At 40.9% G+C, this 115,343-nt stretch carries 109 protein-coding genes, 13 tRNA genes, 7 rRNA genes and 1 riboswitch (2 of these 130 running past the window's edge); of the genes, 25 read left to right on the top strand and 104 right to left on the bottom strand.

All coding sequences use genetic code 11. The annotated features are described in order from the left end of the window. A protein-coding gene (recQ, locus tag PH4a_RS08185) for an ATP-dependent DNA helicase RecQ (protein WP_064718575.1) crosses the window boundary here: on the bottom strand, positions 1 to 1,670 show its 5' portion. It extends 160 nt beyond the left edge of the window; the window shows 1,670 of its 1,830 coding nt (coding positions 1-1,670); the start codon lies at positions 1,668 to 1,670; its stop codon lies off the left edge, out of view. A gap of 107 nt (positions 1,671 to 1,777) precedes the next feature. Then, positions 1,778 to 2,650 carry a phospholipase A gene (gene pldA, locus PH4a_RS08180; RefSeq protein ID WP_064718574.1) on the bottom strand — a complete coding sequence of 291 codons (873 nt, stop codon included), beginning with the start codon at positions 2,648 to 2,650 and terminating at the stop codon, positions 1,778 to 1,780. Between the two features lie 233 nt (positions 2,651 to 2,883). On the opposite strand from pldA, the gene PH4a_RS08175 reads away from it, so the two are divergent. Together PH4a_RS08175 and rarD are read left to right on the top strand one after the other, a co-directional pair. Next, positions 2,884 to 3,351, top strand: a complete 468-nt coding sequence (locus tag PH4a_RS08175) for a thioesterase family protein (protein WP_129039087.1) — start codon at positions 2,884 to 2,886, stop codon at positions 3,349 to 3,351. Between the two features lie 145 nt (positions 3,352 to 3,496). Beyond that, positions 3,497 to 4,390 carry an EamA family transporter RarD gene (rarD, locus tag PH4a_RS08170; RefSeq protein WP_129039085.1) on the top strand — a complete coding sequence of 298 codons (894 nt, stop codon included), beginning with the start codon at positions 3,497 to 3,499 and terminating at the stop codon, positions 4,388 to 4,390. 11 nt (positions 4,391 to 4,401) lie between these two features. Here rarD and PH4a_RS08165 read toward each other — a convergent pair whose 3' ends face one another. From PH4a_RS08165 to lptM, 7 genes are all read right to left on the bottom strand, one after another. Next, a complete protein-coding gene (locus PH4a_RS08165) occupies positions 4,402 to 4,815 on the bottom strand; it encodes a hypothetical protein (RefSeq protein ID WP_129039083.1) in 414 nt (137 codons plus the stop codon). 144 nt (positions 4,816 to 4,959) lie between these two features. Then, positions 4,960 to 7,116, bottom strand: coding sequence for a DNA helicase II (uvrD, locus tag PH4a_RS08160; protein WP_064718570.1), 2,157 nt, complete (start codon positions 7,114 to 7,116; stop codon positions 4,960 to 4,962). A 145-nt stretch (positions 7,117 to 7,261) separates the two neighbouring features. Then, positions 7,262 to 7,978: a 5-amino-6-(5-phospho-D-ribitylamino)uracil phosphatase YigB gene (yigB, locus tag PH4a_RS08155; RefSeq protein ID WP_129039081.1), complete on the bottom strand. Its 717-nt coding sequence runs from the start codon at positions 7,976 to 7,978 to the stop codon at positions 7,262 to 7,264. Then, complete coding sequence (xerC, locus tag PH4a_RS08150; RefSeq protein ID WP_129039079.1) at positions 7,978 to 8,901, bottom strand: tyrosine recombinase XerC; 924 nt, start codon at positions 8,899 to 8,901, stop codon at positions 7,978 to 7,980. Before xerC ends, yigB begins: the two co-directional genes overlap by 1 nt. Further along, positions 8,898 to 9,608 (bottom strand): DUF484 domain-containing protein, encoded by a 711-nt coding sequence (locus PH4a_RS08145; RefSeq protein ID WP_129039077.1) that lies wholly within the window; start codon positions 9,606 to 9,608, stop codon positions 8,898 to 8,900. Before PH4a_RS08145 ends, xerC begins: the two co-directional genes overlap by 4 nt. A 25-nt stretch (positions 9,609 to 9,633) precedes the next feature. Continuing rightward, complete coding sequence (gene dapF / locus PH4a_RS08140) at positions 9,634 to 10,458, bottom strand: diaminopimelate epimerase (protein WP_129039075.1); 825 nt, start codon at positions 10,456 to 10,458, stop codon at positions 9,634 to 9,636. 40 nt (positions 10,459 to 10,498) lie between these two features. Continuing rightward, complete coding sequence (gene lptM / locus PH4a_RS08135) at positions 10,499 to 10,666, bottom strand: LPS translocon maturation chaperone LptM (protein ID WP_129039073.1); 168 nt, start codon at positions 10,664 to 10,666, stop codon at positions 10,499 to 10,501. Positions 10,667 to 10,745: 79 nt separating this feature from the next. Here lptM and cyaY point away from each other — a divergent pair, with 79 nt between their 5' ends. Further along, positions 10,746 to 11,063: an iron donor protein CyaY gene (gene cyaY, locus PH4a_RS08130; protein WP_129039071.1), complete on the top strand. Its 318-nt coding sequence runs from the start codon at positions 10,746 to 10,748 to the stop codon at positions 11,061 to 11,063. A gap of 78 nt (positions 11,064 to 11,141) precedes the next feature. Here the strand turns inward: cyaY and PH4a_RS08125 are convergent, their stop codons facing one another. After that, the gene (locus PH4a_RS08125; protein WP_129039069.1) at positions 11,142 to 13,742 is read right to left on the bottom strand and encodes a class I adenylate cyclase; all 2,601 of its coding nucleotides are present in this window, start codon (positions 13,740 to 13,742) and stop codon (positions 11,142 to 11,144) included. A gap of 1,006 nt (positions 13,743 to 14,748) precedes the next feature. On the opposite strand from PH4a_RS08125, the gene hemC reads away from it, so the two are divergent. From hemC to hemY, 4 genes are read left to right on the top strand one after another with little or no spacing between them, the layout of a single operon-like run. After that, complete coding sequence (hemC, locus tag PH4a_RS08120) at positions 14,749 to 15,690, top strand: hydroxymethylbilane synthase (protein WP_129039067.1); 942 nt, start codon at positions 14,749 to 14,751, stop codon at positions 15,688 to 15,690. Then, positions 15,687 to 16,424, top strand: coding sequence for a uroporphyrinogen-III synthase (hemD, locus tag PH4a_RS08115; RefSeq protein ID WP_129039065.1), 738 nt, complete (start codon positions 15,687 to 15,689; stop codon positions 16,422 to 16,424). Before hemC ends, hemD begins: the two co-directional genes overlap by 4 nt. Positions 16,425 to 16,444: 20 nt before the next feature. Further along, entirely contained in the window at positions 16,445 to 17,695 is a 1,251-nt protein-coding gene (gene hemX, locus PH4a_RS08110) for a uroporphyrinogen-III C-methyltransferase (RefSeq protein WP_129039063.1), read from the top strand. 4 nt (positions 17,696 to 17,699) lie between these two features. Then, positions 17,700 to 18,920 (top strand): protoheme IX biogenesis protein HemY, encoded by a 1,221-nt coding sequence (gene hemY, locus PH4a_RS08105; protein ID WP_129039061.1) that lies wholly within the window; start codon positions 17,700 to 17,702, stop codon positions 18,918 to 18,920. 75 nt (positions 18,921 to 18,995) lie between these two features. Here the strand turns inward: hemY and PH4a_RS08100 are convergent, their stop codons facing one another. From PH4a_RS08100 to trxA, 19 genes are all read right to left on the bottom strand, one after another. Next, on the bottom strand, positions 18,996 to 19,307 hold the full coding sequence (locus PH4a_RS08100) for a hypothetical protein (protein ID WP_129039059.1): 312 nt from the start codon (positions 19,305 to 19,307) through the stop codon (positions 18,996 to 18,998). A 1,054-nt stretch (positions 19,308 to 20,361) separates the two neighbouring features. After that, a tRNA-Pro gene (locus PH4a_RS08095) sits at positions 20,362 to 20,438 on the bottom strand. A 27-nt stretch (positions 20,439 to 20,465) separates the two neighbouring features. Continuing rightward, positions 20,466 to 20,552 (bottom strand) — tRNA-Leu (locus tag PH4a_RS08090). A 22-nt stretch (positions 20,553 to 20,574) separates the two neighbouring features. Continuing rightward, positions 20,575 to 20,650, bottom strand: a tRNA-His gene (locus PH4a_RS08085). 66 nt (positions 20,651 to 20,716) lie between these two features. Continuing rightward, positions 20,717 to 20,793 (bottom strand) — tRNA-Arg (locus PH4a_RS08080). A gap of 226 nt (positions 20,794 to 21,019) precedes the next feature. Further along, positions 21,020 to 21,757, bottom strand: coding sequence for a lipopolysaccharide N-acetylmannosaminouronosyltransferase (wecG, locus tag PH4a_RS08075; protein ID WP_129039057.1), 738 nt, complete (start codon positions 21,755 to 21,757; stop codon positions 21,020 to 21,022). Next, entirely contained in the window at positions 21,757 to 23,121 is a 1,365-nt protein-coding gene (gene wzyE, locus PH4a_RS08070; RefSeq protein ID WP_129039055.1) for an ECA oligosaccharide polymerase, read from the bottom strand. The genes wecG and wzyE overlap by 1 nt, the downstream gene beginning before the upstream one ends. Then, positions 23,118 to 24,203, bottom strand: coding sequence for a TDP-N-acetylfucosamine:lipid II N-acetylfucosaminyltransferase (locus PH4a_RS08065; protein WP_129039053.1), 1,086 nt, complete (start codon positions 24,201 to 24,203; stop codon positions 23,118 to 23,120). The genes wzyE and PH4a_RS08065 overlap by 4 nt, the downstream gene beginning before the upstream one ends. Further along, complete coding sequence (gene wzxE / locus PH4a_RS08060) at positions 24,200 to 25,456, bottom strand: lipid III flippase WzxE (RefSeq protein WP_129041847.1); 1,257 nt, start codon at positions 25,454 to 25,456, stop codon at positions 24,200 to 24,202. Before wzxE ends, PH4a_RS08065 begins: the two co-directional genes overlap by 4 nt. Before the next feature lies 1 nt (position 25,457). Then, positions 25,458 to 26,588 carry a dTDP-4-amino-4,6-dideoxygalactose transaminase gene (rffA, locus tag PH4a_RS08055; RefSeq protein WP_129039051.1) on the bottom strand — a complete coding sequence of 377 codons (1,131 nt, stop codon included), beginning with the start codon at positions 26,586 to 26,588 and terminating at the stop codon, positions 25,458 to 25,460. A 1-nt stretch (position 26,589) separates the two neighbouring features. Beyond that, complete coding sequence (gene rffC, locus PH4a_RS08050; protein ID WP_129039048.1) at positions 26,590 to 27,321, bottom strand: dTDP-4-amino-4,6-dideoxy-D-galactose acyltransferase; 732 nt, start codon at positions 27,319 to 27,321, stop codon at positions 26,590 to 26,592. Then, positions 27,299 to 28,180, bottom strand: coding sequence for a glucose-1-phosphate thymidylyltransferase RfbA (gene rfbA, locus PH4a_RS08045; protein WP_064718553.1), 882 nt, complete (start codon positions 28,178 to 28,180; stop codon positions 27,299 to 27,301). The genes rffC and rfbA overlap by 23 nt, the downstream gene beginning before the upstream one ends. A 20-nt stretch (positions 28,181 to 28,200) precedes the next feature. Continuing rightward, positions 28,201 to 29,274 (bottom strand): dTDP-glucose 4,6-dehydratase, encoded by a 1,074-nt coding sequence (rffG, locus tag PH4a_RS08040; RefSeq protein ID WP_192876373.1) that lies wholly within the window; start codon positions 29,272 to 29,274, stop codon positions 28,201 to 28,203. Next, positions 29,265 to 30,527 carry a UDP-N-acetyl-D-mannosamine dehydrogenase gene (gene wecC, locus PH4a_RS08035; RefSeq protein WP_129039046.1) on the bottom strand — a complete coding sequence of 421 codons (1,263 nt, stop codon included), beginning with the start codon at positions 30,525 to 30,527 and terminating at the stop codon, positions 29,265 to 29,267. Before wecC ends, rffG begins: the two co-directional genes overlap by 10 nt. After that, a complete protein-coding gene (gene wecB, locus PH4a_RS08030) occupies positions 30,524 to 31,654 on the bottom strand; it encodes a non-hydrolyzing UDP-N-acetylglucosamine 2-epimerase (protein WP_129039044.1) in 1,131 nt (376 codons plus the stop codon). The genes wecC and wecB overlap by 4 nt, the downstream gene beginning before the upstream one ends. Positions 31,655 to 31,772: 118 nt before the next feature. Continuing rightward, positions 31,773 to 32,837, bottom strand: coding sequence for an ECA polysaccharide chain length modulation protein (gene wzzE / locus PH4a_RS08025; protein ID WP_129041845.1), 1,065 nt, complete (start codon positions 32,835 to 32,837; stop codon positions 31,773 to 31,775). A 22-nt stretch (positions 32,838 to 32,859) separates the two neighbouring features. Continuing rightward, positions 32,860 to 33,951 (bottom strand): UDP-N-acetylglucosamine--undecaprenyl-phosphate N-acetylglucosaminephosphotransferase, encoded by a 1,092-nt coding sequence (gene wecA / locus PH4a_RS08020; protein ID WP_129039042.1) that lies wholly within the window; start codon positions 33,949 to 33,951, stop codon positions 32,860 to 32,862. Between the two features lie 396 nt (positions 33,952 to 34,347). Then, positions 34,348 to 35,607 (bottom strand): transcription termination factor Rho, encoded by a 1,260-nt coding sequence (gene rho, locus PH4a_RS08015; protein ID WP_064718547.1) that lies wholly within the window; start codon positions 35,605 to 35,607, stop codon positions 34,348 to 34,350. Between the two features lie 550 nt (positions 35,608 to 36,157). After that, positions 36,158 to 36,484 (bottom strand): thioredoxin TrxA, encoded by a 327-nt coding sequence (gene trxA / locus PH4a_RS08010; protein WP_064718546.1) that lies wholly within the window; start codon positions 36,482 to 36,484, stop codon positions 36,158 to 36,160. A 119-nt stretch (positions 36,485 to 36,603) separates the two neighbouring features. On the opposite strand from trxA, the gene rhlB reads away from it, so the two are divergent. Beyond that, on the top strand, positions 36,604 to 37,902 hold the full coding sequence (rhlB, locus tag PH4a_RS08005) for an ATP-dependent RNA helicase RhlB (RefSeq protein ID WP_129039040.1): 1,299 nt from the start codon (positions 36,604 to 36,606) through the stop codon (positions 37,900 to 37,902). Between the two features lie 3 nt (positions 37,903 to 37,905). After that, entirely contained in the window at positions 37,906 to 39,414 is a 1,509-nt protein-coding gene (gene gppA, locus PH4a_RS08000) for a guanosine-5'-triphosphate,3'-diphosphate diphosphatase (protein WP_129039038.1), read from the top strand. Between the two features lie 128 nt (positions 39,415 to 39,542). On the opposite strand, the gene rep is transcribed toward gppA, so the two are convergent. Then, complete coding sequence (gene rep, locus PH4a_RS07995; RefSeq protein ID WP_129039036.1) at positions 39,543 to 41,564, bottom strand: DNA helicase Rep; 2,022 nt, start codon at positions 41,562 to 41,564, stop codon at positions 39,543 to 39,545. A gap of 299 nt (positions 41,565 to 41,863) precedes the next feature. Beyond that, on the bottom strand, positions 41,864 to 43,339 hold the full coding sequence (gene ilvC, locus PH4a_RS07990; RefSeq protein ID WP_129039034.1) for a ketol-acid reductoisomerase: 1,476 nt from the start codon (positions 43,337 to 43,339) through the stop codon (positions 41,864 to 41,866). Positions 43,340 to 43,511: 172 nt separating this feature from the next. On the opposite strand from ilvC, the gene ilvY reads away from it, so the two are divergent. Further along, complete coding sequence (ilvY, locus tag PH4a_RS07985) at positions 43,512 to 44,399, top strand: HTH-type transcriptional activator IlvY (protein ID WP_129039032.1); 888 nt, start codon at positions 43,512 to 43,514, stop codon at positions 44,397 to 44,399. On the opposite strand, the gene ilvA is transcribed toward ilvY, so the two are convergent. The 6 genes from ilvA to ilvL all read right to left on the bottom strand — a co-directional run bounded on the left by ilvA (position 44,385) and on the right by ilvL (position 50,979). Continuing rightward, positions 44,385 to 45,959 (bottom strand): threonine ammonia-lyase, biosynthetic, encoded by a 1,575-nt coding sequence (gene ilvA, locus PH4a_RS07980; RefSeq protein WP_129039030.1) that lies wholly within the window; start codon positions 45,957 to 45,959, stop codon positions 44,385 to 44,387. The two genes, ilvY and ilvA, sit on opposite strands and share 15 nt — an antisense overlap. Positions 45,960 to 45,961: 2 nt before the next feature. Continuing rightward, positions 45,962 to 47,812 carry a dihydroxy-acid dehydratase gene (gene ilvD / locus PH4a_RS07975; RefSeq protein ID WP_129039028.1) on the bottom strand — a complete coding sequence of 617 codons (1,851 nt, stop codon included), beginning with the start codon at positions 47,810 to 47,812 and terminating at the stop codon, positions 45,962 to 45,964. A 73-nt stretch (positions 47,813 to 47,885) separates the two neighbouring features. Continuing rightward, positions 47,886 to 48,812, bottom strand: coding sequence for a branched-chain-amino-acid transaminase (gene ilvE, locus PH4a_RS07970; protein WP_064718538.1), 927 nt, complete (start codon positions 48,810 to 48,812; stop codon positions 47,886 to 47,888). A gap of 10 nt (positions 48,813 to 48,822) precedes the next feature. Continuing rightward, positions 48,823 to 49,104: an acetolactate synthase 2 small subunit gene (gene ilvM, locus PH4a_RS07965; protein WP_129039026.1), complete on the bottom strand. Its 282-nt coding sequence runs from the start codon at positions 49,102 to 49,104 to the stop codon at positions 48,823 to 48,825. Continuing rightward, entirely contained in the window at positions 49,101 to 50,750 is a 1,650-nt protein-coding gene (ilvG, locus tag PH4a_RS07960) for an acetolactate synthase 2 catalytic subunit (RefSeq protein WP_129039024.1), read from the bottom strand. The genes ilvM and ilvG overlap by 4 nt, the downstream gene beginning before the upstream one ends. A 127-nt stretch (positions 50,751 to 50,877) precedes the next feature. After that, complete coding sequence (ilvL, locus tag PH4a_RS07955; protein ID WP_074379329.1) at positions 50,878 to 50,979, bottom strand: ilv operon leader peptide; 102 nt, start codon at positions 50,977 to 50,979, stop codon at positions 50,878 to 50,880. Positions 50,980 to 51,430: 451 nt separating this feature from the next. On the opposite strand from ilvL, the gene PH4a_RS07950 reads away from it, so the two are divergent. Further along, positions 51,431 to 52,963 (top strand): YifB family Mg chelatase-like AAA ATPase, encoded by a 1,533-nt coding sequence (locus PH4a_RS07950; RefSeq protein WP_129039022.1) that lies wholly within the window; start codon positions 51,431 to 51,433, stop codon positions 52,961 to 52,963. Positions 52,964 to 53,008: 45 nt separating this feature from the next. Here the strand turns inward: PH4a_RS07950 and PH4a_RS07945 are convergent, their stop codons facing one another. Beyond that, positions 53,009 to 53,347 (bottom strand): MaoP family protein, encoded by a 339-nt coding sequence (locus PH4a_RS07945; protein WP_064718534.1) that lies wholly within the window; start codon positions 53,345 to 53,347, stop codon positions 53,009 to 53,011. A 115-nt stretch (positions 53,348 to 53,462) separates the two neighbouring features. Between PH4a_RS07945 and hdfR the strand changes: the two genes are divergently transcribed. After that, positions 53,463 to 54,284: an HTH-type transcriptional regulator HdfR gene (hdfR, locus tag PH4a_RS07940; protein WP_129039020.1), complete on the top strand. Its 822-nt coding sequence runs from the start codon at positions 53,463 to 53,465 to the stop codon at positions 54,282 to 54,284. Between the two features lie 278 nt (positions 54,285 to 54,562). Here hdfR and PH4a_RS07935 read toward each other — a convergent pair. From PH4a_RS07935 to PH4a_RS07910, 6 genes are all read right to left on the bottom strand, one after another. Beyond that, positions 54,563 to 54,638, bottom strand: a tRNA-Trp gene (locus PH4a_RS07935). Between the two features lie 7 nt (positions 54,639 to 54,645). Beyond that, positions 54,646 to 54,722: transfer RNA gene (locus tag PH4a_RS07930), tRNA-Asp, on the bottom strand. 49 nt (positions 54,723 to 54,771) lie between these two features. After that, positions 54,772 to 54,887, bottom strand: a 5S ribosomal RNA gene (gene rrf / locus PH4a_RS07925). Between the two features lie 118 nt (positions 54,888 to 55,005). Beyond that, positions 55,006 to 57,910 (bottom strand): 23S ribosomal RNA (locus PH4a_RS07920). Between the two features lie 367 nt (positions 57,911 to 58,277). Beyond that, positions 58,278 to 58,353 (bottom strand) — tRNA-Glu (locus PH4a_RS07915). 84 nt (positions 58,354 to 58,437) lie between these two features. Continuing rightward, a 16S ribosomal RNA gene (locus PH4a_RS07910) occupies positions 58,438 to 59,980 on the bottom strand. The 16S, 23S and 5S rRNA genes sit together here with 3 tRNA genes alongside, the layout of an rRNA operon. A 609-nt stretch (positions 59,981 to 60,589) precedes the next feature. Between PH4a_RS07910 and PH4a_RS07905 the strand changes: the two genes are divergently transcribed. Further along, positions 60,590 to 61,153 (top strand): gamma carbonic anhydrase family protein, encoded by a 564-nt coding sequence (locus PH4a_RS07905; RefSeq protein WP_129039018.1) that lies wholly within the window; start codon positions 60,590 to 60,592, stop codon positions 61,151 to 61,153. Here PH4a_RS07905 and PH4a_RS07900 read toward each other — a convergent pair. The 5 genes from PH4a_RS07900 to dprA are packed head-to-tail and all read right to left on the bottom strand — an operon-like array spanning position 61,129 to position 64,496. Beyond that, complete coding sequence (locus tag PH4a_RS07900) at positions 61,129 to 61,392, bottom strand: DUF1488 family protein (protein WP_129039016.1); 264 nt, start codon at positions 61,390 to 61,392, stop codon at positions 61,129 to 61,131. The two genes, PH4a_RS07905 and PH4a_RS07900, sit on opposite strands and share 25 nt — an antisense overlap. After that, a complete protein-coding gene (aroE, locus tag PH4a_RS07895; RefSeq protein WP_129039014.1) occupies positions 61,389 to 62,213 on the bottom strand; it encodes a shikimate dehydrogenase in 825 nt (274 codons plus the stop codon). The genes PH4a_RS07900 and aroE overlap by 4 nt, the downstream gene beginning before the upstream one ends. A 7-nt stretch (positions 62,214 to 62,220) precedes the next feature. Next, on the bottom strand, positions 62,221 to 62,790 hold the full coding sequence (gene tsaC, locus PH4a_RS07890; RefSeq protein ID WP_129039011.1) for an L-threonylcarbamoyladenylate synthase type 1 TsaC: 570 nt from the start codon (positions 62,788 to 62,790) through the stop codon (positions 62,221 to 62,223). After that, positions 62,783 to 63,340 (bottom strand): DNA topoisomerase family protein, encoded by a 558-nt coding sequence (locus PH4a_RS07885; protein ID WP_129039009.1) that lies wholly within the window; start codon positions 63,338 to 63,340, stop codon positions 62,783 to 62,785. The genes tsaC and PH4a_RS07885 overlap by 8 nt, the downstream gene beginning before the upstream one ends. A 19-nt stretch (positions 63,341 to 63,359) precedes the next feature. Then, on the bottom strand, positions 63,360 to 64,496 hold the full coding sequence (gene dprA, locus PH4a_RS07880) for a DNA-processing protein DprA (RefSeq protein WP_129039007.1): 1,137 nt from the start codon (positions 64,494 to 64,496) through the stop codon (positions 63,360 to 63,362). Between the two features lie 129 nt (positions 64,497 to 64,625). Between dprA and def the strand changes: the two genes are divergently transcribed. From def to mscL, 5 genes are all read left to right on the top strand, one after another. After that, on the top strand, positions 64,626 to 65,150 hold the full coding sequence (def, locus tag PH4a_RS07875; protein WP_129039005.1) for a peptide deformylase: 525 nt from the start codon (positions 64,626 to 64,628) through the stop codon (positions 65,148 to 65,150). Positions 65,151 to 65,173: 23 nt separating this feature from the next. After that, entirely contained in the window at positions 65,174 to 66,121 is a 948-nt protein-coding gene (gene fmt / locus PH4a_RS07870) for a methionyl-tRNA formyltransferase (protein ID WP_129039004.1), read from the top strand. Between the two features lie 86 nt (positions 66,122 to 66,207). Next, the gene (gene rsmB / locus PH4a_RS07865; RefSeq protein ID WP_129039002.1) at positions 66,208 to 67,476 is read left to right on the top strand and encodes a 16S rRNA (cytosine(967)-C(5))-methyltransferase RsmB; all 1,269 of its coding nucleotides are present in this window, start codon (positions 66,208 to 66,210) and stop codon (positions 67,474 to 67,476) included. Positions 67,477 to 67,589: 113 nt separating this feature from the next. After that, entirely contained in the window at positions 67,590 to 68,966 is a 1,377-nt protein-coding gene (trkA, locus tag PH4a_RS07860) for a Trk system potassium transporter TrkA (RefSeq protein ID WP_064718523.1), read from the top strand. Between the two features lie 121 nt (positions 68,967 to 69,087). Beyond that, a complete protein-coding gene (gene mscL / locus PH4a_RS07855) occupies positions 69,088 to 69,495 on the top strand; it encodes a large-conductance mechanosensitive channel protein MscL (RefSeq protein WP_064718522.1) in 408 nt (135 codons plus the stop codon). Positions 69,496 to 69,498: 3 nt separating this feature from the next. On the opposite strand, the gene PH4a_RS07850 is transcribed toward mscL, so the two are convergent. The 37 genes from PH4a_RS07850 to PH4a_RS07670 all read right to left on the bottom strand — a co-directional run bounded on the left by PH4a_RS07850 (position 69,499) and on the right by PH4a_RS07670 (position 87,111). Further along, positions 69,499 to 69,705 carry an alternative ribosome-rescue factor A gene (locus PH4a_RS07850; RefSeq protein WP_064718521.1) on the bottom strand — a complete coding sequence of 69 codons (207 nt, stop codon included), beginning with the start codon at positions 69,703 to 69,705 and terminating at the stop codon, positions 69,499 to 69,501. Positions 69,706 to 69,756: 51 nt separating this feature from the next. After that, complete coding sequence (gene zntR / locus PH4a_RS07845; RefSeq protein WP_129039000.1) at positions 69,757 to 70,170, bottom strand: Zn(2+)-responsive transcriptional regulator; 414 nt, start codon at positions 70,168 to 70,170, stop codon at positions 69,757 to 69,759. Between the two features lie 289 nt (positions 70,171 to 70,459). Continuing rightward, on the bottom strand, positions 70,460 to 70,846 hold the full coding sequence (gene rplQ / locus PH4a_RS07840; RefSeq protein ID WP_004246940.1) for a 50S ribosomal protein L17: 387 nt from the start codon (positions 70,844 to 70,846) through the stop codon (positions 70,460 to 70,462). A 37-nt stretch (positions 70,847 to 70,883) separates the two neighbouring features. After that, positions 70,884 to 71,873 carry a DNA-directed RNA polymerase subunit alpha gene (locus PH4a_RS07835; protein ID WP_006535513.1) on the bottom strand — a complete coding sequence of 330 codons (990 nt, stop codon included), beginning with the start codon at positions 71,871 to 71,873 and terminating at the stop codon, positions 70,884 to 70,886. Positions 71,874 to 71,898: 25 nt separating this feature from the next. Next, positions 71,899 to 72,519: a 30S ribosomal protein S4 gene (rpsD, locus tag PH4a_RS07830; protein WP_064718518.1), complete on the bottom strand. Its 621-nt coding sequence runs from the start codon at positions 72,517 to 72,519 to the stop codon at positions 71,899 to 71,901. A 36-nt stretch (positions 72,520 to 72,555) separates the two neighbouring features. Beyond that, positions 72,556 to 72,945: a 30S ribosomal protein S11 gene (rpsK, locus tag PH4a_RS07825; RefSeq protein ID WP_002919257.1), complete on the bottom strand. Its 390-nt coding sequence runs from the start codon at positions 72,943 to 72,945 to the stop codon at positions 72,556 to 72,558. A gap of 16 nt (positions 72,946 to 72,961) precedes the next feature. Then, positions 72,962 to 73,318, bottom strand: a complete 357-nt coding sequence (rpsM, locus tag PH4a_RS07820) for a 30S ribosomal protein S13 (protein WP_004249689.1) — start codon at positions 73,316 to 73,318, stop codon at positions 72,962 to 72,964. A 146-nt stretch (positions 73,319 to 73,464) separates the two neighbouring features. After that, on the bottom strand, positions 73,465 to 73,581 hold the full coding sequence (gene rpmJ / locus PH4a_RS07815) for a 50S ribosomal protein L36 (protein ID WP_071788572.1): 117 nt from the start codon (positions 73,579 to 73,581) through the stop codon (positions 73,465 to 73,467). A gap of 42 nt (positions 73,582 to 73,623) precedes the next feature. Next, entirely contained in the window at positions 73,624 to 74,946 is a 1,323-nt protein-coding gene (secY, locus tag PH4a_RS07810) for a preprotein translocase subunit SecY (protein WP_006535510.1), read from the bottom strand. Between the two features lie 7 nt (positions 74,947 to 74,953). After that, positions 74,954 to 75,388, bottom strand: a complete 435-nt coding sequence (rplO, locus tag PH4a_RS07805; protein ID WP_064718517.1) for a 50S ribosomal protein L15 — start codon at positions 75,386 to 75,388, stop codon at positions 74,954 to 74,956. 3 nt (positions 75,389 to 75,391) lie between these two features. Then, complete coding sequence (gene rpmD, locus PH4a_RS07800; protein ID WP_036914634.1) at positions 75,392 to 75,571, bottom strand: 50S ribosomal protein L30; 180 nt, start codon at positions 75,569 to 75,571, stop codon at positions 75,392 to 75,394. A 5-nt stretch (positions 75,572 to 75,576) separates the two neighbouring features. Beyond that, complete coding sequence (gene rpsE / locus PH4a_RS07795) at positions 75,577 to 76,077, bottom strand: 30S ribosomal protein S5 (protein ID WP_023583472.1); 501 nt, start codon at positions 76,075 to 76,077, stop codon at positions 75,577 to 75,579. Between the two features lie 14 nt (positions 76,078 to 76,091). After that, entirely contained in the window at positions 76,092 to 76,445 is a 354-nt protein-coding gene (rplR, locus tag PH4a_RS07790) for a 50S ribosomal protein L18 (protein WP_064718516.1), read from the bottom strand. A gap of 9 nt (positions 76,446 to 76,454) precedes the next feature. Next, positions 76,455 to 76,988, bottom strand: a complete 534-nt coding sequence (rplF, locus tag PH4a_RS07785) for a 50S ribosomal protein L6 (protein WP_064718515.1) — start codon at positions 76,986 to 76,988, stop codon at positions 76,455 to 76,457. A 14-nt stretch (positions 76,989 to 77,002) separates the two neighbouring features. Further along, the gene (gene rpsH / locus PH4a_RS07780; protein ID WP_004246950.1) at positions 77,003 to 77,395 is read right to left on the bottom strand and encodes a 30S ribosomal protein S8; all 393 of its coding nucleotides are present in this window, start codon (positions 77,393 to 77,395) and stop codon (positions 77,003 to 77,005) included. A gap of 32 nt (positions 77,396 to 77,427) precedes the next feature. Next, positions 77,428 to 77,733, bottom strand: a complete 306-nt coding sequence (gene rpsN / locus PH4a_RS07775; RefSeq protein WP_006535503.1) for a 30S ribosomal protein S14 — start codon at positions 77,731 to 77,733, stop codon at positions 77,428 to 77,430. A 12-nt stretch (positions 77,734 to 77,745) separates the two neighbouring features. Further along, on the bottom strand, positions 77,746 to 78,285 hold the full coding sequence (gene rplE / locus PH4a_RS07770) for a 50S ribosomal protein L5 (RefSeq protein WP_064718514.1): 540 nt from the start codon (positions 78,283 to 78,285) through the stop codon (positions 77,746 to 77,748). Between the two features lie 13 nt (positions 78,286 to 78,298). After that, positions 78,299 to 78,613 (bottom strand): 50S ribosomal protein L24, encoded by a 315-nt coding sequence (rplX, locus tag PH4a_RS07765; protein WP_064718513.1) that lies wholly within the window; start codon positions 78,611 to 78,613, stop codon positions 78,299 to 78,301. 10 nt (positions 78,614 to 78,623) lie between these two features. Further along, positions 78,624 to 78,995, bottom strand: coding sequence for a 50S ribosomal protein L14 (rplN, locus tag PH4a_RS07760; RefSeq protein ID WP_004246955.1), 372 nt, complete (start codon positions 78,993 to 78,995; stop codon positions 78,624 to 78,626). Positions 78,996 to 79,171: 176 nt separating this feature from the next. Further along, entirely contained in the window at positions 79,172 to 79,426 is a 255-nt protein-coding gene (gene rpsQ, locus PH4a_RS07755) for a 30S ribosomal protein S17 (protein WP_023583468.1), read from the bottom strand. Further along, positions 79,426 to 79,617, bottom strand: a complete 192-nt coding sequence (rpmC, locus tag PH4a_RS07750) for a 50S ribosomal protein L29 (RefSeq protein WP_064718511.1) — start codon at positions 79,615 to 79,617, stop codon at positions 79,426 to 79,428. Before rpmC ends, rpsQ begins: the two co-directional genes overlap by 1 nt. Next, entirely contained in the window at positions 79,617 to 80,027 is a 411-nt protein-coding gene (gene rplP, locus PH4a_RS07745; RefSeq protein ID WP_006535500.1) for a 50S ribosomal protein L16, read from the bottom strand. Before rplP ends, rpmC begins: the two co-directional genes overlap by 1 nt. A 12-nt stretch (positions 80,028 to 80,039) precedes the next feature. Beyond that, positions 80,040 to 80,741, bottom strand: coding sequence for a 30S ribosomal protein S3 (rpsC, locus tag PH4a_RS07740; RefSeq protein WP_064718510.1), 702 nt, complete (start codon positions 80,739 to 80,741; stop codon positions 80,040 to 80,042). Between the two features lie 17 nt (positions 80,742 to 80,758). Continuing rightward, a complete protein-coding gene (gene rplV, locus PH4a_RS07735) occupies positions 80,759 to 81,091 on the bottom strand; it encodes a 50S ribosomal protein L22 (RefSeq protein WP_064718509.1) in 333 nt (110 codons plus the stop codon). 14 nt (positions 81,092 to 81,105) lie between these two features. Next, a complete protein-coding gene (gene rpsS, locus PH4a_RS07730) occupies positions 81,106 to 81,384 on the bottom strand; it encodes a 30S ribosomal protein S19 (protein ID WP_004246960.1) in 279 nt (92 codons plus the stop codon). Between the two features lie 14 nt (positions 81,385 to 81,398). Next, a complete protein-coding gene (gene rplB / locus PH4a_RS07725) occupies positions 81,399 to 82,223 on the bottom strand; it encodes a 50S ribosomal protein L2 (protein WP_064718508.1) in 825 nt (274 codons plus the stop codon). A 19-nt stretch (positions 82,224 to 82,242) separates the two neighbouring features. Next, the gene (gene rplW / locus PH4a_RS07720) at positions 82,243 to 82,545 is read right to left on the bottom strand and encodes a 50S ribosomal protein L23 (RefSeq protein ID WP_066749755.1); all 303 of its coding nucleotides are present in this window, start codon (positions 82,543 to 82,545) and stop codon (positions 82,243 to 82,245) included. Next, positions 82,542 to 83,147: a 50S ribosomal protein L4 gene (gene rplD, locus PH4a_RS07715; RefSeq protein WP_064718506.1), complete on the bottom strand. Its 606-nt coding sequence runs from the start codon at positions 83,145 to 83,147 to the stop codon at positions 82,542 to 82,544. Before rplD ends, rplW begins: the two co-directional genes overlap by 4 nt. 16 nt (positions 83,148 to 83,163) lie before the next feature. After that, positions 83,164 to 83,793 carry a 50S ribosomal protein L3 gene (gene rplC, locus PH4a_RS07710; RefSeq protein WP_129038997.1) on the bottom strand — a complete coding sequence of 210 codons (630 nt, stop codon included), beginning with the start codon at positions 83,791 to 83,793 and terminating at the stop codon, positions 83,164 to 83,166. 32 nt (positions 83,794 to 83,825) lie between these two features. Beyond that, entirely contained in the window at positions 83,826 to 84,137 is a 312-nt protein-coding gene (gene rpsJ, locus PH4a_RS07705) for a 30S ribosomal protein S10 (protein ID WP_001181005.1), read from the bottom strand. Between the two features lie 360 nt (positions 84,138 to 84,497). Continuing rightward, the gene (gene bfr, locus PH4a_RS07700; protein ID WP_129038995.1) at positions 84,498 to 84,971 is read right to left on the bottom strand and encodes a bacterioferritin; all 474 of its coding nucleotides are present in this window, start codon (positions 84,969 to 84,971) and stop codon (positions 84,498 to 84,500) included. Positions 84,972 to 85,048: 77 nt separating this feature from the next. Continuing rightward, positions 85,049 to 85,246 carry a bacterioferritin-associated ferredoxin gene (bfd, locus tag PH4a_RS07695; protein ID WP_129038993.1) on the bottom strand — a complete coding sequence of 66 codons (198 nt, stop codon included), beginning with the start codon at positions 85,244 to 85,246 and terminating at the stop codon, positions 85,049 to 85,051. Between the two features lie 144 nt (positions 85,247 to 85,390). Then, positions 85,391 to 86,575 (bottom strand): elongation factor Tu, encoded by a 1,185-nt coding sequence (gene tuf, locus PH4a_RS07690; protein ID WP_129038369.1) that lies wholly within the window; start codon positions 86,573 to 86,575, stop codon positions 85,391 to 85,393. A gap of 124 nt (positions 86,576 to 86,699) precedes the next feature. Further along, a tRNA-Thr gene (locus PH4a_RS07685) sits at positions 86,700 to 86,775 on the bottom strand. Positions 86,776 to 86,780: 5 nt separating this feature from the next. Next, positions 86,781 to 86,855 (bottom strand) — tRNA-Gly (locus tag PH4a_RS07680). A gap of 82 nt (positions 86,856 to 86,937) precedes the next feature. Then, a tRNA-Tyr gene (locus tag PH4a_RS07675) sits at positions 86,938 to 87,022 on the bottom strand. Positions 87,023 to 87,035: 13 nt separating this feature from the next. After that, a tRNA-Thr gene (locus tag PH4a_RS07670) sits at positions 87,036 to 87,111 on the bottom strand. Between the two features lie 435 nt (positions 87,112 to 87,546). Between PH4a_RS07670 and coaA the strand changes: the two genes are divergently transcribed. Further along, complete coding sequence (coaA, locus tag PH4a_RS07665; RefSeq protein WP_129038991.1) at positions 87,547 to 88,494, top strand: type I pantothenate kinase; 948 nt, start codon at positions 87,547 to 87,549, stop codon at positions 88,492 to 88,494. Positions 88,495 to 88,599: 105 nt separating this feature from the next. Here the strand turns inward: coaA and birA are convergent, their stop codons facing one another. The 10 genes from birA to btuB all read right to left on the bottom strand — a co-directional run bounded on the left by birA (position 88,600) and on the right by btuB (position 99,314). Further along, entirely contained in the window at positions 88,600 to 89,562 is a 963-nt protein-coding gene (gene birA, locus PH4a_RS07660; protein WP_129038989.1) for a bifunctional biotin--[acetyl-CoA-carboxylase] ligase/biotin operon repressor BirA, read from the bottom strand. Continuing rightward, entirely contained in the window at positions 89,559 to 90,593 is a 1,035-nt protein-coding gene (murB, locus tag PH4a_RS07655) for a UDP-N-acetylmuramate dehydrogenase (protein ID WP_129038987.1), read from the bottom strand. The genes birA and murB overlap by 4 nt, the downstream gene beginning before the upstream one ends. Positions 90,594 to 90,756: 163 nt before the next feature. Continuing rightward, positions 90,757 to 90,872, bottom strand: a 5S ribosomal RNA gene (rrf, locus tag PH4a_RS07650). A 49-nt stretch (positions 90,873 to 90,921) separates the two neighbouring features. Beyond that, positions 90,922 to 90,997: transfer RNA gene (locus PH4a_RS07645), tRNA-Thr, on the bottom strand. 45 nt (positions 90,998 to 91,042) lie between these two features. Next, positions 91,043 to 91,158, bottom strand: a 5S ribosomal RNA gene (rrf, locus tag PH4a_RS07640). Between the two features lie 113 nt (positions 91,159 to 91,271). Further along, a 23S ribosomal RNA gene (locus PH4a_RS07635) occupies positions 91,272 to 94,175 on the bottom strand. 367 nt (positions 94,176 to 94,542) lie between these two features. Next, a tRNA-Glu gene (locus tag PH4a_RS07630) sits at positions 94,543 to 94,618 on the bottom strand. Between the two features lie 84 nt (positions 94,619 to 94,702). After that, positions 94,703 to 96,245, bottom strand: a 16S ribosomal RNA gene (locus tag PH4a_RS07625). Positions 96,246 to 96,646: 401 nt separating this feature from the next. Next, positions 96,647 to 97,513, bottom strand: a complete 867-nt coding sequence (gene murI, locus PH4a_RS07620; RefSeq protein ID WP_129038985.1) for a glutamate racemase — start codon at positions 97,511 to 97,513, stop codon at positions 96,647 to 96,649. Continuing rightward, positions 97,458 to 99,314, bottom strand: a complete 1,857-nt coding sequence (gene btuB / locus PH4a_RS07615) for a TonB-dependent vitamin B12 receptor BtuB (protein ID WP_129038983.1) — start codon at positions 99,312 to 99,314, stop codon at positions 97,458 to 97,460. Before btuB ends, murI begins: the two co-directional genes overlap by 56 nt. Positions 99,315 to 99,385: 71 nt before the next feature. Continuing rightward, positions 99,386 to 99,608: riboswitch (cobalamin riboswitch) on the bottom strand. A gap of 112 nt (positions 99,609 to 99,720) precedes the next feature. On the opposite strand from btuB, the gene trmA reads away from it, so the two are divergent. After that, entirely contained in the window at positions 99,721 to 100,818 is a 1,098-nt protein-coding gene (gene trmA / locus PH4a_RS07610) for a tRNA (uridine(54)-C5)-methyltransferase TrmA (protein WP_129038981.1), read from the top strand. A 127-nt stretch (positions 100,819 to 100,945) separates the two neighbouring features. Here trmA and PH4a_RS07605 read toward each other — a convergent pair whose 3' ends face one another. Beyond that, positions 100,946 to 101,344: a YijD family membrane protein gene (locus PH4a_RS07605; RefSeq protein WP_064718495.1), complete on the bottom strand. Its 399-nt coding sequence runs from the start codon at positions 101,342 to 101,344 to the stop codon at positions 100,946 to 100,948. Beyond that, on the bottom strand, positions 101,344 to 102,030 hold the full coding sequence (fabR, locus tag PH4a_RS07600; protein WP_064718494.1) for an HTH-type transcriptional repressor FabR: 687 nt from the start codon (positions 102,028 to 102,030) through the stop codon (positions 101,344 to 101,346). The genes PH4a_RS07605 and fabR overlap by 1 nt, the downstream gene beginning before the upstream one ends. A 200-nt stretch (positions 102,031 to 102,230) precedes the next feature. Between fabR and sthA the strand changes: the two genes are divergently transcribed. After that, a complete protein-coding gene (sthA, locus tag PH4a_RS07595) occupies positions 102,231 to 103,628 on the top strand; it encodes a Si-specific NAD(P)(+) transhydrogenase (RefSeq protein WP_129038978.1) in 1,398 nt (465 codons plus the stop codon). Between the two features lie 6 nt (positions 103,629 to 103,634). Here the strand turns inward: sthA and oxyR are convergent, their stop codons facing one another. The 5 genes from oxyR to argC all read right to left on the bottom strand — a co-directional run bounded on the left by oxyR (position 103,635) and on the right by argC (position 109,320). Then, the gene (gene oxyR / locus PH4a_RS07590) at positions 103,635 to 104,537 is read right to left on the bottom strand and encodes a DNA-binding transcriptional regulator OxyR (RefSeq protein WP_129038976.1); all 903 of its coding nucleotides are present in this window, start codon (positions 104,535 to 104,537) and stop codon (positions 103,635 to 103,637) included. A gap of 234 nt (positions 104,538 to 104,771) precedes the next feature. Further along, positions 104,772 to 106,154 (bottom strand): argininosuccinate lyase, encoded by a 1,383-nt coding sequence (gene argH / locus PH4a_RS07585; RefSeq protein ID WP_064718491.1) that lies wholly within the window; start codon positions 106,152 to 106,154, stop codon positions 104,772 to 104,774. An 80-nt stretch (positions 106,155 to 106,234) separates the two neighbouring features. Then, positions 106,235 to 107,443: an argininosuccinate synthase gene (locus PH4a_RS07580; RefSeq protein WP_129038974.1), complete on the bottom strand. Its 1,209-nt coding sequence runs from the start codon at positions 107,441 to 107,443 to the stop codon at positions 106,235 to 106,237. Positions 107,444 to 107,521: 78 nt separating this feature from the next. Next, positions 107,522 to 108,295 (bottom strand): acetylglutamate kinase, encoded by a 774-nt coding sequence (gene argB / locus PH4a_RS07575; protein WP_129038972.1) that lies wholly within the window; start codon positions 108,293 to 108,295, stop codon positions 107,522 to 107,524. Positions 108,296 to 108,315: 20 nt separating this feature from the next. Further along, positions 108,316 to 109,320 (bottom strand): N-acetyl-gamma-glutamyl-phosphate reductase, encoded by a 1,005-nt coding sequence (gene argC / locus PH4a_RS07570; RefSeq protein ID WP_064718488.1) that lies wholly within the window; start codon positions 109,318 to 109,320, stop codon positions 108,316 to 108,318. A 100-nt stretch (positions 109,321 to 109,420) separates the two neighbouring features. Here argC and argE point away from each other — a divergent pair, with 100 nt between their 5' ends. Continuing rightward, on the top strand, positions 109,421 to 110,584 hold the full coding sequence (argE, locus tag PH4a_RS07565; protein WP_129038971.1) for an acetylornithine deacetylase: 1,164 nt from the start codon (positions 109,421 to 109,423) through the stop codon (positions 110,582 to 110,584). Between the two features lie 144 nt (positions 110,585 to 110,728). Here argE and poxB read toward each other — a convergent pair whose 3' ends face one another. Further along, positions 110,729 to 112,453, bottom strand: a complete 1,725-nt coding sequence (gene poxB, locus PH4a_RS07560) for a ubiquinone-dependent pyruvate dehydrogenase (RefSeq protein ID WP_129038970.1) — start codon at positions 112,451 to 112,453, stop codon at positions 110,729 to 110,731. A gap of 589 nt (positions 112,454 to 113,042) precedes the next feature. Between poxB and PH4a_RS07555 the strand changes: the two genes are divergently transcribed. The 3 genes in view from PH4a_RS07555 to PH4a_RS07545 are tightly spaced (each overlapping or abutting the next) and all read left to right on the top strand, a layout consistent with a single transcriptional unit that may run on beyond the window. Beyond that, the gene (locus PH4a_RS07555) at positions 113,043 to 113,864 is read left to right on the top strand and encodes a DUF3100 domain-containing protein (protein ID WP_129038969.1); all 822 of its coding nucleotides are present in this window, start codon (positions 113,043 to 113,045) and stop codon (positions 113,862 to 113,864) included. Beyond that, the gene (locus PH4a_RS07550) at positions 113,861 to 114,310 is read left to right on the top strand and encodes a hypothetical protein (RefSeq protein WP_064718484.1); all 450 of its coding nucleotides are present in this window, start codon (positions 113,861 to 113,863) and stop codon (positions 114,308 to 114,310) included. The genes PH4a_RS07555 and PH4a_RS07550 overlap by 4 nt, the downstream gene beginning before the upstream one ends. Next, positions 114,310 to 115,343, top strand: the 5' portion of a protein-coding gene (locus PH4a_RS07545) for a M20 metallopeptidase family protein (RefSeq protein ID WP_129038967.1). The gene runs 145 nt beyond the window's last position; the window shows 1,034 of its 1,179 coding nt (coding positions 1-1,034); the start codon lies at positions 114,310 to 114,312; its stop codon lies beyond the right edge, outside the window. The genes PH4a_RS07550 and PH4a_RS07545 overlap by 1 nt, the downstream gene beginning before the upstream one ends.

Below are 115,343 nucleotides of genomic sequence, written 5' to 3'. Positions count from 1 at the left end.
AATGGCGGGATATTCTCTTCATCAGCAATAGATTTACGTAATTTGCGCAATTTCGCAAATAGTTTTCTATCATACTGTCTATGGCTATGTTTTGTTTGTTGATTACGGCTTTTTGTTGGGCTAAGTAATCTTGGTACCGCTAACTGCAACGCAATTTCGCCTCGTAAAATAGGTCTTGCCGTCTCAGTTAACTGTAACGCCGAGCGATGAATAATATTTTGAGTCACCATACCTAAATGGATTAATTGGCGAATAACACTTACCCAATGCTCGTGGCTTTGCTCTTTGCCAATACCATAAACGGGTAATGTGTCATGAGCTGTATCTCTAATACGTTGATTATTAGCACCACGTAATACCTCAACAATATACCCAATGCCAAAATGTTGTCCTGTTCGATAGATACAAGATAACGCTTTTTGTGCATCAACTAAGCCATCATATTGTTTGGGTGGATCAAGACAAATATCACAGTTTCCACATGCATCTTGGCGATGCTCACCAAAATAGTTCAATAACACTAAACGTCGGCAAGTTTGCGCTTCAGCAAAAGCGCCCATGGCATTTAATTTATGAGTTTCTATTGCTTTTTGGTCGCTTTCTGGCTTTTCATCTAAGCAACGACGTAACCACGCCATATCTGCCGGATCATAAAATAATACGGCTTCAGCAGGTAATCCATCTCGTCCTGCTCGCCCTGTTTCTTGGTAATAAGATTCAATATTACGAGGGATATCAAAATGTACAACAAAGCGTACATTGGGTTTATTAATTCCCATACCAAAAGCGACTGTTGCCACCACAATTTGTAAATCATCGCGTTGAAAAGCATCTTGCACTTTAGCTCGTTCAACGATTTCCATCCCTGCATGATATGCCGCAACACTTAAGCCACGTTTACCTAGCCGTTCTGCGGTTTCTTCAACCTTACTACGGCTATTGCAGTAAATAATACCTGATTTACCTTTTTGGCCGCGAATAAACAGCCAAAGTTGATCTAAAGGTTTGTACTTTTCTACTAAAGTGTAGCGGATATTTGGCCTATCGAAACTGCTGACATGAATTAAAGGATCACGTAATACTAGCTGATTAATTATATCGTAACGTGTTGTGTTATCAGCCGTTGCAGTTAATGCAATGATAGGAACATCAGGGAGATACTGACGTAATAGTCCAATACCTCGATATTCAGGCCGGAAATCATGCCCCCACTGTGAAATACAGTGAGCTTCATCCACTGCTAATAATGCAGGCTGCCACTGAACTAAGTTATGAAGAAAGCTCTCCATCATTAAACGTTCAGGGGCAATATAGAGCAGTTTTATTTCACCTTGTTGACAACGCTTTTGTACATTAAATTGTTCTTCACGTGTTTGGGTCGAATTAAGATAGGCTGCTTCAATACCATGAAGACAAAGCTGGTCTACCTGATCTTTCATCAGTGAAATTAAAGGAGAAACAACGACAGTGAGTCCATCGAGCAAAAGTGCTGGAATTTGATAACAAAGAGATTTTCCACCTCCCGTTGGCATAACCACTAAACAGTCACGGCCTGTTGTAATGGTATGAATAATCTCTTGCTGACCTGGGCGAAATTGTTGATAACCAAAGGTATCACGCAAAATAACCTGAGCTGATGGCATTGAGTTAAGAACTTCTGCTGTGGACACTCGTTCCTCTGAAAAACGGATTAAAACTATGATGAAGAGCGAAAGAAAAGGCACCTGCTGGGTGCCATCATCATTTGTATAACTATGCTACCCCAGAACGAGGAAAATTACAGCATATCATTAAGCATCACGCCAACACCAAAACGCGTCTGGCGGAAATCATAATCAATCATTGATTCGCCATAGCCACTAAATAATTGAGTGTAGAAACGCACATGTTTAGTTATTGGATAACTCCAGCCTAATTCGGCGGCACCGTAACCACTATTCCAGTTATATCGCCCTGTTGCTGTTATAACACTATCCCCTAATTGGTAACCCGCTTTTAAACGGTAATAACCCATATAACGGTTAATTTCTGGATTATCATCATTATGAGCACTTTCACTAAAGCGATACCAAGGTTTTAAATCGAGCTGAAAGTTGCCTTTTTGCGCCATAAAACGGGCATAAACACGGTTCCAGCTGCGAGAAGTTGGGTCAGAACGACCATTTGATTCGTGGTTAAAACCCGTTTCGATTTCGCGTAATGTCCAACCCGCAAAACGGTAATCCGTGACCCAACCTAAAAAGAGTTGCGGTTCATAGTTAGTTTCACGAAAAGGTGCAGATTCTTTCTTGTTACTTAATTGCCACCAAGAACGTTGGGTATAAGAAGCAGCTAATACTGAGTTTTCGCCAGCAATGCCACGCCAAAGAGGGAACGCAAGGCTTAACTGAAATTTCACTTCATCTTTTTTAGCTTTATCACCCCAATCATAACTAGCGATAGCCTCTTTATTCATATCAGAGGTTTTCGTATAAATAATATAGTTTGATTCATAAGGATAAAGTACAAAAGGTGAGTCATATTCTTGCAATAAACCAGAAATAATACTGCCCTGAACAAGCGGTGCCGGAGAAGAAGTCAATGTTTCTGACGCTGTACCCCATGCTGGATAGAATAAAATCACCGCTAGCAAAGAACGGATGTAACGCATAGTTAATTATCCTGTATTATTGATGAATAAGAAAAAGAGTTAGCGCCAAATAGCTAATTAATTCTTTTTAATACGACTTATTACACTTAAGGCTCCATATTTTACACGTAATTTCCATTAAATCTCGTATATTTTCTCATCATTATATTTATAGCACGAATAGAAAATTACGATTTCGTCATGTATTATTAACATTATATTAACTTTAATAATGTGATATTAGAGGATTAAAAATGGAAAAGCAGTTAACGCTAGAAGAAGCACAAGCTTTAATCGGTCATGTTTTTGTGTATCAGATGCCATTTAATCAGCTTATTGGTTTAGAGCTTCTTCGTTTTGAACAAGATTACGCTGAAATTCAATTTCGCTATCAGGAAAAACTTGTTGGTAATATTGCTCAACGTATATTACATGGCGGAATGATCGCCGCGGTTTTAGATGTCAGTGCAGGGCTTGTTTGTGTAGGCAATGCCTTAACTCGTTTAGCACCGATATCCCAAGAGCACCTCCAACAAAAACTCGCGAAAATGGGTACTATTGATTTACGCGTCGATTATTTACGCCCTGGCCGTGGAGAAGTTTTTACTGCCAGTAGCCATATTTTGCGCAGTGGTAACAAAGTGTCCGTTGCTCGTGTTGAATTACATAACGAAAAACAAATTCATATCGCAAGTGGTACAGCAACTTATATTGTTGGCTAAATTGTTGGCTAAAACTGATCGTGCGCTGAGATGTTTAGAATGTTATTAATTACTTGTAAAAATGCATACCTGATGACACATTAGAGAAGTCATTGGGTATGATAACCCCGTCACAATTTTCCTTTCCATCAATTCCAGAGATAGCATGAGCCAGAAAAACACGATGAAAGGCGTCTTATGTGCCTTAGGCGCCTATTTTATCTGGGGTATTGCCCCTGTCTATTTTAAAAGCATTCAAGAAGTGCCCGCCGAAGAGATCCTAACGCACCGTATCTTATGGTCTTTCTTTTTTATGTTGATTCTAATGACAGTAAGCCGTCATTGGCCTTATTTACGTCAACTTATCCGTCAACCAAAGAAAATACTCCTTTTAGCCTTAACGGCGGTGATTATCGCCAGTAACTGGCTAATTTATATTTGGGCAGTGAACCACGGATTTATGTTAGAAGCCAGCCTCGGTTATTTTATTAATCCACTGGTTAACGTACTCTTTGGGATGCTCTTTTTAGGTGAACGCTTTCGCCGTATGCAATGGATTGCTGTTGGATTAGCCTTTACTGGTGTCCTAATTCAATTATGGCAATTTGGTTCTGTTCCCGTTATTGGGCTAAGCCTTGCAGTGACATTTGGTCTTTATGGGTTATTACGTAAAAAATTAGGTGTTGATGCACAAACAGGTATGACCATTGAAACGCTTTGGTTATTCCCTATTGCGTTAATCTACATACTATTTTTCACCCATTCCTCAACCAGCAATATGATGGAAAATAGCTGGTCATTAAATACATTGCTGATTGCAGCGGGTATTATCACCACTATCCCACTACTGTTATTTACAGAAGCAGCACAACACTTGCGCTTATCTACATTGGGGTTTTTCCAATATATTGGCCCAACGTTGATGTTTATTCTTGCCACTATGGTTTATGGCGAACACATTGATGCCGAGCGTTTAGTCACTTTTGGTTTTATTTGGGTTGCACTTATTCTGTTCACATTAGATGCGTTATACACACAGCGCCGACTAAGACGTTCTTAATTACCTCGCCTTTACTCTTCCGCCAAATTAGTTATTGCGACAAAGGCGGAAGAGGGTCGTTTTCTTTTATCAGATTTTAATAATGAGCTACGCGCAATATTTTCTACATACCGATAAGCTCTTTTCATTACAAATACCGGTGAATTAAAAATACGGATGCTACGTTGCCAAGCGACATAAAATAAATTTACGTGGGGTATAAAATTACGTTGGCGCTGTAATAGTTTTATATAGGAGTCTTCGTCATTGTTTAGCTCAGAAGGTCGATAAAAATCCTGTTCAATAACAGGTGGCGATAAAGTCTCTACCGGTATTGGCTCCTCTGCTAAATCAAAAGTAGCATGTTGATATTTATTTATTTTATTTAACGAAGTAACCGTATCTAAACTGGAAATGTAATAACACGATATAGGAGCTATTTTCATAAATTAATATCCGAAATAAAATTTTATTTCGCGATTATTCGATACCTTCTTATAGCGAACCGTAAAAAAAAGCCCTTATTAGTCGTTTATACTAATAGAGGCTTATTTTTGATAATTATGCTTATCATATAAAGTGAAAACGGCTTATTCTAACCGAGCAAACGCAGCCACCAGCCATTTAATCCCTTCACCTTGAAATGCAATTTGTAAGCGGCAATGTTCACCACTTCCTTCAATATTAATAATTGTACCTGCACCAAATTTAGGGTGTTTTACACGCTGACCTAAAGAATAACCTGAATCGTTACTGATAATAGGTGTACCCAATCGTTGGTGATTAACAGGGCGTGAAACCGTCGCTCTTAAGCGCACCTCTTCAACACACTCTTTAGGTAACTCACCAATAAAACGAGAGGGTCGATGACTGACTTCTTTACCATACAAACGCCGATTTTCAGCATAAGTTAGCGTTAGCTTTTTCATCGCTCTAGTTAAACCAACGTAAGCAAGGCGGCGTTCTTCTTCTAAACGCCCCCCTTCATCCAGTGACATTTGACTAGGGAACATTCCTTCTTCAACACCCACAATAAAGACTTGTGAAAATTCTAACCCTTTTGCTGAGTGCAATGTCATCAATTGAACTGCATCTTGATAAGCATCTGCTTGGCTTTCCCCTGATTCAAGTGCTGCATGTGAAAGGAAGGCTTGTAGCGGCATTAAATCTTCGTCTTCATCTTGATAGCTAAATTGGCGTGTTGCAGTAACGAGCTCTTCAAGGTTTTCAATACGTGCTTGGGCTTTTTCACCTTTTTCTTGCTCATACATCGCTTTTAAACCCGAATCACGAATAATACGGTCGGTTTGAACATGAAGAGGCATTTCTGAGGTTTCAGACGCTAAGGTTTCGATCAACTCTAAAAAGCGCTGTATTGCTGCGGTTGCTCTACCTGCTAGCATTTTGTGTTCAATAACCTGTAATGAACTTTCCCACAACGTGATTTGGTTATCTCTCGCTACTTGGCGAACAATATCTAATGTTCTATCGCCAATACCTCGCGTTGGGGTATTCACAACACGTTCAAAAGAAGCATCGTCATGACGGTTGGCAGTTAATCGCATATAAGAAAGCGCATCTTTAATTTCTTGACGTTCAAAGAAGCGCTGACCACCATAAATACGATAAGGCATAGCAGCTTGTAATAAGGCTTCTTCCATTATACGAGACTGAGCATTACTGCGATAAAGGATAGCGCAATCAGAAAGTGCACCGCCCTCTTCTTGCCAACGCTTAATTCGCCCGACGACATAACGGGCTTCATCTAAATCGTTAAATGCACAATAAAGCGAAATAGGCTCGCCTTCAACACCATCAGTCCACAGATTTTTACCTAGCCTGTCACTGTTATTCGAAATTAACGCATTAGCCGCTTTCAGAATATTGCTGGTCGAACGATAGTTTTGCTCTAAACGTATAGTTTCAGCACCAGGAAATTCATTTAAGAAGTTTTGGATGTTTTCAACTTGTGCGCCGCGCCAACCATAAATGGATTGATCATCATCTCCGACAATCATTACTTTGCCGGTTTGACCCGCTAGCATTCTTATCCATGCATATTGAATGCGGTTGGTATCCTGAAACTCATCAACTAATACATTTGTAAATCGGTTTTGATAGTGTTCTAGAATTTGTGGTTTGTTTAACCAAAGCTCATGAGCTCGTAATAAAAGCTCGGCAAAATCGACTAATCCGGCACGGTCACAAGCTTCTTGATATGCCTGATAAACTTTTAACCATGTCGCTTCAACAGGATTACCATAAGTTTGAATATGTTGAGGGCGTAATCCTTCATCTTTTTTACCATTGATGTACCACGTTCCTTGCCGCGCTGGCCACTGTTTATCGTCAAGATTCATTGATTTCACAATGCGTCGAATTAAACGATATTGGTCATCGCTATCAATAATTTGAAAATCTTGAGGTAATCCTGCATCAAGGTAATGAGCACGTAATAATCGGTGGGCAAGACTATGAAAAGTACCTATCCACATACCGCCTTGGCTTGTACCAATTAAGTCTTCAATACGATGGCGCATTTCTGCTGCCGCTTTATTGGTAAAGGTCACCGCCATAATTGAGAATGGAGACGCCTGTTCAACTGATAATAACCAAGCAATACGATGTACCAGTACCCGGGTTTTACCACTACCCGCACCTGCCAGCACCAACATATTTGTTCGAGGTGCCGCAACAGCTTCACGCTGTTTATCGTTAAGGCCTTCTAGCAGAGATGAGACGTCCATAATTACCAATCATTGAGTGAAGAGAAAATACTGTGGATATATACAGAAACAATTAATCTGTAACAAACTAACAGGATTTTACGCCCTGTGCAAAGTAAAGCCTATCTTAAAGGTCTTATTAGGTTATTTTAACTTAGCGTTTATCTTAGATTAATTCTGTCAGCTTGCTTAAATCTGTGATTTCAACATGTGGCATCACTCTTGTTTCACCATCTTGAAATAAACTACGGTTATCAAGATTAATCCAACAAGCTTGTAATCCACTACGAACAGCACCTTCAACATCAGTAACAAGATGATCGCCGACATGCAAAATTTTCTGATGAGGTAAATTCAGCAAAGATGCCGCTTTATCAAACATATCAGGGTAAGGCTTAGAGCGGCCATCAGGCCCAGCTTTCAAAATATAAGAAAAATATTGTCCTAAACCACAACTTAGAGGATTTGCATTACCGTTTGTTATCGCTACTAGCGGCATTTTTTGCGCTAACTCACTGAGTACTTGATGAGTATTATTCGGCACCGTAATGCGGCTACGCCAATAAGCAAAATGCGCCATTATTTCGTCTGCACCTTGCTGTGCTTTTGCTTCACTGTAGTTGTAATCTAACAACATATTTCTTGCTGCAAGCCAACGCCATTGAGTGATGTCATGAAAAATATCAGGATCTTTTTCTATCAGAGGCGTTTTATAGGCATTTACATCTTGTTCTGTAAAATGATTAAAACGCTGATCATATTGACGAATAAATACCAGTGTTTCTTGTTCAGTTTTGTCCATCACAGGGACGTTGTCATACAACGTATCATCAAGATCGAAAGTCATTGCTGCAATGGGCATCAGTGTTCGATAAAAGTGCATTATGATTTTTCTCTCTTAGCTCTAGGATGAGCAGCATCGTACACTTTAGATAAATGTTGAAAATCTAAGTGCGTATAAACTTGTGTAGTCGATAAATTAGCGTGACCTAATAATTCTTGCACTGCCCGTAAATCACCACTGGACTCCAGTAAATGAGTCGCAAAAGAATGACGTAATTTATGTGGGTTAACATGGCTGCTTAAGCCTTGACGAACACCCCAAAGTTCAAACCGTTTTTGCACACTACGCACTGATAACCGCTTACCACTTTTGGTAGAAATAAACACCGCTTTATCTTCTGGTGCATACAATTCTCGCATGGGATACCAATGTTGTAGCCACTCAATTGCCATTCGCCCCAACGGCACTTTTCGTTCTTTACTTCCCTTACCTAATACACGAACTTCACCTTCTTTAAGATCGATATCGGTAATATTTAATCCGGTTAATTCTGATAAACGTAATCCTGCACCATACATCACTTCTAGCATGGTTCTGTCTCTTACAGAGAGAGGATCTTTCAAGTCAATATTCATCAGCTGATTTACTTCATCAACATCCATATTTTTAGGAAGGTGGCGACCTGATTTCGGCGTACGAATTCCTTTGGCGGGGTTAACCTCTAACATTCCTTGAGCAACTTGCCAATCAAGAAAACTGCGTAGCGCAGAAAAACGTAAAGCCAAACTGGTTGCTTGTAATCCACTGCGGTGACTTTTTGCTAAGAGCATACGCACATGTTGGCTTTCAAGTGATGACCATTGAATAATATTCATCGCGACCATCATTTGTGCTAATGCAGAAAGTTGGCGCTGATAATTTTCAACAGTAACAGGACTTAATCGACGTTCAACTTGGATATAACGCAAAAATTGTTCATAAGGTAATGAAAGCGTTTCGGGTATCGCCACTAAATGATTCATTGCCTTGCTACCCAACGCATTAATAATTCGGGTAATAAATGAGCGAGTTTATCAAGCATAACGGTCCCCATTCCTTGCTGGAAATGTTGATTATCTCGGCTATTAAAAATAATCAGACCTAAGTCACCATAATGCCCCAATAAAGAGAGTGCAACAGAACCAGAGCGACGCACATTAGGCATTAACAGCATCATTTCTTGCCCATTTAAAGTACCCAAATAGTGATTTTTTTCACCCATATGCTGAATTCGAAAATGCTCAAAAGACTGGCGAGATAATGCTAAATCTTGTGCATCTAAAGGGGGATTTAATTGCCAGCGATCGGTAAATAAGCGCAACTGTACAGAGTAAAGTCCTAGACCTTTAGCCCAAAGATTTAGGCGCTCTAACATATCATTAAGCGAAGTGCTGCTTGATAACTCAGAAATAAGTCTCAACAATTGACTAAATAGTGATTCATTCTCTGACGCTTGCTCTATTAGTAATCGCATATCTTCTTCAAGATAATGAATACGATTACGCTGACGAGACATAATCCATTCCACCAATGAGACGGTGCCTCTTACTGGGTGAGGGACCTGCATTTGCTCAATATAACTGGCATTACGGATAAAAAAACCAGGGTGTTCCCTAAGATAACGAATGACCTGTTGATCATTTAACTCGTTTTTTTCTGGGTAACAAAACTGCTCATTTTTATCCGTCATACAGATAACCTCTTAAAAAATAATATTATAGCTGAATGATCCCATCATAAATATGTGTCGCAGGACCTGTCATATAAAGTGGGTGGCCAGCACCTCGCCACTCAATTAGCAATGAACCACCAGGTAACGTCACTTTTACTTGTTTATCGAGTAAGCCTTGTGAAATACCTATCGCAACAGCAGCACAAGCCCCACTTCCACAGGCATTGGTTTCACCTGTACCGCGTTCAAAAACGCGCAGATGAAGGGTGTTTCTATCCACAACTTGCATAAACCCTATATTAGCACGCTCAGGGAAACGTTCATGTTGTTCTAATACTGGCCCTAATAATTCAACTTCTGCAGTTTGAATATCATCGACCTGAATAACACAATGTGGATTTCCCATAGAAACGACACCACATAATACGGTACGTTCCATCGCTCTGATAATATAGGTCTTTTCTGCCTTTTGCGCACGAAAAGGTACTTTTTGTGGATCAAACTCTGGTTCGCCCATATTGACGCAAACATCGTCATTGTCCATAACGTGCAGTGTCATTCTGCCAGATTGTGTACTCACTTTTATTTCTCTTTTATTTGTGAGTCCTTTTAATCGAACAAAGCGAGCAAAACAACGCGCACCATTACCACATTGTGCCACTTCACTTCCATCCGCATTAAAGATGCGATAATGAAAATCAAGTTCAGGATCATAAGGCGCTTCAACGACTAAGAGTTGATCAAAGCCCACACCTGTATGTCGATTAGCTAATCGGCAAATCAGCTCTGGTGAAAAATAAACATTCTGAGTCACGGCATCAACCACCATAAAGTCGTTGCCAAGACCATGCATTTTTGAAAATTGCATTTTGCCCCTGCCTGAAACGGTGTCCCGTTCCTAATATTGACTAATTACTCTGAGTCGAGGTGCTCTCAACTTGCTGGATTGGCTGGGATGACTGAGTCATTTTTGCCTGAGTATCTTCAGGAGGGAAATAAAGAGGGCCTTTCAAGCCACAACCAGAAAGAGAAATCAGTGTTATTATAGCAAGAGTGCAACGTAAATACGTTTTCATTCGAAATCTGCCTGTCATTAATTTGATTAATATCCTCTATAATCGCAGTTAGATCTCGAAAAGCAAATAGGAAATGAAGATGAACGACAGTGAATTTCACCAATTAGCTGATGAATTGATGTCAGCAATAGAACAAACTATCGACAACTATGAAGGTGATGCGGATATTGATTGTGAAATCAATGGTGGCGTTATGACATTAACCTTTGAAAATAATAGTAAAATTATTATCAATCGCCAAGAAGCCTTTCATCAAGTTTGGTTAGCAACACGTTCTGGTGGCTATCATTTTGATTGGAAAAATAGCCAATGGATTTGTGATAGAAGTGGCGGCGAATTCTTAACCATGTTAGCAACAGCAATAACTGAACAAAGTGGTGAAGCATTTTCATTTTAGTTAATGTATTCATGCAACAAAAACAGGAGCCTTAATTAGCTCCTGTTAATTTTTATACACTTCATGACGATACAAAAATTAAGAGTGTTGAACGGCCTGATAATCAGTAAAGGCACGAGATTCAACTGAGATCATATCTTGTAGCGAATCATCTCCTTTCCCCAACTCGCTTAATCGACCAAAAGATCCACCCGCAAAAGGCAACACCTGTGTTAATCCCTCTACTTTCACGATTTGATAAAATTGAGGCAAATTAAAGTTGATAAAACTTGAGCCGTAAGTAAATCGATCATGAGACGATGAATAGAAACGGCTAACATCTTTAACCAAATCTTCTTTACTTCCCTCACAATGAGAATAAATTTCTACTCGATTTGCTTCATCTAAAATATAGATATTAAAGACATTGTTATCTTCAGTGGTTTCAAAGAAGAACTGAATAATTCCTTCACAAGCGAAACCATCGATAACCGCAGGTAAATAACGCGCATCTTTGTCTAATTTAACCGGCAATCCATGTAATTTGTTGTAGGAGATAGCGCCATAAAACTCAATAGCATTCTCTAATTTTTGTACTGACACATTAAGGCGTTCAAAAAACAATCCCCATGTTTGTCCCGCAATACGCAACGCTTTAAAACGACCTGGCTCTAAACGGTTAGTTGATAAACGTAGCTCAACACATTCTGATACTAACTGTTGAACACGGGTACGAATTAGACCACGTAAATGTTGGCTATAGCAGAACACTTCAACAGAGGCTGGAGGTGCTGCATCTTGATGCATCTTACCTAAAATCGTTTTTAACGACTCCAACATCGATTGAGTGCCACTAAAATGCAGCGTTCTTACTTCATTCCATGAATTACGATAGAGCAAATCAATGCTACCAATTAAACATTGCTCTTTTTCACCAAAACTAAATACATCAAGTTTTCTAAAATCAAAGTGAACCACTTGATCAGAAAAGCTTTCTGTAGGATCCGTTTCTAAATTAACAATAATGGCTAAATGTCGAATTTCACAAGGGCTATACAACGCTTTAGGTGTTGGTGCTGGTAAGCGTAATGGAAAGTGCCCAGACATATCTCTAACTAATTCATGCAGCTTAATTTCATCACAAGAAGATTCACCCTGATGAATATAAACCTGAGAACGACTAGTCAACAGGCCATTAAAATAAGACCATGCCACCAACTTATTTAAGTAACGGTTATATTCTAAAGGTTGATGCCCGACGATATTGGCAAAATCTGGTGCTCGATTATACAGATACCAACCGCTGCGATTAGCGCGACCTTGTGGAACATAAATAAAGGTTAAATGAGGCTCTGATAAATCAGGAGAAATTTGCGGATTAACTAAAGTCACCTTACCCGGTAATGCTTCAAATGCGGCATAAAGTTTACGTGTTAATACACCAATATCCTGAGGACTCGCGCTTACACTTAAATTATTTCGGCGAGCGAAACGAATAAGGTTGCGATAACTTTGCATCATCGTATCTAATAACTCGTTATGTGCATCACGCACACGCTCTATTTTCCAGCTGTCTCGGTTATCTAATACGGTTAAGCGCTCATTATCCCACTGCCATTGAGTAACTAATTGAGATAATACTTGTCGCCTCCAGCCGATAAGCTCACTTTCTGTGTTTTCGTTAGATAATTTTTCACAGACTTTGAGGTAGAAACAACGACGGATAAGGTCAAGACGAGTTAAGTCATTTATAGAAACCAAATAGCGAGTGACTCGCTCAAGTATCATGCAATAAGCATCTAAACCGTAGTTCACAATTTCACCACGATGTAAATGTTGTTTCATTTCTAATGCTAGCAATTTGCCATTCGGATAATCAGCAGAATAGGCTTCTAATAAAATACTCTTTAATACGGCTTTATACGGTGAATCGACGCTTTTATAAAGCTGCCATAAACTTGCACCGAAATATTCTTCAGCAGAAAGCTCACCTAATCCCCCTAAATCTAACCACTCATTCGGTGTTAAAACACCTTGAGAATAAAGAGAGATAACATATTCATCATAATGATGTTCTTCTTCTACTGGCACCATAGTCCACAGCAAGCGTTTACCTGCTAGGCGAACCGCCGTACGGTAAAATTCGTCAAGCAAAAGGATATGCTGAGTCGAGCCGCAATCTTCTCCACCCAAACTACCACTTGCATGATGACGAAATCTATTTTCATCGATAAGAAAAAACGTAACATCAATCCCCAGCTTACCTGCCCATTGCTCAATCAGCTGACATTTACGCTGCAAAAGCGCACGCTCATCCTGATCCAGCCAAGATTGATGACAGACCCAAATATCAATATCGGAGCTGTGACTTTGCCCAATAGAAGAAGTACTCCCCATCGAATAGATGCCAGTAATTGGCAGTTCTCCGCTGGCGTATCCATCCATTGGCTCATCACATAATGCGCTAACCAGTTTGGTTGTCCATTGACGTTGCACATCATCAGGTTCAAAGAAACATGTCCCATGAGGTACATTTCCCTGAATATAACCAGGTAACTCAGGATGGTGATAATGCAGTAAAACAGGGATCAAACCATAGACCTGTTTAAAAACATCACCCATCGATGCAAAAGCTCGTTCCAGTCTGAGTTGATTAATCGCATCCAGCCGTTGCTTCAGTGTTTCAATATAAAGATACAAGAGTTTCGCCTGAACAATACTAAGAAGATAGTAGAATCTGAGTTTATAAGTTACCGAGCTTGAATTATTCATTTATTAATAGATAAAACTTTACTAACAAAATCTCGGAAACGTGATCAATTTAACACCTTGCAAGCAAAGCGTAAAGAGGAACTAAAAATATAGCACCAAGATCTAAAAAATATATTTAGCAGCTAAATCGTTTAAAGCCATAGCAATAACATCTTTATAATCAAAACGATAGAGCATTTAATTTATAAAAATAAACCATAGAATTTAACATCAATCCGCCGTTAACCCTGTAAAAAAGCACTGTTTCCCCATGATGAAAAGCTAAAAAAATTCTGATAAAATATAAAAAAGTGAAAATAAACGAAAATAAACACAACTTATTGATAATAATAAATAATATTTTATAAATGCTATTTTTTATTTTTATACCTAATAATATAAGATTATTTTTAATGAATATTAAAGATATAATTAGAGAAAAAATAAATTTAATTTATTAATTATTTTAAAAATAAATAAATATATATTTTATTTTTTATAATATTTTTAATTATTAATTAAAATACTTTTTTGTTAAATTTTATAATGCCTTTATATTTAATCAGAAAACAAAAAAGAAAATCATATAATAAAATTATTATTGCTTTATCAATACGTTCAGTGATATTCATCTCATTTATTCTTTGCATTTAAAAATAACGTTAATTGTTATAACTAAATGTTTAATTTTTGTAAATAACCACATTCTTTATATAGGTATAAAAATAGCAAAATATGAAATAAGAAAAATGATAAGTACTTTTTTTATTTTTTTCTTATTATTCGTTTTTTTCTCTCTCAACTTTCTTTTTATTTCTCGCAATAAAAGACCTCATTTTTTGTATCAAAACGCTCATCTCAGATCCCTTAACTGGAAAAACGCGCGCTAAAATGTTAAAACAAAGCCTTATTTATAAACAAAAATATCGCTAATTGCTCGGAAGATAATACTATTATGTCAAAAAGTACCATCCGTATTGCAACCCGCCAAAGCCCCCTCGCTATGTGGCAGGCTCTGTATGTAAAAGAACAACTACAGCTTGCTTACCCAAGCTTAGCGGTCGAACTGGTACCGATGGTCACAAAAGGTGACATCATTTTAGATACCCCATTGGCAAAGGTTGGAGGTAAAGGGCTATTCGTTAAAGAATTAGAATTAGCTTTACTAGAATCTCGTGCTGATATCGCCGTTCACTCTATGAAAGATGTGCCTATCGATTTCCCTGAAGGCTTAGGGCTAGTTACTATTTGTAAACGAGAAGATCCACGCGATGCCTTTGTTTCTAACCATTATGGTTCTCTAGATGCACTGCCAGAAGGCAGCATCGTTGGAACCTCAAGTCTGCGCCGCCAATGCCAATTAAAAGCACAGCGCCCAGACCTTATTATCCGAGACTTACGTGGTAACGTAGGTACACGATTAAGTAAATTAGATAATGGCGACTATGATGCGATTATTCTTGCTGTAGCGGGACTCAAACGTCTTAACCTTGCGCAGCGTATCCGCTCACCATTGTCTGCAGAACAATCTTTACCGGCCGTAGGACAAGGTGCTGTGGGTATTGAATGTCGATTAAATGATCATGGAACTCGTGAATTATTAGATGCGCTAAACCATACTCGTACCGATATCTGTGTAAGAGCAGAACGCGCCATGAACACTCGACTCGAAGGCGGTTGTCAGGTACCTATTGGTAGTTATGCCATTTGGCAAGATGATAAAATCTGGCTACGTGCGCTTGTTGGTTCACCTGATGGTGAAACTATTTTACGAGGCGAGCGTTTAATCGCACCAGAAGAAGCTGAAAAAGCAGGAATTTCCCTTGCTGAAGAATTATTAGATAAAGGCGCTCGAGAAATTTTAACTGCGGTCTACCAAGGCAATGCACCTAAATGAGTATTCTTATCACGCGTCCAAATCCTGCAGGAGAAGCACTAGTACAACGCTTAAATAATGCAGGGAAGCGAGCCTTTCTAGCTCCTTTAATAAAGATAGCCGCTGGTCGAGAGCTACCTTTATTAAAAAATAAGCTAGATGAGCTTCGGCCGGGTGATTGCCTTTTTCTTCTTTCTAAAAATGCGGTGTCGTACGCAAACTGGCAGTTAAATCAATTACAACAATCATGGCCAGATACGCTATTCTATTATGGAATAGGTCCGAGTACTGCAAAAGAATTTCAAAGTTTAAGTGGTCTTACTATCAGTTACCCTGAGTATGGAGAAACGAGTGAAGACTTACTCACACTCCCTGAACTCAATCAGGTAGCAAAGAAACGAGTTTTACTGCTTAGGGGGAATGGTGGCCGAGATTTACTAGCCACCACACTACGCCAACGCGGTGCGATAGTTGATAAGTGTGAGTGCTATCAACGTCTATTTATTGATTACTCGCCAGAGGCATTTAGCGCTCAGTGGCAAAACGCACAGATTAAAACACTGGTAGTGACGAGCGGCGAAATGTTGCAACAACTTTTTGATCTGGTCACTGAACCTAAAAAAGCATGGTTGTTACACTGCCGTTTGATTGTTGTAAGTAAACGATTAGCAACAATAGCAGAAACACTAGGGTGGAAAAATATCACCGTTGCTGATAGTGCCAACAATGATGCTTTATTTCGTGCATTAATATAGAACCTAAATGAGACACCGATATGACGGAACAGAAAAATATCAATGAAAATGACTTGCAAAAAGGCGCATCGAAAGCTGATGAAGATGTCCGCTATCAGGAAGTTAAACCTGTTAATAATAAACGTTCAGGTCTAATTGCTAGTGCTGTTGCGATTATCGTTATCTTAGCAATTGGTGGTGGACTTTACTCTTACACCAACCAACAAGCATTACGTTTAAGTGATGAAAACCAATCGCTTAAAACAGATCTAGCGCAACTACAGCAATTACAAGACTCTTATCAACAGCGTTTTGATAATATCGATAGTATGTTTAATTCACAAAAACTGACTATTGATAAGCTACAAAATGAACGCCAAATTACAGAGCGCCAACTTCAAGATCTTCAAGCTCGATTTGCCGCCATTTCAAGTGCTGACGTAAAAAGCTGGCTACTTGCTCAAGCTGATTTCATGGTAAAAATGGCAGGCCGTAAGCTTTGGAATGACCAAGATGTTGTTACTGCAGTAAGCTTATTAAAAGGCGCTGACAGTAGCTTAGCTGAAATGAATGATCCAAGTTTATTAGAAATTCGTCGTGCTATTAATGAAGATATCGGCAATCTTTCTGCATTAGCTAAAATTGATAACGACGGTATTATTTTACAGCTTAATCAATTAGCTAATCAGGTTGATAACTTACGTTTATCTGGTTTTGAACGTAATGGTGCGCCAATGGATAAAAATGATGAAGCCATTTCAGGTTCACTTTCTGACTGGAAAGAAAACCTCAGTAAGAGCTGGAAAAGCTTTATGGATGACTTTATTACCATTCGTCGCCGTGATACAGCTGCCGTTCCTTTATTAGCACCAAACCAAGATATTTATTTACGTGAAAATATTCGCTCGCGTCTATTAATTGCGTCTCAAGCTGTTCCGCGTCATCAAACTGAGATTTATCAACAATCACTTGAAGCGGTGTCCACCTGGGTTCGTTCTTATTTTGATACGACTGATCCGAATACAACGGCATTTTTAGATACGGTATCTGCCCTTGAGAAACAACCTATTACCCTAGCAATGCCTGCCGAACTAAAAAGCCCCACACTGTTAGAAAAACGGGTTGAAAAGCAAATTCGTAATTTACTCACCCAAAGTGAATATACACAACCTGAGGCTGTTGAAGCTCAAGGTACTCAAGTTACTGAAGCTGAAAACCCAGTTGCAGATGCTACAACGAACACGGTTACTGACAGTGCAACAACTGAAACTGTAACACCACAGGGAGAATAATCGCATGTTAAAAGTATTGCTCCTTTTTGTGGTACTGATTGCTGGCGTTATTTTTGGCCCAGTGCTAGCGGGTCATCAGGGTTATGTTCTTATACAAACCGACGATTGGGATATCGAAACCAGTGTTACCAGTGTCGTTATCATGTTTATTTTACTTCAACTGGCTTTGTTACTCATTGGTTGGGGCTATCGCCGTTTTATTGGAACGGGATCAAAAGCTTATAGCTGGTTTTCTTTTCGTCGACGCAACCGTGCACGTAAACAAACCAGTCTCGCGCTAATGAAATTAGCTGAAGGTGATTTTAAACAAGTTGAAAAACTGATGAGTCGCAATGCCGATTATGCAGAGCAACCTGTCGTGAACTACCTTCTTGCCGCAGAGGCAGCGCAACAGCGAGGTGATGAATTCCGCGTTCAGCAATATCTTGAACGTGCGAGTGAACTGGCAGATACCAACCAGCTGCCTGTTGATATTACCCGAGTGCGTATTTTATTAGACCAAAATGAAAATTACGCTGCTCGTACTGGTGTCGATGAGTTGTTAAATCAAGCACCTCGTCACCCTGAAGTACTGCGTTTAGCTGAAACAGCTTACACCCGCACGGCGGCATGGCAGGCATTGTTAGATATTATTCCTTCAATGCAAAAAGTTGAATTACATAGCGATGATGAATTAAACCAACTGCGCCAAAATGCTTATATCGGTATTATGGGTCAGAAAATGTCTGAAAGCGGTTGCGATGGGCTGAAAAATTGGTGGAAAGCACAACCACGTAAAATTCAGCACGATAATGCATTACGCGTTGTACTCGCTGAACATCTTATTGAATGTAATGATCCTGATACCGCCCAAACGATCATTTTAGAGGGTATTAAACGTCACTATGATGAACGTCTGATCTTATTGCTTCCGCGCCTGAAAAATACAGATGCAACAGCGGTTTTAAAAGTACTCAATACACTGATAAAGCAACATGGACCAACACCTTTGTTAAACAGTACGTTGGGGCAAATTTCAATGCAACAAGGCAAATGGGCTGAAGCAGAAGCTGCTTTTCGTAATGCATTAAAACAGCGCCCTGATGTGCACGATTTTGCATGGCTTGCTGATGCATTAGATAAACAGAAAAAGCCAGAAGAGTCTGCGAAAGTACGTAAAGATGCGCTATTAATGACGTTGAAAAAAGACTCTGTTATTTTTGAAGAGCCTAAAAAAAGCAAATAGTCATTTACACCTAAATCTCGATGCCCCTCCCTAGTGAGGGGTTTTTTATTTTTAATAACAACTAAGCTATGGTAACTAAATCAAAAATAGCAAAACAATTTCAACACCAGCCGCCAATAAGATATATCCCCACGCAATACGATAAAAACGACTCGGAACCTCTTTAGCATTTTCTTGCTGATAGGCTAGATAGCGTTTTCGGGCTTGATAAAAAACGCCAATATAAACTATCGCAATTCCCTGACAAACAAATAACACATTGTGAGCCCACCCTTTTCCACCAACGATCAAAATAATCAATGGGATCAAAAAAAATAGCAGAGGGCCAAATTTCTCAATAAGAAACAACCGTTCTTCTGCGAGGCGTGCATTTTGTTTATCGTTCATTGTTATGCTCTCTTCAGCAATATATCGCCGAAGGATAATAGCCTGATAATTCTATGAATACAAAAAAGGTAACTTAGTATTTGAAATGGACAGGAATATTGCGATACACAGATCCAAAAAAACACCTATCACAAAAAAGAAGCAAAAAAAACACCTGTATACAAAATACAGGTGCATAAATATACAATCAGGTCTACAGACGGATGGTGCCTCACTCAACGTTTCGTCCTGTTGATGATGAATGATGTTCATCGATAACGTGGACGTAGGCACCGAATAATCGGCTCTGCATCATTCCTAGGTTTATGAAGCCAATGCTGTCATAAGGAGTGGAATGAGCATCTACGAACTAATTAATGCATTTAGTGTGCCAAGTTTTCTTTGTCTGATACACAAAATAGATGTCTCAACTTATAAAAGCTAACCTACTGAATTTTGGTTACCCTATTTGCCTTTACTCATTTTTAATAACAAAAGAAGTACTATTCATGGTTTCATTATTCTATTGCTAAATAGGAAATAAAAAATAAGGCTACCTATTCGTCTCTTTTTCACGACAATAAATGGCACTTGAATATTTAACACTTTAAAATCACAAGGTTAAATGTCTCCTATTGGAGACAAAAAAACAACCTACTGTTGGCATTTACCGACAAATTAAATAAAATTATTATTATTCATATGGTTATAACCTTTAATTTAATATTGAGTATTCATCTTTATTTGAAGTGCGATATATGGCGGTAAAGTAAATTATCAATAACGCTTAAGTGATAACAGTAATAAGACGCGGAAAGGTATCTTTCTCATCAATAAATAGCAATAAAGAGTGAGAGGATAAAAAATGAAAATAGTCGCTTTATTCGCATGAAAGAGGGTTCAACAAACCTAATATATAACCCATAGATTTTGTCGCTAATGTGAGCATAAATAATTGATGGATATGGATATGGATATGGATATGGATATGGATATGCAGGATAAATCGCACAATAGCAAAACGTAAACGACAGATGCGAAAAAGCCCCGATAAAATCGGGGCTTTTTCTTAATATGGTCGGCGAGAGAGGATTCGAACCTCCGACCCACTGGTCCCAAACCAGTTGCGCTACCAGGCTGCGCTACTCGCCGTTTGAATCACTGTTCTTATCTTGTTTATGGTGCGAAGGGGGGGACTTGAACCCCCACGTCCGTTAGGACACTAACACCTGAAGCTAGCGCGTCTACCAATTCCGCCACCCTCGCATAAACAAAAACTAAGATAAGATGGGGTGGCTAATGGGACTCGAACCCACGACAACTGGAATCACAATCCAGGGCTCTACCAACTGAGCTATAGCCACCATAACAGCTATCTTATTTACTTCTACAACAACGTTCTTCACCGTAACTCTTAGCACGCTTTTTATTGGCGCGCCCGACAGGATTCGAACCTGAGACCTCTGCCTCCGGAGGGCAGCGCTCTATCCAGCTGAGCTACGGGCGCTTCACGCCGTTGCGGGAGAGGATAGTACGGATTTACGCACTGTCTGTCTAGTGCTTTTTGAAAAAAAAAATCTGTTTGACGATAGTTTGTGCATTTCGTCGATAAATGGAGCGTTTTTACGCATCTAACGCCCCATCAGTATAATATTCGAACAATCAATATACTTGTTAAATACTATTATTTCTACATTAATACATTAAACCTAATAAAAACGGGTTCTCTAGTCTTATAATTTATTGGAATAGTAGTAACCGACAAATTTTAATAGCTTAAATTGACGTTTAATCCTGCTTGGTTGTGACAATAAACGGTATAACCACTCTAAACCAAGGTTCTGCCACGCCTTAGGCGCTCTTTTAACGTGCCCAGTAAAAACATCATAAGTGCCACCAACACCCATATATAACGCATCTGGGTGAATTTCACGACATGCACGAATAAATAACTCTTGTTTAGGGGAGCCCATCGCAATAGTAATAATTTTCGCACCAGAAGCTTTTATACGCTCAAACAAAGCATCTCTATCTTGTGGTGTAAAATAACCATCCTGACTCCCGACTATATTAACGTTCCATTGCGATTTCAGTTTATCTTCTGTTTGGGATAAAACCTCAGGCTTACCACCCACTAAAAAAACAGGCGTTCCTTCTTTACCTGCTCTTTCCATTAATGCTTCCCATAAGTCAGCACCAGCAATACGCGAGACTTGAGCTTCTGGATATTTACGGCGAATACCTCGTACGACACTAATTCCATCAGCATAGAGATAATCAGCCTCTTTTAACTGCTCATTCAAAGAACTATTCGTCTCAGCATTAAGAATTTTTTCAGCATTAAGCGCAATGAGTGAACCACTCTTAATTTGCGTATCCTCATAAAGATAATCCAGAAAATGTTTCATATCTCGAAATCCCCAGATGCTATGTCCGCGGATTGAATACTTCGGAATTGAATTCGATTCCATTACTTTTCCTTTTTCTCTAAACGAGGTTTATTACCCATTTGGCTTGTTACATAGTGACGGATTAATCCCGCACTCTCAAATAACCAGTAGAGTAGTTTTGCAAAAACTAAACATAAACCAAAAATAAGACAGAAGAAGACAACACGAGAGACAAAAGAATCAACACCTTCTCGCGCCAGCACTATCATGTTAAAAATAGCACCAAAACAAAATGCTTGTAATATGGCTGATTTGTAGCGATTGGATTCATTTACGCCCTGCTGATAAAGCCAATCAAACCATTTAATGATAAGCCCAACCACAACCGCACCTAATGGAATAAATACAACCCCTCCCATCACAACGAGTGATCCGATTAAAGTCGGGGAAATCGCTAGTCCAGCATGATAATTCAACACTTCCCACGTAAAGTAGTTGGCTGAGTTAAGAACAACGTCAGGACGTTCTGGCCATACCCAAGAAGGAATAAAGACATAAAAATCACGAATGATAGGAGCCAAACCTTGGAACTCTATTTTGTCGTAATTATTCAATAATAGTGCGAGATTTTCCCAAGGTGAGAAAGTATCACGCGTTAAATATAAAAAGGTATAAAATGCTTCAGCACCACTAACATCAAGCCCATAGCGTTTTAATGCCAGCCAAAACATGCCTACAATACTCATAACACCCGCGGCAATCAGCATCCATAGCGTTATCCAGCCACGAACAATACCAATAAATAAAAACAGCGCAAAAGCGATAATAATATTAGCGCGTGTTCCACCAACAATAATGTAAGTCAGAATACCAAAACCAACGGTGGCGCATAAAAAGAAAATCCAGCGCTGTTGCGTTGGTTTTAAGAAATAGACCACCAGCATTGCAGGAATAAAGAAGTAAAAGAACCGTTTAAGCGCAACGCCAGAAACCTGACTAGAAAAAATTTGGCTATAGGTTTTTAACTTAAACAGTAAGAAACCATTTTGTAAAAAGAAAATTCCTACAGTCACAAAGGCAATAAGCGCTAACAGGATCCAGGTTAGATTGGTTTCTACTCGATTCATCGTAAATAACGGCCTAGATGGGCCACTAGTAGGTTTTCTTAGCCTAACCTTATAAGTTACATAATAAATCGCATAGAAGCTTGTAGAGGCTAATAACGCATGTAGTAGCGCATCGACGGGAACAACCGCCACATCAAACTGAAAGACCAGCATACAGGTAAGAGGAAAACCAAAATAGAAGGTCAACAAATAGAGCATGGAAAAAAAGACATTAAAATTAAAGCGAACCCGACGAAACTCTTGATAGGTCAGCAATAAAATAAAACCCAAGGAGATAAAATAGACAAGCGTGAGTCCGCCTAATTCCGCCAATGTCATTGCGGCTCTCCTGTGCTCATCTCAATTAATTGTTTCCAGCCCTGCGTAAAATTAGGGGCGAAGAAAGTAATCTCATCACGATTTAACATTAATAATTGACGTTGGGCTTCTTCAATTAATGGCACATCAAGCTTATCACCAGAAAAAAATACAGGCACACTCTGCTCAGTTAAATCTTGCCAGAATGGATTTTGCCTGCTGATAACAAAAGGAATGGCGAATTGAATAAGCAAACACAACGTACCAATGCCTTGCTGACGATGGAAAATAAAATAACCCAAATTACAGGTTTTCAGTAAAGCCAGATAATCATCAAAGGCCAGTTTTTCACGTAGTATCTCTACGTTACCTGTTACAAACAATTCATCAGCAGCTTGAGAAACATCTTGGATATAGGCATCGTTATTTTCAGGATAGCCCATTGGAATAATCACTTTAGCTCGTTGACCAAATTGTTCCGCTATCGCATTTAGCGCATCAATATGACGGTTAGATTTATCCCCAGAATTACCGAGCAAAATAGTAATTTGCTGCTCATTAATTCCCTTTTTCTCAATAACCGTAAGTCTAGGATCCATTCGGGTTGGGAAATAGAGCAAACTTGCAGGAATATTCACGTTAGATTGCGCAAAGTAGTTAAGGTCACCCCGCGTACCAAACACGCGTCCTACACGCTTTTGAGCCAATCTGCGCAAGAGATAAAACAACTTAAATTTTAATTGTTTTGAATCTTGATAAAGGTCAGCGCCCCAAATATGCCACCAAAATTGGTCGCGTTTAATTTTACCCATTAGCAACGCCATCCAAATAGGCGCATTGAATTGCCCTAAAAAGAGAAATCGCTGGGTTCTATCTGCTTTAGCTAGGGCAATGACGCGCTGTGCCACCTGCTGTTTATCTGCTAAGCATTCAATTTCTAAAGCAGGATAGTGCGCTTGAAGAGCACTATCTTTACTGGCAACGATAAAACGAGGTTTATACGTTAACGCCGCCTCAGTCACGAGGTGGTCATTAAAAAAACGTAGCATTGTGCTGTTATGATGCACAATATCTGAGCCTAGTACGTAAATCAAAGTTGTCATTTGCGCCTGCAATAAATAACGAAAACAGAACTACAGAGAAAGAAGTAAATAATGTATGTCGCCATATAGGCTTGAGCAGCACCTAATGCACCATGCTCAGGAATTAGCCAACGGGAAAATAGCGTTAGCAAAGCAAATTGGCTTACTTCAGTGAGAATATAAAAACGCAAAGCTGCCTTTGCGATAACTAAATAACCAAATACATAAGAACCGACTTTTAAAACATCCCCAACTAATTGCCATGCAAAAAGATCACTCATTGCAGTAAATTTATCTGAAAACAGCAACCAAATAGCAAAATCGCGCAGTAACCACACCATAAAACTAGCAACAGCAACGGCTGGAAGGACAAACTTCAATGATTTAATGATTTCTTTTGCAATATCACTTTTTTGCGTTAAACGAGAAAGCGTAGGTAGCAAATAAACCGAAAAAGAAGCTGTTATAAATTGTAGATAAGCATCTGAAATACTGCTCACGCCTTGCCAAATACCGACTTCATCCCAGCTATAATTTTCAGCTAAAAGATTACGCATCATGATATAAGCAACAGGTAAGGTAATTGAGGTTAGTATTGCCATAATGGTGAATTTACCAAGATGGCTCGCTATCGCTTTATCCCAGCGTGGCCTAAGCTCACTCAACGCAAAGCGCTTACGCTTTAATAATATAGCAGTAGCAGGAAAGAGTATTAACGCAGGGACTAGCGCAAGCCCAATTAACGCACCATGATAACCAGCAAAGAGATAACATAAATAGTATGCAACAACACCAATTAAACTTCCGGCGATAATCGCCAGTGCATTACCCGATGCATCACGATAACCTTTTAAAATTGCTAAAAAATAGTTGGTGTAAGCAATACCCATTTGAATAAAAGCAACTGCTCTTACAATATTTTGATATTGCTGATAATCATCACCAAATAAAACTCGGCTAATTGGTACTGTAAAAAGAAGAAATAGGATGGCTAAAAGCGTTGAAAACAGCAAAATCATTGATGATGATGTACCCAACACATTTTTACGTTGAGTTGCATCATCTTGATATTGTGCTATTAATTTTGTAACGCCATTAAAGATCCCCGCACCTGATAACACACCAAGTACAGTAATTAACTGACGAAAGTTACCCGCAAGCCCAACCCCTGAAGGGCCATAAGAAACTGCAAGTAATTTTACAACTAGCAGACCAACCCCAATCTTTATTAGGGTTGATCCGGCAGTCCAAATAGATGCTTTAGCTAATGACATATTAGGCAAAGAAGCCGCGAATATGACCAATAACAGCCTGCTGTTCTTCTTCTGTCATATTGTAGAACATCGGCAAACGAACTAAACGCTCACTTTCTTTTGTAGTGAAAATATCTTCACCATCAAAACGACCAAACTCCATACCTGCAGGGCTGGTATGTAATGAAACATAGTGGAATACGGTTAATACGCCGTGTTCTTTCATATATTCATTAAATTCAGTACGTTGTTCAATATCTTTCAGTTTGATATAGAACATATGTGCATTGTGTTCTAACCCTTCTGGAACCACTGGCAGCGTTAATAAACCTTTGGCTGCTAATGGCGTTAATGCATCATAATAAATCTGCCAAAATGCAAGGCGGCGTTCATTAATTTTCTCGGCTTCTTCAAGTTGTGCCCATAAATAAGCTGCTTGTAAATCAGACATTAAATAACTCGAGCCAATATCGCGCCATGTGTATTTATCTACCTGACCGCGGAAAAATTGACTGCGGTTAGTCCCTTTTTCACGAATAACCTCGGCACGATTAATTAAGGCCGGATCATTAATCAGGGTGGCACCACCCTCACCACCTGATGAGTAGTTTTTAGTTTCATGAAAACTATAGCAACCAATATGACCAATAGTGCCAAGTGCCTTACCTTTATAGGTAGACATCACACCCTGTGCCGCATCTTCAATCACAAACAAGTTATGTTTTTTAGCTATCGCCATAATAGTGTCCATTTCACACGCTACACCAGCGTAGTGGACAGGAACTATCGCACGAGTTTTATTGGTAATTGCCGCTTCAATTTTTGTTTCATCAATATTCATGGTATCTGGACGAATATCAACAAAAACGATAGTAGCACCGCGTAATACAAAAGCATTAGAGGTCGAAACAAAGGTAAAACTAGGCATGATGACTTCATCGCCAGGCTTGATATCCAATAAGATAGCAGCCATTTCTAACGATGCAGTGCAAGATGGTGTTAACAGTGTTTTATGACAATGAAATTGTTCTTCTAACCACTTTTCACATTTTTTTGTGAAGTTGCCATCGCCACAGAGTTTGCCACTTTCCATAGCTTGTTTCATATATTCTAATTCTGTGCCGACAACGGGTGGTTTATTAAACGGAATCATATTATCCCCTGTATAACCAATAGGTGGTACTCTCTATTAAAGCACCACTGTGTGTGTATAAACGCGAAGCTACAATATTGCTGATCTGTGTTGCAACATACAGGGTTGAAATACCTTGTTGTTGACACCAAAACTTCGCTGCCGACATCAGTTGCTTACCGATGCCTTGTCCTGTTCTATTGGGCATTACAGCAAGTAAGCCCACTCTTGCTTCACTCTCTGAAACTCGGCGCAAAGTAACAAAACCACTGACTCTGTTATTGCTATCAATCGTCAATAAGCAGGTGTTATCAAAAGTGCCTAACACAGCTTTTTTCACCCATAGCGCATAAAAACGACCGCTATCATCAGGTTGATACCAAGGGGTTCTAAAACGGCTTTGTACAAAAACTTCGCGAGCAGTTGTCATCAATAAATCGATGTCGCTTTCATTTGCTTCTCGAAATTGTGATGTTTGCGCCGTTACTTGTTTGCAACTATTTTCTGTAGCATTTTCTGTGCCAACTAAGAGTTTGAAATCGATTTCACCTTCAGCAAATCGAAAACCAAAGTGACTCAATTCATCAATTAGAGATAATTTATGTGATGCAACTTTGGCATGAACCACACCGAATTCATCAAGTTGTTTATGTGTTAAAACAGGCGCCTGAGGGCTAAATTCAAGACGCCCAGTTTTAAGGGAAAAAAACTCACTTTCCCACTCTAAATGATTAATATTGGCGAGGACGGACATGTAATAAATCCAGTAGATAACGGCCATAGCCCGTTTTAGACAGTGATTTAGCGCTTTCTCTTACTTGCTCGTCAGTTAGCCAACCATTACGCCAAGCAATCTCTTCAAGGCAAGCCACTTTGAATCCTTGACGTTTTTCTACAGTTTGAACAAAGGTGCTAGCTTCAATTAGGCTGTCATGAGTACCTGTATCAAGCCATGCAAAACCACGGCCTAAAAGTTCAACATTTAACTCGCCGCATTCCAGATACATTTGATTGATAGAGGTAATTTCAAGCTCTCCACGAATAGAGGGTTTTACTTGTTTTGCAAAATCCACCACTCGATTATCGTAGAAATAAAGCCCAGTAACAGCCCAGTTAGATTTAGGCTTTTCGGGTTTTTCCTCTATCGATAACACGCGAAAATCATCATCAAATTCAACAACACCAAATCGTTCAGGATCCATCACTTGGTAACCAAAGACCGTAGCACCGCGTTCACGCTGAGCAACTTGTTTTAGTTTTGGACTAAATCCTTGGCCAAAATAGATATTATCACCCAACACTAAACAGCAATGGTCATCACCAATGAATTCATCACCTAAAATAAAGGCTTGGGCTAATCCATCAGGTGAAGGTTGAACTTTATAATGAAGATGAACCCCAAAAGCAGAACCATCACCCAATAAACGTTGGAATGAGGTGAGGTCATCAGGTGTGGTGATAATTAAAATATCTCGAATACCTGCTAACATCAGCACAGATAATGGGTAATAGATCATTGGCTTATCATAGATAGGCAACAACTGCTTCGACACCCCTTTCGTTATTGGATGTAATCGCGTACCAGAGCCACCAGCCAGAATAATACCTTTCATCATCTATCCTTTTTACTCAATCAGTTTCCAAGCCCTAAACGTTCACCCGCATAAGAGCCATCGAGAACGCGTTGCCACCATGTCTGGTTATTTAAATACCACAGCACTGTTTTACGAATACCTGATTCAAAGGTTTCTTGTGGAACCCAACCTAATTCGGCTTCAATTTTTGCAGCATCAATGGCATAACGCAGGTCATGACCAGGTCTGTCTTTCACGTATGTGATTAAATCCACGTATTTTTCAACGCCTGCGGGTTTTGTTGGATACAACTCTTCCAATAGATCACAAATTGTTTTAACCACATCAATATTACGGCGTTCGTTATGTCCGCCAATATTGTAAGTTTTACCCGGTTGTGCTGTTGTTGCGACTAAATACAGCGCACGAGCATGATCTTCAACATAGAGCCAATCACGGATCTGTTCACCTTTACCATAAACAGGTAATGGCTTGCCTGAAATCGCATTTAAAATAATTAATGGGATTAATTTTTCAGGAAAATGGTAAGGACCATAGTTATTCGAGCAGTTCGTAATGACAGTTGGTAAGCCATAAGTACGTAACCACGCACGAACTAAATGATCACTAGAGGCCTTAGATGCAGAATAAGGGCTACTTGGTGCATAAGGTGTAGTTTCAGTAAAGAAATCATCCGTGCCGTCTAAATCGCCATACACTTCATCTGTTGAGATATGGTGAAAACGGAATGCACTCTTTTTTTCTTCTGGCAAAACTTGCCAAAAGTGGCGAGCCGCTTCCAATAACGTGTAAGTACCCACAATATTGGTTTCAATAAATGCCGCAGGGCCATCAATAGAACGATCAACATGACTTTCAGCGGCTAAATGCATCACGACATCCGGCTGATATTGCGCAAATACACGATCCAGTGCTGCTCTGTCGCAGATATCTACCTGTTCAAAAGCATAACGATCACTGGTTGCAACCGTTGTTAATGATTCAAGATTACCGGCATAAGTCAGTTTGTCTACAACAACAACACTATCTGTGGTGTCATCAATAATATGTCGAACAACAGCAGAGCCGATAAAACCGGCTCCACCTGTAACTAGAATGCGTTTCAACGCCATACTCCTTTGGTATCTACAATCCATTTTTGCGTTACTTTGCTGCCCGGAATCGCTTTAAACTGTTGATGGTCGACCAGCATTAACACAATATCTGCTTCTTTTAATGCTTGTTCAGTAGACACTAATTCTGTAATACCTTTCAGTTTAGTCGGCAATTCGTGAATATTCGGTTCAACAGCATAAGTCGTTCCACTGTGCCAATTTGCCACTTGTTGAGTAATATTCATCGCTGGGCTTTCACGTAAATCATCGATATTGGGTTTAAATGCCAAACCAAAACATGCGATTTTAATTTCGTTAGCACGTTTTCCAGTTTCAGTTAGACAATCAGCAACCGCCGCTTTTACCTGATCAATAACCCACACTGGTTTACCGTCGTTAACTAAACGTGCAGTGTGAATTAAGCGAGATTGTTTTGGATTTTGTGACACGATAAACCAAGGATCAACAGCGATACAGTGTCCGCCTACACCTGGGCCTGGTTGTAAAATATTTACGCGAGGATGACGGTTTGCCAAACTAACCAATTCCCAAACATTAATATCTTGATCAGCACAAATTAATGATAATTCATTGGCAAATGCGATATTAACATCTCGAAAGCTGTTTTCAGTCAGCTTACACATCTCTGCGGTACGCGCATTAGTGATAACACACTCACCTTCAAGGAAAATTTTATATAATTCGCTAGCCCGCTCTGACGATTTACGGTTCATACCTCCCACAACACGGTCATTGCGGATAAGCTCAATCATTACTTGTCCCGGTAATACACGCTCTGGGCAATAAGCGATATCAATATCAGCATCTTCACCTTGTTGGTGTGGGAAAGTTAAATCAGGACGTGCCTGCGCTAACCATTCTGCCATTTGTTCTGTTGTGCCCACAGGTGATGTGGATTCTAAAATAATTAAATCACCTTTTTTAAGCACAGGAGCAACAGAACGCGCAGCAGATTCTACATAAGCTAAATCTGGCTCGTGATCACCTTTAAACGGGGTTGGAACCGCAATAAGATAAGCGTCAGCAGGTTGTGGTGTGGTGTAGGCTTTTAAATGACCTTCTTCCACGGCTTGTTTTACCACTTTATCAAGATCAGGCTCAACAATGTGAATTTGACCTTTGTTGATGGTATCAACAGCATGCTGATTAACATCAACACCGATGACGTTTTTCTTGCGAGAGGCAAAAGCTGCCGCAGTAGGTAAACCAATGTAGCCGAGGCCGATAACAGAAATAGTTTCAAAACTCATAATGTCACCTGATTTTTTTTCAATGCTTCAAGAATACGTTGGCAGGCATGACCATCACCATAAGGGTTTGTTGCCTTACTCATTTGGTGATACGCGTTTTCGTCTGTCAATAAAGTAGTTACTTCACTTACTATCCGTTTAGTATCAGTTCCAACTAAACGAACTGAACCTGCTTCAACTGCCTCTGGGCGTTCTGTGGTATCTCTCATCACAAGAACGGGTTTGCCTAATGAAGGTGCTTCTTCTTGGATCCCACCTGAGTCAGTTAAAATAAGATAGGCATGATTCATTAAATAAACAAATGGTAGATAATCCTGCGGCTTAATTAATTTAATATTTTCAATACCATGCAAGATTCGTTCAACCGGTTCACTGACATTGGGGTTAAGATGGACAGGATAAACCACTGCAACATCAGGATGTGCCAGTGCAATTTCAGCTAATGCTTGGCAAATACGTTCAAATCCACCACCAAAACTCTCTCTACGGTGACCCGTAACTAGGATCATTTTTTTGTCTGGCTGAATAAATGGATAGTGAACAGCAAGCTCATCACGTAGCACTTGGTTTCCCATGACTCGATTACTCACCCAAAAGAGTGCGTCAATCACGGTATTTCCTGTAACAAAAATATTCTTATCAGCAACGGCTTCCCGAATAAGATTTTGTTTTGCTGTGTCTGTAGGAGCAAAGTGATACATTGCAAGATGTCCTGCAATTGTCCGATTTGCCTCTTCAGGCCAAGGTGAGTAAAGATTACCAGTGCGTAACCCAGCTTCAACATGACCAACGGGAATTCGTTGATAGAACGCCGCTAAGCTCGCAGCCATCGTCGTTGTTGTATCACCATGTACCAAAACAACATCGGGTTTAAATGAAGCTAAAACAGGTTTTAGCCCTTCTAAGATACGGCAAGTAATATCAGTTAAATCTTGTCCTGGTTTCATAATATTGAGATCATAATCTGGCTGGATCTCAAAAAGATTTAATACCTGATCAAGCATTTCTCGATGTTGGGCCGTAACACATACCTTTGCTTCAAACGAATTATCATTTGCTAAAGCGTGCACTAAAGGTGCCATTTTTATCGCTTCAGGGCGTGTGCCAAAAACAGTCAACACTTTCACAGTGGCTCTCTTTTTTTCATTGTTATATTGCTTATTTTTGGGAAAGCAATATGCCCTTATTCTCAGCACATCAGGTGCAGATACACCTGATGCCTCGTTATTGTCATAACAGATAAAATTAATTATTATTTTTTAATGGCTTACGTCTTGTCAGTGCAACACCGGCTCCTACTAAAACACCAATAGCACCCCAAAGTACCATCATAAAGGCACGACGCGGGCTATCTCGTTTCACCGGATCTTCAGGTGTACGTAAAAAACGGTAAGTTTGGAAGTTATCTTGTAATTTTGCACCAACAGCGAGGGTCGCTAACATTGCCGTATTCTGATCATAATCGCTATCAAAATCTGGCCCCGTAGCAATCAAGGTTTCTAGCTGCGACTGTAAAAGCGGAACACCTAACATAAATAACTTAGAATCAGGTAACTCATCCATAGCAATCGATGTCTGTTTTTGAGAAATTCCTTGTTTCTCAGCAATTTTCATTGATTGCTCTAATAAATTAATCTGACGTTGATAAGCAGCACGAGCTGCCATTTCTTGACGTTTAACTAATGCTTTCATCGATTGTGTTCTGGTTGCCCAAGCCGCAATCACCTCTTCATTAAGATGAGTTGAAGCGCGTTTATTAGCGAAAGCAATGTATTCGTTTAATAGCTGGCTGGCTTCTTTCGAGGTTTCAGCAATTAATTTTAGTTGATCATTAACCAACTTTTTCTCATCTGCTGGTATAAATTGAATATTGTTAATCAACTCGTCCAATAGCGCGGCATTTGCCTGCTCGTCTCTCTCTTTACGTTGCTTGTAGTAATCTGTTTGCAACCAAAATTCACGACGAGTATCAAAAGCGGCTATTTGAGTAATAAACTCTTGGTAAGCTTCATCTGAAATACTCAATGATGAATTAAACGTTGAAGGATTAATTTGTGTATCAAGATTACGTAAAAATTGAGACTGAGAGTAATAACTACCTAAGTTATTAACTGTCGGTTTCTCTGTCATTGCGAGAGCACTCCATTTCGGTTGCATCAAATAAGATGCACCGAGAGCCACAACAGCAAAAAGCAGAGCGAACCCTATAATCCAAATTTTTCCTGACCAAAGTGTGCAACAAAGACCCCGAATATCGAGTTCATTATCAGGTGAAACACCTTGTCGGGAAGCGTTATTTTCCGAGTTCATCACGTTACAAAACCTCTGCTTATTAATGCTTAAGTTGTGTTGCTTTACGTAGGCGACGCTTATGTCGTTTAATAAAACGAGCGACTCGCCACGCGCGTTTAATGCAGTAACCATACATTACAAATGCAAGCAAGAATAATGCCAACATTACCCATTCAGGCACAAATGATAGGTTTTCGCCAATAATACCAATTGCCGCTAATAAGGCCGCCGCTACCGTAATTAGAATGAAGGCTTGATGAGGAGTAAAACCGGCTCTCATAATAAGATGGTGTATATGTTGGCGGTCTGGTGAGAAAGGACTCATTCCTTTACGTAAACGGCGATACATAATTGCCACCATATCCATAAGAGGAATAGCAATTATCCATAACGCAGTAACCGCATTAATAGGATGAGGTTCGACTTGTGTTGATGAAACCAATAACCAAATAATGGTAAAACCAATAAGTGTACTACCCGCATCACCCATAAAGACTTTGAATTTTTTACCACACACGCCTAAATTTAATAAAATATAAGGTAAGATCGCGGCAATAAAGGAGAAACACCAGAATGAAAGGGCTGAGTTACCACTTTGATATAACAAAATACCTAAAGCGCCAAAAGAGACACAAGAAAGGCCTCCTAATAGTCCATCAATACCATCAACCATATTGAAAGCATTAATTGCAGCCCAAACAGCGAAGAGAGTAACAATATAGCCAAAAGGTCCTAAATGCATATCCCAAGGACCAAACGCATGACCGAGAGAATCTAATTTCAATCCTCCCCACACCATCATGGCAATCCCCACAAATGCTTGAATTGTCGCTCTTATTTTTACACTAATATCAAAACGGTCATCTAAGGCACCAACAAAAACTAAAAGTCCCGCACATGCCAGATAAAGTTCCTTATTAGGAATATATAAATCTGAAATATAGAATGCGAAAACAATACCAAAATAGACTGATATCCCGCCTACAAGAGGGATCAATCCATGATGCCGTTTACGATAGTTAGGTTTATCCACGAGTCCAATTTTCTTTGCGATTTTACGTGCAACAAATAAAAATGCGAAAGAAAATAAGAACACATATAAAACACTTGTGCTCATTTTTAGTATATCCACAGTACTGTTCTCTATAATAAATATAGCTGGTTATTTACTCATCCATTGTTTTTTTATTCTTTTCCAGCCTGTACCACGACGAGTTAACTCAGTAACCCACCACCCTTCATCAATAATAAGTTTTCCTTAACTATTTACATTGATGCCACCGCTATTTTTATCAAAAATAATAAACATGCAATATATGTACCAAGATTAAGGTTTCATCTCTTGCAATCAATAAATAATCCATATAAAAAAACGCCACAAAAATTGTGGCGTTTTTATCATATCGTTATTCACACAAAGTAAACGAGCTTAACAGCATATAAATTGAGGTGATATTACTTATTTTTGTAATAGCGCACACTGTTTCATCATTTTTTCTTTATAATGATCTCGTTTTCTATATGAATATTATGAACGTTTCATAAAGTCGAAGAACTCTTCATTCGTTTTTGTCATAGCTAATTTATTAATGAGGAACTCCATTGCATCAATCTCACCCATTGGATGAATAATTTTACGCAGGATCCACATTTTTTGTAGCTCGTCTTGTGATGTGAGTAACTCTTCTTTACGCGTACCTGAGCGGTTGTAATCTATCGCTGGGAAAACACGTTTTTCAGCAATCTTACGCGACAGGTGTAACTCCATATTACCTGTACCTTTAAACTCTTCGTAGATAACTTCATCCATTTTAGAGCCCGTATCAACCAGCGCAGTTGCAATAATGGTCAGGCTTCCACCTTCTTCAACATTACGTGCCGCACCAAAGAAACGCTTAGGACGATGTAATGCGTTGGCATCCACACCACCCGTTAACACTTTTCCTGAAGAAGGAACAACGGTGTTATAAGCACGCGCTAAACGCGTAATAGAGTCTAATAAAATGATAACGTCTTTTTTATGCTCAACTAAACGTTTCGCTTTTTCAATTACCATTTCAGCAACTTGCACATGACGAGAAGCAGGTTCGTCAAAGGTCGATGCAATAACTTCACCTTTAACTAAGCGCTGCATTTCTGTTACTTCTTCAGGACGTTCGTCAATAAGAAGAACCATCAATACGCAATCAGGATAGTTATGAGCGATGTTGGCTGCAATATTTTGCAGTAACATTGTTTTACCCGCTTTAGGCGGTGCAACGATAAGACCACGTTGTCCACGACCAATTGGTGCGGCTAAATCAAGCACTCGCGCGGTTAAGTCTTCTGTAGAACCATTACCACGTTCCATGCGTAAGCGATTATTAGCATGTAAAGGCGTTAAGTTTTCAAAGAGGATTTTACTGCGGGCATTTTCTGGTTTATCAAAGTTAACTTCATTAACTTTTAGGAGGGCAAAATATCGTTCACCTTCTTTAGGAGGACGAATTTTCCCTGCGATGGTATCACCAGTGCGAAGGTTAAAACGGCGAATTTGACTAGGAGAAACGTAGATATCATCGGGGCCTGCAAGGTAGGAACTGTCTCCTGAACGTAGGAAACCAAAGCCATCTTGTAGTATTTCCAGCACACCGTCACCGAAAATATCTTCTCCACTTTTAGCATGCTGCTTCAAAATAGAGAAAATAATATCCTGCTTTCTCATTCGAGCCAGATTCTCTAGCCCCATATTTTCGCCAAGTGCTATCAGTTCTGATACCGGCGTATTTTTTAATTCGGTAAGATTCATAATGGTGGGTTCTTAATAACTCGGGGTAACTCTCGAACTATGAACGTGAATAGTATAACAGCGAATCGCTGTCAGTTTCGTCATGTGTAAAATTACAGATTACTATTTTCTAACATTGGTATATAACATAAATGATAATGCTAGAGTGTATGATGATACTTTTATATAGACCAGTCAGCATCATATCCAGAAAAGTGACATCCATTGTAATAATGAAATGATTATACTTTCAACATATGGGTTAGGAACATATTGGAAAAATTTTATATTCCCTGAATACTATAGATTATTCTAAGGCAACTTGACTGGTTAGATGAATTCAGATTGCTTATATACAGATTACTTATATTCAAATACTTGTTCAATATTTGAGATACTCAGTATTTCAGACTTATTTAATTGTGTCTAATCAAATAAACAAGAAAATCCGATGTATTATGTAAGCAAGTGGCGCTAACTTATCATGCTTCTAAGCGGACGTCTAGCGGTCAATAACAGAAATACCGACAACATCTAAACGTCCTACTTTATTTTTGTTATCTAAATCAAATTAGATATTTTCGTCTAAAAACTCTTTCAGTTGAGTTTTTGACAGTGCGCCCACTTTAGTTGCAGCAACTGCACCGTTTTTGAATAAAATCAGTGTAGGAATGCCACGAATACCGTATTTTGGTGCAGTAGCAGGGTTTTCATCGATATTTAATTTCGCTACTGTTAATTTACCTGCGTATTCTGTTGCAACTTCATCTAGAATAGGAGCAATCATTTTACACGGGCCGCACCATTCAGCCCAGAAATCAACGAGCACGGGGCCGGTTGCTTGTAATACATCAGCATCGAATTTGCTGTCAGATAAGTGAAGGATTTTATCGCTCATTGTTCTACTCCAAAGAATAATATTGACCGTACCAGTGTAACATTAAACAACAAAAGTCTGCCTGCATTTCAGCGGATAAACTTTTGTAATGCAACCCATAACTGATATTCTATTACATTATGAGCAAAACATATTTGACAGAAAAGAAGTTTTCCGACTTCGCCTTGCATCCAAAAGTGATAGAAGCCCTTGAGAAAAAAGGGTTCTCTAATTGTACACAAATTCAGGCATTGACGTTACCTATCACTGTGAAAGGTCAAGACATTGCCGGGCAAGCCCAAACAGGAACAGGAAAAACGTTGGCATTTTTAACTTCAACGTTTCATTATCTTTTAACGCATCCAGCAAAAGAAGGTCACGTAACTAATCAACCTCGTGCCTTAATTATGGCTCCAACACGTGAGCTAGCAGTGCAAATTTACTCTGATGCACAAGCGCTTGCGCAATGCACGGGGATTAAAATGGGTCTAGCCTACGGTGGTGATGGCTATGACGAACAACTTAAAGTCTTAAGTAGTGGCGTTGATATCGTTATTGGTACAACAGGCCGCCTAATTGATTATGTAAAGCAGGGCCACATCAATCTAAGTGCAATTCAAGTTGTAGTACTTGATGAAGCAGATAGAATGTATGACCTTGGTTTTATTAAAGATATTCGTTGGATTTTCCGTCGTATGCCTATCGCGGCAGAGCGAATGAACATGCTATTTTCAGCGACACTCTCTTACCGTGTAAGAGAATTAGCATTTGAGCAAATGAATAATCCAGAATATGTTGAAGTAGAACCAGAACAAAAAACGGGCTTTAGCATTAAAGAAGAGCTGTTTTATCCATCAAATGAAGAAAAAATGCGTCTTCTTCAGACTCTTATTGAAGAAGAATGGCCTGAACGCTGTATTATTTTCGCCAATACCAAGCACCGTTGTGATGATATTTGGGCGCACCTTGCTGCCGATGGACACCGCGTTGGCTTATTAACAGGTGATGTTCCACAGAAAAAACGGCTACGTATTTTAGAAGACTTTACACAAGGTAATCTTGATATTTTGGTTGCAACCGATGTTGCAGCGCGAGGATTACATATTCCTTCAGTAACTCATGTCTTCAACTATGATTTACCTGATGATTGTGAAGATTATGTTCACCGTATCGGAAGAACAGGACGCGCAGGTAACAGCGGTAATTCCATTAGCTTAGCTTGTGAAGAATATGCCCTGAATTTACCTTCGATAGAAGAGTATATTCAACACTCAATTCCTGTGAGTAAATATAACAGTGATGCGTTGTTAACCGAATTACCGGAACCTAAACGTCGTCATCGTCCTCGCCAAGGTCAGCCTCGTCGTAATAATACGGCACCTCGCAGAGGAAATAATACTCAACGTAATAACCGACCTAAACGCCAGAGTCACTCATAAATTATGCTGAAATCCTCATCACTTTATGCTGCTATCGATTTAGGTTCAAATAGCTTTCATATGCTAGTTGTTCGTGAAATCGCAGGTTCGATACAGGTTCTTTATCGTGTTAAACGTAAAGTTCGCCTGGCAGCAGGTCTAAATGAAGAGAATGAATTGTCAGAACAAGCAATGGAGCGTGGCTGGCAATGTCTAAAACTCTTTTCAGAATATCTACGTGATATTCCTACAGACCAAATCAGAGTTGTTGCAACTGCAACACTGCGTATCGCCAAAAATGCAGAAACTTTTGTCACTAAAGCGTCTGAAATTTTAGGTAATACCATTCATGTTATTAGTGGTGAGGAAGAAGCTCGTCTTATTTATCGTGGTGTAGCACATACCACAGGCGGAGCAGAACAACGCTTAGTTGTTGATATTGGTGGTGGTAGTACCGAGCTTGTTACAGGAACAGGGGCTAAAACCACGCAATTGATGAGCCTTGGTATGGGCTGCGTAACTTGGTTAGAGCGCTATTTTAGTGATCGCTCGTTAACACAAGAAAATTTTAAACAAGCTCAAGATGCCGCTAAAGCAATCCTTGCACCTGTTGCTGATAAATTAATTCAGCAAGGCTGGCAAGTGTGTGTCGGTGCATCAGGTACCGTTCAAGCACTGCAAGAGATAATGATTGCACAAGGTATGGATGAACTTATCACCTTACCTAAATTAGAGCATCTTAAACATAAAGCGATTGAATGTGGAAAACTAGAAGAGCTTGAAATTGAAGGTTTAACCTTTGAAAGAGCACTGGTTTTTCCTAGCGGCCTTGCGATTTTAATCGCTATTTTTGAAACGCTTCATATTGAAAACATGATCCTTGCCGGTGGTGCACTACGCGAAGGTTTGGTTTATGGCATGTTACATTTGCCTATTGAACAAGATATTCGTCAACGCACATTGCGTAATGTTCAACGCCGTTTTCAAATCGATATCGAACAAGCTCATCGCGTTCAACAACTTGCCGAACACTTTTTTATTCAGGTAAGTAAAAGCTGGCAATTGGATAATCGTTGTCGTGAGTTACTTAATAGCGCTAGCGCACTACATGAAATTGGCCTTAGTGTGGATTTTCGCCAAGCACCATCACATGCTAGTTATCTAATTTCTCACTTAGATTTACCGGGCTATACGCCAGCACAACGACGTCTATTAGCTTCTCTATTGAGAAACCAAACGGGTATTATCGATTTAGCGCCACTTAATCACCAAAATGCGTTACCAATCAATCAGGCATACCGATTAGTCCGCTTATTACGACTAGCTATTATTTTTGCTAGCCGGCGCCGTGATGACACGCTGCCAGCACTTCGTTTACGAACAGAGGATGAAAAATTGGTAATTACATTGCCTCATCAATGGCTTGTAGAGCATCCTTTACGTGCTGAAAATCTTCAAGAAGAGATACAATTACAAAGCTATATCCATTGGCCTCTTATTATTGAAGAGCAAAATAGTTCACGTATGGGTTAACACATTTTAATTGGTGTTTAAGCAAAAAATTTAAAACAAAACCCCTTATCTATTAGTCGATAAAGGGTTTTGCCTTTTAAGATATCACTCGATGTAATTAGATTGATGGTAACACTGATATAAAAAATTTAAGACTTATGCCTTGCTAACATAGCTCTTAATCCTGCCACACCTACCTGTCCTTTTTCTTGTTTCTCTTCGGCACTTAACACTTTCTTTTTATTGGTATCCCAATTTAAATCATCTTGTGGTAGTTCATAAAGAAAGCGGCTAGGATCTGGACGAATTAACTCACCATATTGACGTCGTTCTTTGCACAATGTGAAGGTTAGTGTTTTCTGTGCACGGGTGATCCCCACATATGCAAGTCGTCTCTCTTCTTCTACATTATCTTCATCAATACTACTTTGGTGAGGCAATATCCCCTCTTCCATTCCCACTAAAAAAACATGTGGAAACTCAAGCCCTTTAGAAGCATGTAATGTCATTAATTGAACTTGATCCAGATCTTCATCTGCTTCACCTCGTTCCATCATATCGCGTAATGTAAAACGGTTTACAACTTGAGAAAGTGTCATAGGTTCGTGAAGATCATTACCTTCTAACATTTCACTCATCCATGAAAATAATTGGTTAATATTTTTCATTCGCATCTCAGCAGCTTTGGCACTGCTAGAGGTTTCATATAACCAACTTTCATAATCCATTTCATGAAGCAAATCGCGCACAGCTAATAACGGCTCTTGCTCTGATTTTTGTACAATACGAGACATCCATTGTGAAAAAGCTTGTAGTGAATTTAAACCACGCCCTGTTAAAGTTTGGCTTAAGCCAAGGTCAAAACAAGCGTTAAATAGACTTTTATCACGTATTTTTGCCCATTCACCAAGTTTTTGAATTGTCATTGGCCCAATTTCACGGCGTGGTTTATTCACTATACGTAAAAAAGCAGAATCATCATCAGGATTTGTTATTACTCGCAGATAAGCCAAAATATCTTTGATTTCTTCACGTGAAAAGAACGAGGTTTCACCTGAAATCCGATAAGGAATGCGATTTTGCATTAAATATTTTTCAAAAACACGAGATTGGTGATTACCACGATAAAGTATCGCGTAATCTTTATAGTTCGTTTTATAAATAAAGTGATGAGCAATTAATTCACCAGCAACTCGCTCAGCCTCATGTTCTTCATTATTTGCCGTTAATACACGAAGTTCATCGCCATAACCCAACTCTGAAAAAAGTTTTTTCTCAAAAACATGAGGATTATTCTCAATCAAAATATTAGCTGATTTTAAAATACGTCCTGAAGAACGATAATTTTGCTCTAACTTAACCACATTTAATTGTGGGAAATCTTTTTGTAGTAAAACCAAGTTTTGAGGGCGAGCCCCACGCCATGAATAAATGGATTGGTCATCGTCACCAACAACCGTAAAACGTGCTCTTTCGCCCACTAACCATTTTACTAATTCATATTGGCTGGTATTGGTATCTTGATATTCATCCACCAGCAAATAGCGAATACGTTGTTGCCAACGCTCTCTAACGTCTTCATTTGAGCGTAAAAGCTGTGTAGGCCGACTAATTAAATCGTCAAAATCCAACACATTACAGCTACGCAGATGTTGCTCATAACGACGGAAACATTCAGCAAAAGTATGTTCTTGTTGCGACCTCGCCATACCCACGGCTTGCTCTGGTATGAGCATGTCATTTTTCCAGTTAGAGATTTGGCTCTTTAGCTGTGATAACAAATCTTTATCTTCTTCTAATAAATCTACCGTTAATTCTTTTAGTAATGCGGATTGGTCTTGATCATCAAATAATGAAAAATTAGATTTAATGCCTAGCGCTTTATATTCCCGTTTAATAATTTCTAAACCCAAAGTATGAAACGTTGAGATCATTAATCCTTTTGCTTCTTGCTTACCTAACGTTTGAGCAACACGCTCTTTCATTTCACGCGCGGCTTTATTCGTAAAGGTCACGGCTGCAATTTGTTTTGCAGGATATCGGCATTGACGAATAAGATGAGCAATTTTATTGGTAATAACGCGCGTTTTACCCGAACCTGCACCCGCCAAGACCAAACAAGGGCCTGACACATATTCCACTGCTTTTTGCTGACCGGGGTTTAATCGCATACTTTTTCCAAACTTCATTAACCAAGAACATAACGGGGGATAATTGTAGCAGAAACCAACCAAAGTCTTGAGTCATTCCCTCTTTCAATTTCCCTCAAACTGTAAAAACAAAAAACCGTATTTCATTAAGAAACACGGTTTTCAACAAATTTGGATCTTACGCTTATTTTTCTAAGCTATTTGCGAGAGAAGAAGGCGGCAAAGGAGGTTATCCCAAGGAGCATACATTAGTATGTGACTTGGGTAACCGAGCATAGCCAACGCACTTATCACGTAAAGAGCGACGAAAAATTGAAAAATTAGTTGCCGACAGCAATCTTCTTCATATCGGTCATATAGCCGCGTAAAGTTTTACCTACAGTTTCGATAGGATGCTGACGAATCGTTTCATTAATCTCACGTAACTGCGCATTATCAGTGCCACTATCTTGAACATTCTTGGCTAAATCACCGCTCTGTAATGTTGTCATAAATTCTTTCAACATTGGTACAGCTGCAAATGAGAACAAATAGTTACCATATTCTGCGGTATCAGAGATAACCACGTTCATTTCATACAGACGTTTACGCGCAATAGTATTCGCAATTAATGGGAGTTCATGCAGCGATTCATAATAAGCTGACTCTGCGATAATACCGGCCTCAATCATGGTCTCAAATGCTAACTCAACTCCTGCTTTAACCATCGCAACCATTAATACTCCGTGATCAAAGTACTCTTGTTCACTGATTGTACCGCTATAATCTGGGTAATTTTCAAATGCACTAGCACCCGTTTCTTCACGCCATGTCAGCAAGTTTTTATCATCATTAGCCCAGTCTGCCATCATTGTTTCAGAGAATTTACCTGAAATAATGTCATCCATATGTTTTTCAAACAGCGGTGCCATAATTTCTTTTAATTGCTCAGATAACGCATAAGCACGCATTTTTGCGGGGTTAGATAATCGGTCCATCATTAAGGTGATACCACCTTGTTTCAGAGCCTCGGTGATGGTTTCCCAACCGAATTGGATCAGTTTTCCTGCATAGCCCGGTTCAACACCATCAGCCACCATTTTGTCGTAACATAACAGTGAACCCGCTTGTAACATACCGCACAAAATAGTTTGCTCACCCATTAAATCTGATTTTACTTCAGCAACAAAAGAAGACTCTAAAACACCGGCACGATGACCACCTGTTGCCGCAGCCCAAGCTTTAGCAATTGCCATGCCTTCGCCTTTTGCATCATTCTCAGGATGAACTGCAATCAGAGTCGGAACACCAAAACCACGTTTATATTCTTCACGAACCTCAGTACCAGGGCATTTTGGTGCAACCATCACAACAGTGATGTCATCGCGAATTTTCTCACCCACTTCAACAATATTAAAGCCATGTGAATAACCTAATGCCGCACCTGATTTCATCAAAGGTTGAACAGCTTGAACAACGACTGAGTGTTGTTTGTCTGGTGTTAAGTTAACAACTAAATCTGCTTGAGGGATCAACGCTTCATAAGTTCCTACTTCAAAACCATTTTCAGTTGCACGGCGCCATGATGCACGTTTTTCATCGATAGCTTCTTGGCGTAACGCATAGGCAATATTTAAACCTGAATCACGCATATTTAAACCTTGGTTCAGGCCTTGTGCGCCACAGCCCACGATAACGACTTTTTTGCCTTTCAGATAATTTGCTTCATCAGCAAATTCGTCACGCGACATAAAGCGGCATTTACCCAATTGCGATAACTGCTGACGCAGATTTAATGTATTAAAATAGTTTGTCATAAGTGACTCCAAAATCGTTGTGTATGTGTTTGCTATTTTTATCCTCACTCTCTGTGAGGTGTTGCATAACTTCACTATAGGGGATGAAAGCCATTGCTTAAATTGATATATTTACAAGATGATGTTGCAGAATATGCAACGTACTTTTTTTCATTAAAATAGGTGGCTGATAATGGATATTCGCGATCTCAAGCTGTTCTTGCATCTCGCTGAAAGCTGTCATTTTACAAAGACCGCACAAGCGATGCATGTCAGCCCTTCTACGCTCTCTCGGCAAATTCAGCGCTTAGAAGAGGGTCTTGGTCATCCACTTTTTTTACGTGATAATCGGCAAGTTACTCTCACCACAGCAGGTGAACAACTTAAGCGCTATGCACAACAAACATTATTACAATATAAACAACTGAAGCACACGCTAAACCAAAATGGTCCAACACTTTCAGGCGAGCTCCGATTATTTTGTTCTGTCACCGCGGCTTATAGCCATTTACCATCGATTCTTGACCGTTTTCGTGCTGAAAATCCTCTGGTTGAGATAAAACTAACCACAGGAGATGCCGCTGATGCCGTTGATAAAGTACTGTCTGATGAGGCTGACCTCGGTATTGCGGGTAAACCAGAAAAACTACCAGAGAATATCTGCTTTGAAAAAATAGGTGAGATCCCTTTGGTTCTTATTGCCCCCGCCTTACCTTGCAATGTGCAACATCTTGCTACACAGAAACATCCAGATTGGCTGAATATTCCCTTTATCATTCCAGAGCATGGCCCTTCTCGACAACGTATTGCCTTATGGTTTAAACGCCACCGGATTCATAATCCTTCAATTTATGCGACTGTTTCAGGACATGAAGCCATAGTTTCAATGGTCGCATTAGGTTGTGGCATTGCGCTTATTCCGCAAGTAGTGGTTGATAATTGTCCTGAACCTGTCCGCAATCGCATCTCATTGCTAGATAATATTTCGCTAGTAGAACCGTTTGAATTAGGCGTTTGTGGGTTAAACAAACGCCTTCAAGAGCCTGTAATCAACGCGTTTTGGCGATTACTCCACCGCTAAATTTGTTGTTTGAGGAGATAGAAATAACTGAAAAGAGGGATTTCCTGTCTCGTCATGATATTCATAGCCTAACGCATCTAAATGTCGTTCAAAGCGTCCTTCTGTTTCTGGTAATTCAAACGCTACCAGCACTCGACCATAATCAGTGCCATGACTACGATAATGAAATAGCGAAATATTCCAGTAAGTTCCTAATGTTTTTAGAAACTTCATTAAGGCACCCGGTGATTCTGGAAATTCAAAGCTAAAGAGGCGTTCTTTTAATGGCTTATTTGGACGACCACCAACCATATAGCGCACATGCAATTTAGCCATTTCATCATCTGAAAGATCAGTTACTTGATAACCCGCAGCAGTTAATTCACGTAAAATATCTTTACGCTCTTGTGATCCTTGGCTTAAACGTACACCGACAAAAATACGCGCATTATCCGCATCTGCATCGCTATAACGATAATTGAACTCAGTCACCACTCGCTGACCTAAAATTTGACAGAAACGTAAAAAACTACCTTTTTGCTCAGGGATCGTCACTGCAAATAGTGCTTCTCGCTTCTCACCTAATTCACATCGTTCTGAAACATAACGTAAACCATGAAAATTAACATTAGCGCCAGAAAGCACATGTGCTAAGCGTTCACCTTTAATTTGATGCTCTTCAACGTATTTTTTAAGCCCCGCTAACGCTAACGCCCCAGAAGGCTCTGCAATTGCACGAACATCTTCAAATAAGTCTTTCACTGCCGCACAAATTGCATCACTATCGACAGTGATAACATCATCGACATATTTTTGACATAAACGGAATGTTTCATCACCGATACGTTTAACTGCAACACCTTCGGCAAATAGCCCAACTTTAGGTAACTCAACAGGATGTCCCGCTTCTAACGCTGCTTTTAAACATGCAGCCTCTTCTGCTTCAACGCCAATCACTTTTATCTCAGGCATTAATTGTTTAATTAATACAGCGACACCCGCAATTAAACCACCACCACCAACAGGGACAAAAATTCGGTCTAAGTGAACATCTTGCTGCAAAAGCTCCATAGCTAATGTCGCTTGCCCCGCAATGACAGCGGGATGATCAAAAGGCGGCACGAAGGTGTAACCCATCTCTTGCGATAGCGCAATAGCTTTGGCTTTGGCCTCATCAAAGTTAGCGCCATAAAGCAGAGCCTCACCGCCAAACTGACGTACTGCATCAACCTTGATATCGGCCGTTGTCACTGGCATAACAATTAACGCTTTTACACCCATTTTATTGGCTGATAATGCAACACCTTGTGCATGGTTTCCGGCTGATGCTGTTACTACACCTTTCACTTTCTGCTCTGGTGTTAAGCCTGCGATCATCGCGTAAGCACCGCGTAATTTAAAACTGTGTACGGGTTGTCTATCTTCGCGTTTAACTAAAATGGTATTTTCTAAGCGCTCAGAAATTTTAACCATTTCTTGTAATGGTGTGACAACCGCAACTTCATAAACAGGCGCACTTAACGCCGCTTTTAAATACTCAGCACTACTGGGTGCCGAGTTTAAAGGTCTAAAGGCAGCCATTCTTAGCCCCCAAGTTTCGATTTATCACGTACCGCACCTTTGTCTGCACTTGTTGCCAAAGAGGCGTAAGCACGTAAAGCAAAGGATACTTGGCGTTCTCTATTTTTTGGCGTCCATGCTTTATCACCACGTGCATTTTGTGCATCTCGGCGAGCAGCTAAGGTTTTATCATCAACTTTTAGCGTAATTTCGCGAGTAGGAATATTGATAGCAACTATATCGCCATCTTCAACTAAACCGATAATCCCGCCATTAGCCGCTTCTGGTGAAACATGACCAATAGATAATCCTGAAGTACCACCAGAAAAACGTCCATCAGTTATTAATGCACAAGCTTTGCCTAATCCCATCGATTTTAAATAAGAAGTTGGGTACAACATTTCTTGCATACCCGGACCACCTTTAGGCCCCTCATAACGAATAATAACAACATCACCAGCGACCACTTTGCTGCTTAATATGGCTTCAACTGCATCATCTTGGCTTTCAAAAACTTTAGCTGGGCCATTAAAAACTAAGTTATCTTCATCAACACCCGCCGTTTTAACGATACAACCATCTTGCGCTAAATTGCCAGCAAGCACGGCAAGTCCACCATCTTGGCTATAAGCGTGCTCTTTACTACGAATACAACCATTTTCACGATCCGTATCTAATGTTGGCCAACGACAATTTTGAGAAAATGCTTTAGTGGTACGAATACCCGCAGGCCCTGCTTGGAACATAGATTTAACTTGTTCATCTTGCGTTAACATTACGTCGTATTGAGCTAACGTTTCTGGCAAAGTTAGCCCTAAAATATTATTAACATTGCGATTAAGTAAGTTTGCTCTGTCTAGTTCACCCAAAATACCCATAACACCACCAGCACGGTGAACATCTTCCATATGATATTTTTGGGTACTTGGTGCAACTTTACATAAATGTGGAACTTGGCGAGAAAGTCTGTCGATATCTTCCATCGTGAAATCAACATCACCTTCTTGGGCTGCCGCTAACAAATGCAATACAGTATTAGTCGAGCCACCCATCGCAATATCTAAAATCATCGCATTTTCAAACGCTTCTTTTTTCGCAATATTACGAGGTAATGCTGATTCATCGTCTTGCTCATAATAACGCTTGGTTAATTCAACAATGCGTTTACCCGCATTGATAAACAGCGTTTCACGATCAGCATGAGTAGCAAGTAATGAGCCATTTCCCGGTTGAGATAATCCCAATGCTTCGGTTAAACAGTTCATCGAGTTTGCCGTAAACATTCCCGAACATGAGCCGCAAGTCGGGCAAGCAGAACGCTCGATCTGTTCGCTATCAGCATCACTCACATTAGGATTTGCGCCTTGGATCATCGCATCAACTAAATCGAGTTTGATGATTTGGTCTGAAAGCTTAGTTTTACCTGCTTCCATTGGCCCACCAGAAACAAAAATAACGGGAATATTTAAGCGTAACGATGCCATCAACATGCCTGGAGTGATTTTATCGCAGTTAGAGATACACACCATGGCATCAGCACAGTGTGCATTCACCATATATTCTACTGAGTCAGCAATTAGCTCACGAGATGGCAGAGAATAAAGCATTCCGCCATGTCCCATTGCAATTCCATCATCAACGGCAATAGTATTAAACTCTTTAGCAACACCACCTGCAGCCTCAATTTGCTCTGCAACCAATTTTCCTAAATCCCGTAGATGCACATGACCCGGTACAAATTGAGTAAATGAGTTCACAACAGCGATAATGGGTTTTCCAAAATCAGCATCAGTCATTCCTGTTGCGCGCCATAAAGCACGTGCTCCAGCCATATTGCGACCATGAGTCGTTGTCGCTGAACGGTATTTAGGCATTTTTAACACTCCTGCGATAATGAAAGTGAGTAGCGAACAAACCACCCGCTAAACAAATTTATTTGATTTATGATTATTGATTAACAGGATCTAACCAGCCGTATTTATCTTCTGTTTCGCCTGTAAATAGACCGAAAAACGCTTTTTGGATAGCTTTAGTAACGGGTCCACAGCGACCAATACCGACTTGGATACCATCAACACTACGAACTGGCGTAATTTCAGCTGCCGTACCTGACATAAAGACTTCATCAGCAAGATAAAGTGACTCACGAGAAAGTACTTGCTCGCGGATTTCAAAGCCTAAATCTTTTGCTAATTTAATAATTGCATCACGGGTGATCCCCGGTAGTGCAGACGATGTAAAGGGGGGTGTAAAAATAATGCCATCTTTTACTTCAAACAGATTCTCACCGGCACCTTCAGAAAGATAACCATGAACATCTAAGGCAATACCTTCTTGGTAACCATGACGGCGCGCTTCACTACCGACTAATAACGAAGAAAGATAGTTACCCCCAGCTTTAGCTGCGGTAGGGATCGTATTTGGTGCTGCGCGATGCCAAGACGAAACCATCGCATCGATACCCTTATCTAGCGCCTCTTCACCTAAATAAGCACCCCAAGGAAATGCCGCAATAATGATATCTGTTTTATAACCGTCTGGCGGATTAACACCCATACCCACATCACCAATAAAAACTAATGGGCGAATATAAGCGCTGACTAAATTATTTTTGCGTAAAGTTTCACGGCAGGCTTCCATTAATTCATCGACACTTTGTGCAACAGGCATACGATAAATTTTGGCAGAATCATGTAAACGCTGCATATGCTCACGATGACGAAAAACAACCGGCCCTTTATGTGAGTTATAGCAACGAACACCTTCAAAAACAGAAGTTCCATAATGCAATGCATGAGACATTACATGAACCTTGGCATCAGCCCATGGAACCATTTCACCGTTAAACCAAATATAATCAGCTTGCTTTGTCATTCTTCTATCCTTACATGGCACCAAGTGCACTCATGAATTGTAATTTTTCTTTTTGTTGATGTTGTTGTAACACCTGAATTCCTGCAACATCAGCTAACTTAGTTAACTGGCTACATAAAAGGTCTAAAGGTCGTTGGCTACTCACAGTCAGAGCAAGATTGATATTATTACTCTCCGTGATATTCATATTCATTGAGCATATATGAAAACCACGATGACGGATAACTCTCAGGATACGTTCTAAGATCTCTGGACAAAAACGGGCTTCAATTGTGATATTGTGTTGGTTCATTTTGATTTCTCCATCATCTCATCATTACTTGCGCCCGGCGGAACTAAAGGCCAGACATTCTCTGCATCATCGATAGATACCTGTAATAAATAAGCGCCATCACTCTCTAATAAGTTTTTGATTGCACCTACAACCTGTGATTTTTCTGTAATGCGTTGTCCCGGAATATCAAATGCTTTTGCTAAAGCAACAAAATCAGGATTGTCAGTTAAAATCGTCTCGCTATAACGCTGTTCAAAAAACAACTCTTGCCATTGACGCACCATGCCAAGACGTTGGTTATCTAATAACACTAATTTGATTGGTAATTGCTTACGTTTGATTGTGCCCAACTCCTGCACATTCATCATAAAAGAGCCATCGCCAGAGACACAGATAACACAAGCATCTGGTCTTGCGATTTGCGCGCCAACAGCAGCAGGAATGCCAAATCCCATCGTGCCAAGCCCGCTAGAGGTAATAAAATTTTCAGGTGCATCAAAGATCATATGTTGCGCTGACCACATTTGGTGTTGACCTACATCGGTCGTTACAACCGTATTTTCAGGTTTAGCATCCGAAAGTTGTTTTAATAACAATGGCGCATAAATTGCAGAGCCAGGATGATCATAACGCCAAGCATGTTCAGTTTTTAAATGCTGAACTTCTTCTCTCCAAGGCGCGATATCTAATGTCTGTGATAAAACAGGTAATAAAACCTTAACATCACCTAACAAAGCAACATGTGCCTGTTTGAGTTTATTCAGTTCCGCATGATCAATATCGATATGAATAACTTTGGCATTAGGCGCAAACGTATTTAATCGCCCCGTAACACGATCATCAAAACGAGCACCAACAGCAATCAATAAATCACTGCGCTGAACTGCATAGTTAGCCGCTTTGGTACCATGCATACCTAACATACCTAAATAGTTAGCATCTAACGCATCAGCACAACCTAAACCTTTCAACGTTGAAACAACAGGGATCTGCGTTTGTGTAACAAAGGCTCTTAAAGCATTAACAGCACTTCCCATCGCCACACCACCACCCACATACAAAATAGGTTTTTGTGCCTGCGCCAACATTTGCAAAGCTTGCGCTAACTCTTGTGTTGGATAAGGAAATTCCTGCTCTTGAGGTAATTCATAACTGGATAAATGTGAAGCATCAGCTAATTGCACATCTTTAGGGATATCAACCAATACAGGGCCAGGCCTTCCTTGTGATGCAATAGAAAAAGCTTCGGATAAAATTCTTGGTAACTCATCAACGGTAGAGACTAAAAAACTATGTTTTGTACAAGCCAACGAAAGCCCTAACACATCGATTTCTTGAAATGCATCTGTACCGATTAAGTTTGAAGCGACCTGACCTGTGATAGCGACAACAGGAACAGAATCTAATAATGCATCTGCCAGTCCAGTAATCACATTTGTGGCACCTGGTCCTGAGGTTGCAATACAAACTCCTGTTGTACCTGTAGAACGAGCAAAGCCAATAGCAGCAATGGCAGCACCTTGTTCGTGGCGACATAAAACATGTTCAACACCGCCATCATAAAGTGCGTCATAAACAGGCATGATTGCGCCGCCGGGATAACCAAATACGGTTTCAACCTGATGCTTTCGCAATGCCTGTACTAACCACTGTGCTCCATTCATTTTATCACCCGTCTATTTAACTCATTGTTTAATATTGATTTATTCTATTTTTGCTTTATTTCTCAAACTTAGGCTCAAAAAAAACCCCCGCGCCTTTCGGTGCGGGGGTTTTAAGCGATCCGGCTAATTACTTAGCCATTCTTCGTCCTAGTGCAGCCCCGCACGGTGGGATAATAATCACCACCACGCTGACAATAATTAGGCTAATCACTAGGACGATATTATTCATAGTTTTATGACTTCTTTTTTATTTAAAATGTATGTTTGTAATGTTGTATTGTGTTTTATTTCACTCTGTCCTTTTAGAGTTACCATGATATTTTAACCTTGACAACGATTATTTTAAAAATAAACGCAACACATTGTAATTTATAGTTATTTTTTATCACCCCAACTACAACAGAACAATAAACCAAGAAATAAATAATAAAAAGAATTATATACTAGCTAATAACTATTTATTTAACTTTTTAAGCTACGATTGAGATATATTTATTTTAAAAGATGAAAAATATATAAATATAATTAAACACCTATTAATAATATTAAAAATATTATTAATTTATTTATATTTTTCATGCAATTAGGATATTTACGAGCCTGCTCTCATTTATTTAAATAACCATTTAACAAAAAAATTAAAATAAATTAAAAAGAATAAAAATAATGGAGAATAATAAATGGCATTAGCAGTAATATATACACGAGCTTCGTTAGGAATATCTGCGCCACTTGTTACTATTGAGGCTCATATAAGCCAAGGACTCCCTGGGTTAACTTTAGTGGGGTTACCTGAAACTGTGGTAAAAGAAGCAAAAGATAGAGTAAGAAGTGCATTAATTAATAGCGGATATATCTACCCAGCAAAAAGAATAACAATTAATCTTTCTCCGGCTGATTTACCAAAAGAAGGCGCACGTTATGATTTACCGATAGCCCTTGCAATTTTAATTGCTTCTGAACAATTAAAATCAGATAAATTAAATGGTTATGAGTTTATTGGTGAGCTTGCCTTATCAGGAAAATTACAAAGAGTTAATGCTGTTATTCCCTCCATTATTAGTGCATCTCAAGATAAACGTACATGTATTGTTTCAATAGAACATGGCACTGAAGTTTCATTATTGCCAAATAAATCTGTTTTATTAGCTTCTCATATTTTAGATATTTGCCATTACTTAGAAAATAACACACCATTAATTGAAGCTGAGCAACTTAATATTAATCACGCAATTGAAAACCAAAATAATAAAGATATGAGTGATATTATTGGTCAAAATAATGCAAAAAGGGCTGCAGAAATCACAGCAGCAGGAAATCACAACATTTTATTTCTTGGGCCACCCGGAACAGGGAAGACAATGTTAGCAAAAAGGGTTGGTACACTATTACCCCCTCTAACCCATCAAGAAGCACTAGATGTTTTAATCATCAGTAGTTTAAGAGGCGTAATATTTACAGAAGGGCAGTGGCCATCAAGGCCGTTTAGAGCGCCTCATCACACATCATCAGCAATAGCTTTAACGGGGGGAGGTTCAATTCCTAAACCTGGAGAAATAACGCTAGCACATCATGGTATTTTATTTTTAGATGAGTTACCTGAGTTTGAGCGCCGAGTATTAGATGCATTACGCGAGCCTCTTGATGCGAGAAAAATTGTTATTTCACGGGCAAAAGCCAAAATAAGTTATCCTGCCAATGTACTACTTATTGGAGCACTAAATCCTAGCCCAACAGGACATTATCAAGGCACACACAATCGAGCACCAGTAAGACAAGTATTGCGTTATTTAAGCAGAATATCAGGTCCCTTTTTGGATAGATTTGATCTCTCGGTAGAAATGCCATTATTACCTCAGGGTGCTCTTATCAATCCCTCGCATTCAAATGAAAGCAGTGAAGAGATAAGACAGCGAGTATTAAAAGCAAGAGAACGACAATTAAAGCGGTGCGGAAAAATTAATACTTATCTGACAGGAAAAGAAATTGAACAGCATTGTGTGTTAAATACGGCTGACGCAACCTTTTTAGAAAACACTCTGAATAAGCTTGGGTTATCTATACGTGCATGGCATAAAATCCTTCGAGTATCGAGAACAATTGCCGATTTACAAAACGAAGAAAATATACAACGAAATCATTTAATTGAAGCGCTAAGCTTTCGTGCAATGGATAGATTAATGATACATCTTCAAAAACAGTTTGGTGAATAAACAAAAAGGAGCGAAAAACGCTCCTTTTAACTAAAACTAATGATATTAATCATCAGAGTCGGTATAGTCATCAGATGGATCGAGCTGTGGCTTTCCACCCGACAATGTATGAAAACGCTTTGGACGACTTATACGACTGGTATATTTTTTCCAAATTTTTTCTTCAATAGTTGCTGCTTCTCGTTCGCCACGACACATGGCAACAAATAATTTTTCCGTTTCGGTTGTAGGCTCTCGTTTGCCCAAATCAAGCTCATTAAATGCTTGACCATGACGTTCCAATATCTGAGCTTCCTTGATAGTGAAATCGCCATGACGAGAAAAACCACGCGGATAATGTTTATTGTCAAAAAAACGATTAGTCGTGATAAAACTTTCTGCCATCTGACACACTCCTAATTCTCTATCGTCATACTTATGGCGCGGAGTATTAGGTAGTCATGCAGTTCTGTAAAACAAAATATTTAAATCGTAACGACAAATTTTTTTGGAGATAGATGTGGATACCGAATTACTGAAAACCTTTTTGGAAGTCAGTAAGACAAGACACTTTGGCCGAGCCGCCGAATCTCTTTATTTAACGCAGTCTGCGGTGAGTTTTAGAATACGACAATTAGAGACACAATTAGGTACAAACTTATTCACTCGCCATCGCAATAATATTCGCTTAACCGTGGCCGGTGAAAGGCTCATACCTTATGCTGAATCGTTGATGAATACTTGGTTGCTTGCTAAAAAAGAGATTAGTCATGCATCTCAACATTCTGAGCTTTCAATTGGCGCAACAGCATCGCTCTGGGAGGCTTATTTAACCTCTTGGCTACAAGAATCTTATCTAGATAAAAAAGAGCTCAGAATCGAATCTAGAGTCTCTACGAGACAATCTCTTGTAAAACAACTTCATGCCAGAGAGCTTGATCTTCTTTTCACGACAGAAGCCCCTAAAATGGATGAGTTGGAAAGTAAGATTATCGGTAATATTGCATTTCAACTGATGAAAATATCATCAGATAATACTGACAAAACAGCCCAATTTATCAAAATAGAATGGAGTGCTGATTTTTATCCATCATTACAAAATGATATAGATAAAAAAACTGATCCTATTTTAACTACTAATTCAGCAGTAATTGCCTATCAGTTAATGAAAACAACACATGCAGTTGCTTTCTTGCCTGTACATTGGCTTGATCTTTACTCTGATTTATCTGCAGCTTCAGCTGATATTATTCAAAAACCCCTCTTTGCCGTCTGGTTAAATACCAGCGATCAGCAAGCATTAATACAACAATTACTAAAACAACCAGTCACTCATCAATAATATTAAGCTTCAATTTATTGTATTTACATAAAATAAAAATTGAAGCTTATTATTTTATTGTCTATTTTCAACAAAAGCAGCATTAATTTTGCATCTCATATTAAGTTATTATTTTGGAGTTCTAGATTTTTCTGAGGAATAGGCTTGATTTGAATGGAATAATTGAAGGGAAATCTTATTGTTAATAAGAATATATTTGGATTTTAAATAACAAAAAGCCCAGTTAATTAACTGGGCTACAAATATAGTATAAATTTCGTTATTACTTAATTGGTAACTGGCAGGGGCGGAGAGACTCGAACTCCCAACACCCGGTTTTGGAGACCGGTGCTCTACCAATTGAACTACGCCCCTAAATAGTTGGCGGAACGGACGGGACTCGAACCCGCGACCCCCTGCGTGACAGGCAGGTATTCTAACCAACTGAACTACCGCTCCGCGTATTCTTTTTGCTTTAACATCTTAAGATATTAAGGCGATATTTAATGCCTGGCAGTTCCCTACTCTCACATGGGGAGACCCCACACTACCATCGGCGCTACAACGTTTCACTTCTGAGTTCGGCATGGGATCAGGTGGGACCGCTGCGCTATGGCCGCCAAGCAAATTCTGTTATTACCCGTTACGCCAATCTCTCCACGTAACCAGTAATTCAATCTTAAAACAAGCTTACTTTATTGATGTTAGTCTCTTCTCTCAGACAAAACACCTTCGGTGTTGTCAGGTTAAGCCTCACGGTTCATTAGTACTGGTTAGCTCAACGTATCGCTACGCTTACACACCCAGCCTATCAACGTCTTAGTCTTAAACGTTCCTTTAGGTCACTCAAGGTGACAGGGAAGACTCATCTCGAGGCAAGTTTCCCGCTTAGATGCTTTCAGCGGTTATCTCTTCCGCACTTAGCTACCGGGCAATGCCATTGGCATGACAACCCGAACACCAGTGGTGCGTTCACTCCGGTCCTCTCGTACTAGGAGCAACCCCTCTCAATCTTCCAACGCCCACGGCAGATAGGGACCGAACTGTCTCACGACGTTCTAAACCCAGCTCGCGTACCACTTTAAATGGCGAACAGCCATACCCTTGGGACCTACTTCAGCCCCAGGATGTGATGAGCCGACATCGAGGTGCCAAACACCGCCGTCGATATGAACTCTTGGGCGGTATCAGCCTGTTATCCCCGGAGTACCTTTTATCCGTTGAGCGATGGCCCTTCCATTCAGAACCACCGGATCACTAAGACCTACTTTCGTACCTGCTCGAGCCGTCACTCTCACAGTCAAGCTGGCTTATGCCTTTGCACTAACCGCATGATGTCCGACCATGCTTAGCCAACCTTCGTGCTCCTCCGTTACTCTTTAGGAGGAGACCGCCCCAGTCAAACTACCCACCAGACACGGTCCCCGATCCAGATTATGGACCTAGGTTAGAACATCAAACGTTAAAGGGTGGTATTTCAAGGTTGACTCCATGCAGACTGGCGTCCACACTTCAAAGTCTCCCACCTATCCTACACATCAAGGCTCAATGTTCAGTGTCAAGCTATAGTAAAGGTTCACGGGGTCTTTCCGTCTTGCCGCGGGTACACTGCATCTTCACAGCGAGTTCAATTTCACTGAGTCTCGGGTGGAGACAGCCTGGCCATCATTACGCCATTCGTGCAGGTCGGAACTTACCCGACAAGGAATTTCGCTACCTTAGGACCGTTATAGTTACGGCCGCCGTTTACTGGGGCTTCGATCAAGAGCTTCTCCCTAAGGATAACCCCATCAATTAACCTTCCAGCACCGGGCAGGCGTCACACCGTATACGTCCACTTTCGTGTTTGCACAGTGCTGTGTTTTTAATAAACAGTTGCAGCCAGCTGGTATCTTCGACTGGCTTGGGCTCCGTCCGCAAGGGACTTCACTTACCGCCAGCGTGCCTTCTCCCGAAGTTACGGCACCATTTTGCCTAGTTCCTTCACCCGAGTTCTCTCAAGCGCCTGAGTATTCTCTACCTGACCACCTGTGTCGGTTTGGGGTACGATTGTTGGTAACCTGAAGCTTAGAGGCTTTTCCTGGAAGCAGGGCATCAATTGCTTCACCACCTTAGTGGTTCGTCATCACACCTCAGCATTAAGTGACCGGATTTGCCTAATCACTCTGCCTACATGCTTGAACCGGGACGACCGTCGCCCGGACAACCTAGCCTTCTCCGTTCCCCCATCGCAGTTACCACCAGTACGGGAATATTAACCCGTTTCCCATCGACTACGCTTTTCAGCCTCGCCTTAGGGGTCGACTCACCCTGCCCCGATTAACGTTGGACAGGAACCCTTGGTCTTCCGGCGTGCGGGTTTTTCACCCGCATTATCGTTACTTATGTCAGCATTCGCACTTCTGATACCTCCAGCATGCCTCACAGCACACCTTCGCAGGCTTACAGAACGCTCCCCTACCCAACAACACCTAAGTGTCGCTGCCGCAGCTTCGGTGCATGGTTTAGCCCCGTTACATCTTCCGCGCGGGCCGACTCGACCAGTGAGCTATTACGCTTTCTTTAAATGATGGCTGCTTCTAAGCCAACATCCTGGCTGTCTGAGCCTTCCCACTTCGTTTCCCACTTAACCATGACTTTGGGACCTTAGCTGGCGGTCTGGGTTGTTTCCCTCTTCACGACGGACGTTAGCACCCGCCGTGTGTCTCCCGTGATAACATTCTTCGGTATTCGCAGTTTGCATCGAGTTGGTAAGTCGGGATGACCCCCTAGTCGAAACAGTGCTCTACCCCCGAAGATGAATTCACGAGGCGCTACCTAAATAGCTTTCGGGGAGAACCAGCTATCTCCCGGTTTGATTGGCCTTTCACCCCCATCCACAAGTCATCCGCTAATTTTTCAACATTAGTCGGTTCGGTCCTCCAGTTAGTGTTACCCAACCTTCAACCTGCCCATGGATAGATCACCGGGTTTCGGGTCTATACCCTGCAACTCATTCGCCCAGTTAAGACTCGGTTTCCCTACGGCTCCCCTATACGGTTAACCTTGCTACAGAATATAAGTCGCTGACCCATTATACAAAAGGTACGCAGTCACCCCATAAAAGAGGCTCCTACTGCTTGTACGTACACGGTTTCAGGTTCTTTTTCACTCCCCTCGCCGGGGTTCTTTTCGCCTTTCCCTCACGGTACTGGTTCACTATCGGTCAATCAGGAGTATTTAGCCTTGGAGGATGGTCCCCCCATATTCAGACAGGATAACACGTGTCCCGCCCTACTCGTCGAGTTCACAATAACAGCATCTTCAGATACGGGGCTATCACCCTTTACTGCCGGACTTTCCAGACCGTTCTCCTGATGCTGCTATTGATTAAGACTCTGGGCTGTTCCCCGTTCGCTCGCCGCTACTAGGGGAATCTCGGTTGATTTCTTTTCCTCGGGGTACTGAGATGTTTCAGTTCTCCCGGTTCGCTTCATTACGCTATGTATTCACGTAATGATAATATCCATTGGATATTGGGTTTCCCCATTCGGAAATCGTCGGTTATAACGGTTCATATCACCTTACCGACGCTTATCGCAGATTAGCACGTCCTTCATCGCCTCTGATTGCCTAGGCATCCACCGTGTACGCTTATTCGCTTAACCTCACAACCCGAAGGTGTTTCTCTCGAAGACGACTTTAAAGGTCATGGCTACACAAGTATCAATTCATTGTTGGGCAGTGCTCGTAATGCTCACATACTTATGTATGCTGCGCTTACTGCGCGCTGTCCGCCTAGAATTGCTATTGCTCGCTCATGACACTCGCCTTGGAGTATCACAAATTCAAGGTCTGAGATTTTGAGAGACTCATCAATATACCTCGGTGATATATTGATTTGTTTTCAATTTTTCAGCTTGTTCCAGATTGTTAAAGAGCATAAATAGTTAAAATAACTTACTTAAATTATTTTAACTATTTTCTGATTTTCATCAGACATAGTGTGGTACGCCTTTCACTCATACCGCGCATTGGCGTCCCCTAGGGGATTCGAACCCCTGTTACCGCCGTGAAAGGGCGGTGTCCTAGGCCTCTAGACGAAGGGGACTCTTGTCAGCTTCGCAGACGCGCTTTTGCTCGTTCTTCATCAGACAATCTGTGTGAGCACTACACATAACACGTATCTCTTAGGTAAGGAGGTGATCCAACCGCAGGTTCCCCTACGGTTACCTTGTTACGACTTCACCCCAGTCATGAATCACAAAGTGGTAAGCGCCCTCCCGAAGGTTAAGCTACCTACTTCTTTTGCAACCCACTCCCATGGTGTGACGGGCGGTGTGTACAAGGCCCGGGAACGTATTCACCGTAGCATTCTGATCTACGATTACTAGCGATTCCGACTTCATGGAGTCGAGTTGCAGACTCCAATCCGGACTACGACAGACTTTATGAGTTCCGCTTGCTCTCGCGAGGTCGCTTCTCTTTGTATCTGCCATTGTAGCACGTGTGTAGCCCTACTCGTAAGGGCCATGATGACTTGACGTCATCCCCACCTTCCTCCGGTTTATCACCGGCAGTCTCCTTTGAGTTCCCGCCATTACGCGCTGGCAACAAAGGATAAGGGTTGCGCTCGTTGCGGGACTTAACCCAACATTTCACAACACGAGCTGACGACAGCCATGCAGCACCTGTCTCAGAGTTCCCGAAGGCACTCCTCTATCTCTAAAGGATTCTCTGGATGTCAAGAGTAGGTAAGGTTCTTCGCGTTGCATCGAATTAAACCACATGCTCCACCGCTTGTGCGGGCCCCCGTCAATTCATTTGAGTTTTAACCTTGCGGCCGTACTCCCCAGGCGGTCGATTTAACGCGTTAGCTCCGGAAGCCACGCCTCAAGGGCACAACCTCCAAATCGACATCGTTTACAGCGTGGACTACCAGGGTATCTAATCCTGTTTGCTCCCCACGCTTTCGCACCTGAGCGTCAGTCTTTGTCCAGGGGGCCGCCTTCGCCACCGGTATTCCTCCACATCTCTACGCATTTCACCGCTACACGTGGAATTCTACCCCCCTCTACAAGACTCTAGCCAACCAGTTTCAGATGCAATTCCCAAGTTAAGCTCGGGGCTTTCACATCTGACTTAATTGACCGCCTGCGTGCGCTTTACGCCCAGTAATTCCGATTAACGCTTGCACCCTCCGTATTACCGCGGCTGCTGGCACGGAGTTAGCCGGTGCTTCTTCTGCGGGTAACGTCAATTGCTAAGAGTATTAATCTTAACACCTTCCTCCCCGCTGAAAGTACTTTACAACCCTAAGGCCTTCTTCATACACGCGGCATGGCTGCATCAGGCTTGCGCCCATTGTGCAATATTCCCCACTGCTGCCTCCCGTAGGAGTCTGGGCCGTGTCTCAGTCCCAGTGTGGCTGATCATCCTCTCAGACCAGCTAGAGATCGTCGCCTAGGTGAGCCATTACCTCACCTACTAGCTAATCCCATATGGGTTCATCCGATAGCGCAAGGTCCGAAGAGCCCCTGCTTTGGTCCGTAGACGTCATGCGGTATTAGCTACCGTTTCCAGTAGTTATCCCCCTCTATCGGGCAGATCCCCATACATTACTCACCCGTCCGCCGCTCGTCAGCAAGAAAGCAAGCTTTCCTCTGTTACCGCTCGACTTGCATGTGTTAGGCCTGCCGCCAGCGTTCAATCTGAGCCATGATCAAACTCTTCAATTAAAAGTGTTTGATGCTCAAAGAAATCGAATACTTAGCTTCATTCATAAATGAATTTTACTTTTGTAAACACTCTTTAAGACTTATATACATCTAAATATTTTAGAAGATATCGTCTCTGTGAGTGCCCACACAGATTGTCTGATAATTTGTTAAAGAGCAGTTCAACATTCGCTGCCGTTTCCGGTCTTCTGCGTTGTTGCGAGGAGGCGTATATTACGTTATTCCTCTGAAGAGTCAAGAGTTTTTTCAAACTTTTTTCTTTTCTCTTCGCTGTCCCTCGCGGCTGTTGTTAGCTCATCGTGGGTCAGTGGATGCGCATTATAGGGACATCTGAGATTAGCGCAAGTGTTTATTGTGATTTTTTTTCTGTTCGTTTTCTTTTTAAACTTTACGTCTATTTTTGATACAAAAAGCACCCTAATAGATTAAAAATCATACTTTTATTAACCTTATTGTCCACCAGCGATATTCTATTACTACTAATTTCACTCTACTATTGAACAAAACTCGCAAAATTTGCAATCTGAAACAAGACCGCTCGCAAAAAAGATATGTCCGCTGCTATGCTTCCTTTCACTATGCATCTCTATATTAAGTTTGGAGTAACGAATGAAATATCCCACCATTAGAAGTTATTTGAATTTATCTCCCTCTATTAATGACAACGTTTTTATTGATGAAACTGCAACTGTTATTGGTGATGTTCGCTTAAGTAAAGATGTAAGCATATGGCCAATGGTTGTTATCCGTGGAGATGTAAACTATATCAGCATAGGGGTAAGATCGAATATTCAGGATGGTTCAGTACTCCATGTATCCCATGCTTCTACAGAAAATACTGAAGGATTTCCTCTTATTATTGGTAATGATGTCACTGTAGGTCATAAAGCTATGCTGCATGGATGCATTATTGGTAATCGTGTTCTGGTGGGCATGGGATCAATTTTATTAGATGGTGCAATAATTGAAGATGATGTGATGATTGGAGCAGGGAGCCTTGTACCACCGGGGAAACGACTAGAAAGTGGTTTTCTTTATTTAGGTAATCCTGTAAAAAAAATTCGCCCTTTATCGTTAGCAGAAATAGATGCTCTCATCTATTCTGCTAATAATTATGTAAAATGGAAAAATGACTACTTAGCTACAACTCATACATCCATTAATAAAGAATAAATAGGATGAAGGGCTGATAGCTCATTGTTAGTTATCAGCTCTTCAAACTCTTCTTCTATTTCCCAGCGATTTTTTTGAAATACAATTAGGGCATTTTCTTTATTACCAAAACGCTTAAACAACTCATCTTCTGTTACTTGGCAATCAAGTAACATTCCATTTATCATTACAGGAAATTGGATCTTTTTTTCCTCTGCTAACCACTCTTCACGATCTGGAAATTGAATAGATTGGTTCATTGATTTAACTTTTCTCTTAATACATTAAGAACAGGATCCATTTCAGGGACAAACTCATACCACAACTCAAATGCATAAGCAGCTTGTCCAACTAACATACCTAACCCATCAGATAAACGAGTACTACCATGCTTTAGTGCATGATATAAAAATGACGTTATCCCTGCTTGATAATAGAGATCATAACAAGCCGTCTCATAGCCATACACATCATTCGGCACTGGAGGCAACTCATTCATCATGCTCGATGATGATGCATTTATAATTAAATCATAATGTCTATCTGCAACATCTTGTGCGGGCATAGCTCTAATTAAACCAAATTGACTAAACTCTTGTGCCAATTGCTCAGCTTTTGCAAAAGTACGATTAGTAAGGGTGATATCACAATCATATTCTAATAATGGAAGTAAAATTCCTCTTGTTGCACCACCAGCACCAATCACAAGTACAGATAACACTTTACCCGGAACAATAAAATCAAGCCTGGCTAAATCAAGAATAAGTCCTTGACCATCAGTGTTATCTCCCAGCAATGAACCGTCTGGTAATTTTTTAATTGAATTAACAGCTCCACATCCTTTTGCTCTAGCTGTCAAGCTATCAACAAAGCGAAATGCATCTTCTTTAAAAGGTACGGTAACATTTGCTCCCAGTCCTCCTTGAGAAAAAAAATGACTAGCTGTTTTTTCAAATTCACCAAAAGGTACTAATAAGCGACCATAGTCATACTCTACACCCGTTTGTTTTGAAAAAAACTGGTGAATAAATGGTGACTGGCTATGCTCTATAGGATTTCCCAATACAGAATATTTTTCCATTACACAGTTACCCCTGTCTATATAACTCACCCGTCAGCGCGTCACGAATTTCAGATGGATTTAGTCTTCCACCAACAACACCATTTAGAATAGGGATACTATTTTGAAATTGGCCTTCCACTTCATCAACCGTACGACAAGGTGGTAAACCACTTAAATTAGCGCTTGTAGAAACTATAGGCTTACCATAAGCAAGGCATAACGCTTTAACTAAAGCGTGATCTGTCACTCTCACAGCTAATGATGAAAACTTTCCAGTTAGCCATTTAGGTGTAGATGCCTTTGCTGGAATAACCCAGGTGACAGGCCCAGGCCATGACGCAAACATCCTTTCACGTTGTGTCTGCGTTAACATACCATCATCTATATAAGGTTTTAATTGTTCATAGTTATCAGCAATTAAAATTAGTCCTTTTTCTATCGGCCTTTGTTTCAACGCTAATAGTGCCATTACCGCTTGTTCACTATCAGGATCACAACCTAAGCCAAACACAGCTTCTGTTGGGTAAGCAATAACTTGATTATTTTGTAATGCGCTTACGATAGTATTATTTACAGGTGATACTTCATTATTCATGTTCTTCTCTTTTTGTTTGTTGCTTTCCACATAATTTGCTAGCGCAAACTAATCTTACTCCTTGAGAAGACCTTTTTTCCATCAATAATGGATAATTGCAATGCTCACATTCCCCACAAATTGGTTTGTTATTTAGGATAAATTGACAATCGGGATATTGATTGCACGCATAAAAAACCTTACCAAATCGTGACTTACGTTGTAGCAACTTACCATTTTCACACTGAGGACAATGAATAACTGTTTCATCTGGTTTGTCTATTTGTTCTACATGCTCACACTCTGGATAACGACTACAACCAATAAACATGCCAAATTTACCTTGACGCAAAACTAAATCAGCACCACAGCACTCACAAGGCTGGCCTTCCAAAATTTTAATAATTTGGCTATCACTTTGAGGTTTTAATGTTTTGATATAGTGGCATTTAGGGTAAGCAGAACATCCTAGAAAAGGCCCATGCCCACCATTTTTTATAACGAGAGTATTACCACAATCAGGACACATTTCTTGTTCATTTTGCTGTGTAAACGGCATATTTTTTGCCATTGTTTTTACCTCATTACACTTATTTCAATCGAATATAGCCACCAGCCACAATAGCTATTTTTTCAATAAGCTCAAGTTCTAATAAAAGAGGGGCTAAATCAGATGTTGATAATGCACTACGATTAGCAATGATATCAATTGCTGTTGCCTCATCAAAGCGCAATAAAGGTAATATTGTATTAATAGCTTCTTGTTGAACTAAGTTCAGTTGCTTACTTTCTGCTTTTTGAGAAAGAGCAGATTGTGACGGTAATAAATATTGTTGCTCATGTATATCGTCATGTTCAGATAGCCAATGTAATGAACTATTTAAATATTCCAAAATATCATTGGGAAATGAAGCTAGGTTTGCTCCTTGTTTAATAAGTTGATGATTACCTTCAAAATGTATATCACCTAATAAACCAGGTAGAACAAATAACTCTTTTCCTTGCTGCAAAGCACAATTAGCTGTAATCAAAGAACCGCTTTTTATTCCTGCTTCTATAATTAATAATGCTGAACTTAATCCACTAATAATTCGATTACGCTGTGGGAAATGGTGTGCTAAAGGTGGCATATCAGGTAAATACTCCGATACAAGAAGACCAGTTTCTTTGATTTGCAAGGCAAGTGAGCGATGAAAAGAAGGATAGATATGTTCTAAACCACTTCCTAATACAGCAATAGTAACCCCTTTATTTTTTAAAGCGCTACGATGCCCTACACTATCAATACCTTGGGCGAGCCCACTTGTAATAGCGATACCATTATTGACCAGTTCTTGAGCAAAATATGTTGCCCATCTAGTTCCATAATGTGTTGCATCACGGCTACCTATTAATGCTATTTGAGTATTTGATAAGTGTTTTCTATCACCTGCAACAAAAAGTAAAAGAGGTGGCGATGAAATCTGCTTTAATAAAGATGGATAATCGGGATCAGAGATCGTTAAAAGTGATGACTCATTTTTATCTAACCAATTTAATGCACTTTTAACAGAATCTTTATGAAGCCTCATAAATTGAACACATTGCTGGTCTGATAGCCCACTGGCTTTTAATTGTTTATCATTTATTCGTGATAAACTTCGTAAATGGCTGACTAATTGCATCACTTTATTAATAGGTAATCTTGAAATAGTATTTAGTCTTATCCATATTTCTCTAGCATCCATGCATTATCCTAGTGTTATTTTTAATAAACAGGGTGAGCGCTAAACCACCAAATACTGTCAATCTAGACAATAAATGTCTAGAATAGACGTTAAATCTCATTCACATTTTAGAAACAGTCCGAATAAACTATGGCCGTGTTACACGTATTACATTATCCAGACGAGCGTCTTCGCACGATTGCAAAGCCAGTCGAAAAAGTTAATGCTGAAATTCAACAAATCATCGATGATATGTTTGAAACGATGTATTTAGAAGAAGGTATTGGGCTAGCTGCAACACAGGTGGATATCCACCAGCGCATTATCGTCATTGATGTCTCTGAAAATAGAGACCAAAAACTAGTACTAATAAATCCTGAGCTTCTTGATTCTGATGGCGACACAGGTATAGAAGAAGGCTGTTTATCTATTCCAGAACAGCGTGCTTTTGTACCAAGAGCTGAACGAGTAAGAGTTAAAGCACTTGATTATAATGGCCAGCCATTTGAATTAGAAGCAGATGACTTATTAGCTATCTGTATTCAACATGAGATGGATCATTTAGTTGGTAAGCTCTTTGTTGATTATTTATCTCCACTTAAACGTCAACGTATCCGCCAAAAAGTGGAAAAATTAGATAAGTTAGATAAGAAAAGAGCTAAAGCAGGACAGTAATTAAATTGAAACAGGAAGAAAACGTGTCTGACTCATTACGCATTATTTTTGCGGGAACGCCCGATTTTGCAGCTCGACATTTAGCTGCATTATTATCAACTCAACATAGTGTTGTAGGAGTACTTACACCTCCTGATAAGCCCACAGGAAGAGGTAAGAAGCTGACCTTTAGCCCAGTTAAAGAACTCGCGCTAACAAATGATATTCCTGTTTATCAGCCTGCATCTTTAAAACCAGTAGAAAACCATGAATGGATTCAAGCACAACAAGCTGACATTATGATTGTTGTTGCTTATGGCATGATCCTGCCTAAAGCAGTGCTCGATATTCCTCGTTTAGGCTGCTTAAATGTTCATGGTTCTCTTTTACCTAGATGGCGAGGAGCGGCACCTATTCAGCGCGCACTTTGGGCTGGAGATACAGAAACGGGTGTCACCATTATGCAAATGGATATAGGACTAGATACTGGAGATATGCTGTATAAATCAGCATGTCCAATTACTAGCGAAGACACTAGTTCATCACTCTATGAAAAACTCGCCGATTTAGGTCCCAAAGCTTTAATTAGCACATTAGACCTAATTACTGCAGGAAAGCTAAAAGCAGAAAAACAAGATGATAATTTAGCAAACTACGCACAAAAATTATCAAAAGAAGAAGCCAGAATTGATTGGTCATTATCAGCGGAACAAATAGAACGATGTATTCGAGCATTCAATCCATGGCCGATGAGCTTTTTCATGCTAGAGGATCAACCTGTAAAGGTTTGGAAAGCACAGGTCATTTTGGGTGACACTAATCAAACACCTGGCATGTTACTAAAAGCTGATAAAACTGGCATTTATATAGCAACGGGAAAAGGCACGCTGAATATTGTAGAACTTCAGCCATCAGGCAAAAAACCGATGACATCTGCAGATTTTCTAAACTCTAAGCGAGAGTGGTTCACACCCGGCAAAGTTATTAAATAACAATTCTAACCCCTGATAAAACTTATCGGGGTTTTCCTTTTTTCACGCCGATATTTTTGGCGCTAAATATCAAACGTTAACTCATTATGAAAACGTCATACAACATACGTAGTATTGCGGCAAAAGCAATCAGCCAAGTTTTAGACCAAGGTTTATCATTAAACACTGTCATTCCTGAATTACAAAAGAATGTTTCTGATAAAGACCGTTCTTTATTACAAGAACTTTGTTTTGGTACTTTACGTACACTGCCTCAATTAGAGTGGACTATCCAGCAACTAATGGATAAACCACTTAAAGGTAAACAACGCATTTTGCACTATCTTATTATGGTAGGCCTATATCAACTTCTATATACCCGTATTCCTGCACATGCAGCTTTAGCCGAAACCGTTAATGGTGCAGTAGCATTAAAAAAGCCGCAACTAAAAGGTTTGATCAACGGTGTATTGCGCCAGTTTCAGCGCCAACAAGATATTTTAAGTGAGCGCTTCCAAAATAATGAGAGTCGTTTTTTACATCCTTCGTGGCTATTAGCTCGAATAAAACAAGCTTATCCAAAAGAATGGGAAATGATTGTTGAAGGAAATAACCAAAAACCTCCTATGTGGTTACGAGTTAATCAGATTCATCATTCACGTGAAGAGTATCTTGCCTTACTTGAAGCTAATGAGATCGCTGCAATAGCTGACGGATCGCTTCCTTATGCAATCCGTTTAGAAACGCCATGTAACGTTAACATGTTACCGGGATTTGATGATGGTTGGGTTACCATACAAGACCGATCTGCTCAACGTTGTGCTGAATTATTAGCCCCGAAAAACAAAGAGCAGATCCTCGATTTATGTGCGGCTCCTGGTGGTAAGACTACTCATATTTTAGAAATTGCGCCTCAATCTCAAGTATTAGCAATAGATATTGATGAACAACGCCTAAACCGAGTTAAAGAAAACCTAAATCGACTAAAACAGCAGGCAACTGTAAAAAGTGGCGACGGTCGTTATCCTGAGCAGTGGTGTTCTGGTATGCAGTTTGACCGAATACTACTTGATGCACCTTGTTCAGCAACTGGCGTTATTCGTCGTCATCCTGATATTAAATGGCTTCGCCGTAATGACGATATTGCACAGCTAGCACAAATCCAGAAAGAAATTTTACATGCTATATGGCCGTATTTAAAATCAGGTGGCACATTAGTTTATGCTACCTGCTCTATTTTGCCTGAAGAAAATAGTCAACAAGTTGAGATGTTCCTATCTTCCACAAAAGATGCTCAATGTAATTACCAAAACCAATGTTTACCTGAACCTAATGGTGGCGATGGATTCTTTTATGCCGTGATAAAGAAAATCTAACTTGGTGATAAAAGATGATCTAGGATCTAAAAAAGGCTACTATTTCAACGCAAGATCACTTAGATCATGCGTTTTGTTTTCTACTTGTTAACTAAATACTCTGAGAAACATCGATGAAAATTATTATATTAGGCGCAGGACAAGTTGGTGGAACCCTTGCCGAAAATCTTGTCGGTGAAAATAATGATATTACTGTCGTTGATACTGATGCTGCTCGTTTGCGTCAACTTCAAGACAAATTCGATTTAAGAGTCGTTAATGGGCATGGCTCACACCCTAGAGTATTAAGAGAAGCAGGTGCTGAAGATGCTGACATGTTAGTTGCTGTCACCAACTCTGATGAAACCAACATGATTGCCTGCCAAGTTGCTTACACTTTATTTAATACGCCAAATAAAGTAGCTCGCATCCGAGCCTCAGAGTTTGTTCGTGAATCAGATAAGCTTTTTTTACCTGAAGCAATCCCTATTGACTACCTTATCTCACCAGAGCATTTAGTTATTGATTATATTTATAAACTCATCCAATACCCAGGCGCATTACAAGTTGTTAATTTTGCTGAAGGACAAGTCAGTATTGTTGCAGTAAAAGCATATTATGGTGGATCTCTAGTCGGGAATGCATTATCGACTTTACGAGATCACATGCCACATATTGATACTCGTGTTGCTGCTATTTTTCGCCAAGACCGTCCAATCAGACCGCAAGGTTCAACAATTATTGAAGCAGGTGATGAAGTTTTCTTTGTAGTTGCATCACAACATATTCGAGCCGTTATGAGTGAGCTACAACGCTTAGAAAAACCTTATAAACGAATTATGATTGTTGGAGGTGGTAATGTTGGAGCTGGATTAGCAGCGAGGTTAGAAAAAGATTATAGCGTTAAATTAATCGAACATAATCAACAACGTGCAACTGAACTTGCAGAACTCCTTCATGATACCATTGTTTTTTATGGTGATGCATCTGATCAGGAACTACTTGCAGAAGAACATATAGAACAAATTGATGTTTTCATCGCCCTAACGAATGATGACGAAGCTAATATTATGTCTGCAATGTTAGCTAAACGCATGGGAGCCAAGAAAGCGATGGTTCTTATTCAACGTAGTGCATACGTTGATCTAGTCCAAGGCGGCGTTATTGATATTGCTATATCACCACAACAAGCCACTATTTCTGCATTACTCGGACACGTACGTAAAGCAGATATTGTCAGTGTTTCTTCATTACGTCGTGGTGTTGCTGAAGCTATCGAAGCCGTAGCACATGGTGATGAAAACACATCAAAAGTAGTTGGCCGACGTATTCAAGATATCAAACTCCCACCAGGAACCATCATTGGAGCCATTGTTAGAAATCAAGATGTTATTATTGCTAATGCAAGCCACTCTATAGAACAAGGGGATCACGTTATTATGTTTATTACTGATAAAAAATACGTTCCCGATGTAGAGAAACTGTTCCAACCTAGCCCATTCTTCTTATAGATATTTTACAGAAATAAGAATAATAGTCATTGTTACCTATTGTGGTCTACTATTATTATTATCATTCCGAATACTAAATTTTCACATAATAATTCTATTTTGATATATCTAAGGGGTAGCTATGGCTTTTTTTAAAGAGTTTCGTGAATTTGCAATGAAAGGTAACGTTGTCGATATGGCAGTCGGTGTCATTATCGGGGCCGCATTTGGGAAGATTGTTTCCTCATTAGTCGCCGATATCATTATGCCACCATTGGGCTTATTAATTGGTGGTATTGATTTTAAACAGTTTAGTTTTGTATTAAGAGAAGCTACTGGAGATGTGCCAGCTGTCGTATTAAATTACGGTATGTTTATTCAAACTGTCTTTGACTTTGCTATTGTTGCATTTGCCATCTTCTGTGCGATTAAATTAATTAACAAAACTCGCCGCCAAGCTGAAGAAGCGCCAAAAGCGCCACCTGCGCCTTCAGCAGAAGAAACTTTATTAACTGAAATTCGTGATCTATTAAAAAATCAGCAAAAATAAAAACTAAAAGGCCAGTGATAACAATTGAAAAAATCTTTTGTTATCACTGGCCTCCCAGTTCCCCTTCTTATTATGTTTCTCTTTTCTCATAAAACTCCCTTTGCCTTTCTTGTTTTTTTCCACACGTTGTCTAAATAGTGGGTCATGAACAAGTGCAGCTAGGGCATTGTCTTTAATCACACCTTTTTGATGCTGATATTTACTAGACATAGAAACCTCTAAAATTATTAAAGAACATACATAGTATTATCTGATGAAATATTATTGCTTTGTAGCGCCAGATTCAAGTATTTCTAGAATAGAACAATAAGTACTTTCATGAGCACTGCCACAACACGCATCACTTAACATTTTTAGTGAATCACGCATTCTTTCCATTTCTTTAAGCCGAACTTCAACTTCAGCAAGCCTAGCATCAACAATATGTTTTGATTCAACACAAGTATGATGTGCAGGATCTACACGTATTGATAATAGCTCAGTGATTGCATCTAAAGTAAAACCTAATTCTTTAGCATAACGAATAAAACGCAATCGCTGTAAGTCTTGATCTGTATAAAGTCGATAGCCACCTTCTGTACGTCTATCGTGCCCCATCAATCCTTGCTTTTCATAAAAACGAATTGTATCTGTTGTCACATTAGCTAACTTTGCAACTTGCCCAATACGATACATGGATCATTCCTCAGTATTAATTATTAATAAGCATAACAAATAATCAAAAAAATAGAATTGAAAGATAGTGCGATACTAAGAATACATTTTGTCTATACCACATTATTTTTACACTAGAAACATAGCAGTATGATCAAATAGTGAGAAATAAATATAATACAGCTCAATAGTAAGCAAAATAAAGGGAAGATATAAAGGAAAGTTTTTCAGAAAATATCTAACTAAAAAAGTAAAAAAACCGGATTAAAAAATCCGGTTTTTTTATTCACTGCACTAAATAATAATAAAATTATTCAGCTGCTGCTTCTGTTTCAGAATCAGCACGGTCAACAAGCTCAATGTAAGCCATTGGAGCGTTGTCACCAGCACGGAAGCCACACTTAAGAATACGAGTGTAACCACCTGCACGGCTCGCAAAACGCGGACCTAATACTGTAAACAGTTTTGCCACGACTTCGTTATCACGAGTACGGGCGAATGCCAGACGACGATTAGCTACGCTGTCGGTCTTGGCAAGAGTAATCAGCGGCTCAACGACGCGACGCAGTTCTTTCGCTTTTGGCAAAGTTGTCTTGATTATCTCATGACGAACTAAAGAACCTGCCATGTTACGAAACATAGCCTGACGATGGCTGCTGTTGCGGTTCAATTGACGACCACTCTTACGATGGCGCATGACCTTATCCTTCTCAGTAAAACCTTAACCTGTGATCTTATTCATCAGCGATACTTGCAGGTGGCCAATTCTCAAGGCGCATGCCAAGAGATAGTCCACGAGACGCCAGTACGTCTTTAATCTCGGTAAGAGATTTTTTACCGAGGTTAGGCGTCTTAAGTAATTCAACTTCAGTACGCTGTACCAGATCACCGATGTAGTGGATTGCTTCTGCCTTCAGACAGTTAGCAGAGCGGACAGTCAATTCAAGATCGTCAACTGGGCGCAGCAGGATCGGATCGAACTCTGGCTTCTCTTCTTTAACTTCAGGTTGACGAACATCACGTAAGTCAACAAAAGCTTCAAGCTGTTCGGCCAGGATAGTCGCTGCACGGCGAATCGATTCTTCTGGATCGATAGTACCGTTAGTTTCCATCTCGATTACCAGCTTATCCAAGTCGGTACGCTGTTCAACACGAGCTGCTTCCACATTATAAGCAATACGCTCAACTGGGCTATAGCACGCGTCTACTAATAGGCGACCGATAGGGCGCTCATCTTCTTCCGAATGAATTCGGGCAGAAGCCGGCACATATCCACGACCACGCTGAACTTTGATACGCATATTAATTGATGCGTTCTCGTCTGTAAGGTGGCAGATAACGTGCTGCGGCTTGACGATTTCGACATCACCGTCATGGATGATATCGGCTGCAATAACAGGGCCAATGCCAGATTTGCTCAAAGTAAGAATAACTTCATCTTTACCATGAACTTTTACCGCCAACCCCTTAAGGTTGAGCAGTATTTCTAGGATATCTTCCTGAACACCTTCTTTGGTGCTGTACTCATGCAGTACACCATCAATCTCAACCTCTGTTACCGCACAACCCGGCATAGACGAAAGCAGAATACGGCGCAGTGCGTTACCTAGAGTGTGGCCGAAGCCTCGCTCTAATGGCTCAAGGGTCACCTTGGCGTGCGTCGAACTCACTTGCTCGATATCAACCAGGCGCGGTTTTAGAAACTCTGTCACAGAACCCTGCATTGTGTCCTCTCTTTGGTGCTAAGCCTTACTTGGAGTAAAGCTCGACGATCAGGTGCTCGTTAATGTCAGCAGACAGGTCAGTACGTTCAGGAATACGTTTGAACACACCTTCCATTTTAGCAGCATCAACTTCCAGCCATGTTGGCTTTTCACGCTGTTCAGCCAGCTCTAAAGCAGCCTTGATACGAGACTGTTTTTTCGATTTTTCACGAACGCTGACTACGTCATTCGGGGAAACCTGATAAGAAGCAATGTTAACCACGCGACCATTTACCATGATTGCTTTATGGCTAACCATCTGACGTGCTTCTGCGCGAGTTGCGCCAAAGCCCATACGATAAACAACGTTATCCAGACGACCTTCCAGCAGAGTCAGCAGGTTTTCACCTGTGTTGCCTTTCAGACGTGTTGCTTCTTTGTAGTAGTTACGGAATTGACGTTCTAGAACACCGTAAGTACGACGAACTTTTTGTTTTTCACGTAACTGAACACCGTAATCAGACAAACGCGGTTTACGTGCGCCGTGCTGACCTGGTGCTTGTTCCAGTTTACACTTGGTGTCAATCGCCCGAACGCCAGATTTTAAGAATAAATCTGTACCTTCGCGGCGGCTCAGCTTGAGCTTAGGACCCAAATATCTTGCCATTTTCTTTCTCCAACTTTCCTAAAAACGAAAACGTTATTAAACGCGACGTTTTTTCGGTGGACGACAACCGTTATGAGGAATCGGAGTCACATCAGTAATATTAGTGATGCGGAAACCAGCCGCGTTTAATGCACGGATAGTTGACTCACGACCAGGACCAGGTCCTTTAACCATAACTTCCAGGTTCTTAATTCCGTACTCTTTAACAGCTTCAGCACAACGTTCTGCTGCAACTTGAGCTGCAAACGGAGTTGACTTACGAGAACCACGGAAACCGGAACCACCGGCAGTAGCCCAACCCAATGCGTTACCTTGACGATCTGTAATAGTAACGATTGTGTTGTTGAAAGAAGCATGGATATGAGCCACACCGTCAGAGACTTGTTTTCTTACACGCTTGCGTGCACGAATAGGTGCTTTTGCCATTGTTCAAATACCCCGATTATTTCTTGATCGGCTTACGCGGACCCTTACGGGTACGTGCATTGGTCTTAGTACGCTGACCGCGAACTGGTAGACCACGACGATGACGTAAACCACGATAAGTACCAAGATCCATCAGACGTTTGATGCTCAGGGTAACTTCACGACGTAGATCACCTTCTACAACGTATTTGGCAACTTCGTCACGCAGCTTGTCGATTTGCTCTTCAGACAGCTCACTGATCTTAACATTTTCAGCAATACCCGTTGCTTCACAGATAGCCTGTGAACGAGTCTTACCGATGCCGTAAATCGATGTTAAAGCGATTACGGTATGTTTATGATCAGGAATGTTAATGCCTGCTATACGGGCCACTATGCACTCCTAAATTAGCAGTTATACAGTACTATTCTGAAAAGCCCGTTTTCAGGATACTCAAACAATACTGTACATATTATAAAAGATTGGGCTGGCTAATTTAGCCAGCTCAACCGAACTTTGCAAGAAAAAAATGCAATAAATTAGCCTTGACGCTGTTTATGCTTAGGCTCGACGCTGCAAATTACACGCACGTGACCGTGACGTCTAACAATTTTGCAGTTACGGCACATTTTCTTGACGGAAGCACGAACTTTCATTTTTACTCTCCGTAACTTCTAAAACAAACTACTTAGCAGTAATTAACCTTTAAGGTTTGCTTTTTTCAATGCAGACTCATACTGACTTGACATCAGAAGAGTTTGCACTTGAGCCATAAAATCCATGATGACCACAACCACGATTAAGAGGGAAGTACCACCAAAATAGAAAGGTACTTTCATTGCGTCACGCATGAACTCCGGGATGAGACAGATAAAGGTAATATACAACGCACCGATTAAGGTTAAACGAGTCATTACTTTATCTATATATTTAGCCGTCTGCTCTCCCGGGCGAATTCCTGGTACAAATGCACCGGACTTCTTCAGGTTATCTGCCGTCTCTCTTGGGTTGAAAACCAACGCCGTATAGAAGAAACAGAAGAATATGATTGCAGCAGCGTATAGTAACACATAAATAGGTTGACCAGGCTGTAGATTCAATGAAATCGTTGTCAGCCAACCCCATCCTGTACCATCGCCAAACCAAGAGGTTATTGTACCAGGAAACAGGATAATACTTGAAGCAAAAATTGCTGGAATAACACCCGCCATATTTACTTTAAGTGGTAGATGTGTACTTTGTGCCGCGTATATTCTACGCCCTTGTTGACGTTTTGCATAGTTAACAACGATACGTCGTTGTCCTCTTTCTACAAAAACAACAAAGAAAGTTACCGCGAACACCAATACTGCAACCAACAATAACAGGAGGAAGTGCAGTTCGCCTTGCCGTGCCTGCTCGATGGTTTGACCAATGGCAGGCGGAAGGCCTGCAACGATACCTGCAAAGATAATAATTGAGATACCGTTACCAATACCACGTTCAGTGATTTGCTCACCCAACCACATAAGGAACATAGTTCCGGTGACTAAGCTAACAACAGCCGTAATATAGAATGGAAGACCTGGGTTAATCACTAGACCTTGCATACCTGGCATATTCGGTAAGCCGGTTGCGATACCAATTGATTGGAATATCGCCAGCACCAAAGTACCATAACGGGTATACTGGCTGATCTTACGACGACCGGCCTCCCCTTCCTTCTTAATCTCTGCTAACCGAGGGTTAACCACTGATAAAAGTTGGATAATAATCGATGCCGAAATATAAGGCATGATACCCAGCGCAAAGATAGAAGCACGGCTAAGAGCACCACCAGAGAACATATTAAACATTTCAATGATGGTGCCTTTTTGCTGATCGAGCAATTTGGCAAGCACAGTGGCATCAATACCAGGGATAGGAATAAAAGAGCCAATCCTAAAGACAATTAGTGCACCAAGAACAAACAGAAGTCTGCGTTTTAGTTCACCTACACCACCTTTAGCACTCTGGAAATCTAACCCTGGTTGTTTAGCCATCTGTCACTTATTCCTCAATTTTACCGCCAGCTGATTCGATTGCTGCACGGGCACCTTTGGTAACACGCAGACCACGAATAGTCACTGCACGGTTAACCTCACCAGAAAGAATAACTTTTGCATATTCAATCTGTGGGCCAACAACGTTTGCGGCTTTCAGTGCATTCAGATCGATTACATCGCCTTCAACATAAGCCAAATCAGACAGACGGATTTCCGCAGTCACGAATGATTTACGTGAAGTAAAACCAAATTTTGGTAAACGACGATATAAAGGCATCTGGCCGCCTTCAAAACCACGACGTACGCCACCGCCAGAACGAGACTTCTGACCTTTGTGACCACGGCCGCCAGTTTTACCTAAGCCAGAACCGATACCACGACCTACACGTTTAGGCGCATGCTTGGCACCTTCAGCCGGAGACAGAGTATTTAAACGCATCTCTTACTCCTCAACTTTAACCATATAGGAAACCAAGTTGATCATACCGCGAACCGCTGGTGTATCTTCGCGTTCTACAGTGTGACCGATGCGACGCAGTCCTAAACCAGTCATAGTTGCCTTATGTTTAGGCAGACGGCCGATTAAGCTGCGTGTTTGAGTAATTTTAATAGTCTTAGCCATGGTCATTACCCCAGAATTTCTTCAACGGATTTACCACGCTTAGCTGCGACCATATCTGGAGACTTCATGCTATCTAAAGCGTCCAGTGTTGCACGAACCACGTTAATCGGGTTTGTGGAACCATAGGTTTTAGCCAGTACGTTACGAACGCCAGCCACTTCTAGAACTGCACGCATTGCACCACCTGCGATAATACCAGTACCTTCGTGAGCAGGCTGCATAAATACGCGAGAACCTGTGTGGGTACCTTTTACAGGGTGGAACAGAGTACCGTTGTTTAAAGCGACGGTTTTCATATTGCGACGGGCTTTTTCCATCGCTTTCTGGATTGCTGCCGGAACTTCGCGAGCTTTGCCATATCCAAAACCAACGCGGCCATTGCCATCACCAACAACTGTAAGTGCGGTGAAGCTAAAAATACGACCACCTTTAACGGTTTTAGATACGCGGTTTACCGCGATCAGCTTTTCCTGCAGTTCGCCAGCTTGTTTCTCGATGTGAGCCATCTTACACTCCTACCTTAGAACTGAAGGCCAGCTTCACGGGCAGCATCTGCCAGTGCCTGGACTCGACCATGATATTGGAAACCGGAACGGTCAAATGATACTACTTTGATACCTTTTTCCAGTGCACGTTCAGCAACAATTTTACCAACTACTGCTGCGGCGTCTTTGTTTCCAGTGTTTTTCAGTTGCTCAATGATAGCTTTTTCTGTAGTAGAAGCGGCCACCAAAGTTTCAGAACCGTTTGGTGCAATAACCTGCGCATAAATATGGCGAGGGGTACGATGTACCACCAGGCGAGTCGCACCCAGTTCCTGGAGCTTGCGGCGTGCGCGGGTCGCACGACGGATACGAGCTGCTTTCTTATCCATAGTGTTACCTTACTTCTTCTTAGCCTCTTTGATACGCACAACTTCGTCGGCGTAACGAATACCTTTACCTTTATAAGGTTCAGGGCGACGGTAGGCACGCAGTTCTGCTGCTACTTGACCAATCACTTGCTTATCAGCACCTTTCAGTACGATTTCAGTTTGTGATGGACATTCTGCAGTGATGCCTGCTGGCAGTTCGTGTTCCACTGGATGTGAAAAACCAACTGCTAAGTTAACTGCATTGCCTTTAATAGACGCACGATAACCTACACCAACCAGTTGCAGTTTTTTAGTGAAGCCTTCGGTAACACCCACAACCATTGCATTTAACAGAGAACGAGTAGTACCCGCCTGTGCCCATGCATCTGCATAACCTTCACGAGGTGCGAAAGTTAATTGGTTGTCAGCATGTTGAATTTCAACTGCATTGTGGATAGTACGAGTAAGCTCGCCGTTTTTACCCTTTATCGTAATTACCTGACCGTTGAGTTTAACCTCTACGCCGGCAGGAATGACGACGGGTGCTTTTGCCACACGAGACATTCTTTCCTCCCGAATTAAGCTACGTAGCAGATAATCTCGCCACCAAGACCTGCTTGGCGAGCTGCACGATCAGTCATAACACCTTTTGAGGTAGAAACAACAGCGATACCCAGTCCTGCCATAACTTGTGGCAGCTCATCTTTTCTTTTATAGATGCGCAGACTTGGGCGGCTTACGCGCTGAATGCTTTCTACTACAGCCTTACCTTGGAAATATTTTAAAGTGATTTCCAATTCTGGCTTAGTGTCGCCTTCAATTTTAAAATCTTCGATATAACCTTCTTCCTTAAGCACGTTGGCAATCGCCACTTTCAGCTTGGAGGAAGGCATTGTGACCGCAACTTTGTTCGCGGCCTGACCGTTACGGATACGGGTCAGCATATCCGCGATGGGATCTTGCATGCTCATCTGTCTTTACTCCCGTGATTCAATTATGGTAATTACCAACTAGCCTTTCTAAGGCCCGGGATTTCACCGCGCATTGCGGCTTCACGGACTTTAATACGGCTTAGGCCAAATTTCCGCAGGAAACCGTGCGGACGTCCAGTTTGACGGCAGCGGTTACGCTGGCGTGAAGGACTTGAATCACGTGGCATAGTTTGCAGTTTCAGAACAGCATTCCAACGATCTTCATCAGATACGTTTACATCCGAAACGATAGCTTTCAGTTCTGCGCGTTTTGCGAAGAATTTCTCAGCTAAATTCGCACGTTTTACATCACGTGCTTTCATAGATTTCTTAGCCATGAATGCCCTGCCTTACTTGCGGAACGGGAAGTTAAACGCTGCTAACAGTGCGCGACCTTCATCATCAGAACCCGCAGTCGTAGTAATGGTAATATCCAAACCACGAACACGATCCACTTTATCGTAATCGATTTCAGGGAAGATGATTTGTTCACGTACACCCATGCTGTAATTACCACGTCCATCAAATGATTTAGCGGACAAACCACGGAAGTCACGGATACGTGGTACAGCAATAGAGATCAGACGTTCAAGGAACTCCCACATGCGTTCGCCACGCAGGGTCACTTTACAGCCGATCGGATAGCCCTGACGGATTTTGAAGCCTGCAACAGATTTGCGTGCTTTGGTGATCAAAGGTTTTTGACCTGAGATTGCTGCTAAATCAGCTGCTGCATTATCCAGCAGTTTTTTATCAACAATCGCTTCACCAACACCCATATTCAGGGTGATCTTCTCGACCCGAGGGACTTGCATGACAGAATGGTAACCAAACTGAGTCATCAGTTTTTGGACTACCTCGTCTTTGTAGTAATCATGCAGTTTCGCCATCGTATACTCCAAATTACTTGATAGTTTCTTTATTAGACTTGAAGAAACGGACTTTTTTGCCGTCTTCGAATCTAAAACCTACACGGTCAGCCTTGCCGGTTGCCGCATTGAAGAGTGCAACGTTAGAAACTTGAATTGCAGCTTCTTTTTCAACGATGCCACCTGGTTGATTCAGAGCCGGGACTGGCTTCTGATGTTTTTTAACCAGATTGATACCTTCAACGATAACTTTACCAGAAGAAAGAACCTGTTTTACTTTACCGCGCTTACCTTTGTCTTTCCCAGTTAGCACGATAACTTCGTCTTCACGACGGATTTTCGCTGCCATTGCCTGCTCCTTAGAGTACTTCAGGTGCCAGAGAGATAATTTTCATAAACTTCTCGTTACGAAGTTCACGAGTCACCGGCCCAAAAATACGCGTACCGATAACCTGCTCACTATTGTTGTTTAACAATACACAAGCATTACTATCGAAGCGAATGACAGAACCGTCAGGGCGACGAACACCCTTCTTGGTGCGCACCACTACCGCTTTCAGTACATCACCTTTTTTAACTTTACCACGTGGAATTGCTTCCTTGATGGTAATTTTGATGATGTCACCTACATCTGCGTAGCGACGGTGCGAGCCACCTAGAACCTTGATACACATTACGCGACGTGCACCGGAGTTGTCGGCCACGTTCAGCATAGTCTGTTCTTGGATCATTTTAGTGCTCCGCTAAATGTCAACTACTACTGAGCCACTTCCACATTAGAAGAGGCCGTTCAATATCCCATAATACGAGGGAGCGGCATTATAACACCACATTCTCGCTATGGACAGAAAAAATAAACGGCCCGTTCAATTTTGAGCCGTTTATTTCGTACGAAAAGGCTATTTTATTACAGAACAGCTTTTTCTACAACGCGAACTAACGCCCAAGACTTAGTCTTAGATAGTGGACGTGTTTGACGAATTTCTACTACGTCACCAATTCCACATTCGTTGTTCTCGTCATGTACATGCAGTTTGGTCGTACGACGGATGAACTTACCATATAATGGATGTTTCACCATACGATCGATAGCAACAACAATAGATTTTTCCATTTTGTCACTTACCACACGACCTTGCAGAGTACGGATTTTATCGGTCATTACGCACCCGCCTTCTCAGTCAGTAAAGTCTTAACGCGTGCGATATTACGACGCACTTGTTTCAACAGATGAGACTGTTGTAACTGACCACTTGCTGTCTGCATACGCAGATTAAACTGCTCACGCAGTAAGTTCAGCAGTTCTGTGTTCAGCTCTTCAACGCTCTTTTCGCGCAGCTCTTTTGCTTTCATTACATCACCGTCTTAGTTACAAAGGTGGTTTTGATAGGCAGTTTTGCTGCCGCCAGCTTGAATGCTTCACGGGCCAGTTCTTCAGGCACACCATCCATTTCATACAGGACTTTACCTGGCTGGATTAAGGCAACCCAATACTCAACGTTACCTTTACCTTTACCCATACGGACTTCGAGCGGCTTTTCAGTGATTGGTTTGTCTGGGAACACACGGATCCAGATTTTACCCTGACGCTTAACTGCACGGGTCATTGCACGACGTGCCGCTTCGATCTGACGTGCAGTCAGACGACCACGGCCCACAGCTTTAAGACCGTAAGTCCCGAAGCTTACATCCGCACCAGCAGCTAGGCCACGGTTACGGCCTTTGTGCACTTTACGGAATTTTGTACGCTTTGGTTGTAACATCAGCGACTCTCCTTACTTGCGGCCTTTACGCTGCTGCTTTTTAGGTTGAGCAGCCGGTTTTTCCGCCTGTTCAACTGCAGCCATACCACCCAGGATCTCACCTTTGAAGATCCATACCTTAACGCCGAGCACACCATAAGTGGTTTGTGCTTCTGAGGTATTGTAGTCAATATCCGCACGCAGAGTATGCAGTGGAACACGACCTTCACGATACCATTCAGTACGAGCGATTTCAGCGCCGCCTAAGCGACCACTTACTTCCACTTTGATACCTTTAGCGCCCAAACGCATAGCGTTCTGTACTGCACGCTTCATAGCACGACGGAACATAACACGACGTTCCAGCTGTGAAGTGATGCTGTCAGCAACTAATTTTGCGTCTAGTTCAGGTTTACGTACTTCGGCGATATTAATTTGCGCAGGAACGCCAGCGATTTCCGCTACGTTTTTACGCAGTTTTTCAACATCTTCACCTTTTTTACCGATAACGATGCCTGGGCGAGCAGTGTGAATAGTCACACGAATGCTTTTTGCAGGACGCTCGATAACGATACGAGATACAGATGCTTTTGCCAGTTCTTTAGTTAAGTACTGGCGCACTTTAAAATCGCTGTCTAGGTTGTCAGCGAATTCATTGGTACCCGCATACCATGTGGAATTCCAAGGCTTGACAATGCCAAGGCGGATACCATTAGGATGTACTTTTTGACCCATTGCTAGTCTCCAGAGTCTCAGCGATCAGACACAACCACAGTGATGTGGCTGGTGCGCTTCAGAATACGATCTGCACGGCCTTTTGCACGAGGCATAATGCGCTTCATAGAAGGACCTTCGTCAACAAAGATCTTAGCTACTTTCAGATCATCAATATCAGCGCCATCGTTGTGTTCTGCGTTAGCAATAGCAGACTCAAGTACTTTCTTCACTAAACCAGCAGCTTTCTTGTTGGTATAGGTCAGGGTTTCCAGAGCTTGCGACACTTTCTTACCGCGAATCAGGTCTGCCACTAGGCGAACCTTCTGAGCAGAAGAACGAGCGTGGCGATGCATAGCTATAGTTTCCATCTCTTCCTCCTACCTTATTTTTTCTTAGCCTTTTTATCGGCTGCATGACCGCGATAAGTACGGGTCGGCGCGAATTCACCCAGTTTATGTCCAACCATTTCGTCGGAAACGTAAACTGGAACATGCTGACGACCATTATGGACAGCGATGGTCAAACCGATCATGTTAGGAAAGATCGTTGAACGACGGGACCAAGTCTTAACAGGCTTTTTGTCACCGCTTTCCACCGCTTTCTCTACCTTCTTCAGCAAGTGCAGGTCAATAAAAGGACCTTTCTTGAGAGAACGTGGCATGGCTTATCCTCTAATTATTTCTTAGTACGACGATGAACGATAAAGTGTTCAGTGCGTTTGTTTTTACGAGTCTTCTTACCTTTGGTTTGAACGCCCCAAGGTGTTACAGGGTGTTTACCAAAGTTACGACCTTCACCACCACCATGTGGGTGATCAACTGGGTTCATCGCAGTACCACGAACGGTAGGGCGAATACCACGCCAGCGGCTTGCACCAGCTTTACCCAGAACGCGTAACATATGTTCAGAGTTACCAACTTCACCGATAGTCGCACGACAGTCAGAAGGGATCTTACGCATTTCACCAGAACGCAGACGGATAGTTACATAAGCACCATCACGAGCAACGATCTGAACATAAGTACCAGCTGAACGAGCTAATTGACCACCTTTACCTGGTTTCATTTCTACGTTATGAACTGTAGAACCAACCGGGATATTACGCATTGGTAAGGTGTTACCAGCTTTGATTGTAGCATCAACGCCAGACTGAACTTTATCACCTGCTTTCAGGCCTTTTGGAGCCAAAATGTAGCGACGTTCACCATCAGCATACAGCACTAATGCGATGTTTGCTGAACGGTTTGGATCATATTCCAAACGCTCTACTGTCGCAGGGATACCATCTTTGTTGCGTTTAAAGTCAACAATACGGTAAGCCTGTTTGTGACCACCACCGATATGACGAGTGGTGATACGACCATTGTTGTTACGACCACCGGTTTTGCTGCTTTTTTCAAGCAACGGTGCATAAGGTTTCCCTTTATGCAGCTCTGGGTTTACCACTTTAACTACGTGGCGACGGCCCGGAGACGTAGGTTTACATTTAACAATTGCCATTGTTCTTTACTCCTCCGACTTACTCAGCGCCGCCGACGAAGTCCAAATTCTGGCCTTCCTTCAGGGTGACGTAAGCTTTTTTCCAGTCGCTACGACGACCAACACGCTGACCGTGACGTTTCACTTTGCCTTTCATTAGCAGAGTGTTAACACTTTCAACTTCGACTTCAAACAGTTTTTGTACAGCTGCTTTAATCTCTGCTTTGGTCGCGTCTTTGGCAACTTTGAGAACGATGGTGTTTGATTTTTCCATCGCGATAGAAGCTTTTTCAGATACGTGCGGCGCGCGCAGTACTTTCAGCAGACGTTCTTCACGGATCATGCCAGCATCTCCTCAACTTGCTTCACAGCGTCAGCAGTCATGACGACTTTGTCGAAGGCGATCAAGCTAACTGGGTCGATAGTTGCTACATCACGTACGTCAACTTTATATAAGTTGCGTGCTGCTAAATATAGATTTTCATCTACTTCAGCTGTGATAATCAGAACATCTTCCAGAGCCATATCTTTCAGTTTCTGTGCCAGCAGCTTAGTTTTAGGCGCTTCTACAGAGAACTTCTCAACGACAATCAGACGATCTTGACGTACCAATTCTGACAGAATGCTCTTAAGAGCACCGCGGTACATCTTTTTATTTACTTTTTGACTGTGGTCCTGTGGTTTAGCTGCGAAGCTAACACCACCAGAGCGCCAAATTGGGCTCTTGATTGAACCTGAACGTGCGCGACCTGTACCTTTCTGGCGCCATGGCTTTTTGCCTGAACCAGAAACTTCAGCACGGGTTTTCTGAGCACGAGTACCTTGACGAGCACCAGCAGCGTATGCAACGACTACTTGGTGCACAAGCGCTTCGTTAAAGTCACGCCCGAAGGTAGTTTCGGAAACAGTCAGCGCGCCTTGCGCGTCTTTCATTACCAATTCCATTCCTATCTCCTCGACGTTACGCCTTGACAGCTGGTTTAACGATCAGGTCACTGCCAGTTGCACCTGGAACAGCACCTTTGACCAGCAGCAGGTTGCGCTCAGCGTCAACACGTACTACTTCCAGGCTCTGAACGGTAACTTGTTCGTTACCCAGTTGACCTGCCATTTTCTTGCCTTTAAACACCTTACCCGGAGTCTGGTTCTGACCGATAGAACCCGGAACACGGTGAGACAAGGAGTTACCATGGGTAGCATCTTGAGTACGGAAGTTCCAGCGCTTTACAGTACCAGCAAAACCTTTACCTTTAGATGTTCCAGTAACGTCGACTTTTTTAACGTCAGCGAAAATTTCTACACTAATGCTTTGACCCGCAGTGTATTCTTCGCCTTCACTCAGACGGAATTCACGCAGTAAGCGGCCAGCTTCAACACCAGCTTTAGCAAAATGGCCAGCTTCAGGTTTCAGTACACGGTTAGCTTTTTTGCTACCAGTAGTTACCTGAATGGCGCGATAACCGTCTTTCTCCAGATCTCTGACCTGAGTCACACGGTTGTTTTCAATTTCGATAACAGTTACAGGGATTGAAACGCCATCTTCAGTGAAGACACGAGTCATTCCTACTTTTTTACCGACTAAACCAATCATTGTTTCAACCTCTCAATCGCTTGATGACCTGATTAACCTAGGCTGATCTGCACGTCTACGCCGGCAGCCAGATCCAGACGCATCAGAGCATCAACGGTTTTCTCGGTTGGCTCAACGATGTCAACCAGACGTTTGTGAGTGCGAATTTCATACTGATCACGCGCATCTTTATTAACGTGCGGAGAAATCAACACTGTGAAACGCTCTTTGCGAGTCGGCAGTGGGATTGGACCACGAACTTGCGCACCAGTGCGCTTAGCAGTCTCTACGATTTCCGCAGTTGATTGATCAATCAGACGATGATCAAAAGCTTTCAGGCGGATACGGATTCTTTGGTTCTGCATGAGACCAGAGCTCCAACTATTTTTTATAAACGTAAATGATCACTACTCGTACCCATTTCGATTGATGAGAGAGTGTAATCGTTCTGCATATAACTCCCCAATTGGGAGTATTATATTTAATGCAATGTAAAATCTGCATTAGCTGATAAATCAGCCTCACTAAATCAGTGAGCCTGCGCATTATACTTGCCTTAGAGATGAAATCAAGCTGAGAATAAAAAAACAGCGATAAAAGTTTATTTTATTTTCTAAATAAAAAGAAAAAGCAGCCGAAGCTGCTTCTGGAAATGAATATTATTATTAGCTAAAATAATAGCATAACAATGGGTGTTTTTCTTTTTCACTATTTGATAGATATTATTATTCTTCAATAATCTGTGCTTGAAGATAATTTTGAATTCCCAACTTCTCAATTAATTCTAGTTGAGTTTCAATCCAATCAATATGCCCTTCTTCATCTGTTAAGATTTCCAGCATGAGGTCGCGGCTAACATAATCATGAATTGAATCAGCATAAGCAATAGCTTCACGAAGATCTTTTGCACCGCCTAATTCCAGCTCCAAATCAGAACGTAGCATCTCTCCAACATCTTCACCAATATTGAGCTTACCTAAATCTTGTAAATTAGGCAGACCTTCTAAAAATAAAATACGCTCAATATATCTATCAGCATGTTTCATTTCATCGATGGATTCATGGTATTCCATTTCATTCAGACGAGTTAGCCCCCAGTTTTTAAACATTCGGGCATGTAAGAAGTACTGATTTATTGCAACAAGCTCACCACCTAATAATTTATTAAGGTGGGCTATCATTTTTTTATCACCTTTCATTTTTACGCTCCTTTGCTTCCAGTCTTTTTAGTGTAGACCGTTTGAATCAAGAGGAGAGAAAGGAATGCTAAATTTTGTTATGCAACTTCAGAAATTTGAGAATAAAGGGCAGGCTGCTCATTATCGATTAATTGACGGGTTTGACGTATGCACTTACCACAGCAACTCCCAACAGGAAGAATTTGGCGTAATTCATTAATAGTACGAATTTGATGCTGATGGATAGTTGATAGGATTTTTTTATCACTAACACCGTGACAGAGACAAACATACATAATAACAACCTCATTAACTACTATACATTAAGATAGTAAATGATAATTGTTATGATTTCAATTCTTATTTGAGTGTTTATTAATCAATAAATAAAAACAAAAAAGGGCATCATTCGATGCCCTTTTCAAGCAATAAGTTAGAAATTAACTTAATACTTTAGCAACAACACCTGCGCCTACTGTACGGCCACCTTCACGGATAGCGAAACGTAAACCGTCGTCCATCGCGATAGGGTGAATCAGTTCAACGATCATGTTGATGTTGTCACCTGGCATTACCATTTCTACGCCTTCTGGTAATTCGATAGTACCAGTTACGTCAGTTGTACGGAAGTAGAACTGTGGACGGTAACCTTTGAAGAATGGAGTGTGACGACCACCTTCATCTTTGCTCAGGATATAAACTTCTGATTCGAATTTAGTGTGTGGCTTGATTGAACCTGGTTTAGCCAGTACTTGTCCACGTTCGATTTCTTCACGTTTAGTACCACGCAGAAGAACACCTACGTTCTCACCTGCACGACCTTCGTCAAGTAATTTACGGAACATTTCAACGCCAGTACAAGTTGTTTTAACTGTGTCTTTAATACCAACAATCTCAACTTCTTCACCAACTTTAACAACACCACGCTCTACACGGCCGGTTACTACTGTACCACGACCAGAGATTGAGAATACGTCTTCGATAGGCAGCAGGAATGGTTTGTCAATTGCACGCTCTGGTTCTGGGATGTAAGAATCCAGTGCTTCTGCTAATTTAACAATTTGTGCTTCCCACTCAGCTTCGCCTTCCAGTGCTTTCAGCGCTGAACCACGGATTACTGGAGTGTCATCACCTGGGAAATCGTACTGAGACAGAAGTTCACGAACTTCCATTTCTACTAATTCCAGCAGTTCTTCATCATCAACCATGTCACATTTGTTCAGGAATACGATGATGTAAGGAACACCAACCTGGCGACCTAACAGGATGTGCTCACGAGTTTGTGGCATTGGACCATCAGTCGCAGCAACAACCAGGATAGCGCCATCCATTTGCGCAGCACCAGTGATCATGTTTTTAACATAGTCGGCGTGACCTGGGCAGTCTACGTGCGCGTAGTGACGGCTTGGGGTGTCATATTCTACGTGTGAAGTAGAGATGGTGATACCACGAGCTTTTTCTTCTGGTGCGTTATCGATTTGATCGAATGCACGAGCAGCACCACCGTAAGTTTTAGCTAAAACTGTAGTGATTGCAGCAGTCAGAGTTGTTTTACCGTGGTCAACGTGGCCGATAGTACCAACGTTAACGTGCGGTTTTGAACGTTCAAATTTTTCTTTAGACATTTAAATTGTCCCTCTAAGACACGGAATCGGTGGTTACACCACATCAACCAAGCAGTAATATAAAATTAGCTAGTCGCTATTGCTTGTTAAGATTTTTTATCAGGGAGGCAAGAACATGAAGGAATGGTGCTGATAGGCAGATTCGAACTGCCGACCTCACCCTTACCAAGGGTGCGCTCTACCAACTGAGCTATATCAGCACATCTGGAGCGGGCAGCGGGAATCGAACCCGCATCATCAGCTTGGAAGGCTGAGGTAATAGCCATTATACGATGCCCGCAGAACTCGGCTACCTGACTTAAAATCAGCTTTGTATTCTACTCAAGTGTTTAGTATTTGAAAACACTTAAGTTAGGAATTAATGGTGGTGGGAGAAGGATTCGAACCTTCGAAGTCTGTGACGGCAGATTTACAGTCTGCTCCCTTTGGCCGCTTGGGTATCCCACCAACTAAATTTTTATGGTGCCGGCACCAAGAGTCGAACTCGGGACCTACTGATTACAAGTCAGTTGCTCTACCAACTGAGCTATGCCGGCTAAGTGGTGCGCATTCTAGGAGGAGTTTCATCATGATGCAACAAAAAAATTGCGATATTTGTTCTTTTGCTTAGATTTTGTTCACTTTTGCATGGATTGTTGATTTTTTAGGAAAAAAACGACCAAAATGACAGCACCACGAACAAGACAGATTAAGATTTAAATCTGTTTTACTTTCTCATTTTTTTCATCGATAAATGTTTTTTTGAAAAAAATTAATAATACTTAATTATTCTACGCTAAAAAATAAATTTTATGTCTATTTTTTGTACTTTTTTTATAAATTTATTCAGTTCGCGTCAAAAAAAGCATAAAAAAATTAAAATATATCTACGCCTAAGAGAGTTCACTCGCTATGATGCTGTTTATTTTTTATCGGATACGGGTGTTTTAAACAGCCTGTCCAACCTGCGAATATTAGGCAGATGTTGGCTTATGAATAACAAAGAACGCTTTATAACCCCTTATTTAGAATTTGACAGAAAACAGTGGGCAACGTTAAGAGATTCAGTTCCTTTAACGCTAACAGAAAAAGAAATAGCAGATCTTAAAGGGATTAATGAAGAAATCTCTATTGATGATGTTATTGAAATTTATCTTCCATTATCTAGGTTGCTAAACTTTTACATTAGCTCAAATTTGCGCCGTCAAGCTGTCTTAGAGCAGTTTCTTGGTACTAATAGTGCCAAAATACCTTATATCATCGGTATAGCAGGTAGTGTTGCTGTGGGTAAAAGCACAACAGCTCGCTTACTCCAAGCGCTTTTAACACGCTGGCCTGAACATCGTAAGGTTGATTTAATTACAACTGATGGATTTTTATTACCCAATGCTGAATTAAAGAAACGCGGCATAATGAAGAAAAAAGGATTTCCTGAATCCTATGATATGCATAGTCTTGTTTCTTTTGTTTCAGATATTAAGTCAGGCAAAAAACAGGTTACAGCACCTGTTTATTCTCACTTAGTTTATGACATTCTTCCTGATAAAAAACAGGTTATTGAACAGCCTGATATTTTAATTCTTGAAGGACTTAATGTATTACAGAGTAATCAAGATTATCCTCATGATCCACATAATGTCTTTGTATCAGACTATGTCGACTTTTCAATTTATGTTGATGCAGATGAAGAATTATTAAAGCACTGGTATATCAGTCGCTTTTTAAAATTTAGAGAAGGCGCATTTACCGATCCTGAATCGTATTTTAATAATTACTCTAAATTAAGCAAAGAAGAGTCTATTGAAATTGCTACTTCGATTTGGCAAGAAATTAACGGCCTTAACCTTAAAGAAAATATTTTACCAACAAAAGAAAGAGCAAGTTTGATCATGACCAAGGGTGAGAATCATACTATTACCAACGTTCGATTACGTAAGTAATAGTTATCAATCCTTACGAATATATTAAAATAAATTTTAGCCTGTCAGATAAAAAAATAGCTATGCCTTCTTTTAAGTGCATAGCTATTTCAATGAAGTAAAAAATCACCGTATACCGCGAAGCGATATTTCACCACCAATATAGGGGGTAATTTGATTATCTTGCTCTAAAAGAAGTGCACCCTGCTCATTTATTCCTTTTGCAATGCCAAAAATTTCCTTTTCACCAATAATAAGCTTAACCTTTCTATTCATAAAATTATCTAAACTTTTCCAGCGTTCAATAAATACTGAAAGCCCTTGTTTTTCAAATTGAACAAATGCCTCTCTTAACGCATTAGTAATTTCACAAGCAAGATTATTTCTATCAATTTTTATTCCAACTTGCTCTAAATTAACCCACTGTTGATTAATCGCTTCATTTTGATTTTTGCTCATGGAAATATTGATACCAATACCCGTGACAATATGAGCAACATCACCAGTTTTTCCCGTTAATTCAACAAGAATACCCGAAAGTTTTTTATCATTTAAATAGAGATCATTAGGCCATTTTACTTTAACACCATCTGCACCAAGCTTTTTCAACACTTCGGCTAAAATAACACCAACAACTAAGCTTAAGCCTATTGCCGCAGCAGGTCCCTGTTCAAGCTTCCAATACATACTTAAATATAAGTTTCGGCCAAAAGGAGAGATCCACTGACGCCCTCTTCTTCCACGACCTGCAGATTGATATTCAGCAATACAGACATCGCCGGACTTTAACTCTGCAATACGTTGAATTAAATATTGGTTAGTAGAATCAATAACAGGAATGACCTGAGCAGGATTACCTTTAATATTTTGATTAACTCTATCATTGCTCAGCAAATTCATAGGTGCATCTAATTGATACCCCTTACCTGCAACAGTCTGGATTTCTATTCCCCAACTACGCAACGTTTGGATATGTTTATTAATGCCAGCTCGAGACATCCCTAAATATTCACCCAGTTGCTCACCAGAGTGGATCTGTCCATCAGCAAGAATTTCAATTAATAATAAAGGAGTTGGTATATCTTTCATGAAATTGCATCCACAGCATTGATTTCACCATATTGGCCAATAAAGCGAACTTCTGGTTCTAATTGCACACCAAAACGTTCAGATACCTTTTGACGAATATAGGCTGCCAACTTGACGATATCCTCTCCACTTGCAGTACCCGTGGTATTAATAAGAACTAATGCTTGTTTAAGATGAACCGAGGCTCCGCCTAATTGAAAGCCTTTTAAACCACATTGATCAATAAGCCAGCCTGCTGCCAGTTTAACGCCATTAGATTGCACATACTGAGGACAAAATGGGAATTCATTTTTTAAATGTTGAGCGGTACGTATATCAACAACAGGGTTTTTGAAAAAACTGCCTGCATTACCTGTTACTGCTGGATTGGGTAATTTACTTGTACGCATTAGGCATACTGATTCAAATACCTCTCTAGGCGTGACTGTTTCTGGCGGTAATTTAACTAAATCGCCATAAGTCAAAATAGGTTCCCATTTTTTACTTAGTAAAAAACCGACTGAAATAATAGCGAAGCCTTGTTGGTAATGATGTTTGAAGATGCTATCACGGTAACCAAATTGGCACTCTTTATTTGTTAATCGGCTAATATTACCAGTACTTAATTCAACAATATCAACATAAGCGCAAACATCTTTTAGCTCTTTGCCATATGCCCCAATATTCTGAATTGGAGCAGAACCAACATTGCCAGGGATCAATGCTAAGTTTTCTAACCCGTAAATATTCTTTTCTAATAAAAATTCAATAAGTTCATGCCAATTTTCACCTGCTCCAGCATGAATATACCAATATTGTTCATCTTCAGTAATTTCAATGCCAGAAATACAATTACGAATAACAATACCATTGAAATCTTCAATAAACAGAACATTACTACCACTGCCTAAAATAAGCGTTGGTAATTTTTGATCCTGGGCATGTAGCCAATATGTACAGAGCTCATCTTTATTATTTGCAGTTTCTATTTGGTAAGCTTTTGCTCTCAAACCAAATGTATTAAATGCTTGCAATGAAACCGATTCTTTCATGAAAGTCTACCTCATTTAGCTGATGGCTTAGTTTAACAGCCAACTATCATTGAGGATAGCAAAGTGATAAGTGATTAGGGATAAGCTGTTATATCGCTATTTAAATAATACTATAAACGCAAAAAAGCCAACCCAGTGGGTTGGCTTTTTCGTCTTATTTAATGCCTGGCAGTTCCCTACTCTCACATGGGGAGACCCCACACTACCATCGGCGCTACAACGTTTCACTTCTGAGTTCGGCATGGGATCAGGTGGGACCGCTGCGCTATGGCCGCCAAGCAAATTCGGTATCTATAACTATCTGTTTATTTAGTTATATAAATTCTTATGGTGCTGATACCCAGATTCGAACTGGGGACCTCACCCTTACCAAGGGTGTGCTCTACCAACTGAGCCATATCAGCAACTAGTGGCTTATTGTCACCGGCTGACACAGCCTAAAATTTAATGCCTGGCAGTTCCCTACTCTCACATGGGGAGACCCCACACTACCATCGGCGCTACAACGTTTCACTTCTGAGTTCGGCATGGGATCAGGTGGGACCGCTGCGCTATGGCCGCCAAGCAAATTCTGTTTATTACCCGTTACGCCAATCTCTCTGCGTAACCAGTAATTCAATCTTAAACAAGCTTACTTCATCAAATTTTGTCTCTCAGACAAAACACCTTCGGTGTTGTCAGGTTAAGCCTCACGGTTCATTAGTACTGGTTAGCTCAACGTATCGCTACGCTTACACACCCAGCCTATCAACGTCTTAGTCTTAAACGTTCCTTTAGGTCACTCAAGGTGACAGGGAAGACTCATCTCGAGGCAAGTTTCCCGCTTAGATGCTTTCAGCGGTTATCTCTTCCGCACTTAGCTACCGGGCAATGCCATTGGCATGACAACCCGAACACCAGTGGTGCGTTCACTCCGGTCCTCTCGTACTAGGAGCAACCCCTCTCAATCTTCCAACGCCCACGGCAGATAGGGACCGAACTGTCTCACGACGTTCTAAACCCAGCTCGCGTACCACTTTAAATGGCGAACAGCCATACCCTTGGGACCTACTTCAGCCCCAGGATGTGATGAGCCGACATCGAGGTGCCAAACACCGCCGTCGATATGAACTCTTGGGCGGTATCAGCCTGTTATCCCCGGAGTACCTTTTATCCGTTGAGCGATGGCCCTTCCATTCAGAACCACCGGATCACTAAGACCTACTTTCGTACCTGCTCGAGCCGTCACTCTCACAGTCAAGCTGGCTTATGCCTTTGCACTAACCGCATGATGTCCGACCATGCTTAGCCAACCTTCGTGCTCCTCCGTTACTCTTTAGGAGGAGACCGCCCCAGTCAAACTACCCACCAGACACGGTCCCCGATCCAGATTATGGACCTAGGTTAGAACATCAAACGTTAAAGGGTGGTATTTCAAGGTTGACTCCATGCAGACTGGCGTCCACACTTCAAAGTCTCCCACCTATCCTACACATCAAGGCTCAATGTTCAGTGTCAAGCTATAGTAAAGGTTCACGGGGTCTTTCCGTCTTGCCGCGGGTACACTGCATCTTCACAGCGAGTTCAATTTCACTGAGTCTCGGGTGGAGACAGCCTGGCCATCATTACGCCATTCGTGCAGGTCGGAACTTACCCGACAAGGAATTTCGCTACCTTAGGACCGTTATAGTTACGGCCGCCGTTTACTGGGGCTTCGATCAAGAGCTTCTCCCTAAGGATAACCCCATCAATTAACCTTCCAGCACCGGGCAGGCGTCACACCGTATACGTCCACTTTCGTGTTTGCACAGTGCTGTGTTTTTAATAAACAGTTGCAGCCAGCTGGTATCTTCGACTGGCTTCGGCTCCGTCCGCAGGGACTTCACTTACCGCCAGCGTGCCTTCTCCCGAAGTTACGGCACCATTTTGCCTAGTTCCTTCACCCGAGTTCTCTCAAGCGCCTGAGTATTCTCTACCTGACCACCTGTGTCGGTTTGGGGTACGATTGTTGGTAACCTGAAGCTTAGAGGCTTTTCCTGGAAGCAGGGCATCAATTGCTTCACCACCTTAGTGGTTCGTCATCACACCTCAGCATTAAGTGACCGGATTTGCCTAATCACTCTGCCTACATGCTTGAACCGGGACGACCGTCGCCCGGACAACCTAGCCTTCTCCGTTCCCCCATCGCAGTTACCACCAGTACGGGAATATTAACCCGTTTCCCATCGACTACGCTTTTCAGCCTCGCCTTAGGGGTCGACTCACCCTGCCCCGATTAACGTTGGACAGGAACCCTTGGTCTTCCGGCGTGCGGGTTTTTCACCCGCATTATCGTTACTTATGTCAGCATTCGCACTTCTGATACCTCCAGCATGCCTCACAGCACACCTTCGCAGGCTTACAGAACGCTCCCCTACCCAACAACACCTAAGTGTCGCTGCCGCAGCTTCGGTGCATGGTTTAGCCCCGTTACATCTTCCGCGCGGGCCGACTCGACCAGTGAGCTATTACGCTTTCTTTAAATGATGGCTGCTTCTAAGCCAACATCCTGGCTGTCTGAGCCTTCCCACTTCGTTTCCCACTTAACCATGACTTTGGGACCTTAGCTGGCGGTCTGGGTTGTTTCCCTCTTCACGACGGACGTTAGCACCCGCCGTGTGTCTCCCGTGATAACATTCTTCGGTATTCGCAGTTTGCATCGAGTTGGTAAGTCGGGATGACCCCCTAGTCGAAACAGTGCTCTACCCCCGAAGATGAGTTCACGAGGCGCTACCTAAATAGCTTTCGGGGAGAACCAGCTATCTCCCGGTTTGATTGGCCTTTCACCCCCATCCACAAGTCATCCGCTAATTTTTCAACATTAGTCGGTTCGGTCCTCCAGTTAGTGTTACCCAACCTTCAACCTGCCCATGGATAGATCACCGGGTTTCGGGTCTATACCCTGCAACTCATTCGCCCAGTTAAGACTCGGTTTCCCTACGGCTCCCCTATACGGTTAACCTTGCTACAGAATATAAGTCGCTGACCCATTATACAAAAGGTACGCAGTCACCCCATAAAAGAGGCTCCTACTGCTTGTACGTACACGGTTTCAGGTTCTTTTTCACTCCCCTCGCCGGGGTTCTTTTCGCCTTTCCCTCACGGTACTGGTTCACTATCGGTCAATCAGGAGTATTTAGCCTTGGAGGATGGTCCCCCCATATTCAGACAGGATAACACGTGTCCCGCCCTACTCGTCGAGTTCACAATAACAGCATCTTCAGATACGGGGCTATCACCCTTTACTGCCGGACTTTCCAGACCGTTCTCCTGATGCTGCTATTGATTAAGACTCTGGGCTGTTCCCCGTTCGCTCGCCGCTACTAGGGGAATCTCGGTTGATTTCTTTTCCTCGGGGTACTGAGATGTTTCAGTTCTCCCGGTTCGCTTCATTACGCTATGTATTCACGTAATGATAATATCCATTGGATATTGGGTTTCCCCATTCGGAAATCGTCGGTTATAACGGTTCATATCACCTTACCGACGCTTATCGCAGATTAGCACGTCCTTCATCGCCTCTGATTGCCTAGGCATCCACCGTGTACGCTTATTCGCTTAACCTCACAACCCGAAGGTGTTTCTCTCGAAGACGACTTTAAAGGTCATGGCTACACAAGTATCAATTCATTGTTGGGCAGTGCTCGTAATGCTCACATACTTATGTATGCTGCGCTTACTGCGCGCTGTCCGCCTAGAATTGCTATTGCTCGCTCATGACACTCGCCTTGGAGTATCACAAATTCAAGGTCTGAGATTTTGAGAGACTCATCAATATACCTCGGTGATATATTGATTTGTTTTCAATTTTTCAGCTTGTTCCAGATTGTTAAAGAGCATAAATAGTTAAAATAACTTACTTAAATTATTTTAACTATTTTCTGATTTTCATCAGACATAGTGTGGTACGCCTTTCACTCATACCGCGCATTGGCGTCCCCTAGGGGATTCGAACCCCTGTTACCGCCGTGAAAGGGCGGTGTCCTAGGCCTCTAGACGAAGGGGACTCTTGTCAGCTTCGCAGACGCGCTTTTGCTCGTTCTTCATCAGACAATCTGTGTGAGCACTACACATAACACGTATCTCTTAGGTAAGGAGGTGATCCAACCGCAGGTTCCCCTACGGTTACCTTGTTACGACTTCACCCCAGTCATGAATCACAAAGTGGTAAGCGCCCTCCCGAAGGTTAAGCTACCTACTTCTTTTGCAACCCACTCCCATGGTGTGACGGGCGGTGTGTACAAGGCCCGGGAACGTATTCACCGTAGCATTCTGATCTACGATTACTAGCGATTCCGACTTCATGGAGTCGAGTTGCAGACTCCAATCCGGACTACGACAGACTTTATGAGTTCCGCTTGCTCTCGCGAGGTCGCTTCTCTTTGTATCTGCCATTGTAGCACGTGTGTAGCCCTACTCGTAAGGGCCATGATGACTTGACGTCATCCCCACCTTCCTCCGGTTTATCACCGGCAGTCTCCTTTGAGTTCCCGCCATTACGCGCTGGCAACAAAGGATAAGGGTTGCGCTCGTTGCGGGACTTAACCCAACATTTCACAACACGAGCTGACGACAGCCATGCAGCACCTGTCTCAGAGTTCCCGAAGGCACTCCTCTATCTCTAAAGGATTCTCTGGATGTCAAGAGTAGGTAAGGTTCTTCGCGTTGCATCGAATTAAACCACATGCTCCACCGCTTGTGCGGGCCCCCGTCAATTCATTTGAGTTTTAACCTTGCGGCCGTACTCCCCAGGCGGTCGATTTAACGCGTTAGCTCCGGAAGCCACGCCTCAAGGGCACAACCTCCAAATCGACATCGTTTACAGCGTGGACTACCAGGGTATCTAATCCTGTTTGCTCCCCACGCTTTCGCACCTGAGCGTCAGTCTTTGTCCAGGGGGCCGCCTTCGCCACCGGTATTCCTCCACATCTCTACGCATTTCACCGCTACACGTGGAATTCTACCCCCCTCTACAAGACTCTAGCCAACCAGTTTCAGATGCAATTCCCAAGTTAAGCTCGGGGCTTTCACATCTGACTTAATTGACCGCCTGCGTGCGCTTTACGCCCAGTAATTCCGATTAACGCTTGCACCCTCCGTATTACCGCGGCTGCTGGCACGGAGTTAGCCGGTGCTTCTTCTGCGGGTAACGTCAATTGCTAAGAGTATTAATCTTAACACCTTCCTCCCCGCTGAAAGTACTTTACAACCCTAAGGCCTTCTTCATACACGCGGCATGGCTGCATCAGGCTTGCGCCCATTGTGCAATATTCCCCACTGCTGCCTCCCGTAGGAGTCTGGGCCGTGTCTCAGTCCCAGTGTGGCTGATCATCCTCTCAGACCAGCTAGAGATCGTCGCCTAGGTGAGCCATTACCTCACCTACTAGCTAATCCCATATGGGTTCATCCGATAGCGCAAGGTCCGAAGAGCCCCTGCTTTGGTCCGTAGACGTCATGCGGTATTAGCTACCGTTTCCAGTAGTTATCCCCCTCTATCGGGCAGATCCCCATACATTACTCACCCGTCCGCCGCTCGTCAGCAAGAAAGCAAGCTTTCCTCTGTTACCGCTCGACTTGCATGTGTTAGGCCTGCCGCCAGCGTTCAATCTGAGCCATGATCAAACTCTTCAATTAAAAGTGTTTGATGCTCAAAGAAATCGAATACTTAGCTTCATTCATAAATGAATTTTACTTTTGTAAACACTCTTTAAGACTTATATACATCTAAATATTTTAGAAGATATTGTCTCTGTGAGTGCCCACACAGATTGTCTGATAATTTGTTAAAGAGCAGTGCAACATTCGCTGCCGTTTCCGGTCTTCTGCGTTGTTGCGAGGAGGTGCATTCTACATCTTCCTCATTCAGTGTCAAGCGTTATTTCATAAGGCTTTTCACTTTATTTTTTGTTCTCTTGGCTAACTCACTTAGCGTGGTTTGCCGTGACAACGAGGGCGCATTATAGGGAGTTTTCTGAGGCTGGCAACACTTTTTTTGAGTTTTTTTACCGACCGTTGTTTTTTCCATCAAATTGCACTTAAAGCACCAATTTCCTGAGTGATTTAAAGCCAAAATTCGCTAAAACAGGTTTTAGTAATTCGCTATTCTCATCTTCTTTTAGACAATAGGCGAAACTAATTTCGCTTGAACCTTTTATTTTTGCTTGATTTACGACCAACCACGCAGTTCTTCGTGCAATTGCGGCGCCAGAATCAATAATTCGTGTTCCATCCGGTAATACAGCAAGTAATTCATCAGCGAGTAAAGGAAAATGAGTACAACCTAATACAACAGTATCTGGTGGCTCTTTCATTTTTAGCCAAGGCGTTAATATTTTGCGTAATTCTTCTAAAGAGACATTTTCGCCATGAAGTTTCTTTTCAGCTAACTCCACCAGCTCAGCAGAGCCTAAAGAATGAACTTTACAATCTGTGGCAAAACGCTCAATAAGTTCGTGAGTATAAGGTCGTTTTACTGTTGCTCTGGTGGCAAGTAATCCGACAACACCATTACATGTTAATTTCGCCGCAGGCTTAATAGCGGGAACAACACCTATAATTGGAATATCCGTAAATTTAGCTCGTAAAGCAGGAAGGCTGACTGTACTTGCGGTATTACAAGCAATAACAATAGCAGCAAGGTCATGCTGTAGAGCAACTGCACTTATTATATGAACGACACGTTCAATAATGAACGTTTCTGGTTTTTCACCATAAGGAAACGCTTCGTTATCGAAAACATAGATATAGTGAGCCTCCGGTAATTTTTCACGGATCTCACGATAAACGGATAAACCGCCAACCCCTGAATCAAAAACTAATACAGTTGGGTTAGCGGTAAGTAATGCATCAGAAGTTGTAGCTTCCAGTGAGGAAGTATTCTCGTCCTGGCGTGCGATAGCCATAAGCTGTCTCATAATCTTTATCAAACAGGTTGGCTATTCTACCACGAATTGAGAATTGAGATGTAATAGGATATGACGCAGTTAAATCCCAAATACTGACACCACCTAAAGAAACTGCTTGATAAGTGCTGTAGTCTTTGTCAGTACGTTGGCCAATATATTGATATGTTATACCCATATCTAACTGTTCAACACTCCAATCCAATTGATATTTGGCTTGCTGACGAGCACGACGATCTAATCGTTGATGAGTTTCTTTATTTCTTGCATCTATATATTGTAGGTTAAAGCTGTGATGGAAAATCCAAGTATCCATTTCCCCAGTTAATTCAATCCCTTTAATCAATGCCTTTCCGACATTGTAATTACGATAAGGATAATTAGATTCTGATTGGATCAATGAATCTATATCATTACGATATGCTGTTAATCGCCATGATAAAGGTCCCGTTAATCCTTCAAAGCCCCCCTCCCATTGTTTGCTCTCTTCTGGTTGTAGGTCTGGATTACTTCCCCACTCACTATAAAGCTGGCTCAATGTCGGTGCTTTAAATGCCGTACCATAACCTCCAATTAAGCGATAGCCATCAACAAACTCCCAACCTAAATTAGTTTGCCATGTTGTATGCCAACCATATTCTGAATGTTTATCAGAACGAAGTGACGCTTCTGCAATAACATCGCCTAATTTCTGCTGCCCCGTAAGATACACTCCCGTATTGTCAAAGTGTTCTTTATTAGGGAATCCACTAGAGCCCGCTTTAATAGATTGACGTTGCCAATCCATCCCCCCACCCACACTGCCGTTACCTAATAAAAGATGATTACCCCATTGCACATTATATTGTTCTGAGTTGGTAAAGCGGCTTCCTTTACCATAACGACCATAACGCGGATCGTAATCATAATCTTTGGTGTAGTTATAACTAGTATTTAAATAAGAAGAGTAGTTTTCATGGTTAAACTTCACACCACCATCATAAGTGCGACTAAAAAGCTGGCGAGTGTCTACCGTTGTATCATTATAGCTATCATAATAAGCATCGTAAGCAGTACGATTATCAAAACCATAAGCCCGTGCAAATAAAGAAACATTATCATTTATATCGTGATTAACACCTAACCACAGCGATTTATTCATAAAGCCATCACGATCAGGTTGAGGATGCCCTCCTGTATTACCATTCGCTTCTACATCATAGCCTTTGGTATAAAGATAACTACCTGCTGCTGTTAATGTCGTTTTGTCACCAACTTTGTGTTTGACCGAACCATCATATTCTTGATAACCATGAGAACCTATTGTGGCATTAAGTGTGCCACCTTCGTTTTCTCTTTCTGTAAGAATATTAATTACCCCACCAATGGCATCAGAACCATAAACAGAAGAACGAGGCCCTCTTATATATTCAATTCGCTGAACAAGAGAAAGTGGTATTTGACTGATATCAGAACTTCCTGAGATATTAGCCTGATTTAAACGCACACCATCAACTAAAATAAGGACATGTCGAGATTCACTACCCCGTACAAATACAGCACTCAACTGCCCTACTCCACCATTTTGATAGACATCAATACCAGGCATTCTTCGTAAAACATCAAGTACACTATTACTTTGCCAACGTTCAATTTGCTCACGCTCAACCACTGTCATAGGCGCTAAAATAGAAGAAGCGGGTTCTTGAAACCGATTTGCTGTAACACTGAGTTTCTCTTTATCATCAGCCAATACATTTGAACTACTCGCCATTACCGCTAAAGCAACACTTGAAATAAACCACACTTTTTTATTATTCATGAAAATCTGCATCCAACAGAAGATAAGTAGCAGGATGCCGCAAAAATTAAGTAATGCGCGTACTTAATTTAAGATGCGACAAGTCTTTGGCAGGTATTCGGACTGTAGGCTAAATAGATTTGTTATCTATTTTAGGCAATGACTTCCCACATCACTTATTACCTATATAAGAAATAAGTGCATACATGCAGTGTCTTTTATTACTTAAACCTATTACCGCTGCGCGTCAGTTCTGGCTTTGCACCAGATTCCCTTTTCACTCCTATAAGGAGACCAGCTAACATGCTACGATTTCAAATCTGTTGAGTCCAGAAATTGAACATGAAGAAAACTGGACATCTCCATGAGGATCTCTACAATTTCGCTCGCTTAACTTTATTACTGCCAAAAACAAGGCCTGATTATCATGCAGAATTTATTACCAACGGAAACTTATCAGTCTCAACTGAATGAAAAAACACAACGATTAAAAACGATGATGGCGTCATTTAATGCGCCAGAACCTGAAGTTTTTTCATCACCAGAACAGCATTATCGCATGCGTGCTGAATTCCGTATTTGGCATGAACAAGATTCTCTTTATCATATTATGTTTGATCAAGAGACAAAGCAGCGTATTCGTGTTGATCAATTTCCTGTTGCAAGTCAGCTTATTAATCAAATGATGGTCGCGTTATTAGCAGAAATAGCAGATAAGCCACTCCTCAGACATAAATTATTTCAAATTGATTATCTTTCTACCTTGAGTAATAAAATTATTGTCTCGATGCTATATCACAAAAAACTTGATCAGAGTTGGCAACAAGCGGCAAGTGAATTACGCCAAGTATTAATTTCACAAGGTTTTGATGTGCAATTAATTGGCCGAGCTTCTAAAACTAAGATAATGCTTGATAATGATTTTATTGATGAAGTTCTGCCAGTTGCTGGCAAAGAGATGATTTATCGCCAAGTAGAAAATAGTTTCACGCAGCCTAATGCACAGGTCAATATTAAAATGTTGGAATGGGCATTAAGCGTGACAGAAGGCGCAAACGGCGACTTACTCGAACTTTATTGTGGTAACGGTAATTTTTCATTAGCCCTTGCTCGCAATTTTGATCGTGTATTAGCGACAGAAATTGCAAAGCCATCTGTTAATGCAGCTCAATACAATATTGCAATGAACCATATCGATAATGTAAAAATTATTCGTATGTCTGCAGAAGATTTTACTCAAGCAATGAATGGCGTACGCCAATTTAGACGGTTAGAAGGTATTGATTTAACAGATTATCAGTGTGAAACCATTTTCGTTGATCCACCTCGCAGTGGTTTAGATGAGAAAACTGTTGAGTTGGTTAAAAATTACCCGAGTATTTTATATATTTCTTGTAACCCAGAAACACTTTGTCAAAATTTAGAAACACTGATTAAAACACATAAAATCAGTAAATTAGCGTTATTTGATCAGTTTCCATATACCCATCATATGGAATGTGGTGTTCTATTAGAGAAAAGATAACTGCTTATTTTGCCAGTTATAGTAAAAGATCCTCTTATAATATCGATTTAAACAAAAACACCAGCAAGATAACTTGCTGGTGTCAAAATTTCGCTGTGTTTATTTATAACAAAGAGCTAAGTACAGACTAGTACTGCTCGGCCTGTGAAGCTCTTTCAGCTTCTTCAGCTTGCACTCGTAAGCGCTGGCGTTGTTTGACTTGACGATAAATCCACAATGCCACCACAACAATAGCCACAGAAGAGAAGAAGTTCGATCCCATTTCAGGATTACCCATTCTTATATAAGCGTTGTAACCAAAGAATCCCAGTAAAAAGAATGAGAATATCAGTTTTGGCATTCCATCAGTCATTGGCTGATGTAAATAACGTTGGTGCAAACAATAAACTGCTAACACTAAGCTTAATATTGGAAAAATTGACCATTCAACCAGCGAGTTAAATAAAGTCGAATAAGTACCATGTAAAGCGACACCAATGACTGCGGCAAGTAATAGCGTGCTTTTTTCACAGCGATTTTGTTCCATCATTTGTCTCCTTTCAGATGCGTTTTTTTCTTTGTATCGGGGTTATTTTGTAAGGGTGTTTCCGTTTCTTGGTCGCGTCGATACCAATAATAAGCGCCTTTGGCAATCATACGCAGTTGTAATACTAATCTTTCTTCTAATTTTTGACGTTTTTCAATATCAATATCTAGTGCTTCTGCGCCTGCACTAAATACAATAGTGACCATTGCTTCAGACTGCATTTCTGTGAAGTAACGAGGCATGCTACTTTCTTGTTCAAGATAGTCTGCCAGTTCTGCAATAAAATGTTGGATCTCTCGTGCGACAGCGGCACGAAATTCAGCAGAAGTTCCTGAACGCTCGCGCAACAATAATCGAAACGCATTAGGGTTATTACCAATAAATTCCATAAAAGTCGCAACTGATGTTCTGATAACACTGCCACCTTTAGCAATACGCTGCCGTGCTTGTCGCATTAATTGGCGTAGCATCAGTCCACTTTCATCGACCATTGTAAGGCCTAATTCATCAACGTCTTTGAAATGACGATAGAATGAAGTTGGCGCAATACCCGCTTCCCTAGCAACTTCTCGTAAACTTAGACTAGTGAAACTACGCTCTGCACTCAGTTGACTAAATGCAGCTTCGATTAAAGAACGACGGGTCTTTTCTTTTTGTTTAGCTCTGATGCCAATATTATTACTCACAGAAATCCTGATAATCCTAATTTGGTTTATTATCAATATATCAAACTTTGTAAAAAAATCAGTGCGTCCAATCATCCCAAAAGACACATTCTCATAAAAACTTAAATAAACTGTGACTAATGCCCTTAATGTCAATTGGGCTATTAATCATTCTAATGTTAATATGTCGTTGTCGGTTTGTATAAAACAGGTCTCTTCCTATGCAACATTCTCATTTCGATGCAATTGTAATCGGTTCAGGTCCTGGCGGTGAAGGCGCGGCCATGGGACTTGTGAAACAAGGAAAACGCGTCGCTGTTATCGAACGCTACAATAAAGTCGGTGGTGGTTGTACCCACTGGGGAACTATCCCATCAAAAGCGTTACGTCATGCTGTTAGCCGGATTATCGAATTTAATCAAAATCCACTTTATAGTGACCAATCTCATCTTATTAACTCCTCTTTCTCTCAAATACTCAGCCAAGCTAGTACAGTGATCCGCCAACAAACTAAAATGCGCCAAGGTTTTTATGAGCGCAATAGTTGTACCATGTATTCTGGCGAAGCCGCGTTTATTGACGAGCATAGAGTCAGTGTCCGTTACCCTGATGGGACTTGTGATATTCTTTCAGCAGACAACTTTATTATTGCAACAGGTTCTCGCCCTTACTGTCCACCTGATGTGGATTTCTCTCACTCTCGTATTTATAACAGTGACACCATACTCGATCTTGAACATGAACCTCGTCATGTCATTATTTATGGTGCAGGTGTAATTGGCTGTGAGTACGCTTCTATATTTAGAGGACTGAGAGTAAAAGTCGATTTAATCAATACTCGTGACCATTTGTTATCTTTTCTTGATCAGGAAATGTCAGATGCGCTTTCATACCACTTTTGGAATAACGGCATTGTTATTCGCCACAACGAAGAGTATGAAACCATTGAAGGTGTTGAAAATGGTGTTATTGTTCACCTTAAATCAGGTAAAAAAGTAAAAGCAGATTGCTTACTTTATGCGAATGGCCGAACAGGTAATACAGATACCCTTGGCTTAGAAAATGTAGGAATTAAAACAGATAGCCGTGGATTAGTTTCTATCAACACTCATTATCAAACTAGCTGTGAGCATATCTACGCTGTGGGCGATGTGATTGGCTATCCAAGTTTAGCGTCCGCAGCATACGATCAAGGTCGTATTGCAGCACAAGCCATTACCACTGGAAAAACAGAGACACACCTGATTGAAGATATTCCAACAGGTATTTATACCATACCTGAAATTAGTTCTGTTGGAAAAACTGAGCAACAACTTACGGCAATGAAAATTCCGTATGAGGTTGGTCGTTCTCAATTTAAACATCTAGCACGAGCTCAAATTGCGGGGATGAATGTCGGAAGTTTAAAAATTCTCTTTCATCGAGAAACAAAGCAGATTTTAGGTATTCACTGTTTTGGTGAGCGTGCAGCTGAGATTATTCATATTGGGCAAGCCATTATGGAACAAAAAGGTGAAGGCAATACTATCGAATACTTCGTTAATACTACCTTCAACTATCCAACAATGGCCGAAGCTTATCGTGTTGCGGCATTAAATGGTTTAAATCGCTTATTTTAATGTGCCTTATTTAGACGCATAGTACGCAGTCATATGTTCTCGGATTGTCTCAGCTAATTGTTCATAGCGATTACGCAAAGGCGATCCGGGACGATAAACCAAAATAATAGAACGTGATGGCAATGGGTCTGTGCAATCTAAATAACAAACACCATCTCGTTTTTGCTCTGAAGGTACCGCTAAATCTGGTAATAATGTAATTCCGCTACCTGCTGCAACCATATTACGTAACGTTTCTAAACTCGTTGCTCTGAAATGGGTATCTTCTTTGGCACCTGCTTGAAAACAAAAGCCCAAAGCTTGATCACGTAAACAGTGACCATCTTCTAGCATCAGTAAACGCTGACCCGCAAGATCACCCATTGGAACTGAGTGACGATCATGCCAAGGATGTCCTTCATAAATAGCCAACTTCATTGGCTCTTCAAATAACGGCACTTCAATAAAAGGTGCACTCTCTTTTACCATCGCTAAAATAGCACAATCGAGTTTTCCACTATCTAACTGTGCTAATAAATGCTGTGTTTGTGCTTCATGGAGATACATCTCCAACTTAGGATAGCTTTGGTGTAATTGAGGAATAATATGAGGCAATAAATAAGGCCCAACGGTAGGAATAAGCCCAATATGCAAAGGTCCTGACATACTTTCGCCCTGTAATGAAGCCATTTCTTGTAACACTTTCACTTCACGCAGAACTGTTTTAGCTTGATCCACCAGCAATAAACCTTGTTGAGTAAACAACACCTTACGGCTTGTTCTTTCAAGTAACATCACACCCAGCTCATCTTCAAGCTTACGAATTTGTCCACTCAACGTGGGTTGGCTTACATGGCAAGAGTCTGCCGCACGACGAAAATGTTTATGCTCAGCTAGAGCTACCAGATATTCCAAATCTCGGATATTCATTGCAGATCCCACAGTTATTGCTGATAGTTAATATCTATAGATAATATAACAACTGATAAATTTTTCTATCAATTGAGCGTTATTTAGCACTTATTTTTATCTTTATTCTTAATTAATAAGAACGGCTAAATTAATCACATTTATTAATATCGGCAATCTCGTATAAAAAAACAGGGTGTATACACCCTGCTCTTCGGTAAAGACAATATCCTATTATAAGAAAAGCATAAGAAGCTACTTATCCATACTTAAACGTTCTTTAGCCATTGCTAACGCATAAGTCACTTGTTTTTGAGATACGCCACCTTTTGCCAGTCGTTTATCTAAACAAGATTGGAGCGATAGAATATCGTAAACATCGATAGCAATTTTTTCACTAAACATTTGCAGTTCAGATAATGCTAACTCTTCAAGGGCTTTACCTTGTTCAATAGCACTCACTACTGCTTCACCGACAATATGGTGAGCCTCACGAAATGGTACACCTTTAGCAACTAAATAATCCGCAAGCTCTGTTGCATTAGCATAACCTTGTTTTGCTGCCTCTTCACAACGAGGGCGACGAATTTGAATACCATCAAGCACTAATGTTGCCATATGTAAGCAATCTGCCCAACTATCAACGGCATCAAATAAACCTTCTTTGTCTTCTTGCATATCTTTATTATAAGCAAGAGGTAATCCCTTTAAAGTCATCATCATGCCAGTTAATGCGCCTTGGACACGCCCACATTTGCCACGAATTAATTCTAATGCATCAGGATTTTTCTTTTGTGGCATTAACGAAGAGCCAGAAGTCACTTTATCTGAAAGCTCAATAAAACCCGCTTCACCACTATTAAAGAAAATTAAATCTTCCGCAAAACGCGATAAATGCACCATACCAATTGCGGCGGCTGATAAGATCTCTAATACATGGTCTCTATCAGAGACACTATCTAAGCTATTATTGGTTGCACTGGCAAAACCTAGCCAATCGGCAAGTTGCTCACGGTCAATATCATAGGCAGTACCGGCTAATGCACCACAACCAAGTGGGCTCACATCTAAACGCTTAAATGCGTCAGCTAAACGACTTTCGTCTCTGGCCAGCATTTCATTATAGGCTAAACACCAATGCGCAAAAGTCACTGGCTGAGCGCGTTGTAAATGTGTATAACCCGGCATTACAGCATCTTGATTTTTTTCTGCGGTGATAACTAATGCTTTTTGTAATTCAACTATCGCCTCACGAAGATATGCGACTTCTTGTTTGCACCAGAGCTTTAAATCTGTTGCAACCTGATCGTTACGGCTACGCCCTGTATGCAGTTTTTTACCTAAATCACCTACTTTGGCAATAAGTTTACTTTCAACCCAACTATGAATATCTTCAGCATCGCTTTGTAAAATAGATTGTGGATTAGCAATAACTTCTTCAGATAATTCATTTAACGCTTGTTCAAGCTGTGCTTGTTCGTCTTGTGATAATACACCCACGGTAACCAACGCTTTAGACCATGCTACAGAGCCAAAAATATCCTGTTGCGCTAATCGGAAATCAAACCGCAGTGAATCATTGAATTGTTTAAACCGTTGATCAGCTTCCTGACTAAAACGTCCGCCCCAGAGTGCCATAATCGATTCCTGTATTTATTCTATATGATAAAAAAGAGTGTAGAGTGACACCCTAAACAGCATCACTCTATAAATTGACCTTATTTTTTACTTAATGCCCGAATACGTGATGGCAGTGAATATAAACGGATAAACCCTTCAGCATGGCTATGGTCGTAAACTTCATCTTCACCAAATGTTGCAAACTCTTCAGAATATAAACTATTTTCTGATTTTTTCTGAATTGCATTTACATGGCCTTTGTAAAGTTCTAACACTACTTCACCATTAACATCATGAGCCAAAGATTCTGCTGCAGCCTGAAGTGATGCGCGAATTGGTGTAAACCAACGGCCATCATAAGCGACATAAGACATCTCTAAACCTAACTGCTGACGCCATTTAAATGCATCTCTATCAAGCACTAACTGCTCAACACCACGAAGTGCCGCCATCATAATGGTGCCCCCCGGAGTTTCATAACAACCACGAGATTTCATTCCCACTAAACGGTTTTCAACAATATCAATACGTCCAATACCGTGTTTTACACCCAACGCATTCAATGTATCTAAGCACTCAAAAGGAGATTGTGCTTTACCATTAACAGCAATTACTTCCCCTGCTTTTACTGTCACAGTAACTAATTCTGGTACATCAGGTGCTTTTTTAGGATCAACTGTCCATGCCCAACAATCTTCGTTTGACGCATTCCAAGGACTTTCTAATACACCACCTTCGGTAGATATATGCCATGCGTTTTCATCACGACTATAAATTTTTTCTAGTGTTGCCGTCGTTGGGATATTACGTACTTTTAAATAATCCAGTAGTGCTTCACGAGAACGTAAATCCCACTCTCTCCAAGGTGCAACCACTTTTAATTGTGGCGCTAAAGCGGCATAAGTACTTTCAAAACGAACCTGATCATTACCTTTACCTGTCGCCCCATGAGCTACAGCATCAGCGCCTAATTTTAAAGCAAGTTCAACTTGAGCCTTTGCAATAACAGGGCGAGCCATTGACGTACCTAATAAATAGCTACCTTCATATAACGCACCTGTTTTTAAAACGGGATAAACGTAATCTTTGATAAATTCTTCACGTAAATCGATAACATGACACTCACTCGCACCAGAATTCAGCGCTTTTTGCTCTACGCCTTCTAAATCATCTCGGCTTTGCCCGACATCAGCAACAAAAGCGACAACTTCACAGTTATCATAGTGCTCTTTTAGCCAAGGAATAATAGCCGAAGTATCAAGCCCGCCAGAGTATGCCAATACAATTTTTTTAATACCTTTAGTCATAGTGATAACCTTCAATTCTCGATTTGTTTTAATTCTGCCAACTATCAATATATTGATAAGTGATTAACGTAATAATGATTAAGCTAAAATGCGTGTGCCTACGGCAATACCATTAAACAGCGCTGTTAATTTTTCAGCGTGACGCCAACTTGCAATATCAACAGGTCTACCCAGTGTTTTCGCTGCCTCTAGTGCCGCATTCACTTTTACAATCATACCGTCGGTGATAATGCCTTGGTCGATTAATGCTTGTGCTTTCTGCGCAGAGATATCAGCAATTTTTTGTCCTTTACCATCTAAAATCCCGCTCACATCAGACAATAAAACCAAATCAGCACCTAATGTTTGTGCAATTGCTGTTGCCGCTTGGTCGGCATTTACATTCATCAACTCACCTTGTTCAGTCATACCAATAGAGCTGATAATTGGCAGATACCCTGCATTGAGTAATAAGGTCAGCAACTCAGGAGAACCTGGTTTTGCACACCCTACATGTCCTAATTCTTCATTTATTTGGGTAACCGTTGCTGATTGACCATCACCCAACGAAAGTCCCACACCATTAAGACCAAACCGCGTTGCCCATGACAGCAAGGTTTTATTTGCACTTCCTGCTAAAGCCCCAGTGATAATGTCTATTTGATCAGCAGGAGTAACCCGTAACCCTTGTTTTTTCACTACGGGTAACTGCAACTTATTCATCAAATCATCGACTAAACAACCACCGCCATGAACAATGACTAAAGGTCGAGAATGAGTTGAACGATATTGTTGTAATGCACCGAAAAAACGCGTTAGAGCTTCTTCACTATCAAGTAACACACCACCCAGTTTGACAATTAATGGTTCCATGAAACGTTCCTACTCATTATTTAAATAAGTGATTCGGTTTCAGCGAAACCAAACCGAATATTCATACATTGAACAGCTTGAGCTGCCGCACCTTTCAACAAATTATCTTCAACACCAACCACTATCAGATGTTCACCTTGTTGAGCAAAACCAATATCGCAAAAAGCCGTGCCTACAACGGCTTTTAATGCTGGAAACCCCGATTCATAAACACGTACTAGTGGTTTATCTAAATAAGCTTCTTCAAAAGCTTGTCTAACATCATCTTCTGTTACACCCGCTTTTAACTTACAGGTAATCGTTGCCAAAATGCCTCGGGCAAAATTACCTAAATGCGGTGTAAAAATGACATCAATACCAAGATGAGTCGCAATTTCAGGTTGATGACGATGTGTAAACACGCCATAAGGTTGTAAACTCACTTCACAGAAACTACTGGTTAATGACGCTTTTCTGCCCGCGCCACTCACACCACTGGTAGCATTAATCACTGGCCACTGTGCGGTATCTAATAATCCTGCTTCAATTAACGGTTTAAGTGAAAGCTGAGAAACTGTTGGATAACATCCTGGTACCGCAATTAATTGAGCTTGGCTGATAATGTCAGCATTCCATTCAGCTAATCCATAAACTGCCTGAGATAACCAATCAGTATTCTTATGCTCAAATCCATAGTATTGTTGATAAAAATGCTTATTTTGTACTCTGTAGGCACCAGACAAATCAAACACCACGCAACCTTGTGCTAAGAAAATAGGTGCGATGTCATGGCTAACTTCATGTGCTGTGGCTAAAAAAACGATATCAATACCTTCGGCAGCCTTTGCAACATCCACCATTGGCTCTAAAGGTAAATCAACTAAACCTCTGTACTGGGGATAAAGTTGAGAAAAACATTTACCAGCATCCGCGCTCTGTGCTGAAACCGTAAGTCTGCTCAGATTCACATGAGGATGGCGCTGGAGATATGCCGCTAACTCAGCGCCAGTGTAACCACTTGCTCCTACAATCAGGGTATTTAACATGTCATTCTTACCTTGTACTATGAACATAAACCGATTAATGTATTTTTATTCAAAAAAAGTGCATGAATATTGATACTATTATGAAGAAAGGCTGTCAACAGTGAATATTAAATTACCTACATTTATTGAGCTTTATCGTCAATTAATTGCAACGCCATCGATCAGTGCGACTGATGCAAAAACCGATCAAAGCAATGAAGCACTGATAAACTTACTAGCTAATTGGTTGGAAACATTAGGTTTTTCTATCGAAATTCAGCCAGTCCCTGAAACAAGAGGTAAATTTAACCTTTTAGCAACATTAGGAACGGGAAATGGTGGATTATTACTTTGTGGTCATACCGACACCGTACCTTTTGATGAAGGGCGATGGACACAAGATCCTTTCACGCTGACCGAAAAAGCAGGCAAGTTATATGGCTTAGGCACAGCGGATATGAAAGGCTTTTTTGCCTTTATTATTGATGCGTTACGCGATATTGATACTGAAAAACTCGCACATCCACTCTATATTCTAGCGACTGCGGATGAAGAAACCTCAATGGCAGGAGCTCGTTATTTCGCCGCGCATACAACAATTCGCCCAGATTTTGCCATTATTGGCGAACCAACCTCATTAAAGCCAATACGTGCTCATAAAGGGCATTTATCAAATGCGATACGTATTACAGGGCAATCAGGGCACTCTAGCGATCCAGAAAAAGGGGTGAATGCGATAGAGTTAATGCATGAATCTATTACACATTTGAGTACACTTCGCGATACCTTAAAAAATCGCTATAACAACCCAGCATTTGTCATTCCTTATCCAACCATGAATTTTGGTTATATTAATGGTGGTGATGCTGCAAATCGAATTTGTGCTTGCTGCGAATTACATATGGATATTCGCCCATTACCGGGATTAACACTGCAAGATTTGGATGATTTACTGCATGAAACACTTGCCCCTGTTAAAGCGCGCTGGCCGGGTCGTTTAAGTGTTGAAGCGTTACATGAGCCGATTCCAGGTTATGAATGCCCAACTGATCATAGAATGGTCACGGTGATTGAAAAGCTATTAGGTGAGAAAGCGCAAACCGTGAATTACTGTACCGAAGCACCGTTTATTCAAGATTTATGCCCTACTTTGGTACTCGGCCCTGGTTCTATTGAGCAAGCACATCAGCCCGATGAATTTATTGATATGGCATTTATCGAGCCTACTCGTGAATTAATGGGGCAATTAATTGAAAACTTCTGTTTAACAGCAAAAGCTCAATGATAAAAAAATAACCCTATCGATTTATGTTAATAAGGTTATTTTATCTTCAATTTATACTCTAAATAATTCGAGTTGCAGGTAGGCGACTAGCTGAACGTAGTCAATCTCCTGCAACTTGAAGTATGACGAGCATAGTTTTAGTCACTAACGCAGCCAATTGGTTTTGGCGAGCTGTACAATTTCATCACCTCTACCATTAATAATGGCTTTCATCATATAAAGACTAAAGCCTTTAGCTTGTTCAAATTTAATTTCAGGGGGCATAGAAAGCTCTTGTTTTGCCGTCACGACATCAACAATCACAGGGCCATCATGCGCTAAGGCTTCTTTTAGCGCTTTATCCAAATCTTCACCTTGTTCAACACGAATACCTTTAATACCCGATGCATTCGCAATTGCTGCAAAATCAGGATTATGTAAATCAGTACCGTCTGTTAAATAGCCACCGGCTTTCATTTCCATGGCCACAAAGCCCAATACGCTGTTATTAAAAATAATCACTTTTACAGGTAAATTCATTTGTGCGAGTGAGATAAAGTCACCCATCAACATGGTAAATCCACCATCACCACACATCGCAATCACTTGGCGTTTTCTATCTAATGCCTGAGCACCTATTGCTTGAGCCATCGCGTTTGCCATCGAGCCGTGATTAAATGAGCCTAATAAACGACGTTTTCCATTCATAGCAACATAACGTGCTGCCCACACAGTTGGCGTGCCAACATCACAAGTAAAAATGGCATTATCATCAGCAAGTTCACTTAATTGGCGAGCAAGATATTGTGGATGAATAAGCTCACGTTCACTTGGTTGAGCCAGTGCATCTAAATCTTGGCGTGCTTTTGCATAATGCTTTAGCGATGCATCAAGATGCGTTGTATCACTTCTCTCTGTTAGGCGAGGTTGTAATGCATTAAGCGTCGCTTTGATATCACCCACCATTGCCATATCAACATGACAATGTGAGCCAATACTACTTGGATTAATATCAACCTGAATAATTTTTGCTTTTGAAGGATAAAAAGGACGATAAGGAAACTGGGTGCCTAATAACACTAAAGTATCGGCATTCTCCATTGCATGATAGCCTGATGAAAAACCAATCAGTCCAGTCATACCTACACTGTAAGGATTTTTCCACTCAATATATTCTTTCCCTCGTAATGCATGTACAACGGGCGCTTTTAATGTTTGTGCAAGTTTCACGACTTCATCGTGTGCTAGTTCACAACCGGCACCACACATTAGCGTAATATTCTTGGCACTATTTAACGCGTCTGATAACTTTTCGATTTCAAAACGATTTGGCATGATAAGGGGTTGTTGTAACGGATACCAGTTCTCACTAGCATCTTCTGGCGCAGGTTTTAATGCGACATCACCAGGTAATACCACAACAGCAACACCCTTTTTTAAAATCGCGGTACGCATTGCGATAGCCAAGATTTGGGGAATTTGTTCAGGGTTCGAAACTAGCTCACAATAGTGGCTACATTCACGAAATAGCTCTTGGGGATGTGTTTCTTGAAAATAATTACTACCAATTTCAGCAGAAGGAATATGTGCCGCAATAGCCAATACAGGAACATGGTTACGGTGACAATCAAAAAGTCCATTAATAAGATGTAAATTTCCCGGCCCACAAGAACCAGCACATACTGCAAGCTCACCATTTATTGCGGCTTCAGCGCCGGCAGCAAAAGCCGCAACCTCTTCATGACGCGTCCCCATCCATTCAATAGTTCCCATTTTTCGCAAGCTATCACTCAACCCATTGAGTGAATCACCTGTTACACCCCAAATACGTTTAACACCCGCATTATGAAGCACTTTAGCAATATAGGTTGCAACTGTTTGCTTACTCATAGAGGTAGTTTTCCTTTTATTCTGGGTCTACATTCACGCCTCTGCTTACTGCCTACTCTTTTATTCGCTCAAGATAAAGACTCTTTTTCTTGAGACAGCTTACAGAGAAAATTTTGTTACTAACTCAAATATAAAGAATAACACCTATCACAATAATGTCACTGTAGAGTGATAATTAGGCAGTAAAATGTTTATAAAGAAAATCTAATAAATAAATCCATTCATTAGAATTATGATAGAATAATGAAACATCGCACCAAATAAGAATATATCGCATTAATAACGTATTAATATAATCCAACGCTAGACAAAACAACCTTATAGGTTTATTTTAATATTTAAAATAATTTTTAATTAATAATTTCTCTCATCTTATCTTTATTAACAATTAAGCTGACTCATTTCAGCCTTACTACTTGTCTTTACTGAATAATTTAACTTAACCTAATTTGTTAATAAAATTATCATCATTATATTATTTCATACCCCATGAAAAAGAGGTATGAAATAAACATGACATTGGTCACGCTACCTTTTGCTTTTTCTCTTCTAAAATAGAGCCTGTTTATTTTTCCACGGAGATTAACGGATGGACAAAAGTAGAAGTCCAATAAAGGTTTTCTTTATTAGTATTCTGGCAGTCCTTTTCTTAATATTTATCTCACAATATGTGATTGGTAAAAAAGAAATTAAGATTGGCATTGCAGTAATACCTATTCTACCAATGTTATTTGCTGTAATTATTGGTATGTGTATATCTGCTGGATTTACCCGTAAAAAAATTAAAGTATGGGGTAAATTATTTACAGAAAAAGAAGAAGGCTTCTGCGGTAAAATGGTAGGTTTCAGCCTACTTATTTTAGGTACGCAATATGCAGGAATGATTGTTCCTAATATTAAAATGATTTTAAGTGTCGGCATTCCTTTATTTGTTCAGGAACTCGGAAACTTATTACCTATATTAATAGCCGTTCCATTAGCCATTAAATTTGGATTTGGTCGTCGTGCTATTGGTGCTTGTTCATCTATTAGTCGTGAACCTTCTATTGCTGTTATTCAAGGCAAATTTGGTACTGGTTCACAAGAATATATTGGTGTATTAGCCATTTATTTATGTGGTTCTGTTATCGGTACATTATGGTTCAGCGTATTAGGTAGTATTGCACCATTAACCGGATTACATCCATTAGCACTTGCAGCAGGTTCAGGTGTGGGTTCAGGCTCAATGTTAAGTGCCGCATCAGGCGCATTAATTAATGGCCTTGATGAAGCATTAGCACAACAAGTTCTCAGTGTTGCAGCTGCATCAAATTTATTATCTTCAGCATTAGGTGCACTCTCATTAACTTATTTAGGTTTACCTCTCTCAGAAAAAATTTATAAGATTTGTACCAGAGGTGAGAAAGCATGAAAAATATAATTATAGATATGAAATTCGTATTCGTTGCTATTTTACTGGCAATGTTTACTCAAACGCTAACATCAGGGATCGCTCTTTATGCAATGTGGGATAGCTTTATTGCTATGTCATTAGTGGTATTTATTTCTCTCATTGCAAAAAATTATTTACCATCATCTTTACCGACATTTGCTTATGCAACTATTATCGGAATTATTATTTGTTTACCAGAAACACCGGTAAGAGATTTCTTTATTAATTCTATTGGTAAAGTTTCTTTCTTATCTTGTTGTGTACCGTTATTAGCATTTGCAGGTTTATCTGTTGGTGGTCAATTAGAAGAACTTAAAAAAATGTCATGGAAAGTTATTCTTATTTTCATGATTGTTTCAACCTGCTGTTTCTTTGGGGCATCTATCGTCGCTCAAATTGGTTTTAGTATCCAGGGAGTAATTTAGTGAATAATTTATATAACGTCAGCGAAAAACTATTTCAATTAAATGACTTTAGTAAAAAAACACGACAAGATCTTCATAAAATACCTGAACTATCTGGTGAAGAATATAAGACATCTAAATATTGTCGTGAATTAATGGAAGGTTTTGGTTATCAAATTAAAACGTTTGAAGGCTATACTGGATTTACTGCAGATTTAATCGTTAATTCAGAATTTCCATTAATTGCAATCCGTGCTGATATGGACGGATTAGAAATGCCTGATTTAACCAACAATGAACATAGTTCTGTTCATCAAGGTTGTGCGCATAACTGTGGTCACGATACACACATGACTATCGCATTAACCAGTGCCAAATACCTTGCAGAAAACCGTGAAGAAATGAGCGCTAATGTACGCTTTATTTTCCAAATGGCTGAAGAAGATATGCGTATTCCTGGTGCCGATAAAATGGTTGAACTAGGTTGTATGGAGGGCGTTGATGAAACTTACGCACTTCATAATGATGCTGCCATCGAAACAGGTTGTGTCCGTTTCAATGATGGAGTGATGTCATCTTATGGTTCAGCGTGGACATTAGATGTGTACGGTGTTTCAGCGCATGGTTCAACACCGCATAAAGGTTTAGATGCTATTCGTGAAGCAACACGTTTGATTGATTATATGGATTACGTTGTCGCGAAAAAAACAGATCCATTTAGCCCAGCAGTCTTTGGCTGTGGCATGATCAATGGCGGAACGATCCCTAATGCATTAGCAGATCACGTACAAGCTCGCGGTACCATTCGTTCAATGGATGAAAATACCAACCAAATTCTCAAAACAAGTTTTGAAGAAATTGTCGCGCGTAGTACTGCTGGTGGATTTAAAACAACGTTAACTGCAACCGGTTATCCTGCGGTAGTAAATCACCCAACGGCTTATCAGCGTTTACTGGAAGCTACTCGTCGTTTCTTGCCTGAAGAGAATATTGAATCGAATGGTAAACCAATGACAGGTAGTGAAGATTTTAGCTATATGGTTAATGCGACAAA

Source organism: Proteus hauseri (genome assembly GCF_004116975.1).
Taxonomy (GTDB): domain Bacteria; phylum Pseudomonadota; class Gammaproteobacteria; order Enterobacterales; family Enterobacteriaceae; genus Proteus; species Proteus hauseri.
The sequence above is the reverse complement of the archived record's forward strand: the minus strand, read 5'-3'. Positions and strand labels throughout refer to the sequence as shown.

Bases quoted from the DNA above. Each gene is read 5' to 3' on its own strand.
- pldA (WP_064718574.1), bottom strand. From the start codon at position 2,650: ATGCGTTACATCCGTTCTTTGCTAGCGGTGATTTTATTCTATCCAGCA.
- PH4a_RS08175 (WP_129039087.1), top strand. From the start codon at position 2,884: ATGGAAAAGCAGTTAACGCTAGAAGAAGCACAAGCTTTAATCGGTCAT.
- rarD (WP_129039085.1), top strand. From the start codon at position 3,497: ATGAGCCAGAAAAACACGATGAAAGGCGTCTTATGTGCCTTAGGCGCC.
- PH4a_RS08165 (WP_129039083.1), bottom strand. From the start codon at position 4,815: ATGAAAATAGCTCCTATATCGTGTTATTACATTTCCAGTTTAGATACG.
- uvrD (WP_064718570.1), bottom strand. From the start codon at position 7,116: ATGGACGTCTCATCTCTGCTAGAAGGCCTTAACGATAAACAGCGTGAA.
- yigB (WP_129039081.1), bottom strand. From the start codon at position 7,978: ATGCACTTTTATCGAACACTGATGCCCATTGCAGCAATGACTTTCGAT.
- xerC (WP_129039079.1), bottom strand. From the start codon at position 8,901: ATGAATCATTTAGTGGCGATACCCGAAACGCTTTCATTACCTTATGAA.
- PH4a_RS08145 (WP_129039077.1), bottom strand. From the start codon at position 9,608: ATGACGGATAAAAATGAGCAGTTTTGTTACCCAGAAAAAAACGAGTTA.
- dapF (WP_129039075.1), bottom strand. From the start codon at position 10,458: ATGCAATTTTCAAAAATGCATGGTCTTGGCAACGACTTTATGGTGGTT.
- lptM (WP_129039073.1), bottom strand. From the start codon at position 10,666: ATGAAAACGTATTTACGTTGCACTCTTGCTATAATAACACTGATTTCT.
- cyaY (WP_129039071.1), top strand. From the start codon at position 10,746: ATGAACGACAGTGAATTTCACCAATTAGCTGATGAATTGATGTCAGCA.
- hemC (WP_129039067.1), top strand. From the start codon at position 14,749: ATGTCAAAAAGTACCATCCGTATTGCAACCCGCCAAAGCCCCCTCGCT.
- hemD (WP_129039065.1), top strand. From the start codon at position 15,687: ATGAGTATTCTTATCACGCGTCCAAATCCTGCAGGAGAAGCACTAGTA.
- hemX (WP_129039063.1), top strand. From the start codon at position 16,445: ATGACGGAACAGAAAAATATCAATGAAAATGACTTGCAAAAAGGCGCA.
- hemY (WP_129039061.1), top strand. From the start codon at position 17,700: ATGTTAAAAGTATTGCTCCTTTTTGTGGTACTGATTGCTGGCGTTATT.
- PH4a_RS08100 (WP_129039059.1), bottom strand. From the start codon at position 19,307: ATGAACGATAAACAAAATGCACGCCTCGCAGAAGAACGGTTGTTTCTT.
- wecG (WP_129039057.1), bottom strand. From the start codon at position 21,757: ATGGAATCGAATTCAATTCCGAAGTATTCAATCCGCGGACATAGCATC.
- wzyE (WP_129039055.1), bottom strand. From the start codon at position 23,121: ATGACATTGGCGGAATTAGGCGGACTCACGCTTGTCTATTTTATCTCC.
- PH4a_RS08065 (WP_129039053.1), bottom strand. From the start codon at position 24,203: ATGACAACTTTGATTTACGTACTAGGCTCAGATATTGTGCATCATAAC.
- wzxE (WP_129041847.1), bottom strand. From the start codon at position 25,456: ATGTCATTAGCTAAAGCATCTATTTGGACTGCCGGATCAACCCTAATA.
- rffA (WP_129039051.1), bottom strand. From the start codon at position 26,588: ATGATTCCGTTTAATAAACCACCCGTTGTCGGCACAGAATTAGAATAT.
- rffC (WP_129039048.1), bottom strand. From the start codon at position 27,321: ATGTCCGTCCTCGCCAATATTAATCATTTAGAGTGGGAAAGTGAGTTT.
- rfbA (WP_064718553.1), bottom strand. From the start codon at position 28,180: ATGAAAGGTATTATTCTGGCTGGTGGCTCTGGTACGCGATTACATCCA.
- rffG (WP_192876373.1), bottom strand. From the start codon at position 29,274: ATGGCGTTGAAACGCATTCTAGTTACAGGTGGAGCCGGTTTTATCGGC.
- wecC (WP_129039046.1), bottom strand. From the start codon at position 30,527: ATGAGTTTTGAAACTATTTCTGTTATCGGCCTCGGCTACATTGGTTTA.
- wzzE (WP_129041845.1), bottom strand. From the start codon at position 32,837: ATGAACTCGGAAAATAACGCTTCCCGACAAGGTGTTTCACCTGATAAT.
- rho (WP_064718547.1), bottom strand. From the start codon at position 35,607: ATGAATCTTACCGAATTAAAAAATACGCCGGTATCAGAACTGATAGCA.
- trxA (WP_064718546.1), bottom strand. From the start codon at position 36,484: ATGAGCGATAAAATCCTTCACTTATCTGACAGCAAATTCGATGCTGAT.
- rhlB (WP_129039040.1), top strand. From the start codon at position 36,604: ATGAGCAAAACATATTTGACAGAAAAGAAGTTTTCCGACTTCGCCTTG.
- gppA (WP_129039038.1), top strand. From the start codon at position 37,906: ATGCTGAAATCCTCATCACTTTATGCTGCTATCGATTTAGGTTCAAAT.
- rep (WP_129039036.1), bottom strand. From the start codon at position 41,564: ATGCGATTAAACCCCGGTCAGCAAAAAGCAGTGGAATATGTGTCAGGC.
- ilvC (WP_129039034.1), bottom strand. From the start codon at position 43,339: ATGACAAACTATTTTAATACATTAAATCTGCGTCAGCAGTTATCGCAA.
- ilvY (WP_129039032.1), top strand. From the start codon at position 43,512: ATGGATATTCGCGATCTCAAGCTGTTCTTGCATCTCGCTGAAAGCTGT.
- ilvA (WP_129039030.1), bottom strand. From the start codon at position 45,959: ATGGCTGCCTTTAGACCTTTAAACTCGGCACCCAGTAGTGCTGAGTAT.
- ilvD (WP_129039028.1), bottom strand. From the start codon at position 47,812: ATGCCTAAATACCGTTCAGCGACAACGACTCATGGTCGCAATATGGCT.
- ilvE (WP_064718538.1), bottom strand. From the start codon at position 48,812: ATGACAAAGCAAGCTGATTATATTTGGTTTAACGGTGAAATGGTTCCA.
- ilvM (WP_129039026.1), bottom strand. From the start codon at position 49,104: ATGAACCAACACAATATCACAATTGAAGCCCGTTTTTGTCCAGAGATC.
- ilvG (WP_129039024.1), bottom strand. From the start codon at position 50,750: ATGAATGGAGCACAGTGGTTAGTACAGGCATTGCGAAAGCATCAGGTT.
- ilvL (WP_074379329.1), bottom strand. From the start codon at position 50,979: ATGAATAATATCGTCCTAGTGATTAGCCTAATTATTGTCAGCGTGGTG.
- PH4a_RS07950 (WP_129039022.1), top strand. From the start codon at position 51,431: ATGGCATTAGCAGTAATATATACACGAGCTTCGTTAGGAATATCTGCG.
- PH4a_RS07945 (WP_064718534.1), bottom strand. From the start codon at position 53,347: ATGGCAGAAAGTTTTATCACGACTAATCGTTTTTTTGACAATAAACAT.
- PH4a_RS07905 (WP_129039018.1), top strand. From the start codon at position 60,590: ATGAAATATCCCACCATTAGAAGTTATTTGAATTTATCTCCCTCTATT.
- PH4a_RS07900 (WP_129039016.1), bottom strand. From the start codon at position 61,392: ATGAACCAATCTATTCAATTTCCAGATCGTGAAGAGTGGTTAGCAGAG.
- aroE (WP_129039014.1), bottom strand. From the start codon at position 62,213: ATGGAAAAATATTCTGTATTGGGAAATCCTATAGAGCATAGCCAGTCA.
- tsaC (WP_129039011.1), bottom strand. From the start codon at position 62,790: ATGAATAATGAAGTATCACCTGTAAATAATACTATCGTAAGCGCATTA.
- PH4a_RS07885 (WP_129039009.1), bottom strand. From the start codon at position 63,340: ATGGCAAAAAATATGCCGTTTACACAGCAAAATGAACAAGAAATGTGT.
- dprA (WP_129039007.1), bottom strand. From the start codon at position 64,496: ATGGATGCTAGAGAAATATGGATAAGACTAAATACTATTTCAAGATTA.
- def (WP_129039005.1), top strand. From the start codon at position 64,626: ATGGCCGTGTTACACGTATTACATTATCCAGACGAGCGTCTTCGCACG.
- rsmB (WP_129039002.1), top strand. From the start codon at position 66,208: ATGAAAACGTCATACAACATACGTAGTATTGCGGCAAAAGCAATCAGC.
- trkA (WP_064718523.1), top strand. From the start codon at position 67,590: ATGAAAATTATTATATTAGGCGCAGGACAAGTTGGTGGAACCCTTGCC.
- mscL (WP_064718522.1), top strand. From the start codon at position 69,088: ATGGCTTTTTTTAAAGAGTTTCGTGAATTTGCAATGAAAGGTAACGTT.
- PH4a_RS07850 (WP_064718521.1), bottom strand. From the start codon at position 69,705: ATGTCTAGTAAATATCAGCATCAAAAAGGTGTGATTAAAGACAATGCC.
- zntR (WP_129039000.1), bottom strand. From the start codon at position 70,170: ATGTATCGTATTGGGCAAGTTGCAAAGTTAGCTAATGTGACAACAGAT.
- rplQ (WP_004246940.1), bottom strand. From the start codon at position 70,846: ATGCGCCATCGTAAGAGTGGTCGTCAATTGAACCGCAACAGCAGCCAT.
- PH4a_RS07835 (WP_006535513.1), bottom strand. From the start codon at position 71,873: ATGCAGGGTTCTGTGACAGAGTTTCTAAAACCGCGCCTGGTTGATATC.
- rpsD (WP_064718518.1), bottom strand. From the start codon at position 72,519: ATGGCAAGATATTTGGGTCCTAAGCTCAAGCTGAGCCGCCGCGAAGGT.
- rpsK (WP_002919257.1), bottom strand. From the start codon at position 72,945: ATGGCAAAAGCACCTATTCGTGCACGCAAGCGTGTAAGAAAACAAGTC.
- rpmJ (WP_071788572.1), bottom strand. From the start codon at position 73,581: ATGAAAGTTCGTGCTTCCGTCAAGAAAATGTGCCGTAACTGCAAAATT.
- secY (WP_006535510.1), bottom strand. From the start codon at position 74,946: ATGGCTAAACAACCAGGGTTAGATTTCCAGAGTGCTAAAGGTGGTGTA.
- rplO (WP_064718517.1), bottom strand. From the start codon at position 75,388: ATGCGTTTAAATACTCTGTCTCCGGCTGAAGGTGCCAAGCATGCGCCT.
- rpmD (WP_036914634.1), bottom strand. From the start codon at position 75,571: ATGGCTAAGACTATTAAAATTACTCAAACACGCAGCTTAATCGGCCGT.
- rpsE (WP_023583472.1), bottom strand. From the start codon at position 76,077: ATGGCTCACATCGAGAAACAAGCTGGCGAACTGCAGGAAAAGCTGATC.
- rplR (WP_064718516.1), bottom strand. From the start codon at position 76,445: ATGGATAAGAAAGCAGCTCGTATCCGTCGTGCGACCCGCGCACGCCGC.
- rplF (WP_064718515.1), bottom strand. From the start codon at position 76,988: ATGTCTCGTGTGGCAAAAGCACCCGTCGTCATTCCTGCCGGCGTAGAG.
- rpsH (WP_004246950.1), bottom strand. From the start codon at position 77,395: ATGAGCATGCAAGATCCCATCGCGGATATGCTGACCCGTATCCGTAAC.
- rpsN (WP_006535503.1), bottom strand. From the start codon at position 77,733: ATGGCTAAGAAATCTATGAAAGCACGTGATGTAAAACGTGCGAATTTA.
- rplE (WP_064718514.1), bottom strand. From the start codon at position 78,285: ATGGCGAAACTGCATGATTACTACAAAGACGAGGTAGTCCAAAAACTG.
- rplX (WP_064718513.1), bottom strand. From the start codon at position 78,613: ATGGCAGCGAAAATCCGTCGTGAAGACGAAGTTATCGTGCTAACTGGG.
- rplN (WP_004246955.1), bottom strand. From the start codon at position 78,995: ATGATCCAAGAACAGACTATGCTGAACGTGGCCGACAACTCCGGTGCA.
- rpsQ (WP_023583468.1), bottom strand. From the start codon at position 79,426: ATGACCGATAAAATCCGTACTCTGCAAGGTCGTGTGGTAAGTGACAAA.
- rpmC (WP_064718511.1), bottom strand. From the start codon at position 79,617: ATGAAAGCAAAAGAGCTGCGCGAAAAGAGCGTTGAAGAGCTGAACACA.
- rplP (WP_006535500.1), bottom strand. From the start codon at position 80,027: ATGTTACAACCAAAGCGTACAAAATTCCGTAAAGTGCACAAAGGCCGT.
- rpsC (WP_064718510.1), bottom strand. From the start codon at position 80,741: ATGGGTCAAAAAGTACATCCTAATGGTATCCGCCTTGGCATTGTCAAG.
- rplV (WP_064718509.1), bottom strand. From the start codon at position 81,091: ATGGAAACTATAGCTATGCATCGCCACGCTCGTTCTTCTGCTCAGAAG.
- rpsS (WP_004246960.1), bottom strand. From the start codon at position 81,384: ATGCCACGTTCTCTCAAGAAAGGTCCTTTTATTGACCTGCACTTGCTG.
- rplB (WP_064718508.1), bottom strand. From the start codon at position 82,223: ATGGCAATTGTTAAATGTAAACCTACGTCTCCGGGCCGTCGCCACGTA.
- rplW (WP_066749755.1), bottom strand. From the start codon at position 82,545: ATGATCCGTGAAGAACGTCTGCTGAAAGTACTGCGCGCGCCGCACGTA.
- rplD (WP_064718506.1), bottom strand. From the start codon at position 83,147: ATGGAATTGGTAATGAAAGACGCGCAAGGCGCGCTGACTGTTTCCGAA.
- rplC (WP_129038997.1), bottom strand. From the start codon at position 83,793: ATGATTGGTTTAGTCGGTAAAAAAGTAGGAATGACTCGTGTCTTCACT.
- rpsJ (WP_001181005.1), bottom strand. From the start codon at position 84,137: ATGCAGAACCAAAGAATCCGTATCCGCCTGAAAGCTTTTGATCATCGT.
- bfr (WP_129038995.1), bottom strand. From the start codon at position 84,971: ATGAAAGGTGATAAAAAAATGATAGCCCACCTTAATAAATTATTAGGT.
- bfd (WP_129038993.1), bottom strand. From the start codon at position 85,246: ATGTATGTTTGTCTCTGTCACGGTGTTAGTGATAAAAAAATCCTATCA.
- tuf (WP_129038369.1), bottom strand. From the start codon at position 86,575: ATGTCTAAAGAAAAATTTGAACGTTCAAAACCGCACGTTAACGTTGGT.
- coaA (WP_129038991.1), top strand. From the start codon at position 87,547: ATGAATAACAAAGAACGCTTTATAACCCCTTATTTAGAATTTGACAGA.
- birA (WP_129038989.1), bottom strand. From the start codon at position 89,562: ATGAAAGATATACCAACTCCTTTATTATTAATTGAAATTCTTGCTGAT.
- murB (WP_129038987.1), bottom strand. From the start codon at position 90,593: ATGAAAGAATCGGTTTCATTGCAAGCATTTAATACATTTGGTTTGAGA.
- murI (WP_129038985.1), bottom strand. From the start codon at position 97,513: ATGGCTATCGCACGCCAGGACGAGAATACTTCCTCACTGGAAGCTACA.
- btuB (WP_129038983.1), bottom strand. From the start codon at position 99,314: ATGAATAATAAAAAAGTGTGGTTTATTTCAAGTGTTGCTTTAGCGGTA.
- trmA (WP_129038981.1), top strand. From the start codon at position 99,721: ATGCAGAATTTATTACCAACGGAAACTTATCAGTCTCAACTGAATGAA.
- PH4a_RS07605 (WP_064718495.1), bottom strand. From the start codon at position 101,344: ATGGAACAAAATCGCTGTGAAAAAAGCACGCTATTACTTGCCGCAGTC.
- sthA (WP_129038978.1), top strand. From the start codon at position 102,231: ATGCAACATTCTCATTTCGATGCAATTGTAATCGGTTCAGGTCCTGGC.
- oxyR (WP_129038976.1), bottom strand. From the start codon at position 104,537: ATGAATATCCGAGATTTGGAATATCTGGTAGCTCTAGCTGAGCATAAA.
- argH (WP_064718491.1), bottom strand. From the start codon at position 106,154: ATGGCACTCTGGGGCGGACGTTTTAGTCAGGAAGCTGATCAACGGTTT.
- PH4a_RS07580 (WP_129038974.1), bottom strand. From the start codon at position 107,443: ATGACTAAAGGTATTAAAAAAATTGTATTGGCATACTCTGGCGGGCTT.
- argB (WP_129038972.1), bottom strand. From the start codon at position 108,295: ATGGAACCATTAATTGTCAAACTGGGTGGTGTGTTACTTGATAGTGAA.
- argC (WP_064718488.1), bottom strand. From the start codon at position 109,320: ATGTTAAATACCCTGATTGTAGGAGCAAGTGGTTACACTGGCGCTGAG.
- poxB (WP_129038970.1), bottom strand. From the start codon at position 112,453: ATGAGTAAGCAAACAGTTGCAACCTATATTGCTAAAGTGCTTCATAAT.
- PH4a_RS07555 (WP_129038969.1), top strand. From the start codon at position 113,043: ATGGACAAAAGTAGAAGTCCAATAAAGGTTTTCTTTATTAGTATTCTG.
- PH4a_RS07550 (WP_064718484.1), top strand. From the start codon at position 113,861: ATGAAAAATATAATTATAGATATGAAATTCGTATTCGTTGCTATTTTA.